Annotated in this window: 101 protein-coding genes and 1 other RNA gene (2 of these 102 only partly in view); 60 read left to right on the top strand and 42 right to left on the bottom strand. The window is 56.9% G+C overall.

Translation table 11 applies throughout. The features are described 5' to 3' along the window. Positions 1–368, top strand: partial view of a hypothetical protein gene (locus ABUK12_RS10720; RefSeq protein ID WP_410016248.1) — the final stretch only. 484 nt of this gene lie to the left of the window's left edge; the window shows 368 of its 852 coding nt (coding positions 485–852); its start codon lies off the left edge, out of view; its stop codon occupies positions 366–368. 216 nt (positions 369–584) lie between these two features. Beyond that, positions 585–1,406 carry an alpha/beta fold hydrolase gene (locus ABUK12_RS10715; RefSeq protein ID WP_410016247.1) on the top strand — a complete coding sequence of 274 codons (822 nt, stop codon included), beginning with the start codon at positions 585–587 and terminating at the stop codon, positions 1,404–1,406. 64 nt (positions 1,407–1,470) lie between these two features. Here the strand turns inward: ABUK12_RS10715 and azuC are convergent, their stop codons facing one another. The 7 genes from azuC to ABUK12_RS10680 all read right to left on the bottom strand — a co-directional run bounded on the left by azuC (position 1,471) and on the right by ABUK12_RS10680 (position 6,720). Continuing rightward, on the bottom strand, positions 1,471–1,554 hold the full coding sequence (gene azuC / locus ABUK12_RS10710; RefSeq protein ID WP_162367771.1) for a stress response protein AzuC: 84 nt from the start codon (positions 1,552–1,554) through the stop codon (positions 1,471–1,473). 173 nt (positions 1,555–1,727) lie between these two features. Further along, the gene (locus ABUK12_RS10705; RefSeq protein WP_410016246.1) at positions 1,728–2,129 is read right to left on the bottom strand and encodes an acyl-CoA thioesterase; all 402 of its coding nucleotides are present in this window, start codon (positions 2,127–2,129) and stop codon (positions 1,728–1,730) included. A 100-nt stretch (positions 2,130–2,229) separates the two neighbouring features. Further along, the gene (locus tag ABUK12_RS10700) at positions 2,230–3,024 is read right to left on the bottom strand and encodes an SDR family NAD(P)-dependent oxidoreductase (RefSeq protein WP_410016245.1); all 795 of its coding nucleotides are present in this window, start codon (positions 3,022–3,024) and stop codon (positions 2,230–2,232) included. Positions 3,025–3,268: 244 nt separating this feature from the next. Beyond that, positions 3,269–4,156, bottom strand: coding sequence for a LysR family transcriptional regulator (locus tag ABUK12_RS10695; RefSeq protein WP_410016244.1), 888 nt, complete (start codon positions 4,154–4,156; stop codon positions 3,269–3,271). Between the two features lie 126 nt (positions 4,157–4,282). Beyond that, complete coding sequence (locus ABUK12_RS10690) at positions 4,283–4,765, bottom strand: hypothetical protein (RefSeq protein WP_410016243.1); 483 nt, start codon at positions 4,763–4,765, stop codon at positions 4,283–4,285. A gap of 21 nt (positions 4,766–4,786) precedes the next feature. Then, complete coding sequence (locus ABUK12_RS10685; RefSeq protein WP_410016242.1) at positions 4,787–5,620, bottom strand: hypothetical protein; 834 nt, start codon at positions 5,618–5,620, stop codon at positions 4,787–4,789. 179 nt (positions 5,621–5,799) lie between these two features. Next, positions 5,800–6,720 carry a hypothetical protein gene (locus tag ABUK12_RS10680; RefSeq protein WP_410016241.1) on the bottom strand — a complete coding sequence of 307 codons (921 nt, stop codon included), beginning with the start codon at positions 6,718–6,720 and terminating at the stop codon, positions 5,800–5,802. Between the two features lie 359 nt (positions 6,721–7,079). Between ABUK12_RS10680 and ABUK12_RS10675 the strand changes: the two genes are divergently transcribed. From ABUK12_RS10675 to fusA, 3 genes are all read left to right on the top strand, one after another. After that, positions 7,080–8,153 (top strand): fatty acid desaturase, encoded by a 1,074-nt coding sequence (locus ABUK12_RS10675; protein ID WP_410016240.1) that lies wholly within the window; start codon positions 7,080–7,082, stop codon positions 8,151–8,153. A gap of 554 nt (positions 8,154–8,707) precedes the next feature. Continuing rightward, positions 8,708–9,406 carry an extensin family protein gene (locus ABUK12_RS10670; RefSeq protein ID WP_410016239.1) on the top strand — a complete coding sequence of 233 codons (699 nt, stop codon included), beginning with the start codon at positions 8,708–8,710 and terminating at the stop codon, positions 9,404–9,406. Positions 9,407–9,668: 262 nt separating this feature from the next. Next, positions 9,669–11,768, top strand: coding sequence for an elongation factor G (gene fusA / locus ABUK12_RS10665; RefSeq protein ID WP_410016238.1), 2,100 nt, complete (start codon positions 9,669–9,671; stop codon positions 11,766–11,768). A gap of 377 nt (positions 11,769–12,145) precedes the next feature. Here the strand turns inward: fusA and ABUK12_RS10660 are convergent, their stop codons facing one another. Further along, positions 12,146–14,044 carry an autotransporter outer membrane beta-barrel domain-containing protein gene (locus ABUK12_RS10660; RefSeq protein ID WP_410016237.1) on the bottom strand — a complete coding sequence of 633 codons (1,899 nt, stop codon included), beginning with the start codon at positions 14,042–14,044 and terminating at the stop codon, positions 12,146–12,148. Between the two features lie 316 nt (positions 14,045–14,360). Between ABUK12_RS10660 and ABUK12_RS10655 the strand changes: the two genes are divergently transcribed. After that, a complete protein-coding gene (locus ABUK12_RS10655) occupies positions 14,361–14,744 on the top strand; it encodes a hypothetical protein (protein WP_410016236.1) in 384 nt (127 codons plus the stop codon). A 536-nt stretch (positions 14,745–15,280) separates the two neighbouring features. Here ABUK12_RS10655 and ABUK12_RS10650 read toward each other — a convergent pair. Further along, a complete protein-coding gene (locus ABUK12_RS10650; protein ID WP_410016235.1) occupies positions 15,281–16,105 on the bottom strand; it encodes a DUF2076 domain-containing protein in 825 nt (274 codons plus the stop codon). Between the two features lie 303 nt (positions 16,106–16,408). Between ABUK12_RS10650 and ABUK12_RS10645 the strand changes: the two genes are divergently transcribed. The 7 genes from ABUK12_RS10645 (at position 16,409) to ppnP (ending at position 22,255) form a co-directional block, all read left to right on the top strand. Beyond that, a complete protein-coding gene (locus ABUK12_RS10645; RefSeq protein ID WP_410016234.1) occupies positions 16,409–17,074 on the top strand; it encodes an epoxyqueuosine reductase QueH in 666 nt (221 codons plus the stop codon). Between the two features lie 364 nt (positions 17,075–17,438). Further along, positions 17,439–18,647 carry an OFA family MFS transporter gene (locus ABUK12_RS10640; protein WP_410016233.1) on the top strand — a complete coding sequence of 403 codons (1,209 nt, stop codon included), beginning with the start codon at positions 17,439–17,441 and terminating at the stop codon, positions 18,645–18,647. Positions 18,648–18,869: 222 nt separating this feature from the next. After that, positions 18,870–19,007: a hypothetical protein gene (locus tag ABUK12_RS10635; RefSeq protein ID WP_410016232.1), complete on the top strand. Its 138-nt coding sequence runs from the start codon at positions 18,870–18,872 to the stop codon at positions 19,005–19,007. A gap of 123 nt (positions 19,008–19,130) precedes the next feature. After that, positions 19,131–20,672: an FAD-dependent oxidoreductase gene (locus ABUK12_RS10630; protein WP_410016231.1), complete on the top strand. Its 1,542-nt coding sequence runs from the start codon at positions 19,131–19,133 to the stop codon at positions 20,670–20,672. Positions 20,673–20,959: 287 nt separating this feature from the next. After that, positions 20,960–21,484, top strand: a complete 525-nt coding sequence (aroL, locus tag ABUK12_RS10625; RefSeq protein ID WP_410016230.1) for a shikimate kinase AroL — start codon at positions 20,960–20,962, stop codon at positions 21,482–21,484. Between the two features lie 71 nt (positions 21,485–21,555). Continuing rightward, positions 21,556–21,747 (top strand): hypothetical protein, encoded by a 192-nt coding sequence (locus ABUK12_RS10620; RefSeq protein WP_410016229.1) that lies wholly within the window; start codon positions 21,556–21,558, stop codon positions 21,745–21,747. A 217-nt stretch (positions 21,748–21,964) separates the two neighbouring features. Then, complete coding sequence (gene ppnP / locus ABUK12_RS10615; protein ID WP_410016228.1) at positions 21,965–22,255, top strand: pyrimidine/purine nucleoside phosphorylase; 291 nt, start codon at positions 21,965–21,967, stop codon at positions 22,253–22,255. 274 nt (positions 22,256–22,529) lie between these two features. On the opposite strand, the gene rdgC is transcribed toward ppnP, so the two are convergent. Both rdgC and ABUK12_RS10605 read right to left on the bottom strand, forming a co-directional pair. Continuing rightward, positions 22,530–23,441, bottom strand: a complete 912-nt coding sequence (gene rdgC / locus ABUK12_RS10610) for a recombination-associated protein RdgC (protein ID WP_410016227.1) — start codon at positions 23,439–23,441, stop codon at positions 22,530–22,532. 113 nt (positions 23,442–23,554) lie between these two features. Continuing rightward, on the bottom strand, positions 23,555–24,445 hold the full coding sequence (locus tag ABUK12_RS10605; protein ID WP_410016226.1) for a LysR substrate-binding domain-containing protein: 891 nt from the start codon (positions 24,443–24,445) through the stop codon (positions 23,555–23,557). A 111-nt stretch (positions 24,446–24,556) separates the two neighbouring features. Between ABUK12_RS10605 and ABUK12_RS10600 the strand changes: the two genes are divergently transcribed. Continuing rightward, a complete protein-coding gene (locus ABUK12_RS10600; RefSeq protein WP_410016225.1) occupies positions 24,557–25,639 on the top strand; it encodes an SDR family oxidoreductase in 1,083 nt (360 codons plus the stop codon). Here the strand turns inward: ABUK12_RS10600 and ABUK12_RS10595 are convergent. Both ABUK12_RS10595 and sbcD read right to left on the bottom strand, forming a co-directional pair. Continuing rightward, positions 25,599–29,273, bottom strand: a complete 3,675-nt coding sequence (locus ABUK12_RS10595; protein WP_410016224.1) for an AAA family ATPase — start codon at positions 29,271–29,273, stop codon at positions 25,599–25,601. The genes ABUK12_RS10600 and ABUK12_RS10595 overlap by 41 nt on opposite strands. Further along, positions 29,270–30,583, bottom strand: coding sequence for an exonuclease subunit SbcD (gene sbcD / locus ABUK12_RS10590; RefSeq protein WP_410016223.1), 1,314 nt, complete (start codon positions 30,581–30,583; stop codon positions 29,270–29,272). Before sbcD ends, ABUK12_RS10595 begins: the two co-directional genes overlap by 4 nt. Before the next feature lie 211 nt (positions 30,584–30,794). Between sbcD and phoB the strand changes: the two genes are divergently transcribed. From phoB to proY, 6 genes are all read left to right on the top strand, one after another. Continuing rightward, complete coding sequence (gene phoB, locus ABUK12_RS10585) at positions 30,795–31,484, top strand: phosphate response regulator transcription factor PhoB (RefSeq protein WP_162367673.1); 690 nt, start codon at positions 30,795–30,797, stop codon at positions 31,482–31,484. A gap of 24 nt (positions 31,485–31,508) precedes the next feature. Then, positions 31,509–32,846, top strand: a complete 1,338-nt coding sequence (gene phoR, locus ABUK12_RS10580; RefSeq protein ID WP_410016222.1) for a phosphate regulon sensor histidine kinase PhoR — start codon at positions 31,509–31,511, stop codon at positions 32,844–32,846. Continuing rightward, positions 32,843–33,781 (top strand): PstS family phosphate ABC transporter substrate-binding protein, encoded by a 939-nt coding sequence (locus ABUK12_RS10575; protein ID WP_410016221.1) that lies wholly within the window; start codon positions 32,843–32,845, stop codon positions 33,779–33,781. Before phoR ends, ABUK12_RS10575 begins: the two co-directional genes overlap by 4 nt. Positions 33,782–34,031: 250 nt before the next feature. Next, entirely contained in the window at positions 34,032–35,135 is a 1,104-nt protein-coding gene (locus ABUK12_RS10570; RefSeq protein ID WP_410016220.1) for a cobalamin-independent methionine synthase II family protein, read from the top strand. Between the two features lie 431 nt (positions 35,136–35,566). Beyond that, positions 35,567–36,886, top strand: coding sequence for a branched-chain amino acid transport system II carrier protein (brnQ, locus tag ABUK12_RS10565; RefSeq protein ID WP_410016219.1), 1,320 nt, complete (start codon positions 35,567–35,569; stop codon positions 36,884–36,886). 71 nt (positions 36,887–36,957) lie between these two features. Beyond that, positions 36,958–38,337 (top strand): proline-specific permease ProY, encoded by a 1,380-nt coding sequence (gene proY / locus ABUK12_RS10560; RefSeq protein WP_410016218.1) that lies wholly within the window; start codon positions 36,958–36,960, stop codon positions 38,335–38,337. A gap of 661 nt (positions 38,338–38,998) precedes the next feature. Here proY and ABUK12_RS10555 read toward each other — a convergent pair. Both ABUK12_RS10555 and ABUK12_RS10550 read right to left on the bottom strand, forming a co-directional pair. After that, positions 38,999–39,601 carry a peroxiredoxin C gene (locus tag ABUK12_RS10555; RefSeq protein ID WP_331122721.1) on the bottom strand — a complete coding sequence of 201 codons (603 nt, stop codon included), beginning with the start codon at positions 39,599–39,601 and terminating at the stop codon, positions 38,999–39,001. 213 nt (positions 39,602–39,814) lie between these two features. Beyond that, complete coding sequence (locus tag ABUK12_RS10550; RefSeq protein ID WP_410016217.1) at positions 39,815–40,402, bottom strand: ACP phosphodiesterase; 588 nt, start codon at positions 40,400–40,402, stop codon at positions 39,815–39,817. 104 nt (positions 40,403–40,506) lie between these two features. On the opposite strand from ABUK12_RS10550, the gene queA reads away from it, so the two are divergent. The 5 genes from queA (at position 40,507) to secF (ending at position 46,012) form a co-directional block, all read left to right on the top strand. Then, on the top strand, positions 40,507–41,580 hold the full coding sequence (gene queA, locus ABUK12_RS10545; protein WP_410016216.1) for a tRNA preQ1(34) S-adenosylmethionine ribosyltransferase-isomerase QueA: 1,074 nt from the start codon (positions 40,507–40,509) through the stop codon (positions 41,578–41,580). 97 nt (positions 41,581–41,677) lie between these two features. Further along, the gene (tgt, locus tag ABUK12_RS10540) at positions 41,678–42,826 is read left to right on the top strand and encodes a tRNA guanosine(34) transglycosylase Tgt (protein WP_410016215.1); all 1,149 of its coding nucleotides are present in this window, start codon (positions 41,678–41,680) and stop codon (positions 42,824–42,826) included. Next, a complete protein-coding gene (yajC, locus tag ABUK12_RS10535) occupies positions 42,827–43,159 on the top strand; it encodes a preprotein translocase subunit YajC (RefSeq protein ID WP_162367683.1) in 333 nt (110 codons plus the stop codon). A 27-nt stretch (positions 43,160–43,186) separates the two neighbouring features. Continuing rightward, on the top strand, positions 43,187–45,034 hold the full coding sequence (gene secD / locus ABUK12_RS10530) for a protein translocase subunit SecD (protein WP_410016214.1): 1,848 nt from the start codon (positions 43,187–43,189) through the stop codon (positions 45,032–45,034). Between the two features lie 9 nt (positions 45,035–45,043). Next, the gene (secF, locus tag ABUK12_RS10525; protein WP_410016213.1) at positions 45,044–46,012 is read left to right on the top strand and encodes a protein translocase subunit SecF; all 969 of its coding nucleotides are present in this window, start codon (positions 45,044–45,046) and stop codon (positions 46,010–46,012) included. Positions 46,013–46,091: 79 nt separating this feature from the next. On the opposite strand, the gene ABUK12_RS10520 is transcribed toward secF, so the two are convergent. Further along, the gene (locus ABUK12_RS10520; protein WP_410016212.1) at positions 46,092–46,682 is read right to left on the bottom strand and encodes a DUF3251 domain-containing protein; all 591 of its coding nucleotides are present in this window, start codon (positions 46,680–46,682) and stop codon (positions 46,092–46,094) included. A 176-nt stretch (positions 46,683–46,858) separates the two neighbouring features. Between ABUK12_RS10520 and nrdR the strand changes: the two genes are divergently transcribed. The 6 genes from nrdR (at position 46,859) to pgpA (ending at position 51,001) form a co-directional block, all read left to right on the top strand. Beyond that, positions 46,859–47,308, top strand: coding sequence for a transcriptional regulator NrdR (nrdR, locus tag ABUK12_RS10515; RefSeq protein ID WP_410016211.1), 450 nt, complete (start codon positions 46,859–46,861; stop codon positions 47,306–47,308). 10 nt (positions 47,309–47,318) lie between these two features. Continuing rightward, positions 47,319–48,452 carry a bifunctional diaminohydroxyphosphoribosylaminopyrimidine deaminase/5-amino-6-(5-phosphoribosylamino)uracil reductase RibD gene (gene ribD, locus ABUK12_RS10510; protein WP_410016210.1) on the top strand — a complete coding sequence of 378 codons (1,134 nt, stop codon included), beginning with the start codon at positions 47,319–47,321 and terminating at the stop codon, positions 48,450–48,452. Between the two features lie 84 nt (positions 48,453–48,536). Continuing rightward, positions 48,537–49,007, top strand: a complete 471-nt coding sequence (gene ribE / locus ABUK12_RS10505; protein ID WP_410016209.1) for a 6,7-dimethyl-8-ribityllumazine synthase — start codon at positions 48,537–48,539, stop codon at positions 49,005–49,007. A gap of 15 nt (positions 49,008–49,022) precedes the next feature. Next, positions 49,023–49,442, top strand: a complete 420-nt coding sequence (gene nusB / locus ABUK12_RS10500) for a transcription antitermination factor NusB (protein ID WP_162367690.1) — start codon at positions 49,023–49,025, stop codon at positions 49,440–49,442. A gap of 71 nt (positions 49,443–49,513) precedes the next feature. Beyond that, positions 49,514–50,491, top strand: a complete 978-nt coding sequence (thiL, locus tag ABUK12_RS10495; RefSeq protein ID WP_410016208.1) for a thiamine-phosphate kinase — start codon at positions 49,514–49,516, stop codon at positions 50,489–50,491. Positions 50,492–50,506: 15 nt separating this feature from the next. Beyond that, on the top strand, positions 50,507–51,001 hold the full coding sequence (gene pgpA, locus ABUK12_RS10490; protein ID WP_410016608.1) for a phosphatidylglycerophosphatase A: 495 nt from the start codon (positions 50,507–50,509) through the stop codon (positions 50,999–51,001). A gap of 145 nt (positions 51,002–51,146) precedes the next feature. On the opposite strand, the gene ABUK12_RS10485 is transcribed toward pgpA, so the two are convergent. Further along, positions 51,147–52,121 carry an aldo/keto reductase gene (locus tag ABUK12_RS10485; RefSeq protein WP_410016207.1) on the bottom strand — a complete coding sequence of 325 codons (975 nt, stop codon included), beginning with the start codon at positions 52,119–52,121 and terminating at the stop codon, positions 51,147–51,149. A 216-nt stretch (positions 52,122–52,337) separates the two neighbouring features. Between ABUK12_RS10485 and ABUK12_RS10480 the strand changes: the two genes are divergently transcribed. Next, positions 52,338–53,594, top strand: a complete 1,257-nt coding sequence (locus ABUK12_RS10480) for a dicarboxylate/amino acid:cation symporter (RefSeq protein ID WP_410016206.1) — start codon at positions 52,338–52,340, stop codon at positions 53,592–53,594. 263 nt (positions 53,595–53,857) lie between these two features. Here ABUK12_RS10480 and dxs read toward each other — a convergent pair whose 3' ends face one another. Genes dxs through xseB form a run of 3 tightly spaced genes read right to left on the bottom strand, consistent with a single transcriptional unit; the run spans position 53,858 to position 56,901 of the window. Continuing rightward, entirely contained in the window at positions 53,858–55,720 is a 1,863-nt protein-coding gene (gene dxs / locus ABUK12_RS10475) for a 1-deoxy-D-xylulose-5-phosphate synthase (protein ID WP_410016205.1), read from the bottom strand. 38 nt (positions 55,721–55,758) lie between these two features. Then, complete coding sequence (ispA, locus tag ABUK12_RS10470) at positions 55,759–56,655, bottom strand: (2E,6E)-farnesyl diphosphate synthase (protein ID WP_410016204.1); 897 nt, start codon at positions 56,653–56,655, stop codon at positions 55,759–55,761. 3 nt (positions 56,656–56,658) lie between these two features. Then, positions 56,659–56,901 carry an exodeoxyribonuclease VII small subunit gene (gene xseB, locus ABUK12_RS10465; RefSeq protein WP_410016203.1) on the bottom strand — a complete coding sequence of 81 codons (243 nt, stop codon included), beginning with the start codon at positions 56,899–56,901 and terminating at the stop codon, positions 56,659–56,661. A 229-nt stretch (positions 56,902–57,130) separates the two neighbouring features. Between xseB and thiI the strand changes: the two genes are divergently transcribed. After that, positions 57,131–58,579 carry a tRNA uracil 4-sulfurtransferase ThiI gene (gene thiI / locus ABUK12_RS10460; protein WP_410016202.1) on the top strand — a complete coding sequence of 483 codons (1,449 nt, stop codon included), beginning with the start codon at positions 57,131–57,133 and terminating at the stop codon, positions 58,577–58,579. Positions 58,580–58,664: 85 nt separating this feature from the next. Here the strand turns inward: thiI and yajL are convergent, their stop codons facing one another. Further along, the gene (gene yajL, locus ABUK12_RS10455) at positions 58,665–59,258 is read right to left on the bottom strand and encodes a protein deglycase YajL (RefSeq protein ID WP_410016201.1); all 594 of its coding nucleotides are present in this window, start codon (positions 59,256–59,258) and stop codon (positions 58,665–58,667) included. Continuing rightward, the gene (gene panE, locus ABUK12_RS10450) at positions 59,218–60,135 is read right to left on the bottom strand and encodes a 2-dehydropantoate 2-reductase (protein ID WP_410016200.1); all 918 of its coding nucleotides are present in this window, start codon (positions 60,133–60,135) and stop codon (positions 59,218–59,220) included. The genes yajL and panE overlap by 41 nt, the downstream gene beginning before the upstream one ends. A gap of 196 nt (positions 60,136–60,331) precedes the next feature. Here panE and ABUK12_RS10445 point away from each other — a divergent pair, with 196 nt between their 5' ends. Next, positions 60,332–60,823: a YajQ family cyclic di-GMP-binding protein gene (locus tag ABUK12_RS10445; RefSeq protein ID WP_331122703.1), complete on the top strand. Its 492-nt coding sequence runs from the start codon at positions 60,332–60,334 to the stop codon at positions 60,821–60,823. Between the two features lie 598 nt (positions 60,824–61,421). Beyond that, positions 61,422–66,467, top strand: a complete 5,046-nt coding sequence (locus ABUK12_RS10440; RefSeq protein WP_410016199.1) for an RHS repeat-associated core domain-containing protein — start codon at positions 61,422–61,424, stop codon at positions 66,465–66,467. 86 nt (positions 66,468–66,553) lie between these two features. On the opposite strand, the gene ABUK12_RS10435 is transcribed toward ABUK12_RS10440, so the two are convergent. From ABUK12_RS10435 to ABUK12_RS10400, 8 genes are all read right to left on the bottom strand, one after another. Then, positions 66,554–67,918 carry an MFS transporter gene (locus tag ABUK12_RS10435; protein WP_410016198.1) on the bottom strand — a complete coding sequence of 455 codons (1,365 nt, stop codon included), beginning with the start codon at positions 67,916–67,918 and terminating at the stop codon, positions 66,554–66,556. Positions 67,919–68,080: 162 nt separating this feature from the next. Beyond that, positions 68,081–68,971, bottom strand: a complete 891-nt coding sequence (gene cyoE, locus ABUK12_RS10430; protein ID WP_410016197.1) for a heme o synthase — start codon at positions 68,969–68,971, stop codon at positions 68,081–68,083. 15 nt (positions 68,972–68,986) lie between these two features. Further along, positions 68,987–69,322 (bottom strand): cytochrome o ubiquinol oxidase subunit IV, encoded by a 336-nt coding sequence (locus tag ABUK12_RS10425; protein WP_410016196.1) that lies wholly within the window; start codon positions 69,320–69,322, stop codon positions 68,987–68,989. Beyond that, positions 69,322–69,942, bottom strand: coding sequence for a cytochrome o ubiquinol oxidase subunit III (locus ABUK12_RS10420; protein ID WP_410016195.1), 621 nt, complete (start codon positions 69,940–69,942; stop codon positions 69,322–69,324). The genes ABUK12_RS10425 and ABUK12_RS10420 overlap by 1 nt, the downstream gene beginning before the upstream one ends. Further along, a complete protein-coding gene (cyoB, locus tag ABUK12_RS10415) occupies positions 69,932–71,926 on the bottom strand; it encodes a cytochrome o ubiquinol oxidase subunit I (RefSeq protein WP_410016194.1) in 1,995 nt (664 codons plus the stop codon). Before cyoB ends, ABUK12_RS10420 begins: the two co-directional genes overlap by 11 nt. A 5-nt stretch (positions 71,927–71,931) precedes the next feature. Next, the gene (cyoA, locus tag ABUK12_RS10410) at positions 71,932–72,864 is read right to left on the bottom strand and encodes a cytochrome o ubiquinol oxidase subunit II (protein ID WP_410016192.1); all 933 of its coding nucleotides are present in this window, start codon (positions 72,862–72,864) and stop codon (positions 71,932–71,934) included. Positions 72,865–73,314: 450 nt separating this feature from the next. Next, positions 73,315–74,802, bottom strand: a complete 1,488-nt coding sequence (ampG, locus tag ABUK12_RS10405) for a muropeptide MFS transporter AmpG (protein ID WP_410016191.1) — start codon at positions 74,800–74,802, stop codon at positions 73,315–73,317. A gap of 77 nt (positions 74,803–74,879) precedes the next feature. Continuing rightward, positions 74,880–75,458, bottom strand: coding sequence for a lipoprotein (locus tag ABUK12_RS10400; protein ID WP_410016190.1), 579 nt, complete (start codon positions 75,456–75,458; stop codon positions 74,880–74,882). Positions 75,459–75,766: 308 nt separating this feature from the next. Here ABUK12_RS10400 and bolA point away from each other — a divergent pair, with 308 nt between their 5' ends. From bolA to ABUK12_RS10355, 9 genes are all read left to right on the top strand, one after another. Then, on the top strand, positions 75,767–76,081 hold the full coding sequence (bolA, locus tag ABUK12_RS10395) for a transcriptional regulator BolA (RefSeq protein WP_410016189.1): 315 nt from the start codon (positions 75,767–75,769) through the stop codon (positions 76,079–76,081). Between the two features lie 478 nt (positions 76,082–76,559). Continuing rightward, positions 76,560–77,864: a trigger factor gene (tig, locus tag ABUK12_RS10390; RefSeq protein ID WP_410016188.1), complete on the top strand. Its 1,305-nt coding sequence runs from the start codon at positions 76,560–76,562 to the stop codon at positions 77,862–77,864. A 412-nt stretch (positions 77,865–78,276) separates the two neighbouring features. Further along, positions 78,277–78,909: an ATP-dependent Clp endopeptidase proteolytic subunit ClpP gene (clpP, locus tag ABUK12_RS10385; RefSeq protein ID WP_410016187.1), complete on the top strand. Its 633-nt coding sequence runs from the start codon at positions 78,277–78,279 to the stop codon at positions 78,907–78,909. Positions 78,910–79,050: 141 nt separating this feature from the next. Beyond that, entirely contained in the window at positions 79,051–80,325 is a 1,275-nt protein-coding gene (clpX, locus tag ABUK12_RS10380; protein WP_410016186.1) for an ATP-dependent protease ATP-binding subunit ClpX, read from the top strand. Positions 80,326–80,523: 198 nt separating this feature from the next. Beyond that, complete coding sequence (gene lon / locus ABUK12_RS10375; RefSeq protein ID WP_410016185.1) at positions 80,524–82,884, top strand: endopeptidase La; 2,361 nt, start codon at positions 80,524–80,526, stop codon at positions 82,882–82,884. Positions 82,885–83,096: 212 nt separating this feature from the next. Continuing rightward, positions 83,097–83,369 (top strand): nucleoid-associated protein HU-beta, encoded by a 273-nt coding sequence (gene hupB / locus ABUK12_RS10370; RefSeq protein WP_162367713.1) that lies wholly within the window; start codon positions 83,097–83,099, stop codon positions 83,367–83,369. 242 nt (positions 83,370–83,611) lie between these two features. After that, positions 83,612–85,492: a peptidylprolyl isomerase gene (ppiD, locus tag ABUK12_RS10365; protein ID WP_410016184.1), complete on the top strand. Its 1,881-nt coding sequence runs from the start codon at positions 83,612–83,614 to the stop codon at positions 85,490–85,492. 196 nt (positions 85,493–85,688) lie between these two features. Next, positions 85,689–86,279 (top strand): ComEA family DNA-binding protein, encoded by a 591-nt coding sequence (locus ABUK12_RS10360; RefSeq protein WP_410016183.1) that lies wholly within the window; start codon positions 85,689–85,691, stop codon positions 86,277–86,279. A gap of 171 nt (positions 86,280–86,450) precedes the next feature. After that, on the top strand, positions 86,451–86,780 hold the full coding sequence (locus ABUK12_RS10355; protein WP_410016182.1) for an Arc family DNA-binding protein: 330 nt from the start codon (positions 86,451–86,453) through the stop codon (positions 86,778–86,780). Between the two features lie 194 nt (positions 86,781–86,974). Here ABUK12_RS10355 and queC read toward each other — a convergent pair whose 3' ends face one another. Next, positions 86,975–87,676, bottom strand: a complete 702-nt coding sequence (gene queC, locus ABUK12_RS10350) for a 7-cyano-7-deazaguanine synthase QueC (protein ID WP_410016181.1) — start codon at positions 87,674–87,676, stop codon at positions 86,975–86,977. 72 nt (positions 87,677–87,748) lie between these two features. Then, positions 87,749–88,789 (bottom strand): PLP-dependent cysteine synthase family protein, encoded by a 1,041-nt coding sequence (locus tag ABUK12_RS10345; RefSeq protein ID WP_410016180.1) that lies wholly within the window; start codon positions 88,787–88,789, stop codon positions 87,749–87,751. A gap of 118 nt (positions 88,790–88,907) precedes the next feature. Here ABUK12_RS10345 and ABUK12_RS10340 point away from each other — a divergent pair, with 118 nt between their 5' ends. From ABUK12_RS10340 to amtB, 5 genes are all read left to right on the top strand, one after another. After that, entirely contained in the window at positions 88,908–89,363 is a 456-nt protein-coding gene (locus ABUK12_RS10340) for an Lrp/AsnC family transcriptional regulator (RefSeq protein WP_410016179.1), read from the top strand. Positions 89,364–89,414: 51 nt separating this feature from the next. After that, complete coding sequence (locus tag ABUK12_RS10335) at positions 89,415–91,184, top strand: SmdA family multidrug ABC transporter permease/ATP-binding protein (protein WP_410016178.1); 1,770 nt, start codon at positions 89,415–89,417, stop codon at positions 91,182–91,184. Continuing rightward, on the top strand, positions 91,177–92,958 hold the full coding sequence (locus tag ABUK12_RS10330) for a SmdB family multidrug efflux ABC transporter permease/ATP-binding protein (RefSeq protein WP_410016177.1): 1,782 nt from the start codon (positions 91,177–91,179) through the stop codon (positions 92,956–92,958). Before ABUK12_RS10335 ends, ABUK12_RS10330 begins: the two co-directional genes overlap by 8 nt. 320 nt (positions 92,959–93,278) lie before the next feature. After that, positions 93,279–93,617, top strand: coding sequence for a P-II family nitrogen regulator (gene glnK / locus ABUK12_RS10325; RefSeq protein WP_009639071.1), 339 nt, complete (start codon positions 93,279–93,281; stop codon positions 93,615–93,617). A gap of 41 nt (positions 93,618–93,658) precedes the next feature. Beyond that, entirely contained in the window at positions 93,659–94,945 is a 1,287-nt protein-coding gene (gene amtB / locus ABUK12_RS10320; RefSeq protein ID WP_410016176.1) for an ammonium transporter AmtB, read from the top strand. A gap of 106 nt (positions 94,946–95,051) precedes the next feature. Here the strand turns inward: amtB and tesB are convergent, their stop codons facing one another. Next, entirely contained in the window at positions 95,052–95,915 is an 864-nt protein-coding gene (tesB, locus tag ABUK12_RS10315; protein ID WP_410016175.1) for an acyl-CoA thioesterase II, read from the bottom strand. A gap of 267 nt (positions 95,916–96,182) precedes the next feature. Here tesB and ABUK12_RS10310 point away from each other — a divergent pair, with 267 nt between their 5' ends. Further along, the gene (locus ABUK12_RS10310) at positions 96,183–96,743 is read left to right on the top strand and encodes a YbaY family lipoprotein (RefSeq protein ID WP_410016174.1); all 561 of its coding nucleotides are present in this window, start codon (positions 96,183–96,185) and stop codon (positions 96,741–96,743) included. Positions 96,744–97,011: 268 nt separating this feature from the next. Here ABUK12_RS10310 and ABUK12_RS10305 read toward each other — a convergent pair whose 3' ends face one another. After that, positions 97,012–97,326, bottom strand: a complete 315-nt coding sequence (locus ABUK12_RS10305; protein ID WP_410016173.1) for an MGMT family protein — start codon at positions 97,324–97,326, stop codon at positions 97,012–97,014. Between the two features lie 203 nt (positions 97,327–97,529). Here ABUK12_RS10305 and ffs point away from each other — a divergent pair. Further along, an RNA gene (gene ffs / locus ABUK12_RS10300) (signal recognition particle sRNA small type) lies at positions 97,530–97,626 on the top strand. A gap of 468 nt (positions 97,627–98,094) precedes the next feature. On the opposite strand, the gene ABUK12_RS10295 is transcribed toward ffs, so the two are convergent. Together ABUK12_RS10295 and tomB are read right to left on the bottom strand one after the other, a co-directional pair. Continuing rightward, the gene (locus tag ABUK12_RS10295; protein ID WP_162367725.1) at positions 98,095–98,298 is read right to left on the bottom strand and encodes an HHA domain-containing protein; all 204 of its coding nucleotides are present in this window, start codon (positions 98,296–98,298) and stop codon (positions 98,095–98,097) included. Positions 98,299–98,344: 46 nt separating this feature from the next. Beyond that, positions 98,345–98,704 carry an Hha toxicity modulator TomB gene (tomB, locus tag ABUK12_RS10290; protein WP_162367726.1) on the bottom strand — a complete coding sequence of 120 codons (360 nt, stop codon included), beginning with the start codon at positions 98,702–98,704 and terminating at the stop codon, positions 98,345–98,347. A 619-nt stretch (positions 98,705–99,323) separates the two neighbouring features. Here tomB and ABUK12_RS10285 point away from each other — a divergent pair. Together ABUK12_RS10285 and ABUK12_RS10280 are read left to right on the top strand one after the other, a co-directional pair. Continuing rightward, on the top strand, positions 99,324–100,040 hold the full coding sequence (locus ABUK12_RS10285) for a metal ABC transporter ATP-binding protein (protein WP_410016172.1): 717 nt from the start codon (positions 99,324–99,326) through the stop codon (positions 100,038–100,040). Next, a complete protein-coding gene (locus tag ABUK12_RS10280) occupies positions 100,034–100,921 on the top strand; it encodes a metal ABC transporter permease (protein WP_410016607.1) in 888 nt (295 codons plus the stop codon). Before ABUK12_RS10285 ends, ABUK12_RS10280 begins: the two co-directional genes overlap by 7 nt. Positions 100,922–101,007: 86 nt before the next feature. Here the strand turns inward: ABUK12_RS10280 and ykgO are convergent, their stop codons facing one another. The 4 genes from ykgO to ABUK12_RS10260 form a co-directional block, all read right to left on the bottom strand. Next, positions 101,008–101,148, bottom strand: a complete 141-nt coding sequence (ykgO, locus tag ABUK12_RS10275; RefSeq protein WP_410016171.1) for a type B 50S ribosomal protein L36 — start codon at positions 101,146–101,148, stop codon at positions 101,008–101,010. A 26-nt stretch (positions 101,149–101,174) separates the two neighbouring features. Then, on the bottom strand, positions 101,175–101,426 hold the full coding sequence (locus ABUK12_RS10270) for a type B 50S ribosomal protein L31 (RefSeq protein WP_410016170.1): 252 nt from the start codon (positions 101,424–101,426) through the stop codon (positions 101,175–101,177). 170 nt (positions 101,427–101,596) lie between these two features. Beyond that, complete coding sequence (locus ABUK12_RS10265) at positions 101,597–104,767, bottom strand: efflux RND transporter permease subunit (RefSeq protein WP_410016169.1); 3,171 nt, start codon at positions 104,765–104,767, stop codon at positions 101,597–101,599. Positions 104,768–104,785: 18 nt separating this feature from the next. Beyond that, positions 104,786–105,973 (bottom strand): efflux RND transporter periplasmic adaptor subunit, encoded by a 1,188-nt coding sequence (locus ABUK12_RS10260; protein ID WP_410016168.1) that lies wholly within the window; start codon positions 105,971–105,973, stop codon positions 104,786–104,788. Between the two features lie 144 nt (positions 105,974–106,117). Here ABUK12_RS10260 and acrR point away from each other — a divergent pair, with 144 nt between their 5' ends. Then, positions 106,118–106,771, top strand: coding sequence for a multidrug efflux transporter transcriptional repressor AcrR (acrR, locus tag ABUK12_RS10255; protein WP_410016167.1), 654 nt, complete (start codon positions 106,118–106,120; stop codon positions 106,769–106,771). A gap of 19 nt (positions 106,772–106,790) precedes the next feature. Here the strand turns inward: acrR and ABUK12_RS10250 are convergent, their stop codons facing one another. Both ABUK12_RS10250 and priC read right to left on the bottom strand, forming a co-directional pair. After that, the gene (locus ABUK12_RS10250; protein WP_410016166.1) at positions 106,791–106,943 is read right to left on the bottom strand and encodes a DUF2496 domain-containing protein; all 153 of its coding nucleotides are present in this window, start codon (positions 106,941–106,943) and stop codon (positions 106,791–106,793) included. Positions 106,944–107,049: 106 nt separating this feature from the next. Continuing rightward, complete coding sequence (gene priC, locus ABUK12_RS10245; RefSeq protein ID WP_410016165.1) at positions 107,050–107,592, bottom strand: primosomal replication protein PriC; 543 nt, start codon at positions 107,590–107,592, stop codon at positions 107,050–107,052. A gap of 380 nt (positions 107,593–107,972) precedes the next feature. Here priC and apt point away from each other — a divergent pair, with 380 nt between their 5' ends. The 6 genes from apt to adk form a co-directional block, all read left to right on the top strand. Then, positions 107,973–108,524, top strand: coding sequence for an adenine phosphoribosyltransferase (gene apt / locus ABUK12_RS10240; RefSeq protein ID WP_410016164.1), 552 nt, complete (start codon positions 107,973–107,975; stop codon positions 108,522–108,524). Positions 108,525–108,598: 74 nt separating this feature from the next. Continuing rightward, positions 108,599–110,896, top strand: coding sequence for a DNA polymerase III subunit gamma/tau (dnaX, locus tag ABUK12_RS10235; protein ID WP_410016163.1), 2,298 nt, complete (start codon positions 108,599–108,601; stop codon positions 110,894–110,896). A gap of 61 nt (positions 110,897–110,957) precedes the next feature. After that, positions 110,958–111,287 carry a YbaB/EbfC family nucleoid-associated protein gene (locus ABUK12_RS10230; RefSeq protein ID WP_410016162.1) on the top strand — a complete coding sequence of 110 codons (330 nt, stop codon included), beginning with the start codon at positions 110,958–110,960 and terminating at the stop codon, positions 111,285–111,287. Next, on the top strand, positions 111,287–111,892 hold the full coding sequence (gene recR, locus ABUK12_RS10225; protein ID WP_410016161.1) for a recombination mediator RecR: 606 nt from the start codon (positions 111,287–111,289) through the stop codon (positions 111,890–111,892). The genes ABUK12_RS10230 and recR overlap by 1 nt, the downstream gene beginning before the upstream one ends. Positions 111,893–112,036: 144 nt before the next feature. Continuing rightward, positions 112,037–113,959 carry a molecular chaperone HtpG gene (gene htpG, locus ABUK12_RS10220; protein ID WP_410016160.1) on the top strand — a complete coding sequence of 641 codons (1,923 nt, stop codon included), beginning with the start codon at positions 112,037–112,039 and terminating at the stop codon, positions 113,957–113,959. A gap of 1,055 nt (positions 113,960–115,014) precedes the next feature. Beyond that, on the top strand, positions 115,015–115,343 hold the 5' portion of the coding sequence (gene adk / locus ABUK12_RS10215) for an adenylate kinase (RefSeq protein WP_410016159.1). It continues 316 nt past the right edge of the window; only the first 329 of its 645 coding nucleotides appear in the window; its start codon is at positions 115,015–115,017; its stop codon lies off the right edge, out of view.

Here is a 115,343-nt window from a genome sequence, read left to right as displayed (position 1 = left end):
CCGGGACCTATGACTACGATAATAATTTGCGTCTGGTCAAAAGCACGGCGCGGGGCACCGACGCGTTCAGCAACGATGAATATATTTACGCCTATGATAAAAAAGGTTATTTCATCTCGATGCGTTCGAACCATGGTCAAACCCGTTATCAGTATGATGCCAACGGCAGGGAGGCGGGTTCTTTCTCGGTGTCACGGACGCCGGTAAGCCAGCTCACCAAAGTGGAGCAGTGCCAGCGCAACGACGACGTGGGCAACTGCATCCTGAGTTATGGCAGCGACACGGAAATTTTGCCGCAGTCGATTATCAGACGACACCGCAGCACGGCCACGCAATACCAGTATTGGGACAGCGCGGAATCACATTGATTTTCCCGTGACTTAGGCCTGCATATTTTTTTTGCCGGCATCAAGCCGCCATTATCTTTTGGCGGCGGATGGCGGCTTACTCTTTTCGTTCCTAATCTTGATAGGTTGACCCGGAAATTGATGGCGCCCGCCAGGCGTTCTCATGCCCCGTATGCAATGCCGACGATAGCGTCGGCGGCTCTTATCCCAACTCACCCGAAAAAAGGATCAGACAACATGAGCACTATCACAACCGATGACGGGACGCAGATATTCTATAAGGACTGGGGCACCGGCCAGCCGGTGGTTTTTTCCCACGGCTGGCCGCTGACCGCCGATGCCTGGGACAGCCAGATGATGTTCCTTGCCGACAAGGGCTATCGGGTTATCGCCCATGACCGGCGCAGCCATGGCCGGTCGGCCCAGACGTGGGACGGGAATGATATGGATACCTATGCCGATGATCTCGCGGCCCTTATCGCCAGCCTGGATCTGCAGGACGCCATCCTTATCGGCCATTCCACCGGCGGCGGGGAAGTAGCGCGCTATATCGGTCGCCATGGTACCGGACGCGTGGCCAAAGCGGTGCTGATAAGCGCGGTGCCGCCGCTGATGCTGCAAACGGCGGCGAATCCCGAGGGCGTGCCGATAACGGTTTTCGACGGTATCCGGGCCGGCGTGTCGGCGGATCGATCGCAATTTTATCAAGATCTCGCCGTCTCGTTTTATGGTTATAACCGCGACGGCGCCAAACTCTCTCAGGGGGTGATAGATGCTTTCTGGCTGCAGGGGATGGCGGGCGGCATCGCCGGGCAATATGCCTGCATCAAGCAGTTCTCGCAGACGGATTTCACCGAGGATCTGAAAAAATTCGACGTGCCGACCCTGGTGCTGCAGGGCGATGACGATCAAATCGTGCCGCTAGAGGTTTCGGGCCGTAAATCAGCCAAGATCATTCCCGACGCCACGTTAAAAGTATTGGCCGGCGCGTCCCACGGTATGTGTACCGTGGATGCCGATAAGGTGAACGCCGCGCTGCTTGAATTTCTCCAGGCCTGATTTCATCAGCGTTTTTTTTTCCAAAAAAAAAGCTGCCGCGGCAGCTTTTTTGACGTCATGGAAATTAATACATGGCACCGGGCGGTACGTCTTTCACGGTATTAACGTATGACAGCAGAATTTTTTTCAGGAATTTACGGAATTTCATATGCTTTCCCTCACCAGGTTTGTTCGCCTGTAACGTGTTTGCGTTTGATGAGGTAATAATATGACCTCCGTCACATAAATGCAAATATTTGTGATGCGCATCACATAAAAAAGAGCATTTTTTTACAATCCCGGCGACGTGTTTTAACACATCGCGTCAATCCGGGGCGGGGATTATAACAGCGGGGTCGCTTTGTCATTTTCATCCACCGCGACAAAATTAAACTGCCCCCGCACCACTTCCTCCCGTCCCGCCGCGTACATATCTTCAAGGAAAATGGCGACATCCACGGTGATGCTGGTCCTGCCCACCCGGCTTACCCTGCCCACCAGCTCGATAATGGTGCCGGAAGGAATGGGCCGGCTGAAGGTGATTTTTTCCGTGGATACCGTTACCAGCCGTTTGCGGCAGAAGCGGGTGGCGGTGATAAAGGAAACCTCATCCATCCATGCCAGGGCGGTGCCGCCGAACAGGGTCGAATGATGGTTTATGGTGGTGGGAAACACCACCTTGGCGACGGTGGTGGTGGATTGCAGGATTTTTTGCTTTATTTCTGCGCTTAACTCATCGTGCATAGCAATACCTTCACATCTTTTTAACAAGTTAGTGAAGTGATTATGCCTGATATCGCGCGCGCATCCCAGAGGTGCGGCAGGGCCGGAGTTCAGGTCGCCGCTAGACGATACTGTTGATAACCCCGCCGTCCACCCGCAGCGCCGCGCCGGTGGTGGCCGATGCTTGCCGGGAGCAGGTATATACCACCAGGTTGGCCACTTCCTCGGGGGTCGCCAGCCGTTGGATAATAGAGGTTGACCGGTGGGTGCGCACAAAATCGGTTCCCGCCTGTTCAATACTCACGCCCGCATCCCGGGCGGAATCCTTCAGCATCTCGCGCACGCCTTCGGACAGCGTTGGGCCGGGCAGTACCGAGTTTACCGTGACCCCGGTGCCGGCGGCGAGTTTGGCCAGCCCGCCCGCGACGGCCAGCTGCGCCGTTTTGGTCACCCCGTAATGGATCATTTCCGGCGGGATATTAAGCGCCGACTCCGATGAAATAAACACGATGCGCCCCCAGTCGCGTTCCAGCATGCCTTGCAGGTAAAAACGCGCCAGTCGTATGCCGGACATAACGTTGGTCTGGAAATAACGCTCCCACTCATCGTCATCCACGTCGAAAAAAGGCTTAGGGCCGTAAATGCCGGCGTTATTGACGATAATATCGGCGGCGGGTACGGCGCCGGTAAGCGTAGCCACGCCCGCCGCATCGGACAAATCAGCCGCCACGCCTTCAACCGCCGCCTGCGGCACCGTGTGTCGCAACTGGCCCAGCGCCTTGTCTACCGTGGTCTGGCTGCGGCCGTTAATCACCACTGACGCGCCGGCGCGCGCCAGCCCAGTGGCGATGGCAAAACCGATGCCGCCGGTGGAGGCGGTGACGATGGCGCGTTTTCCCGATAAATCAATATGCATAATAATCTCCAGAAAAAAATGCGAGGACATAGAGCGGGACAACCTGTTCACCAGCTTATCTCCGCCGGCCGTAAGACGCGACAATAAGTTCGCTTCTGATGATGCTGAAGGCGTGCGTCTGAATGAATGATAGGTCATGATGGTTGCGGCGTTAAGCGGGGCAAGGCGAACCCGTGCGTCTTTGTGACGCGGTCCTCACGCGGCGCCGGCGATATCGGGCAGGCAAACTGCCGTTGGCCTGCGGTTATGCCAGGTTTTCAGCCAGGAAGTGCAGTAGCCGTTTGATGCGGGGCGGCTGGAATTTATTCCGGTTATACAAGGCGAAAAGGGGCGCCGGTTCGATAAAATACTGATCCAATACCGTCACCAGCCGGCCCGCGGCCAGGTCTTCACTGATATCCAGGATCGACTTATAAGCGAATCCGTATCCCATGACGGCCCATTTGCGGCTGATGTCGTCGTCATTGGTGGTGTAGGCGGGGGTCATGGTCAGCTGCCGCGGCATTTTTGCTTCATCGCGATAAACCCATTGCTCCTGATTGCCCAAGGTATTAATCAGGGCAATGGACGGCAATGCCTGCAAATGGGGGGGCGCCAGCGGTGGATCCAATTGCGCCAGCAGCGCCGGAGCAACGCATACCACCCGATGACTGTCGGCCAGTTTATAGGCCGTCATGCCGGCGTCGTCGTGCTGTCCATAGCGGATGGCGATGTCAATGTCGTCGCCGATCGGGGCGGTCGTGGCGTCGGCCAGAGAGAGAATAAAGTGAATGGCGGGAAAGTCTTGGCGAAAGCGCTCCAATAAGCCGATCAGACGATTGCGGCCAACGTCGGAGGGGGCGGTAATGCGTATCGCGCCTTTGATGTCATCCTTGCCCGAACGCAACAGCTCGGTGACGTCATTAAGCTGTTCCACGGCGCGCTGGCTATAGCTTAGGAACAGCTTGCCCTCGTCGGTCAGCCTGAGCTGGCGGGTGGTCCGTTCAAACAGGCGCACCTTGAGACCGGTCTCCAGACGCACGATGCAGGCGCTCGCCGCCGCCGGAGAACAACCGAGCTTACGTCCCGCCGCCGAAAAACTGCCCAACATCGCCGCTTCGATAAAAAGTCGCAAATCACTTAAACGTTCCACTCATTATCCTTAATCTCATCTCTTTTACATTAGCATCCTTTATTATGCTGGATGACGGCGGAATTCGCCTCATTCTGCCGTTGCGTTAATTCCCCATGCCAACATAAAGTATTGACAACGGCTAATTTAAGGTATATGGCCAGCGTCTTGACCCGCGCGCGCCGCCGCCAGCCGCGCCCTGAAATCATTCAGCGCGCTAATCTCTCGCCGCAGCGCGTTTGCCCGCGCCGTCTGCCCGCGCCGGACCGGGCTTATGTCGGTACCGGGAATCAGCCTGGCCAACGCCGCCAGCAGCTCAGGCAGGGGCTGGTTTTTGTTCTGCCTGACAAAATGGCTAAGCGCGACATAAGTCAGCGGAATATAAGCTGATTCATTATGCACAATCATCCGTGGATGACGGCGGTAGAAGCCCAACAGCTGGATTTTCGCATCCGCGACAATCTCATTTTCCCGGCAAGTGCCTTCACGGGCCGGCGCCTGCGCCGGCCTGAAACGACGGTCCTTCGCCCGAACTCCCGCGGCCGGCGGCAGGCCGCTTAGCCGCCCGGCGCCGATATCCGCGAAAACGCCCAGGGCGGCACTGACAAAAGAAATATCTGACCATCGCATATCAACTTCCTCTGAAATGAGTCACAGTGGTTGGTTCTGGGTTATCCGCTGATGCAGCAGGTCATCGACGATAAGCAGGTCCTGCCGCCAAAGCGCGCATGCCTGGTCCAGGTCATCATTAATGCCGGTTAACCTTTGTTCGCGCCTTGTTATCGCCCGGCCGACAAAATAATCCAGTGAATCCAGCAGGGCGGCGGCGGCGCGGGCGCGGGCGGCGGCGAGCCCCCCGGGATAGCACGCGATCAAATCATCCAACTGCCGTCGTACTTCCCCGCGCAGCGCGTTGTTTCTGTCGCCGTCCATAAGATGATCCTCCAGGGACAGCGTAATAAGGCGGGGAGGATGGGGCAGCAGCGGCGCCAGGCTGTTTTCCAATGCGCAACGGGTTGTCTCGCGCGGTTTCCCCTCCTCGTCATGCAGTATCATTATCAGCCGTCGCCCGAGATCGGGAAAACGGTGCTGCAAGGCGGCCAGAAAACGGATTTCCGGCTGAGCCAGCCCCGGCTGGCCCGCGCCGTGGACATACAGGATCCAGTCCGCGCCGATAGCGCCGGCCAGCGCGCCGGCGGGGGAGTCGTTGATATCGTCGATAAAGAGACAGCGGCGGGAGGGGTGATCAACGCCGCTTTTTTCTGGCGAATGGCGGTCGCTCAGGGCCGTGCGCGCATTACCGCTGATGGCGGCAGGCAATACCTTCTCCAGGACGCGTTTGCCCGTACCGCGTAAACCGCACAGCGCGATACGGTGTTCGGATAACGGACGAGCATGATTTGTCCGAAATTCCCGATAAAAAATGGCAAATTCAGGATCTTCTTTGCATAAGTAGTGCAAATTATCGCGCTCAGTCCTGTTCATTCTTCATGATTTCCCATGATATACTTAAGTCCCGCTAAGGTTATCGGCAGACCTTGCCTGATGTTTAACCTTCTGTTGCCCGGGGATGGCAGGAATGGTTCGATAATGCCGGGTCGAAAGCCCGCCGACCCTCATGAGCCATGAGGTTTTTGCTTATCAATACGGCGAGATATAAAACTTCAGGCAAGAAATAATTTTACTGAGCGGCTAATAAGGTTGATGTCTTCTCCCATTTGTATTATGGCACTGATATTATTAGTTTCTCTTGGCGTTGACATGTGCTCATTGCGTGCCTGTAGCAATCTTTCATGCAAGTATTGCCCAAGCGCTGTTTCAGCAGGGAGATCCGTAATAAATGTCTCTTCCGACAGGCTATGGGCCAGGGCCAGATATTTACTCATAAAAGGCACGACGAGATATTTTAGCAGATGGTTGCCTGGACTAAATACGTTGGCAAACATTTTGTCTAGACATTCCCGCAGACGTTCGGAGATGCTCTCCAGTTTATCCTGCCGGCGGCCGGTTTTCCCGGTGTTAAAATGCGAACGTTGATCATAGATGTCCGTTGCTAAGATAACACCCATTTCTTTCATGATACTAAAATAAATAGGCGCGGTTATTATGGTTTTTTCAGGGTTGTTCTTAATGTAATCTTGCACCAGGTAATGTAATTCAGCATAACTTTTAATAAAATATAAATAATTTTTATCCCTTCGGTTATGGTATTTGTTTTTAACCTTGTGCGCCGACTTTCCCGCCAGGGCAAAAAAAAGGGCTAGACTGCGCTGCGAATATTCCTGCTCGAAACTGTCTGTTCCCATTCCCTTGGCGGCAAGGAGGGCGCGGACATCGCCTTGCGGCGCGTTTGTTCCGCGGTCACCCGGTGTATCAACGGCGGCGACTGGTGCGGCGCCGCTATCAGCGCGCGATTCATCGCCGGCCATAGTGACGTGGCGGGTAAAAAGGGGAACAGGAGCGGGTCTTGCCAGGACCAACGCGTTCCGATAGTTATTCTGCCGTGGCTGTGTTTCCCTGCCGCACAGGTTGGCGGCATAAGAAAACGTGCAGGCAATACTCGTTTGCGAAATAATGTTACCCATTATGCTCCGATGGCGTTTAAGCGAACCACTATCAATAAAATAATATGATTGTAGTTTAAAAATAACCGTTATTGTATTTTGCCATGCCTGTTGTCAGGTCCTGCATGGGATATTAACAGAGGGAAATAACTTCGTAAACGCCGGTAATGACAAGAATATTGTGCGGACGATCATCCTACGTAATGAATTATAGATGATTATTATATTTTTTATAAAATCAGGATGGTATTTTTTTAATGCCTCCAGCGCCGGCGGTACAACTATAACCTGATCTTTCGTCGTGGTGCTTGCTGAGGCCCCTTATCTCATTTCCCGCCATTCTATTGCCGTTTTAATTCGTTGGTTGCGCCGCCGGGGTGATGAATACTGACAAAAAAACCATCGGGGTAGACGCCATGTCAGAGCCAGGAAGAAAAACCGCGCACTATTTGCATGACGGCCAGCGCGATCGCATCAGGCAACTGGCGTCCACCCGATTGTGGCGCTGGGAACTGCCGACCTGGGGCCTGATCGCGCTTATTTATGCCGGGTGGTTCGGCACGGTGCATTACTGGACGGCGCTGGGGCCGTGGGTCGGCACGCCGCTGCTTATCTGGTTCACTACCTGGTATCTGTCGCTGCAACATGAGCTGATTCACGGTCATCCTACGCGCCTGCCGTGGCTGAACCAACTGTTTGGCCTGCTGCCGCTGGCGGTATGGTATCCCTATGGCCTGTACCGCGATTCACATTTGCGCCATCACCGCGACGATCATTTGACCGATCCGGCGGAGGATCCCGAGGGCTATTATTTCAGCGGCGAGAGCTGGCAAGGATTTTCCGCGCTCCGGCGGCGTCTGGTCCGGGTACGTAACACCTTGGCCGGACGTGTGCTTATCGGGCCGGCGCTGGATATCTACCGCGCGCTGCGCGGCATGGTGGCGGCCGTGGCCGGCGGCAATCGCCGCGCTGTCGGGATGTGGCTTATGCATGGCCTGCTGCTGCTGGCCCTGCTGCACTGGGTGGCGTCATCGGGTTTGCCGGTAGGGTATTTTCTGCTGGCCATAAGCTATCCGGCCCTGGCCATCACCAAAATCCGCTCGTTTATGGAGCATCGCGCCGCCCGCGATCCCCAGGCCCGCTCTGTTATCAACGAGGCGGCGTGGCCCTGGCGGTTGCTATTTCTTAACCTGAACTATCATTTAGTCCATCATGATTTACCCGCCGTGCCCTGGTATGCGCTGCGCCGGGTCTATCTGGCCGATCGGGCCGCCTATCAACGGCGCAACGGCGGCTTTGTCGTGCAGGGTTATGCTGAATGGCTGGGCGAGTACGCCTTCAGGCCGGCCGAGGTCGAAGTACATCCGTCATCGTTGGGCGACACCAGGCTTTCCGGGATGCCGGAACCTGTAAAGGACGTTTTTATTGCCGGAGCGGGATATCCACCGCAATGATGCCGGGATGGTCTGCAGCGCGTTGATTTACCATTGGATAAAGTATGCTGTGGCGAGGAGTAAACCGGGAAAAGGGTTGGGAAAAACAGGAGGATGAAGCGGGTAGGATGCCCCGAACCGAAGTTCGAGGCGTAAAGTCTAGCTCATTGCTACATGAAACCGACGCAAGTATGGACCTAAATACCGGATCCGTAAATACGCATAGCGACAATTTTCGCATCCCGGCGGGTGATTGCTCAGCAACTGTTCAATACAGGCGGTAATGACGGACATGAAGAGCGGGCCTGGCCGCCGGCGGGCGTAAAAAAAGCCCGCACAGAGGGGCGGGCAAAGACTTCACAGCAAATCAAACAGCTTAGTTGATGGATGAGTTCGATGGCGTAAAGCTGGGTATCGCCTTCATTTTAATCATAGCCAGTACAAATAAACATCAGTACAACCACTTTCAAAATTACTAATTGAATCATGTGGCAATAACTTAATTACTTCTACGTCTATACTGATTAACAACGTCGGCGATGGGCCGGTTTTAACGCTATAGGGGTGAAGTAAAGGTGCGACTGCTGACCTGCCTGTTGGTTCTGGTGGTGTTGTTAACGGCATTAGCCCCCCGTATCCGGCCCCTGCTGCCGCCCGGCTATGACCCTTTTTTGCCTTTGTCGGTCAGCGATCCGCCGACGTTTATCACCCGCTACAAACTTAAACGGCTGGCTGCCGATCCTCCGGCCTGCCTGGCGGCGCTTGAAAGGGCAAGCGCCGCCGGACGCCTTTCTTTCAGCAAGGTCGCCGATACCACCGGACCTTGCCCGCTATTGTCGCCCGTGAGGGTGCGCGGGTTCGGCCCGGTCGGGCTTAGCTCCAGTTTTCTCGCCAGCTGTCCGCTGGCGCTGAGCAGCGCCATGTTTGTCGGCCAGGCGGCGGCGCCCCTGGCGGCGGCAGGTCTTGCGTCTCCTTTAGCTCGGATTGATCATCTTGGCAGCTATGCGTGTCGTAACATCTATCACCGCAGCGAGGGGCGGCTTAGCGAACATGCAGGCGCGCAGGCGCTGGATGTGTCGGGCTTTATCCTCGCCGACGGACGGCGCATTACGGTGTCGCAACAGTGGCGGCGCCAGGATCCGGCCGGTGATTATTTACGTGACGTGTTTATGCAAAGCTGCGCTTTTTTCGGCAATTCGCTCGGTCCCGATTACAACGCCGCCCACGCCAATCATTTCCATTTCGGCATGCGCGGTTTTGGCGTCTGCCGCTAGAGGCGGCATTTTGATTAACGGCCGTCCGGCAGCCCGCGCGCAGAGCGGGCGGCGACGGTAATGGCAATAAAGCCGTGGCTGACATTGAAGACAGGGCGCAAAAGGAGCATTCTGGCAAAGCGCGCCGGCATTTTTTAACCCTATTGCCGGAAAGCCTGGGATTGCGTTAATAAGACTTTTTATTACATATGCCCCGTCGCCATAGGCCGGCGGGGACGGTTAAACAGCAGGTTTTGTCCTGTAGGGCATTTAAGGTAATTGTATGGTCCGTAAAACTCCCATAGAGCGATATCGCAACATCGGCATCAGTGCGCATATAGATGCCGGCAAGACCACCACCACCGAGCGTATTTTGTTTTACACGGGCGTCAGCCATAAAATCGGTGAAGTGCATGATGGCGCCGCGACGATGGATTGGATGGAGCAGGAACAGGAGCGCGGCATTACCATTACCTCAGCTGCCACGACAACCTTCTGGAAAGGGATGGCCGGTAATTATCCGGAACATCACATTAATATCATCGATACTCCCGGGCATGTGGATTTTACCATCGAAGTGGAACGTTCGATGCGGGTGCTCGACGGCGCCGTGATGGTCTACGACTCGGTAGGCGGGGTGCAGCCGCAATCGGAAACCGTGTGGCGCCAGGCCAATAAATATAAAGTGCCGCGCATCGCGTTCGTCAACAAAATGGATCGCACCGGAGCGGATTTCTTCCGGGTCCAGACCCAGATTGCCAAACGCCTGAAAGGCGTGGCGGTGCCGATCCAGATTCCCGTGGGCGCGGAAGAAGGTTTCCAGGGCGTGGTCGATCTGGTCAAAATGAAAATCATTGTCTGGGACGATACTACCCAGGGGGTTAAGTTTACCTATCAGGATATTCCTGAAGATTTGCTGGCCCCGGCCCAGGAATGGCGCAACCATATGATGGAAGCGGCGGCGGAAGCCAGCGAGGAACTGCTGAATAAATACCTCAATGGCGAAACGCTTACCGAAGACGAAATCAAGGGCGCCATTCGTAAACGGACCATCGCCAATGAAATTGTGCCGATGCTGTGCGGCAGTGCGTTCAAAAATAAAGGCGTTCAGGCGCTGCTGGATGCGGTGGTTGATTATCTGCCGTCGCCCATTGATGTGCCGGCAATAAGCGGGCATGACGAGGACGATAAGGAGGCGGAACGTCATTCCAGCGATACCGAACCGTTCTCCGCGCTGGCGTTTAAGATCATGACCGACCCCTTTGTCGGCCAGCTGATCTTTTTCCGGGTTTATTCCGGCGTGATTGCCACCGGCGACTCGGTTTACAATCCGGTCAAGGGAAAGAAAGAGCGTTTGGGCCGGCTGCTGCAAATGCATGCCAATGAACGTAAAGACATTAAGGAAGTGCATGCCGGCGATATCGCCGCCACCGTGGGCATGAAGGATGTGACCACCGGCGATACCCTGTGCGATCCGGATCATCCGATTATCCTTGAACGTATGGTTTTCCCCGATCCGGTCATTTCACAGGCCATCGAGCCTAAAACCAAGGTCGATCAGGAAAAAATGGGTATTGCCCTGGGGCGTTTGATGCAGGAAGACCCGTCGTTTCGCGTCAAGACCGACGAGGAGTCCGGCCAGACCATTATCTCCGGCATGGGCGAGCTGCATCTGGAAATCCTGATGGAGCGTATGCGGCGTGAGTTCGGCGTGGCGGTGACGGTGGGTAAACCGCAGGTGGCCTATCGTGAAACCATCAAAAAGACCGTGGAAGAAGTGGAAGGCAAGTACGTTAAGCAGACCGGCGGCCGTGGGCAGTATGGGCATGTGGTGTTGAAAATCGAACCGCAGCCGGCGGGGAAAGGGTATGAATTCGTCGATGCCATCAAGGGTGGGGTGGTGCCGCGCGAGTATATTTCCTCTATCGATAAGGGTATTCAGGATACCTTGACCTCCGGCGTTTTGGGCGGTTATCCGGTGGTGGATGTGAAAGCTACGCTGTTTTTCGGTTCCTATCATGAGGTCGATTCCAACGAAAATGCGTTTCGTATGGCGGCGTCGATGGCGTTTAAGGATGGGATGCGCCAGGCGCAGCCAATTCTGCTGGAGCCAATGATGGCGGTGGAAGTGGAAACGCCGGAAGATTTCATGGGCAACGTGATGGGTGATTTGTCGTCACGGCGCGGTATGGTGCAGGGGATGGAAGATATTCTCGGCAGCAAGCTTATTCGTGCCGAAGTGCCGTTGGCGGAAATGTTCGGTTATTCCACCACGCTGCGGTCTATGTCGCAGGGGCGCGCCACTTATACCATGGAGTTTAAACACTATTCGGAAGCGCCGAAAGCGGTGGCCGAGGCAGTGATCAAAACCCGCGGTAAGTAACGCTATATATGCCCGGTGATGGCGGGCTTATCGTGCCATGGGGCGCCCGGTCGGGCGGGAAAAGCACGCCCGATTCGGCCCCATTGGCACGCTCTCCCTTTGACACGCTCGTTGCAGGATTTGTGTTAGCGGGCCTACCGCGCCATGGGGCCTCGGTCGGGCGGGAACACCACGCCCGATTCAACCCCATTGGCACGCTCTCCCTTTGACACGCTCGTTGCAGGATTTGTGTTAGCGGGCCTACCGCGCCATGGGGCCTCGGTCGGGCGGGAAAACCACGCCCGATTCGGCCCCATTGGCACGGTCTCCCTTTGACACGCCTGCATTGAGATCGGGGTTGGCGGGCTTACCGTGCTTATCTTGAGCCGGGTTTCGTGTCAGAACCGGTATTTCACGCCCACTATGCCGGTGGTGTCGCTGTAGCCTCTATTGCCAACCTGTTGTGCGACATTGCCCCAAAGATTAACATTGCGGTTAATTTGTCCTTCAACCCCGAGCTTAAGTTCTGCGATATTGGCCGCGCCGTCTTGGCTGACCGTTATCCCATCCATGCTGACGCCAAAATCATCCGAATTGTGGATCCAGTTAGCCTCGACATAGGGCTGAAAGGCCCGATCCTTGTCGTTGTCCCGCTCACTGTAAGTGTGCATATAGGCTTTAACGCCCAAACGGGTCTGGATATTGCCGTCACCTTCTCCCGATACCCTGGTGCCGTTGGCTTCGGTATGGTCATCGGCTTTGACGCCCATCCAGATGGCCTGGACCTGGGGCTGGACATAATAGGTGGTGTTTTTAGCGGCGTTTTCGCCGAACTTAACGGCATAACCGCTTTCAAGCGAGGCGCTGGCTCCTTTGGACTTATACTCTTCCTCGTTTAAATCCTGGCCCGACACCCTATTGTTAAACCAGCCATATTGTGTCCAGCCGTCGATATATAAACCCGTTTTGTCCATCGCATTGGCATACCAGGTCGCGTAGATACCCAGGCTATACCCGTCGACAGCACTGTTTGCACTGTAGCCGGATACGCGTGACCCGGTATTACTTTTAGCATTGCCGTAGCCGGCCATAACACCTAATCGAATACTATCGAGGCTGCTGCTGCTCCACTGGCCGATATCGCCGCCCAGTTGCAGTACATAACGATTGCTCTGGGTCCTGAGCTGGCCGCCGTCATCACGGGAACGGTTATGACCGCCTTCATTGATTAGCCACAGACTGGTGGACTTGTCCTCGCCCGTCAGCGCGTCGGTATAGTGAGCCATGCCCTGACGATTATCCAAACGGTTGGCGAATAGGGTATTGGCGGCGGCCAGATTGGCGGTATAGCTCCCTGCCTCCGGACGTTCAACCCGTCCCGGTTCTGGGGTGGGGACGGGTTCTGGCGATGGGCCGGGCCCCGGATTCGGATCCTCGACCGAGCTATGCAAATACCAGTTCGCGGCATCAGTTCCGGCGCCGCGCGTCAGGGTATAATCATAGGCGCCCGCCACAATACGGCCTGATTGCAAGAATTCACCGTCCGAGACGCCGTTGACCGAGATCAGTTCAATACCGTCCACGGTGGCGCCGCCGCCGCCGCCGGCATTATTGACGCTGACCAGGGTCGTGCCGGACGTATTACCGCCGATAATCAGTCTTTCAGTCTTTGTCGCATCATCAGATAACCGGGCATTAAAATTAAGACGACCGTTATTGCCGGCATAATCACCCGTCACGTTAAGTACGGTTCCGCCATCACCGTTAAGATTAATGGTACCCGCATTGTTCATGCTGGCGATAGTTTGGTTAAAACCCTGTAAATTCATCGTCCCGGCCGGGGCGACGGTATAGGCCGACCGGCTGCTGAAGGCATTAGCGCCTCCGGCGACTAACGTTGCGCCGTGAATAACGGTATCGCCGGTGTAGGTGTTTTCGCCGGTGAGAGTCAATATGCCGTTATTAACATTGACTATTAACGGCGCCGCAGAGCCGGTGTTTTTAATATTGCCCGTTAACCGCCACTCCCCATCGCCATTTTTGGTCAGGGTTTGAAAATCGGTGATATCGCCCGACAGCAGATCCGCGGCGGGCGGCGATCCGGCCACGCTATTGAGCACCAGGGCATTGGCGCCTTCGCCGCCGCTGATATTACCTGTAAGCGTCGATCCTCCTTCAAGGGTTAAACGGTCATTACCGGGACCGAAGGCGATATTGCCGATAATTACCCCGCCGGTATGGTTGGTCAAGGACACCGCGGTGCCGGAGCTGCCGATAACCGTATTTGCCGGGTCCATGGCTCTGAGGGTACCGTAGTTGTCAATAACATTGCTGCCGATGTCGGGATCGGCGGATGCAAACCAGATTGCCGACCTGCCCGCGCCTTGAATTAAACCGCGGTTTGTAATGCTATTTCCGCTGCCCATGACAGTAATTGCGTCATTTGTGGGTGACGTCCCGAGGCCCAAGACCTGGGCGCCGGTTTCTACGTTTAAGTTGTTATTATTGTTAAACTCAATGGTATTGTGACCCAGCCCCCACGCACCGGCGCCGGATAGGCCATCCGTGTCGTTTTGCACCGTCGCGCGTGCCTGAATGGCAATCGTGGCGCCCGTGTCAAACGTGATGGCGGTGACTGTACCGGTTTCAATCCTGGCGGCAGGCAGCACCAGAAGATTCACATCATTCATCCCCGGGCCGTTGCCGACGGTGTCGGTTTGTACCGACAAGTTGGTACAGGTGGTGGTTTTGCCATTCGTCGGCGGGGGGGTACACGCCGCCCAGGTGTTGCCCGGAGCGGTAAAAAAAAACCATATAGCGGCCATCATTATTATATTAAATTTATTTATTATTTTTAATTCAAATTGTCTTGTTATAGTAATAAATAAAGCTAAAGCATCACGGGTAAATCGCATTGCTACAGTTGTTTTGCGCATCATTACCGGTCCTTTCAGAGATAGGGTAAAGAGGGTTCGTGCGCCAGGCGAAAATATTTGACCCTGTGTTCTGGCTTAATTCACGACCCGTCCGGCTGCCGGTGCGCTCGACCAAATAACATCTAATGCGCGCGTAAATATCCGGCATTATATATTTAAATAAATAAAATCCACTTATGATTGCTATCCCTGCGATAAAGTAAAATTACTGGCACGAGACAGGCCGAAAGAAATAGAATAGCCAAAGAGTATGGTTTCAATAATTAGAATTATTTTTCAGGGGTTAAATATAAATAGATAAAATTAGTGTAGGCGCTGGAGGTTTTTTTTCCAAGAATTTATATGGCGGAATAATTTGCCGTGGCATGAACATAAATAACCGGCGTGAGTGTTGATTACCAGCGCGGTACGATGCCATGTCGGTCTTGATTGCGCGTTGTCAATAAAGAAGCCCACGCTAAGCGTGGGCCCAGACTGCTGACAACGATGCGCATACCCTGAACGCGGGTATGCCGGGCAGGGAACGTAACGCGGCGACCCGGCCACCCTGCTTATCGGCCAGGCTACAGCCGGCCTCTTCCCCGCGGTCGGCGGCGATCAGACAAAATCATCGTCGTCGCTGAAGCCATCGTCCACGCCGAAGCTGTCATCCGTGCCAAAACCGTCATCTGTACCGAAGCCGTTGTCCGCGCCGAAACCGTTATCGGCATTGGTATCGTTGCCATAATCATTATTGGCGAACGTATCATCAGTGCCGCTGGCGCCAGGGAAAGGGTTGCCAGAGACATCATTGAAGGTATCGAGATTGTCGCTGGAGAAATCCTGGTTGGTCAGGGGATCGGTGGCGGCATCCAGGGGCTGATCGATAACATTGACTATCTCCTGCGGCTGGCTGTTATGGAACATGCCGGTAAGCATGTTGCCCAGCACCACACCGCCGGCGACCCCGGCGGCGGTTTGCAGCGCGCCGGCCAGAAAGCCCCCTCCGCGCGGCGCCGCCTGCGGCTGGTTATATCCCTGAGCATAACCGTTGTATCCGGGCGGCGGCGCGGCCTGGCCGCCATAGCCGGGAGCCGGTGGCTGCTGCTGGTTATTCCAGGCGGGGGCGGGCTGCTGCGCACGGGCGTTCCGGGCCGCTCCGCCGCCAAACAGGTTGCTGAGAAATCCTCCCTGGCTTGGCTGCGGCGCGTTTTTCAAGGCGGTAAGCTCGGATTCCAGCTGCTGTACCTGCTGGTGCAGGCGCTTAAGCGCGGCTTCCTGGATCAATATCGACTGCGCCATATAATAAGGGGCTGCGGGCTGCTGGCGGATAAATTCCTGGATTTGCCGATCCGCTTCGGCGTCGCGGGGGCCGGCTTTCTGCTCCGCCTGTTTCAGACGCTGAAAAAGACCCTCGATAATACGTTGCTCTTCTGATTGCATGGTAATGACCCTATAACCTTGTTCACATGCGCAACGGGCTGCGCTTTCTTTAAATCTAGTCTCATATTGGCGAATCATAAAGGCGCCATGCGTAAAGGTTTTTAGAAATGTGTTACCAGTCCACACACCGGGCGGGGGGATGCCGGGAAAGTGTGCCGGGCCGGCCGCGTTTTTTTTGTGGTTGACAGACCGGCGGTTAATAACTATTTGATACTCCTTGTTAAACCCCGCGCCGCCAACCCGCCCGGGATATGTGCTATATTGGCCAGCCAGACTCTTTATCTGACCTTAGAGAAAGCGCCCATGGCCGACTTCATCCGACCGCTACTGAAACTGCCGCAGGGCGCCGACAAACTGCTGCTGCATTCCTGCTGCGCGCCCTGCTCGGGGGAAGTGATGGAAGCGCTTAGCGCTTCCGGTATCGACTACACCCTCTTTTTTTACAATCCCAATATCCATCCCCAGCGTGAATACCTGATCCGCAAGGAAGAAAATATCCGCTTTGCCGACCAGCACCAGGTGCCCTTCATCGATGCCGATTATGATACCGACAACTGGTTCGCCCGGGCGAAGGGTATGGAGCGGGAACCGGAGCGCGGGATCCGCTGCACCATGTGTTTTGATATGCGTTTTGAACGCACCGCGCTGTATGCCTATGAACAGGGTTTTAGCGTCATCTCCAGTTCGCTGGGCATTTCCCGCTGGAAGAATATGCAGCAGATCAATAACTGCGGCCAGCGCGCCGCCAGCCACTACCCCGGCATGCGCTATTGGGATTACAACTGGCGCAAGCAGGGCGGGGCGGCGCGCATGATCGATATCAGCAAGCGCGAGCAGTTTTACCAGCAGGAGTACTGCGGGTGCATTTATTCGCTGCGCGACAGTAACCGGCACCGCAAATCGCAGGGGCGCGATATTATCCGTATTGGCGTCAACTATTATCATTACCAAACGCCGGAGAGCGAATGAGGGGAGGAATAGCCGCCCGCCATACCGCCGGCGCGCGCCGGCGAATAATATTATTATTTTTTTGGGTTGCCGTTCCAGGGTTAAATTTACCATAGAGTAAAATGTGTTAATTAAAGGATCGTTATTGCCCATGGCGTTTAATAATTGCCTATTTTTCGCAACCGATAAACAGCAATATTGCCCTGCTTGCCACCGCCGTAACATGTAATTATGCCGTTCATACCCCAAGGCGTGCATTTCATTCCTTATTAACGGTATCTCATGCCGCATTTAGACCGTCTCGTTAACCGCGCCTTTATAGTAAAGCCAGTTAACCCGTTTTACGGGCATCGATTCTAAAAGAATTGTTAATGCGAGGCAGAATATGAATACGCAATATGCGACCCACCTGCGGTGGCTTACATTGTTCGGGACCATTATGACCCAGTTCGCCCTGGGGTCGGTTTATACCTGGAGCCTGTTCAACGGTCCGTTGGCCGATAAGCTGCATCAGCCTGTCAGCCAGGTGGCGTTTGCGTTCGGACTGCTCAGCCTGGCGCTGGCGCTGGCGTCGTCGGTGGCCGGCAGGTTTCAGGACCGCTTTGGCGTGCGTAACGTTACGCTGGGCGCTGGTGTTTTGCTGGGCGCGGGGTTTTGCCTGACCGCGTATGCCGGCAACCTGACGATGTTGTGGCTTTCCGCCGGTCTGCTGGTGGGGTTTGCCGACGGCATCGGTTATCTGATGACGTTATCCAATTGCGTAAAATGGTTTCCGGAGCGTAAAGGGGTGATTTCCGCCTGCGCCATCGGCGCTTATGGTTTGGGCAGCCTGGGATTTAAATATATCAACAGCCGCCTGCTGGCCCAATACAGCCTGGAAACCACCTTTATGCTTTGGGGACTGATTGCCATGTTGCTGGTCATCGCAGGTGCCTTATTAATGAAGGATGCGCCGCAACAAAGCGTGAACAAGACCCGGGCAACACGCGATTTTTCCCTGGCGCAGTGCGTACGCATCCCGCAATACTGGTTATTGGCCCTGATGTTTTTAACCGCCTGCATGAGCGGGCTGTATGTGATCGGCGTGGCGAAAGATATTGGCGAGAATCTGGTGCATTTAACCCCGGCGGTTGCGGCCAATGCCGTGACGATTATCGCAGCGGCCAACCTGGGCGGACGCCTGGTGCTCGGCGTGCTGTCGGACCGGATGTCGCGTATGCGGGTCGTCTCGCTGGCGCAGGGAATTTCACTGCTCGGCATGGCGCTGTTATTGTTTGTGCATCTCAGCCCGGTCTTGTTTTTTATGGCGATTGCCTGCGTGGCCTTCAGCTTCGGCGGCACCATTACGGTATACCCGTCGCTGGTCAGTGATTTCTTCGGCCTGAACAATCTGACCAAAAACTATGGCGTGATTTACCTGGGCTTCGGCATCGGCAGTATTATCGGCTCAATCGTGGCCTCGCTGTTCGGGGGATTTATCGTCACCTTCCAACTGATCCTGGTGCTGCTGGTTATTTCGCTTATCATCTCCTTAACCTTGCATCAGCCCGGTGAAAAAATACGCTTACGGCTGAATGAAGTAACGGGTAAATAACTATATCCGGAATAATTATCTATTATCTGTAAGCCGACAGTCCGCCTGGCACGGTCTGTCGGCTTTTTTTGAAAGTATTCTTAATCAAATTACGTTTTAATCCTTTTTCATTATTACCGGCGCGTGAACAAATAATAAGAATGATTATCCTCAACCGCCTTGCTGGAAATAAAGGTTACAGGATAATTCCCATTCCCTTTATAGGCAAAGGAAGGATTAACCATGATGAAAGAACCCGCCGCCGGTGGAGGCATCTTGGGCGGCATGGCGCGGCAAAACGGTGGCGGTGATATCGGCGCCCTGGGCCGGGCGCTGAAAAAAATCATTGCCTGGCTGCGCGATCTCTTCAATAGCGACTAGCCGGCGGCGCTGCGCTTACCCGCTTCATCATCTCCCTTCGCCGGACTTCACAGCCGGCGTTTAGCTGCTAGGCTTAATCATAGCACTCCAGACTGTATGGTCTTTAACAAGAAGGAGCCTATCGTGGCCTATCAAGAAGTGATGTCGTTAACCGCATTGCCGGAATTGGCACCCAAAAAAATCAGCCTGGGCGATACCGATATTCTGTTGATAAAAAAAGGAGATCGGGTTTTCGCCCTCGAAGCCACCTGTCCCCATTCCGGCGCTCCGCTGGAAAAAGGCGCGCTTTGCGAAGGCAAGATTATATGCCCCTGGCATAAGTCGGTATTCACCATTGAGGAAGGCGCGCTGTGCGAACCTCCCTCCCTGCGCGATTTAAAGCGTTATCCGGTCAAGATTGAACAGGGCAAGCTCTGGGTCGACCCGCAGGCGGAACCGGGCGCGGGGCCGCTGGATAAGGTGACGACCCAAGATGCGCTGGTGGTCCTGGGCGTCGGCGCCGGCGGTAGCGCCGCCATTAAGGCGCTGCGCGAAAAGGGTTATCACGGTCGCCTGGTGGTTATCGAACGTGAAAAACAGGCGCCTTACGATCGCACCACCTTGTCCAAATTTGTTCCGCAGGGAGATATGGATATCGACGAGGTGCCGTCGCTCCTGGACGATGATTTTTATCAACAGCAAAAAATCGAGCGTATTAACGGCAACGTCGAAAAACTGAGCGCCGCCAAGCATCAGCTGCGGCTGGAAGACGGCACGATGATTCCTTATCGCCAGCTGTTGCTGGCCACCGGCGGCATCCCGCAGCGCCCCGATTTGCCCGGCAAGGCGCTGTTCGGCATCCAGGTCCTGCGCAGCTGGGAGCAGGCCGCCGTGCTGGTAGACACCGTCGAGAAGGAAAAACGCCTGGTGATTATCGGCAACAGCTTTATCGGCATGGAAGTCGCCGCGGCGTTCCGTAAGCAGGATGTGGATGTGACGGTGATAGCCGAGCATCCGCTGCCGTTCGAGAAACAGTTCGGCAAAGAGCTGGCGAGTTTCTTCCGGCGGCGTCACGAGCAGAAAGGCGTGAAATTTGTCGAAGGCCTGCCCGCGGAGTTTACCGGCGAGCGTCAGGTGGAGGCGGTAGTGTTGAAAGACGGTACGCGCATCGAGGCCGATTTGGTGCTACTGGCCACCGGTGTGGCGCCGGCGACCGGGTTTATTGACGATCTGCCGCTGAATAAAGACGGTAGCCTTAATGTGGACGCCTCCATGTCGGCGGGCCAGGATATTTTTGCCATCGGCGATATCGCCACGTTTCCGCTTAACGGCAAACCCACGCGCATTGAACATTGGCGTGTGGCCCAGCAGCATGGCCGCGTGGCCGCAAGCGTGATGGCGGGTCAGGATGAGATCTATGATTCCGTACCGTTTTTCTGGACCCAGCATTATGGCGTGCGCTATGAGTATCTTGGCCATGCCGGGAAATGGGATACCATCGACATGACCGGCTCGCCCGATAACGATGATTTTGTGGCGCTGTATGCCCTCAACGATGAACTGGTGGCGGTGGTCGGCACCGGTCGTATGCGCACCACGGGTACCTTGCTTATCAAGATGAGGGAGAAACTGACGCTGCAGCAGGCGAAACGCATCGTGGCGGAAGTGGTGGAGCCGGAAAGCTAACCGAGGCCGCCGGCCCGGGCGTGCCCGTCTGGGAGGGCCTTCCTGAAAAACTGTCCGTTGCGCGGGCGCGATCGCCGGTCTTTTTTTGCCGGTTCCGGCCGACGTAAGGGACAATCCTGTAATGAATATGGTATGTAATAAGCTGGCATGCGGCGGCTGCGGGGCGTCGCATGCCCGGCCCGCGACTTTTCGCCCAAAGGCCGTTCGCCGGTTAGTGCGCGTGCGAAGTCAATGCTATGATGCGCAGCTGGACTGAAAAAGTCGTTGGATAAAAGGATATGCGGTTAATGACACAGCCCATTTATTTGGTTGGCGCTAGGGGATGCGGTAAAACCACGGTTGGCCTCGCGCTGGCCGGGGTGTTGGGATTTGAGTTTATGGATACCGACCAGCTGTTGCTGAGCACCACCGGCCGCAGCGTGGCGCAGATCGTCAAGAGCGAGGGCTGGGCGGGATTCAGGGCAAGGGAAAGCGCTATCCTGCGCGCGATTGCCGGCGGGCGCAAAGTGATCGCCACCGGCGGCGGCATTGTGCTGGCGGAGGCCAATCGCCGGTTTATGCGGGCGAACGGCACGGTCATTTACCTCCATGCCCGGCCTGAGGTCCTGGCGCGGCGCCTGGAGGCGTTTCCCGAGGAAGACCAGCGGCCAAGCCTGACCGGGCGGCCGATTGCCGAGGAGATCGCTGAAATCCTGCTGGCCCGGGAAGCGTTATACCAGGATGCGGCCCACCATGTGCTGGATGCGTCCTCTTCCCCGGAAGCCGTGGTGTCGGCGATATTGCAGCAGCTCCACCCCTGCGCCGCCGGATAACGCGGCGCCATGCGCAACCCCGGGGATTGACCTATACTTACCCGACCAAATCATAAAATAAGGAAGTGATTATGGCGAGTAAACCCCCTTATCCCCGCGAAGCCCATATCGTTAAAAAAGAGAAGGGGCCGCCGGGTAAAACCAAGACGGTGTTTGAGCTGCGGGCCGATCATCCCAAGCCCGACACGCTTATCAGCGAGCATGATTCCGAACACGAGGCGCTGGACGCGAAAGCGCGCTATCAGGGCGAAGACAAGACCTGAATTCCCTGCCAGCCGGATCGGAACACTGCTTCCCGGTCCGGCTAATTATCTTCACCTAAGACGGTTATTTTCTTTTTTCTCGCCGGTGAATCCGCCGCGCTTATCCGCGGGTATTTTTTTGCACGCCGGCCGGCATTTCCCGGTAATAAGGCGTGACAAATCAACGATCGTGCTTTTACTATGAAGTACTGAAAATATTATCGAAAGGAATGGATCTATGCTGAATGTAAATGAGTATTTTGCCGGGAAGGTAAAGTCCATTGGTTTTGATTCCGCCAGCATCGGCCGCGCCAGCGTGGGGGTGATGGAAACCGGCGAATACACATTCACCACGGCACAGCCCGAGGAAATGACCGTCATTAACGGCGCGTTGCGGGCATTGTTACCGGGCTCCCACGATTGGCAGGTCTTTATGCCCGGCGAAAAATTCTTTGTTCCGGCGCAAAGTGAATTTATTGTCCAGGTGGCGGAAGCCAGCGCGTATTTATGTAAATATATGAGCAAATAATGGGGCAAAATCGCGGGCAGGCTATGGTTTGCCCCGAAATGCCGGCAAAACGGCGCGGAAGTCGCCGGGCAGGGAGAGCGGAAAGCATAACGCGTCATGGAGTCATCCGCCGGTAGCGTGGTGGTCCAAGGCCACAGGCGTTGGACCGCACAATGGCGCGCACGGATGGGCGCCATCGCTGCGCGTCCGGGCGCGGCCCCGCTAAAAACGGCACGGCTTCACGGTGTTGTTACCCGTCTGATCCTGGCCTCGTCACTCCCGCCAGCAACCTTTTTCAGCGCTGGGCTTCGCCGCCCAGGGCAACGGTCAATTCTTCAATAAGCGTCGCCAGTTCGCCGGTCATCAGGATAAAATCCGCGTCAAAACGCTGGGCAAAATCCTCGCGATCGATATCGTCGTTCTGTTCGCGTAAGGTATCGGAAAACTTAAGGCGCTTGATTGTGGCGTCGTCGGCCAGGATAAACTGCACCCGTTCCCGCCAGTCCAGCGCCAGTTTGGTCACCACCTTGCCGGCCTCGATATGGGCGGCAATTTCGTCGCTGGCCAAATCCTGCTTTTTACAGCGAATGATGCCACCGTCCTCCAGCAGCGCCTTGAGTTCGGCCTCGTCCTGCACCAGGAATCCGGCCGGCGGTTCACCGCCGCGCACCCACTGCGTCAGGGTCAGCTCAATGGGGTTTTCCAGTGTCAGGGGCACCACCGGCAGCGAGCCGAGGGATTTACGCAACAGCGCCAGGGCATCCTCGGCTTTCTTGGCGCTGGCGGCGTCGACAATCACCAGGCCTTTGACGGTGTCCAGCCAGATGAACGTCTGGCTGAAGCGGCTGAACGCGCGCGGCATCAGGCTGAATAACACCTCATCCTTCAGCGCGTCTTTTTCCGTTTTGCGCAGCTTACGGCTTTGCTCGGTTTCCAGCTTATCGATCTTGCCGTTCAGCTCTTGCTTGACCACGGAAGACGGCAGGATTTTTTCTTCTTTGCGCACGCAAATCAATATCTGGTCATTAACGGCATGGGTTAACGCGTCGCTTTTGTCGCCCAGCGGAGATACCCAGCCCGACTTGGCCATATCCTGGCTGCCGCAGGGGGTAAATGATGAGGCCGCCAACTGTATTTCCATCTCTTGCGCCGACAGCGTAATATCGCGGTTCAGGCGGTAAATCATGATATTTTTAAACCAAAACATAAAGTGAGATCCCTGATCCGGCACGTCGGTAAGCGTGCGGGTTAATCAAACGCAGCGCGCATGATAGCGCATCCCGGCGCTAAAATCGGCAAAAATCAACCTGGCCGCGGCGTCTACAGAATGTCCGCCAGGGCGGCGGCAAGATACTCCACCCAGGCCCGTACCTTGCCGGGAATAAAGCGCGCGGCGGGATACACCGCATGTACCGCCATCGGCGGAAAATAATAGTCGGGCAATACGCGTACGAGGGTTTTGGCGGTTAACTGCCGGCGGATCAGCGGTAACTGGACGCCGCCTATCCCGAGTCCCGCTTCTATGGCCTGGATAAGCGTAAAGGTATTATTGGCCAAGAACACCGGACGGACGGTCAACATCTCCGCGCCCCTGGGGCCCAGCAGGGTGAGTCCGGCGCCGTCGCCACGGCCGCTGTAGCGAATGTAAGGACGTTCGGCTAATTCCGCCAGGGTTTGCGGCGCGCCCTGCCTGGCAAGATAGCCGGGCGCCGCGGCCAGGACACGCTGCAGGGTGCCGAGCCTGCGCGCCACCGTGCCGGCGGTGCGCAGTTCCCCGAGACGTAGCGCGACATCAATTCCCTCGCTGATCACATCCGCCACCCGATCGTCCAGCAGCAGTTCGATAACGATATCCGGATGGCGCTGCTGAAAATCAAGCGCCAGCCGGGCGATATACTGCTGGCCGAGGCCCGTCGGCGCATGGATGCGCAAATGACCCTCCAGCCTCTGGTTCAGCCCCCGCAGCGTCTCTTCCGTTTCATTTACCGCCGCCAGGATCTGCCTGGCCTGCAGATAATAACGGCTGCCGCTTTCCGTCAGGGTGACGGAGCGGGTAGTGCGATAGAGCAATAATGTGCCCAGCAGTTTTTCCAGGGCGGCCACCTGCTGGCTTACGGCGGGCTGCGTCAGGCCCAGATCGCGCGCTGCCGCGGACAGGCTGCCCAGCTCGGCCACGCGCGCGAAGGTATGCATCGCGGTGAGTTTATCCATGGTGTTCCGTTTATTAGTTTTACTTATAACTGATAGTGGTTATGGTCCTATTATCACTTTTTTGCTTATCAATTATAGTGACGCATCGTCTTTTTTCAGCGGAGAAAACACATGCAAAATAATCGGATTGCCCTGGTGGTGGGCGCCAACGGCGTTATCGGCGGCCGGCTCGTCGCGGAACTGGAATCCCGGCGGTGGCAGGTTATCGGCCTGTCGCGCCGCGGCGGCCGCGACCGGCCCGGCGTCAGCTACCTGGCGGTGGATTTGCTGGACGCGCAGGCGACAGGCCGGGCGCTGCGCCCGCTGACCGGCATTACCCATATTTTCTACGCCGCCTACCAGGATGCGTCCGACTGGGCGGGACTGGTTGTTCCCAATATAATGATGCTGAAAAACGTCGTTGAGGCAATCGAGCCGGTTGCCGGGAAACTGGAGCATGTCAGCCTGATGCAGGGCTATAAAGTCTATGGCGCGCACCTGGGGCCGTTTAAGACACCGGCGCGGGAAACCGATGCGGGACATATGCCGCCGGAATTCAACGTGGCGCAACAAACCTGGCTGGAGCAACGCCAGCGCAATAAACGCTGGACCTGGTCCGCCATCCGGCCGGGGGTGGTGGGCGGTTTTTCCCTGGGCAATCCGATGAACCTGGCCATGAGCATTGCCGTCTATGCCTCCATCTGCAAGGCGCTGGGGTTGCCGCTGCGTTTTCCCGGCAAACCGGGCGCTTACCACGCGCTGATGGAAATGACCGATGCGGGGCTGCTGGCGAGGGCCACGCTCTGGGCCGCCACCGAGCCCCGGGCGGGCAACCAGGCGTTTAACATCAATAACGGCGATCTGTTCCGCTGGAGTGAGCTGTGGCCGAAAATTGCTGGCTATTTTGAATTGGATCTGGCGCCGCCATTGCCCATGCCGCTAAAGGAAGTCATGGCGGATAAAACGGAACTCTGGCGGGAATTAACCCGCCGGCACCGTTTATCCGCACCGGATTATCAGGCGGTGTCGGGCTGGCCGTTCGCCGATTTCGTGTTCTCCTGGGATTACGATATGTTTGCCGACGGCAGTAAGGCGCGCCGCTTCGGTTTTCATGATTTTGTCGACACCGAAGCGATGTTCTACGCCTTGTTCGATGAATTCCGCCGGCGCCGCGTTATTCCGGGCGCACCGCATAACGCGCCTCCAGCCTGCTGATGCCCAGGCCGTTGATCTTTTTCACTTTGATTTGCACCGGGATGCGTTCCTTCATGGCGTCCACATGGCTGATGACGCCTATCATCTTGCCGGTGGCGTTAAGCGAATCGAGCGCGTCCAGGGCAATATCCAGCGTTTGGGCGTCCAGCGTGCCGAAGCCCTCGTCGAGAAACAGCGAATCAATCTGGGTTTTGTGGCTGACCAGGTCCGACAGGGCCAGCGCCAGCGCCAGGCTCACCAGAAAGCTTTCGCCGCCGGAAAGGGTGCGGGTGTCGCGCACCGCATCCGCCTGCCAGGTGTCCACCACTTCAAGCTCCAGCTCCGCCTCGGTTTTGCGCTGCAGCTGATAGCGGCCGTGCAGGCGGGACAACTGCTGGTTCGCCAGATAAATCAGGTGCTCAAGCGTCAGACCCTGGGCGAACTTACGGAACTTGTCGCCCTCTTTGGAGCCAATCAGCTCGTTGAGATAGCTCCAGTCAGCGTAGCGGCCTTCGCCCGCGCTGATTTCCGCCATCAGGCTCTGCTGATCGCGCTGGCGCTGGCGGTGGCTTGCCAGTTGCTGCTGTAGCTGGCCTTGCCGCCGCGCCAGCTCCCATAATAATGCCTTAATATCGGCCAACGTTCGCTCCACGGCGGCAGAGTCGGCAGCCTCGTCCAGGGTGGCGGGACGATCGTCATGGTGTTGCCGCAGCGCCAGCTCCGCCTGCTGCCACATCACCTCCGCGCGCTGCCGCTCTTCCTTGATTTTCTCGCGCAGCTCACGCAGCCGATCCCGCTCCTGCCCGGGCAACAGGGCCGCCTGCAGCTCGGCCAGCCCGGCGTACGGGCTGTTTGCCAGCGCCTGCCGCAGCGCCGTCGCCGCCTGCTGCGCTTGTTGTGTCAGTTCCTCAAGCCGCCGCCGCTGCGAGCGGATTTCACCGGCCAGCAGATGCAGCTTTTCCTGCGCCTGCTGTACACTCAGTTCGGACTGCCGCCGGTCCCGCTCCACTTCCCCGGCCCGTGCGCTCAGTTGGGCGTTGAGCTGCGCCACGCTGTCATCGCCGGCCAGTTTGCGGCGTTCTTCACGCGCCAGGCGCAGCGCGTTGCCGGTTGTCTGCTGCCGCTGCGCGAGGTCGGCCAACTGTTGCGCCAGTTCGGCCAGGGCTTCCCGGTGGCCGCGCAGTTCGCCTTCCAGCGCGATAAGGTCGTTTTTCAGCGTCTGTTCCCGCTCTTGCTGGTACTGCCACTGCCGCCACTCCTCCTGGCGTTCGGCCAGCCAGGCGTCAACCGCGGATTCCGCCGGCAGGGTCAGTCCCAGTTGGGCGAGAGCCTCGCTGCTTTGCGCCGCCAGTTCGTCCATCCGTTGCTGTTGTTCCTGACGGCGCTGCTGCGTTTGCCGCAGACGTTGGGTCACCGCATCCTTCTCCTGGGCATTCAGCGCCAGACGGGCGTCGAGCCGTTGCCATTCGCCATCGGCCTGGGCAAGGGCGTCGCGGGCCGCCTGCAGCCCCTGGTTGTCCTGTTCACGCGCCTCCAACTGCCGGGCCAATGCCTGCTCATGCGCGTCCTGCTCAGCCAGCCAGGCGGCGGCGTGTTCGCCGGGCGCCAGATCCAGCCCGGCGGCGGCCTGTCGCCAGGCGTCGTCCAGCAACGCCAGTTCCTCTTGCAGGCGTACCTGTTGCGCCGTCGCCTGGCGCTGCTCCTGCTGCAGCATCTCGAGACGGGTAAACGCCGCCACCACTTCGGCCTTAAGCCGCTCCACCTCCGGCAGCAGTTCCTGCCGCCGCCGATCGGTGTGTTGCGGCTGCAGGTCCTGGTATAGGGCGATGCCGGGATGCTCGGTGGCGCCGCATAGGGGGCAGGGATCCCCCGGTCGCAACGCTCCGCGCAGTTCTCCGAGCGAGACGATATGCATTTCCAGGCGATGGCGCGCGGTCATCTCGTCCAGCAGGGCGGACTTATCCGCCTCGGCGCGCCGCAGCGCCGCCAGCGCGGCGGTAATAACGTCGCAGTCGCGCCGCAGTTGATCTTCCCGCGTGCGGTTGGCCGCCAGATCGCGGCTTACACGCTCCATTTGCGGCAGCAGGGACGACATCAGGGCGCGCCGGCCGCGCTGCTGCTGGCTGTGCTGCCAGTCGGCGCGCAGCGCGGCCAACGGGAACCGGGATTCCTGCTCATCGTGCAGGCCCTGACGTTCCGCCAGCTGCGCCGTGAAGGTCATTACCCGCTGCCGGCAGGCCTGCGACGCGCTGAGTTCCTTCTGGCGCGCAATATCGAGTTGTTCAAGTTCCCGCATGATTTGCGCGTCTTGCCGGGCCAGTTCGTCGATGTCGCGCTGTTCGCGCCGGCGGCGGGCAAACAGCTCGCGCCAGAGGGGGAGCTGCCCGCCCCATTGCCGGCAGACGGCATGCTCAAGCAGATAGCGGGCGACAAGCTGCGCCTGTTGCCCGGCCTCCTGATGTTGTTGTTGTTTCAGCGCCTGCAGCGCCTGTCGTTTCCGCTGCTGTTCCGTTTGGGCTAACCGCTGTTCCTCCTGTTGCGCGGCCTGTTGTTCCAGCCCGGCGATTTTCTGGTCCAGCGGCACGAGATGGTCGTTTATCAACTGCTGTTGCGCCAACTGATGCCGGGCGTGCTGCTCCCAGCGCGAGCGGGCGGCATCCGCCTGCTCGCGCAGCGGTTGCAGCGCCTGCTGGCTTTGCAGCTCCACCGCGCAGGCGCGGGCGAGCTCCTGCTCAGCCCGTTCCAGGTCCACGGCGCTGCGTTGCCGATCGTCGAGCAGGGGGCGCAGGGATTCCGCCGGTTCGCCGCGCGCCAGTCGCGCCAGCGGCGCCTGTGCTTCCTGCGCCGCCGCCTGCGCGGCCTGGCGCTGGGCCTGTGCCTGCGCCAGGGCGCCGGTCAACTGGCGCTGCCGCTCCAGCCAGGCGTGATGCCGTTGCGACTGCGATTGTTCGGCGTTCAGCCGGGCCTGCTCCAGGCGCAGGCTATCCAGCTCGGCGTCAAGTTCCCGCAGTTGGGGTTCGCTCAATAGTTCGATGGCGGCGGCGCGCGTACGCAGTGCCTCCAGTTCCCCGCGCACCGTTTTATGGCGTTCGAAAATTTCAGCGGAAATGCGGCCGTAGATATCGGTGCCGGTCAGTTCCTCCAGCAGTTCGGCGCGATTTTTCGCATCGGCGTTTAAAAATGCGGCGAAATCCCCCTGCGCCAGCAGCACCGATTTGGTAAAACGCGCGAAATCCAGGCCGGTCAGTTCGGTGGTCAGGCGCAGCTTATCGCTGATTTTATCCGCCAGGATGGCGCCGTCGGCCAAACGCGCCAGTTCAACCCTGGCGTTTTGCAGTTTGCCCTGCGGGCTGTTTTTCGCCCGGCGCTGGCTCCAGAAGGCGCGATAGCCCACGCCCTTGACCGAAAACTCGACTTCCGCCAGCGATTCGGCGGTAAGCCGGGTCATCAATTCCTGGCCGGGCAAGGCGTCCAGGCGGGGCGTGCGGTGATACAGCGCCAGGCAGATGGCGTCAAGAATAGTGGTCTTGCCGGCGCCGGTGGGACCGGTAATGGCAAACAGGCTGGCGCGGTCGAAGGGGTCGGCGGTAAAATCAATTTTCCACTCGCCCCTGAGCGCATTGATGTTTTTCAGCCGCAGCGTCAGGATTTTCACCGGGCGTCTCCTTTGGTTGCGGCATCCGGCGCCGGCGGGTTTTCCGCCGCGGCGCCTTGCTGTATGTCCGCCGTTACCTGGCGATAGAGCAAGCGTATGGCGTCCAGGTTCTCCGGCGCGGGGGAGGGGATCAGCGCCAGGCGCCGCTCAAACACGTCCCCGGCGCTCAGTTCGACCAGCGTTTCCCGTTGCCGGCGCGCCAGTGCCGACAGCCGCTGCTCGCGGTTACGGCGCAACAGCACGATTTCCACCGGCAAATCGGCCGCCAACTGCTGGATACGCTGCTGGATATCATTCAGCCAGGCGTCTGTCACCACCTCGATATCCAGCCAGACGGGCGAGGGCCCCGGGTAATCGCTAAACGAGCGCAACTGCGCCTCGATGTCCGCCAGGTCGCCTTTTATCAGGCGCAGGGCCTGGGTCTCCGGGATCAAAACCGGGGAAATGTCCGCCACGCCCCCGGCGTCGAAACTGACTATATTGATCTGCTTGGGCTGCCCGGTTTCATCAAAACTCAAGGCGATGGGCGAACCGCAATAGCGGATATGCTGCTGTCCGCCCACGCACTGCGGGCGGTGGATATGGCCGAGGGCGATATAATCCGCCGGCGGAAACAGCTGGGCGGGAAACGCGTCCAGGCTGCCGATATAAATATCGCGTACCGAATCGGTGGTGGCGGCGCCCACCGTGGTCAGGTGTCCGGTGGCGATAATCGGCAACCGGCCGGGCAACTTGGCGCGCAGGGCCAGCGCCCGGTCATATAGCGCCTGGTAATGTGCGGCGATGGCGTCCATCAGCGCCCGCTGTTTATCATCCCCCGATTCTCCGGCGCGGCTGGTCAGCACATCCCGCGGGCGTAAAAAGGGGATGGCGCACAGTATCGCCCCCGGCTTTCCACTACGATCGTTAAGTACAAAAACCGGTTGCCCGCCGCTGTCTTCGCGGTCGCCGTCGGCGTTGTCGTCATCGTCCCGGGCGCCGAACCCGCCGCCGGCGATAACCCGGGTATGCATGCAGGCCAGCAGCGCCCGGGATTCGTTCAATGTCGCCACCGCGTCATGATTGCCCGCCAGTATGATCAGCTGGCAACCGGTCGGCTGCAACGCCACCACGAAACGGTTGAACAGTTCGCGGGCATAGCTGGGCGGGGTGCCGGTATCAAAGATATCGCCGGCCACGATCACCGCGTCGATATCCCGCTCTGCCACCTGCGCCACCAGCCATTGCAGGAAGGCGCGATGCTCCCGGGCGCGGTTTTTGGTGAAAAACGACTGACCCAGGTGCCAGTCAGAAGTGTGAATGATCCGCATGACGCTCCAGCCAGAGTGCAAAAGTCAGGGCGAGAGTATAAACCTTACCCCGGGCGATGCCGACGTAAAGCTGTTAATTTGGCAACCCGGGACGAAAAAAAACCGCCATCCGCTATGCTTCTGGCACGATGGGCTGATTTTAATAAATCTGTCATAAAAGTGACGCATAATGCCCGGGCACGTTAACCGCAGAGATTAATGGCAGGAAAAAATGGCAAAACGCATATTAGTCGTGGAAGACGAAGCGCCGATTCGTGAAATGGTGTGCTTCGTACTTGAACAGAATGGCTTCCAGCCCATCGAAGCCGAAGACTACGGCACGGCGGTCAGCCGTATGGCGGAGCCTTATCCGGATCTGGTATTGCTCGACTGGATGTTGCCAGGCGGTTCGGGAATACAATTTATCAAACATATGAAACGCGAAGTATTGACCCGCGATATTCCGGTCATGATGCTGACCGCGCGCGGCGAGGAGGAAGACCGGGTGCGGGGGCTGGAAGTAGGCGCCGATGATTATATCACCAAACCGTTCTCGCCCAAGGAGCTGCTGGCCAGGATCAAGGCGGTGATGCGCCGTATTTCGCCGATGGCGGTGGAAGATAAGATTGAACTGCAGGGCCTAAGCCTGGATCCGTCGTCGCACCGGGTAACCTCCAACGAACTGGCCCTGGAGATGGGACCGACCGAATTTAAACTGCTGCACTTTTTCATGACCCATCCCGAGCGGGTATATAGCCGGGAACAGTTGTTAAATCATGTCTGGGGCACTAATGTGTATGTTGAGGACCGGACGGTTGATGTGCATATTCGCCGCCTGCGCAAAGCGCTGGAAACCGGCGGTCACGATCGGATGGTGCAGACGGTCCGCGGCACCGGCTATCGTTTTTCCGCGCGCTATTAGCGCGGTATAAGGGGAGCTCTGCCGGTGCTGGAACGTTTATCCTGGCGTAAGATTTTGCTGGAACTGGGGCTGTTTTGCCTGCCGGCCCTGCTGTTGTCGCTTTTTGTCGGCCACCTGGCCTGGCTGTTGGTGGCGGCGCTGCTGGCCGCGCTGGTGCGCAACTATTATTACCAATTGCGGCTGTCCCGCTGGTTATGGGTCGATCTCCGGCATACGCCGCCGGAAGGGCGGGGAAGCTGGGAACCGCTGTTCTATGGCCTGCATCAGATGCAGTTGCGCCACCGGCGGCGGCGGCGTGAACTGGCGACATTGTTCAAACGCTTTCGCAGCGGCGCGGAAACCTTGCCTGATGCGCTGGTGATGTTGACCGACGACGGCCATATTTTCTGGTGCAACGGCCTGGCGCAGCAGCTGCTCGGGTTTCGCTGGCCGGAAGACAACGGCCAGCATATCCTTAACCTGCTGCGCTATCCTGAATTCAACAGCTATATCCAGGGCCAGTCGTTCGAGCGCCCCTTGACCCTGCTGCTCAATAAGCAACGTTACGTTGAATTCCGCGTGATGCCCTATACCGACGACCAGCTGTTAATGGTGGCCCGCGACGTGACCCAGATGCGCCAGCTGGAAGGCGCCAGGCGCAACTTTTTCGCCAATGCCAGCCATGAACTGCGTACGCCGCTGACGGTGTTGCAGGGATATCTGGAAATGATGAACGACCAGGATATGGATGAAGCCATGCGCGCCAAGGCCATCCACACCATGCAGGATCAGACGCAGCGCATGGAGCGTCTGGTCAAGCAGTTGCTGGTGTTATCCCGTATCGAGGCCGCGCCGCAGGGCGAGGTCAATGAACGCGTCGATATTCCGGCCATTCTCAAGCGCCTGCAGCAAAGCGCCGGGGCGCTCAGCCAGGAACGGCATGAGATCGTGTTCCGGGTTAATGAACAGTTGCTGGTGCGCGGCAATGAGGATCAGCTGCGCAGCGCGATGTCGAACCTGATATACAATGCGGTCATCCATACGCCGCCGGGCACCCGCATCGAGGTGTGCTGGCAGCGTACCGCTGAGGGCGCGCAGTTTCAGGTCAGCGATAACGGGCCGGGCATCGCCCCGGAGCATTTACCGCGCCTGACCGAGCGTTTTTACCGGGTTGACAAAGCCCGTTCGCGCCAGACCGGCGGCAGCGGCCTTGGGCTTGCCATCGTTAAGCACGCGCTCGGCAATCATGACGCCCATCTTGATGTTATCAGCGAGCCGGGCGCGGGTACCCGCTTCTTTTTTACCTTGCCCAACCGGTTGATTGTCCTCCCCGTCCTGGCCGAAAATAACCCCACTTCTCCTTCACGTGTCAAATCCCGATGATAAAAGCTGTAAAAACCCTGGGCTGGCTGCTCTGCCTGCTGTTGACCCTGCCGGCGGCGGCGCGGCCGCTGTCGGTGCTGTCGGGTAGCCTCACCAGCAGCGGTTCCGATACGCTGGCGAATATGATGGCCCTGTGGGCGGCGGATTTCAGACATGACTATCCGGATGTCGGCGTGCAGATCCAGGCGGGCGGATCGGCGACGGCGGCGACGGCGCTGGCCGCGGGCACGGCGCAAATCGGGCCGATGAGCCGCATGATGAACGCGACTGAAATCGCCGCGTTCCAGCGCCATTACGGCTACCCGCCCCTGGCGGTGCCGGTGGCCTTGGATGCGCTGGTGATTATAGTCAACCAGGATAACCCCCTGCCCAGGTTGCGCCTGCGCCAGTTGGACGCCATTTTTTCCATCACCCGCAGCTGCGGCGACGCCCCTGCCGTCACCCGCTGGGGGGAACTCGGCCTAACCGGGCGGTGGGCCGATATGGCCCTGCTGCGCTATGGCCGCAATTCCGCCTCCGGTACCTATGGTTTTTTCCGCCAGCGCGTGCTGTGCGGCGGTGACCTGCTGGCATCAGTCAATGAACTGCCCGGGTCGGCTTCGGTGGCGCAGGCGGTAAGCGCGTCGCGCAACGCCATTGGTTACGCCGGCATGGGGTTTCATACCGCCGGCGCGCGGATCCTGCCGTTAACCGACGAGGCCGGCCGCCAGGTGACGCCGGACGAGTCGGCCTTGCTTAACGGCGACTATCCGCTGGTGCGCTATCTCTATATTTATCTGAATAAGCCCCCTGATACCCCATTGGCGCCGGTCACCGCCGCCTTTATGGACCGTATTTTGTCGCCCCAGGGCCAAAACCTCGCCCGCCAGGGCGGCTACCAGCCCTTGCCTGAACCCATAAGGCTACAGGCGCGCCGGGATATCGGGCTGCAATGAGGTGTGTCGGCAGGGTGGGCCGTCGCCCGCGGGTGATCATGAATAATGTTCAACACGGGTGAATTTTCTTCGCCATGGCGATGCGCCGCCGCGTGCTAGTATGGATGCGGGCATTATAGACGTCCGGATGTCTATATGTCACCGACGGAAACTATTGCCCACCGGGAAAGTTTACATCCTGAACTATTCATTAAATCTTATTATCTTGCGGGCCTTGTCCAGGCCGGCAAAATAACGCCGGAGCTCAAACATGCAAAGAAATACGCCTCCCTTTCGCGCTGATGTGGTGGGCAGTTTATTACGCCCCGAGGCGATTAAACAGGCCCGCAGGCAGTTGCAGCAAGGGGCCATTACTCCCGCGCAGCTGCGTGCCGTCGAGGATACCGAGATCCGCCGGGTGGTGGAACTGCAGCGCGGTCTGGGGCTGCAGGTGGTCACCGACGGCGAGTTTCGCCGCGCCTGGTGGCATTTCGATTTTTTTGAGGGGCTGGACGGGGTGGAAGGCTACGATGTCGACCAGGGTATCCAGTTTTCCGGGGTGCAGACCAAGGCGCGCAGCATTAAGGTCACCGGCAAGGTGGCGTTCCGCCAGCATCCGATGCTGGCGGATTTCCGCTATCTGCGCAGCGTGGCCGGAGACGCGGTGGCTAAAATGACCATACCCAGCCCGAGCGTGATGCATTTTCGCGGCGGGCGCGGCGCCATCGACGCCGGCGTCTATCCTGATCTGGCGGCGTATTTCGCCGATCTGGCCCAGGCCTGGCATGACGCTATCCGCGCCTTTTACGATGCCGGCTGCCGTTACCTGCAGCTTGACGATACCGTGTGGGCTTATCTGTGTTCGACGGACCAGCAGCGCCAGATCCGCGAGCGCGGCGAGGATCCGCGGCAATTGGCGCGCATCTATGCGGATGTGCTCAATCAAGCGCTGGCGGGCAAACCGGACGATCTGGTGGTTAGCCTGCATGTTTGCCGCGGCAATTTCCGCTCCACCTGGATTTCCGAGGGCGGTTATGAGCCGGTGGCGCCTATCCTGTTCGGCGAGGTCAAGGTCGACGCCTTTTTCCTGGAATATGACACCGAGCGCGCCGGCGGTTTTGAACCGCTGCGGTTTATCAAGCCCGGCCGCCAGCAGGCGGTGCTGGGCCTTATCACCTCCAAAACCGGTGAATTGGAAGATCCTGAGGCGGTGCTGGCGCGCTTGCGCGAGGCCACCCGTTATATCAGCCTGGACCAGCTGTGCCTGAGCCCGCAGTGCGGCTTCGCCTCGACGGAAGAAGGCAATAGCCTGACCGAAGCCCAGCAATGGGACAAACTGCGGCTAGTGCTGGATGTTGCGGGCCGCGCCTGGTAACGCCAGCGCCCGGCTATCCCGCCCGCGGCAAAATACCGCGGGCGGGCATGGTCGCCGCGGGTTAAGGGGCGGCCCGGGGGTGCCACCGGTATCCATGCCGTTCTGTTATAGTTAAAAGCGCGTCCCTTCAACTATCTTGTAGCAGAAATTACCCAGGCTATGAAAGTATTCACTGCTTTTAGGGTATTTTTTTGGCTTATCATTCTGCTTTTATCTTCAACTATTGCCTTACCGCGCTTTAAACGTTTAAATTGCGCCGGTTATTGCATGTTTCACGCCGTTTTGCACCCTTTTAGCGCTCCGGTCCCGGCAAACAGGCCATTACGCCATGGCCCGCGAGATATCCCGTTGCTGTTGGTGATGTCATAACCGGCATGAGTCGTCATAGGTTTTACTTATTTTTCGCATCCAGACAGGCATTACATTATTCCATGAGCCAGCGTTTAAGCATCAGAGATATCCTCGCCCTGGGTTTTATGACCTTCGCCTTGTTTGTCGGCGCGGGCAATATCATTTTTCCGCCGATGGTGGGATTGCAGTCAGGCCCTTATGTCTGGTGGGCGGCGGCGGGGTTTCTGATTAGCGCGGTTGGGCTGCCGGTACTGACGGTGATTGCCCTGGCCCGGGTGGGGGGCGGCATTGACGCCCTCAGTTCCCCCATCGGCAGAAAAGCGGGACTGCTGCTGGCCGTGGTATGTTATCTGGCGGTGGGGCCGCTGTTCGCCACGCCGCGCACCGCGACGGTATCCTTCGCCGTGGGGCTGGCGCCGTTTACCGGCCAGGGGGATCTGCCGCTGTTTCTTTACAGCCTGGTCTATTTTGCGCTGGTCATCGCCATCTCGCTCTATCCCGGCCGCTTATTGGATACGGTCGGGCACATCCTGGCGCCGCTGAAAATGATTGCCCTGGCGGTCCTGGGCATCGCCGCGCTGCTGTGGCCGGCGGGCAATCCCATCCCGGCGACCGACGCTTATGCCCATATGCCGTTCTCCAACGGTTTTGTCAACGGCTACCTGACCATGGATACCCTGGGCGCCATGGTATTCGGCATCGTGATTGTCAATGCGGCCCGCTCGCGCGGCGTGAACGACGCCGCGCTGCTGACCCGCTACACCATACTGGCCGGGCTGATAGCCGGCGTCGGGCTGACGGCGGTCTATATCACGCTGTTTAAACTGGGTTCGGGCAGCAGCGTGCTGCTGCCGTCGGCGCAAAACGGCGCCGAAATCCTGCACGCCTACGTCCAGTATACCTTTGGCAATGCGGGCAGCGGCTTTCTCGCCATCCTGATTTTCGTCGCCTGCATGGTGACGGCGGTGGGGCTGACCTGCGCCTGCGCCGAGTTTTTCAGCGAACATCTGCCGCTCTCCTACCGCACGCTGGTGTTTATACTCGGTCTGTTTTCCATGCTGGTGTCCAACCTCGGGCTGAGCCATCTGATCCAATTCTCCATTCCGGTGCTGACCGCGATTTATCCGCCGTGCATCGTGCTTATCCTGCTCAGCTTCACGCTGCGCTGGTGGCGCAGCAGCACCCGGATTATCGCGCCGGCGATGCTGATAAGCCTGGTCTTCGGCTGCGTCGATGCCGTCAAGCTCTCGTCATTCCAGGTCTGGCTGCCCGCGTGGATACAGCACCTGCCGCTGTCGGCCCAAGGCCTGGCCTGGCTGCCGCCCACGCTTACCATCGGTATCCTGGTCGCGTTCTATGATAAATACGCCGCGCATCATAAGGCCACCATCCGGTTATAACCTTTGCGCGCATTATTCACCGCGGGTCGTCCCGCGGCTATTTTTGACTGAAAAAACAGGGTAAATGGGTCATGCAACAACAACCCTCCGCATTAAAACGGGGTCTTACCACCCGCCATATCCGATTTATGGCCTTAGGTTCCGCCATCGGCACCGGGCTGTTTTACGGCTCCGCCGACGCCATTAAAATGGCCGGCCCCAGCGTGCTGCTGGCGTATATGATTGGCGGCGTGGTGGCGTATATCATCATGCGCGCACTTGGCGAAATGTCGGTACACAGTCCCCATGCCGGGTCCTTCTCCCGTTACGCCCAGGATAACCTTGGCGGGCTTGCCGGCTATATTACCGGCTGGACCTACTGCTTTGAAATCCTCATCGTCGCCATCGCCGACGTCACCGCCTTCGGCATCTATATGGGCGTCTGGTTTCCGTCGGTGCCGCACTGGGTCTGGGTGCTGAGCGTGGTACTGATAATCGGCGCCATCAACCTGCTCAATGTCAAGGCCTTCGGCGAAATGGAATTCTGGTTCTCGTTCTTCAAGGTGGCCACCATCATCCTGATGATCGTGGCCGGGTTCGCCATCATTATCTGGGGGCTGGGCAACGGCGGACAGCCCACCGGTATCCACAATCTCTGGTCCAACGGCGGTTTTTTCAGCCATGGGATAATGGGCATGATCCTGTCGCTGCAAATGGTGATGTTCGCTTATGGCGGCATTGAAATTATCGGCATCACGGCGGGCGAAGCCAATGAACCGGAAAAATCGATCCCTAAGGCAATCAACTCCGTGCCCTGGCGCATCCTGGTCTTTTATGTCGGCACGCTGTTCGTCATCATGTCCATCTATCCCTGGGATCAGGTGGGCACCGAAGGCAGCCCCTTTGTGCTCACTTTCCAGAAGCTGGGGATCCATACCGCCGCCGGCATTCTGAATTTTGTGGTGCTGACCGCCTCGCTGTCGGCCATTAACAGCGACGTATTCGGCGTCGGGCGCATGCTGCACGGCATGGCCGGCCAGGGACACGCGCCCAAGATGTTCGCCCGCGTATCGCGTAACGGCATCCCCTGGGTCACGGTGCTGGTGATGATGTTCGCGCTGCTGCTGGCGGTTTACCTGAATTACATCATGCCGGAAAATATTTTCCTGGTGATCGCGTCGCTGGCCACCTTTGCCACCGTCTGGGTGTGGATCATGATCCTGTGCTCGCAAATCGGCTTTCGGCGCAGACTCGGCGCACAGCAGGCCAAGGCGCTGGCATTCCCCCTGCCGGGCGGCGCGCTGACCTCGGCGGCGGGTGTATTGTTCCTGCTGTTTATCATCGGCTTGATCGGCTATTTCCCGGTGACGCGTATTTCGTTATATGTCGGCGGGATTTGGATTGTGCTGCTTCTTGCCAGCTACGCCCTGATGCAACGCCATAAAAACCGCCGCCTGGCAACCGCCCGCTAGGCCCGCCCACACCGATCTCAACGCAGACGTGTTCAAGGGAGACCGTGCCAATGGGGTCGAATCGGGCGTGGTGTTCCCGCCCGACCGAGCGCCCCATGGCACGGTATGCCCGCCAACACCGCGCTCAAAGCAGACGTGTTAAGGGAGACCGTGCCAATGGGGTCGAATCGGGCGTGGTATTCCCGCCCGACCGAGCGCCCCATGGCACGGTATGCCCGCCAACACTTATCTCAAAGCAGTCGTGTTCAAGGGAGAGCGTGCCAATGGGGTCGAATCGGGCGTGGTGTTCCCGCCCGACCGAGCGCCCCATGGCACGGTATGCCCGCCAACACCGAGCTTAAAGCAGGCGTGTTCAAGGGAGACCGTGCCAATGGGGTCGAATCGGGCGTGGTGTTCCCGCCCGACCGAGCGCCCCATGGCACGGTATGCCCGCCAACACCGAGCTTAAAGCAGTCGTGTTCAAGGGAGAGCGTGCCAATGGGGTCGAATCGGGCGTGGTGTTCCCGCCCGACCGAGCGCCCCATGGCGCGGTATGCCCGCCAACACCGAACCCAAAGCAGAGCGTGCCGATACATCAATTGTATTCAGGCATAAAAAAACCGCCGGTTATCCGACGGTATTTATCGCTCGCGCGCTTTAAGCGCGCAAAATCAACAGACTATTACAAACGGCTGGCGTTTTCCGACAGATACTTCGCCACGCCTTCCGGTGACGCGCCCATCCCTTCCTGGCCTTTTTCCCATTGGGCCGGGCACACTTCACCATGTTCCTCATGGAACTGCAACGCGTCAACCATACGCATCATTTCATCAATGTTACGGCCAAGCGGCAAATCGTTGACCACCTGATGACGCACCACGCCCTCTTTATCGATCAGGAACGAACCGCGCAACGCAACGCCGGCTTCCGGATGTTCGATACCATAGGCCCGGATGATTTCATGCTTAACGTCGGCCACCATCGGATACTGCACTTCGCCGATGCCGCCTTCGTTCACCGGGGTTTTACGCCAGGCGTTATGAACGAACTCGGAGTCAAAGGACACGCCGATGATTTCCACGCCGCGTTTCTGGAATTCAGCATAACGCTTGTCAAAAGCGATCAGCTCGGACGGACACACGAACGTAAAATCCATCGGCCAAAAGAAGATAACGGCGGGTTTGCCTTTGATATGGCTTTTCAGATTGAAATTTTCAACGATTTCACCGCTGCCCAATACAGCTGCGGCGGTAAAGTCTGGGGCTTGACGGGTTACCAGTACCATGAGTACTCCTGTAAAAAGCGGTTAAGTGAGTTGCTAACAAAAGAAACAAAACGAGGGCCAGTATAAGGTCTCGCGCCCGGGTGTAAAAGGCCATGGCGCCAATCGGTGAGATAGCTTTGACCAATTGAAGCGCTTATAATTCAACATTTATAATACAAAATAACCCCTTCCGGTGAAAGGGCAAAATCGCTAACGATGAAGCGCAAACGAAACTTACAAACTCCCGGCTCCCCGGCCCGCCATTTGCATTAAATCCGGATATAAACGCCAGAAGCAGGCTTCCAGCGCCGTGTAATGCAGTTCGATTTCCGGAAAAATGCCGCTTAGCGCCACAAGCCTGGGGCGGCGGCTGGCCATACCGTTAAAGACCGGCGCCAGAAAACCCAGCTCGGCATAACGCTCCAGCCAGCGCTCGCGCCACAAATAGTCATTCAGCGCTTGAAAGGACTCCGGCGTCCCCGGCAGGGCGGGCTTTATTTCGCCTTCAACCCGCTGCACGAAACGCCGCAGCGACACTTCAGGCTCGACCCGCCGCCAATGACGCGCCAGGAAATGATCCCACACCACATCCAGCGCAATCGGCGCCACCCGCCGGTAATCGGGGCTGAACAACGCCTTGGCGGCCTTCACTTCGGGATGGCTATCGGTAATGACATCAATCCTGCGATGCATACGAATGCCAGCCGCCACAGGCTCCGGAAACTGGCCGTCGGGATTGCCGCGGACAAAGTCCGCCATCAGGTTGCCCAGTAATGAGCTTTGCGCCAGGGAGGCGAGATGAAGATGGGCAAGAAAATTCATGCCATGAGTATAGGTTAAAAAAGGTTGGCATCCGCTTATTTCTTGCAGGCGCCGCCGCATAGCCCTAGACTAAGCCGCCTGTTTTTTGCGTAAAGTGAACCGAAATGCGAGTGGCCGATTTCTCATTTGATCTTCCTGAAAACCTGATTGCCCATTATCCCCAGCCGGAGCGCAGCGCCTGCCGCCTGCTCTCCCTCGACGGACCGACGGGCGGGATAAGCCATGGCGTATTTACCGATCTGCTGGATAAGTTGCGCCCCGGCGATTTGCTGGTATTCAACAATACGCGGGTGATTCCGGCGCGGCTGTTCGGCCGCAAGGCCAGCGGCGGCAAGATCGAAGTGCTGGTGGAACGGGTGCTGGACGAACACCGCGTACTGGCCCATGTGCGCGCCTCCAAGGCGCCCAAGCCCGGAAGCGCGCTGCTGCTGGGCGACGATGAGAGCATCAGCGCCACCATGGTGGCCCGCCACGATACCCTGTTCGAGCTGCGTTTCAACGAAGAACGGGACGTCTTGACGCTGTTGAACGATGCCGGGCATATCCCCCTGCCGCCCTACATCGACCGCCCGGACGAAGCCGCCGATCGCGAGCTGTACCAGACGGTCTACAGCGCACGTCCCGGCGCGGTGGCGGCGCCCACCGCCGGCCTGCATTTCGATGCGCCCCTGCTGGACGCGCTGCGCGGCAAAGGCGTCGAAATGGCATTTGTCACGCTCCATATCGGTGCCGGCACCTTCCAGCCGGTGCGCGTCGCCCAGCTTGAAGAACACGTCATGCACACTGAATACGCCGAAGTGCCGCAGCAGGTGGTAGACGCGGTACTGGCCTGCAAGGCGCGCGGCAACCGGGTGGTGGCGGTGGGCACCACCTCGGTGCGATCGCTGGAAAGCGCCGCCAGGGCCGCCGGCGATGGACCCCTGGCGCCATTTTTCGGCGACACCGATATCTTTATTTACCCCGGTTACCGCTTTCGCGTTATCGACGTGCTGGTAACCAATTTTCATTTACCTGAGTCAACCCTGATTATGTTGGTATCCGCTTTCGCCGGTTACCGGCATACTATGGCGGCTTACCAGGCGGCGGTTAACGAACGCTACCGTTTCTTCAGCTATGGCGACGCCATGTTCATCACCGCCAATCCCCGGGCGGCGCAGGAAAGCATCGGGGAAGCATAACCGGCCGGGCGGGGCTATCCGCCGGGCTTTTTTTTGTCGGGACAATAGGGTGCCGGCAATGACCGCATCGGACTGTTTATCCGGTGCCGGAGGACGAGTGAAGTATCAATTAATCAACACTGACGGCCTGGCGCGCCGCGGGCGCCTGACATTCGAGCGCGGCACGGTGGAAACCCCGGCGTTCATGCCCGTGGGCACCTACGGCACGGTAAAAGGCATGACGCCTGAGGAAGTGGCCGAAACCGGCGCGCAGATCCTGCTGGGCAATACCTTTCATCTCTGGCTGCGGCCGGGGCAGGAAATTATGAAACTGCACGGCGACCTGCATGATTTTATGCAGTGGCACGGCCCGATCCTAACCGATTCCGGCGGCTTCCAGGTCTTCAGCCTGGGGGATATCCGCAAGATCACCGAAGAGGGCGTGCATTTTCGCAATCCGATTAACGGCGACGCGATTTTCCTGAGTCCGGAAAAATCGATGGAGATCCAATACGATCTCGGCTCCGATATCGTCATGATCTTCGATGAATGCACGCCTTTCCCGGCCGAGCACGACTACGCGAAAAAATCGATGGAAATGTCGCTGCGCTGGGCGGCCCGCTCGCGCGAGCGTTTTGATCAACTGCAAAACAAAAATGCGCTGTTCGGCATAATCCAGGGCGGTATTTACGAAGATTTACGAGATGTATCGGTAAAAAGACTGGTAGAGATAGGCTTTGATGGTTACGCTGTGGGCGGCCTGGCTGTGGGCGAGCCGAAAGCGGACATGCATCGCATCCTGGAGCACGTCTGCCCGCAGCTCCCGGCGGATAAACCGCGTTACCTGATGGGCGTGGGCAAACCGGAGGATCTGGTGGAAGGGGTGCGGCGCGGTATCGACATGTTCGATTGCGTCATGCCTACCCGCAACGCGCGCAACGGCCACTTATTCGTCACCGGCGGCGTGGTGAAGATCCGCAACGCCAGCCATAAAAGCGATACATCGGTCCTGGATGAGCATTGTGATTGCTACACCTGTCGCAATTATAGCCGCGCGTACTTGCATCATCTCGACCGTTGCAACGAAATACTGGGTGCCCGTCTGAACACCATCCACAACCTGCGGTATTATCAGCGTCTGATGGCAGGTTTACGCCAGGCCATCGATGAGAGTAAATTAGGGCGTTTCGTGGAAGAATTTTATGGTCGGAGGGGGTTACCCGTTCCGCCGTTAGCCGTTGAGTTATATAACAATGAGGGAATTTAAATGAGCTTTTTCAGTTCTGACGCCGCCGGCGCAGCCACCGGCCCGTCCCAGGGAAGTCCTTACTCTCTGGTGATCATGCTGGTGGTGTTTGGTTTGATTTTCTATTTTATGATCCTGCGTCCGCAGCAAAAACGCGCCAAAGATCATAAAAAGCTGATGGATTCCATCGGCAAGGGTGATGAAGTGCTGACCACCGGCGGCCTGGTCGGACGCGTGACCAAAGTCGCGGATACGGGCTATATCGCCATCGCGCTCAACGATACCAACGAAGTGGTCATCAAACGTGATTTCGTGGCCGCCGTTCTGCCGAAAGGTACGATGAAAGCGCTGTAATTAACGATTTTCCCGAAGGGAACTGCCGTGTTAAACCGTTATCCTTTATGGAAGTACATCATGCTGATCCTGGCGCTGGTCGTCGGGCTGCTGTATGCGCTTCCAAACCTATATGGTGAGGATCCGGCCGTACAAATCACTGGCGCGCGCGGTGCCGCCGCCAGTGAGACGACGCTGGTCCAGATCCAGAATGTGTTAAAAGAACAAAATATCACCAGCAAGTCTATTGCGTTGGAAAATGGCGCCATCCTGGCGCGCTTCAGCAATCCGGACGTGCAGTTGCGCGCCCGCGAGGCGTTGTTAAACGCGCTTGGCGAAAATTATATCGTTGCGCTTAACCTGGCCCCGGCCACCCCGCCGTGGTTATCGGTGCTGGGCGCCGAACCGATGAAACTGGGCCTGGATCTGCGTGGCGGCGTCCATTTCCTGATGGAAGTGGATATGGATACTGCCCTGGGCAAACTCCAGGAGCAGACCATGGATACCCTGCGCACCGATTTGCGTGAAAAAGGGATCCCCTACGCCACCGTGCGTAAAACCGACAACAATGGCACCGAAGTGGGCTTTCGCGACGCAGCGGCCCGCGACCAGGCGGTTTCCTACCTGACCCCGCGCCATCGCGATCTGGTGTTCAGCAGCGTCGGCGACACCGGCCTGCGCGCCGTCATGGCGGATACCCGCCTGCGCGAGGCGCGGGAATACGCGGTACAGCAGAACATCACCATCCTGCGTAACCGCGTCAACCAGCTCGGCGTGGCCGAACCGCTGGTGCAGCGCCAGGGCGCCGACCGTATCGTGGTTGAACTGCCGGGCATCCAGGACACCGCGCGCGCCAAGGAAATCCTCGGCGCCACCGCCACCCTGGAGTTCCGCCTGGTCAATAGCACGGTAGACCGCACCGCGGCCGCCAGCGGCCGGGTACCGGGGGATTCCGAAGTGAAATCCACCCGTGACGGCCAGCCGGTAGTCCTCTACAAACGCGTTATCCTCACCGGCGATCATATTACCGACTCCACCTCCAGCGCCGATGAATATAACCGCCCGCAGGTCAATATCTCGCTGGACAGCACCGGCGGCACCAATATGTCCAACTTCACCAAGGACAATATCGGCAAGCCGATGGCGACGCTGTTCGTGGAATATAAGGACAGTGGTAAAAAAGACGCCAACGGCCGCTCGATCCTGGTGAAACAGGAAGAGGTTATCAACGTCGCGACCATCCAGTCGCGCCTGGGCAACAGCTTCCGCATTACCGGCATCGACAATCCGAATGAAGCACGCCAGCTGTCGCTGCTGCTGCGCGCCGGGGCTTTGATTGCGCCGATCCAGATTGTCGAGGAGCGTACCATCGGTCCGACCCTCGGCATGCAGAATATTACCCAGGGGCTGCAAGCCTGCCTGTGGGGACTGGTGGCGTCCATTGTCTTTATGGTGGTGTGGTATCGTAAATTCGGCTTGATTGCCACCACCGCGCTGGTTGCCAACCTGGTGATGATCGTGGGCATTATGTCCCTGCTGCCGGGGGCGACGCTGACCATGCCGGGTATCGCCGGGATCGTGCTGACGCTTGCGGTGGCGGTGGATGCCAACGTGCTGATCAACGAGCGCATCAAGGAAGAGCTGAAAAACGGACGATCGGTCCAGCAGGCAATCCATGAAGGCTATCGCGGCGCATTCTCCAGCATCGTTGACGCCAACGTCACCACGCTGATTACCGCCATTATCCTGTATGCGGTCGGCACCGGCTCTATCAAGGGCTTTGCCATTACCACAGCGATTGGGGTTGCCACCTCGATGTTTACGGCGATTGTCGGCACGCGTGCCATCGTTAACCTGCTTTACGGCGGTAAACGCATCAACAAGCTGTCAATTTAGGAGTGGGCTGTGGCTCAGCAACATAGTGTTGAAGATTTGAATTACGGCCGTAGAGTCTATGACTTTATGCGCTGGGATTATGTGGCGTTCAGTATCTCGATTACGCTGCTGGTCATCTCGATCGCCATCATGTCGGTCAGGGGGTTTAACTGGGGCCTGGATTTCACCGGCGGTACGGTGATTGAACTGAACCTGGAGAAAACCGTCGATCTGGACGCCATGCGCGACGCGCTGGAGAAAGCCGGTTTCAAGGAGCCGCTGATCCAAAACTTCGGCAGCAGCCGCGATGTGATGGTGCGCATGCCGCCGGTGCAGGATGGCGCGGGTCAGGAACTGGGCAATAAAGTGCTCGGCGTGATCAACCAGACCTTCGAGCAGAACGCCGTGGTCAAACGCATCGAATTCGTCGGGCCGAGCGTGGGCAACGATCTGGCGCAGGCCGGCGGCATGGCGCTGCTGGTGGCGCTGATCTCCATCCTGATTTACGTCGGCATCCGCTTCGAATGGCGCCTGGCGCTGGGGGCGGTGCTGGCGCTGGCCCATGACGTGGTGATCACCATGGGGGTGCTGTCGCTGTTCCACGTGGAAATCGACCTGACCATTATCGCCTCGCTGATGTCGGTCATCGGTTATTCGCTTAACGACAGCATCGTGGTCTCGGATCGTATTCGTGAAAACTTCCGCAAGATCCGCCGCGGCAGTTCTTATGAAATCATCAACGTGTCCCTGACCCAGACCTTAAGCCGGACCATCATGACGTCGGCCACCACGCTGATGGTGGTGCTGATGCTGTTTATCTTTGGCGGTCCGATATTGGAAGGCTTCTCGCTGACCATGCTTATCGGCGTTTCCATCGGTACGGTTTCCTCCATCTATGTGGCTTCCGCCCTGGCGCTGAAGCTGGGAATGAAGCGCGAACACATGATGCAGCAGAAAGTCGAGAAAGAGGGCGCCGATCAGCCTTCGCTGCTGCCATAAAAGGCGCTGCCGGCATGACATTCAGGAACCCCGCAGCAGCGGGGTTTTTTTATGGCCGTTTACCGGCGGGCGGGCGCGGCTACTGCCGCGACAGTGGTTTTACCGCATCGGGGGCGGGCGGTGTCTCGGGGGCGTTGCGGATGATATCGCGCAGGCGGACAAAGCCCACCTGTTCCGGCGTCAGGCCGCTGAGCCGCAGCTCAAGCGTGGCTTCCGGTTTCGGCAGCAGGGAAGCCGGCACCACGATCGGCTGGCTAAGCGTATCGGCGGTCAGCGGCTTGCCGGAGGCGGGATCCACCTGGCCCCAATCGACCACCGCATGGAACGGGGGCAGCGCCGAGCCGTCCGCGGTGCGGATGCTCAGCAGCGCCCGCGACCCGTTGGCCTCGGTTTCCACCGCGCCCAGGCTGACCTGCAGCCTGCCGATAGCGCTGTCCACCTGCGCCGCGGCCTGCGCCGCCGGATAGAGATAAACGCCGCTGGTGGACTGCTCATTGAGCGCGTTTTGCTGCATCAGCGCCGAGGCCTGATCGTTGAGGTATTGCAGGCGCTGGTTAAGCTGGCCGATTTCCTTTTTCAATTCGGGGATTTTAGGGTTCGGTTGTTGCGCGCAACCCGCAAGGGACAGCAGGGCGAGGGTGGCGTAAAGCGAACGATAACTGATTGTCATAGCAACAGTTTCCTTTTTCTGTCAGTTAAATACAGCTTAGCCCGGAACACGCGGAAAGTCATGAAATGTTAGCGGGCGGGGATACCGAATCCCGCGGTTACCGGCGGCGGCCCTCTTTGTTGTCGGCGCGGTTCGCGCTAAACTACCTTATCCGTTTCAGCCGCGCAGGACGCCTTATGCATTGTCCCTTTTGTTCCGCAGTCGATACCAAGGTCATTGATTCCCGCCTGGTGGGTGAAGGCTCCCAGGTCCGGCGCCGGCGCCAGTGCCTGGTCTGCAATGAGCGCTTTACCACCTTTGAGGTGGCGGAGCTGGTCCTGCCCCGGGTTATCAAGAGTAATGAGATCCGCGAGCCCTTTAATGAAGACAAGCTGCGCGGCGGATTCCTGAAAGCGTTGGAAAAGAGGCCGGTAAATTCCGACGACGTCGAAATGGCCATCAACCATATCAAATCCCAGCTGCGCGCGACCGGGGAACGGGAAGTCCCGAGTAAAATGGTCGGCAACCTGGTGATGGACGCCCTGAAAAAACTCGACAAAGTGGCGTATATCCGTTTTGCCTCGGTATACCGCAGTTTTGAGGATGTACGCGAATTTGGCGAAGAAATCGCCCGCCTCCAGGATTAAGGACCACGCTATGCCGCTTGATGAACTCTACATGGCGCGCGCGCTGGAGCTGGCGCGGCGCGGCCGCTTTACCACCGCGCCCAATCCCAACGTCGGCTGCGTCATTGCGCGCGACGGCCATATTGTCGGCGAGGGCTACCATCTGCGCGCCGGCGAGCCCCATGCCGAAGTCCATGCCCTGCGCATGGCGGGCGGCGCGGCGCGCGGCGCCACCGCCTACGTTACCCTTGAGCCCTGCAGCCACCACGGCCGCACTCCGCCTTGCGCCGACGCGCTGGTGGCGGCCGGGGTGGCGCGGGTGGTGGTGGCGATGCAGGATCCCAATCCCCAGGTTGCCGGGCGCGGCATGTATCTCCTGCGCCAGGCCGGCGTATCGGTTGAGCACGGTCTGATGATGAATGATGCCGAGGCGCTGAATCCGGGGTTTCTCAAACGCATGCGCACCGGTTTTCCCTATGTGCAGCTCAAGCTTGCCGCCTCCCTTGACGGCCGTACCGCCATGGCCTCGGGTGAAAGCCAGTGGATAACCTCGCCCCAGGCCCGCCGGGATGTGCAGGTTTTCCGCGCCCAGGCCGGCGCCATTTTATCCAGCGCCGCCACGGTATTGGCCGACGATCCCGCCCTCACGGTGCGTTGGGACTCACTGCCGCCGAGCATTCGCGAGATGTATCCCCAGGCATCGCTGCGCCAGCCGTTACGGGTGGTTATCGATAGCCGGAATCGGGTTACGCCCCGGCATCGTCTGGTGGCCCAGGCCGGACAGACCGTGCTCGCCCGTCTGCGGCCCGATTCGCAGCCATGGCCACAGGACGTCGAACAGCTGACGGTGCCCGCCGCCGCAGGCGCGCCGGGCGGAACGGCGCATATCGATATCGTGGCGCTGCTGATGTTGCTGGCCCGGCGCCAGGTAAACAGCCTGTGGGTCGAGGCCGGCGCTTCGCTTGCCGGCGCCTTGCTTGACGCCGGGGTGGTGGATGAACTGATCGTCTACCTGGCGCCCAGGCTGCTCGGCGCCGGCGCGCGCGGGTTATGCGACCTGCCGGGACTGGAGACATTGGCGCAGGCGCCGGCGTTTGACTTTACCGACCTGTGCCAGGTCGGGCCGGATATCCGCCTGCGGCTTAAACCGCGCCACGAGCAGTAATTGGCCCGAGCAGCGGGCAAAAGAATATGTTAGAATCCGCCCCCTTGTGGGCAATTACCGCCATTTGTCAATTGAAGGAAAGCCATGAACGTTATTGAAGGTGTTGTCGCCACTCCGGATGCCCGCATAGCGATTGCGATTGCGCGCTTTAACCACTTCATCAATGACAGCCTGCTGGAAGGCGCTATTGATGCCCTCAAGCGTATCGGCCAGGTGAAAGACGACAATATCACCGTAGTCTGGGTACCGGGCGCCTACGAGCTGCCGCTGGCAACCCGCGCATTGGCCAATAGTAAAAAATTTGACGCCGTGGTGGCGCTTGGCACGGTAATTCGTGGCGGCACCGCGCATTTTGAATATGTCGCGGGCGAATGCAGCTCCGGTTTATCGGACGTCGCCATCAGCAGTGGGCTGCCCGTGGCCTTCGGCGTGCTGACGACGGAAAGCATTGAACAGGCAATAGAACGGGCCGGCACCAAAGCCGGCAACAAAGGTGCGGAAGCAGCGTTGACCGCACTGGAAATGATTAACGTACTGAAAGCTATCAAAGCGTAAGTAAAGGGGAAATTCGTGAAACCTGCTGCTCGTCGCCGTGCCCGTGAATGTGTCGTTCAGGCGCTTTACTCATGGCAGTTATCTCATAACGATATCGCGGATATTGAAGTCCAGTTCCTCGCGGAGCAGGATGTCAAGGATGTGGATATCGCTTATTTTCGCGAGCTGTATACCGGTACGGCGACGCATGCAGCGGAGCTGGATCAGCTTATGGCACCCTACCTTTCACGTCAGCTTGACGAGTTGGGCCATGTGGAGCGCGCCATTTTGCGCCTGGCGCTGTATGAATTAAGCAAGCGCCTGGACGTGCCGTATAAAGTGGCCATCAATGAGGCGATTGAGCTGGCCAAGACCTTCGGCGCGGAAGAAAGCCATAAGTTTGTCAACGGCGTGCTGGACAAAGCGGCCCCGCATATCCGTCCCAACAGGAAGTAACGTTTTTCCGGCCGGTTCTCCGGCCGCGGCCCTTTTCCGCAATAACATAGACAACACTATTTGGATAGGTTATGGCCTGTGGCGAATTTGACCTTATTGCCCGCTATTTCAATCGCGTAAGAAGCGTTCGGCGCGATGTGGTACTGGGCATCGGCGATGATTGTGCACTGCTGTCGGTTGATGAAAAACGACTGATTGCGGTCAGCACCGATACCCTGGTGGCGGGTATTCACTTTTTGCCGGATATCTCTCCCGCCGACCTAGGTTATAAATCCCTGGCGGTAAATCTCAGCGACCTGGCCGCCATGGGCGCCGATCCCGCCTGGCTGTCGCTCGCCCTCACCTTGCCCGACGTTGATGAATCCTGGCTGGCCGCCTATAGCGACAGCCTGTATGAACAGCTGGATTATTACGGCATGCAGCTGATCGGCGGCGATACCACGCGCGGTCCGCTCAGCCTGACGCTGACCATCCATGGGCTGATCCCCGCGGGGCGCGCCATCACCCGTTCGGGTGCGCGCATCGGCGATTGGATCTACGTCACCGGCACCCTGGGCGACAGCGCCGCCGGCCTGGCTATCCTGCAAAACCGGCTTGATGTCGATTCGCCGCGGGACCGTCAATACCTGCTGGGGCGCCACCTGCGTCCCCAGCCGCGCATCCTGCAAGGGCAGGCGCTGCGCGATCTGGCCAGTTCGGCGATCGATATCTCCGACGGCGTCGTCTCCGACCTGCGGCATATCCTCGACAGGAGCGAATGCGGCGCGCGCATCCATTTGGACGATCTGCCTTATTCCACCGCCCTGCGACGCCACGCCACGCCGGAGCAGGCGTTGCGCTGGGCCCTGGGCGGCGGCGAAGATTACGAACTCTGCTTTACCGTGCCCGAAATAAACCGCGGCGCGCTCGATGTCGCCTTAGGCCATACCGGCGCCGATTTTACCTGCATCGGCCAGATTGGGCCGCGTAGCGAAGGCCTGCAATTATTGCGCGATAATCAGCCGGTCACTTTCGATTGGCAAGGTTTTGACCATTTTAATCAGGAGTAAGCCATGACCATGGAAATGGCCCTTGCCAAAGGGCGGGTAAGGCTGCGCAATCCCTGGCACCTGCTGGCCACCGGATTCGGCAGCGGATTGTTTCCCTGGATGCCCGGCACCGCCGGCTCCCTGGCGGCAATCCCCTTATGGTGCCTGATAATCCAGCTTCCCTGGCAGCTCTACTCCCTGGTGGTCATGTTAAGCATCTGCCTGGGCGTTTATGCCTGTCACCAGACCGCCAGGGATATGCGCGTGCACGATCACGGCTGCCTGGTCTGGGATGAATTCGTCGGCATGTGGATTACGCTGATGGCCTTGCCGGTCAACGACTGGCGTTGGGTAGCGGCGGCCTTTGTGCTGTTTCGCGTGCTGGACATCTGGAAACCCTGGCCGATCCGCTGGTTCGATCGGGAGGTGCATGGCGGCATGGGGATCATGATTGATGACATCGTGGCCGGTATTATCGGCGCCGGCATAATTTTCGCCGTGGGCCATTACTGGCCGCTGTTCCTGACCTGATGTATCGGTACGCCTGGCGCCGGCCTGAACCCGATACGCCGGTGGAGGCTACCGGCATGGGGCGGCGAATCCGCCGGGCGGCATCAGGGCGGTACCCCGCCCATGGCGGGCGGGGTTGGCCGCCGGTTTGCCCACCGGCGGCGGATCATTGAAAACCGACCGGATAATGCGGGGCGTAGGCGGTTTCCAGCTCGGCAATGTCCTGCTCATCCAGGATAACGTCCAGGGCGCCGACCAGGTCGTCAAGCTGTTCGGCGCGTGACGCGCCGACGATCGGCGCGGTAACCGCCGGTTTGCTCAGCACCCACGCCAGCGCCACCTGCGCCCGCGACACGCCCTTGCTGTCGGCGATGGCCGCCACGCGTTCGGCTATGCGGGCGTCGGCGTCGGCGCTGTTATCATAGAGCGCCTTGCTGACCAGGTCCGACGCTTCCCGCGCGGTGGTTTCGCCCCAGGGGCGGGTCAGCCTGCCGCGCGCCAGGGGGCTCCAGGGCAGCACGGCGATCCCCTCGGCCTGGCACAGGGGGTGCATTTCACGCTCCTCCTCGCGCTGGATCAGGTTGTATTGATCCTGCATGCTGACAAAACGGGTCCAGCCATGCAAATCGGCGGTATACAAGGCGCGGGCAAACTGCCAGGCGTACATCGACGACGCGCCGATAAACCGCGCCTTGCCGGATTGCACCACGTCGTGCAGCGCCTCCAGCGTCTCCTCCAGCGGCGTGTCGTAGTCCCAACGGTGGATCTGCAGCAGATCGACATAGTCGGTGCCGAGGCGGGAGAGACTGTCGTCGATGGATTGCAGGATATTGGCGCGCGACAGGCCGCCCGACAGATTGCTCATGGGGAAAAAGACCTTGGTGGCGAGAACGATGTCCTCGCGCCGCGCGAAATCGTTTAACGCCCGCCCGACGATTTCCTCGCTGCTGCCGTCCGAATAGCTGTTGGCGGTATCGAAGAAATTAATACCCAGCTCCAGCGCCTGCTTTATCAACAGCCGTGAGCTTTCCTCGGGCAGGGTCCAGGCATGCTTGCCCCTTGTGGGTTCGCCAAAGGTCATACAACCCAGGCACAGGCGGGATACGCGAAGATCGGTCTTGCCAAGCGTGGTAAACTGCATGTTTTTCTCCTGAGGGTGATGTTAATCATTACATTATAGTCAGATTGTTATGGGCGGCGGGGTGATTGCCATCCAGCCCCCGGGCCGGCAAACCCATTAATGCGGTTTTCCTTGACCCATTGCATGGAATCTTACCTCTTCATTAAGGATGATTGTGCGACTTACTCTCAACCCCTCGTCACTATAAACGCGTAGTACATTGAACACCGGGAAATTATGTCTAAATCTAATAAGTTAACCACCTTTATCCTGGCCTTTATGCTGCTGGGCATCGTCATGGGCGCCCTGGTGCACCAGTTTGCCAGCGCGGAGAATGCGCACGCCTATGCGGACAATATTGCATTATTAACCGACATCTTTCTGCGCCTGATTAAGATGGTCATTGCGCCGCTGGTATTTACCACGCTGACGGTAGGCATCATGAATATGGGCGATACCTCGGCCATCGGCGCCCTGGGCGGCAAAGCCTTTCTCTGGTTTATCTCGTCCTCCGTGGTGTCCATTTTGCTCGGGCTGACGGTGGTCACCCTCATGCAGCCCGGCGCCGGCCTTAACCTGCAAATCCCCGCCCAGGCGGTGGATACCGGCCTTGCCGCCAGCGGCATGTCGTTCAAGACCTTTATTGCCCATACCTTCCCCACCAGCATCGTTGACGCCATGGGGCATAACGAAATCCTGCAAATCGTGGTGTTTTCGTTATTCTTCGGCATCGCCGGGGCGTCGCTGGGGGAGAAATTCAATAAACCGCTGGCGGACGGACTGAACGTGGTCTCCCATATCATGCTGAAGGTGACGGGCTATGTGATGTATATGGCGCCGCTCGCCATCTTTGCCGCCGTGTCGTCGGTTATCGCCAACGAAGGGTTGGGCATCCTGAAAAGCTACGCGTCGTTTATCGGCGGCTATTACCTGGCCATCGCGCTGTGCTGCGTGCTGATGATAGGGTTCTGTTACCTGGTGTTGAAATCCGCCACGTTTCGCCTGCTGAGCATGCTGAAAGAGCCGGTGATCCTGGCGTTCACCACCAGCAGCTCCGAGGCCGCCTATCCCAAGACCCTCGAGCAGCTGCGGCGTTTCGGCTGCCCGAACAATATCGCCTCGTTTGTGCTGCCGCTGGGGTATTCGTTTAATCTGGTGGGGTCGATGATCTACTGCTCGTTTGCCGCCATGTTTATCGCCCAGGCCTATAACATCCGGCTCACCGCCGCGGAAATCACCATGCTGATGCTGACCCTGATGCTGGCGTCCAAAGGCATTGCCGGCGTGCCGCGCTCGGCGCTGGTGGTGCTGGCGGCCACCATTCCAAGTTTTAATATCCCGGTGGCGGGTATCCTGCTGTTGATGGGTATCGACCATGTGCTGGATATGGGGCGGTCAGGTATTAACGTACTGGGCAACGGTATCGCCACCGCCATGCTGTCGCGTCCGGAAACGGAGCCTGAAGCATCGGGCGAATGGCAGGAAAATCACTGAAAAAATAGCCCGCCAGCACCGAATTTAAAGCAGACGTGTTCAAGGGAGAGCGTGCCGATGGGGTTGAATCGGGCGTGATTTTCCCGCCCGACCGAGCGCCCCATGGCGCGGTATGCCCGCCACCACCGCGCTTAAAGCAGACGTGTTCAAGGGAGAGCGCGCCAATGGGGTTGAATCGGGCGTGGTTTTTTCGCCCGACCGAGCGCCCCATGGCACGGTAGGCCCGCCGGCACCGGGCTTACCTAAGGCGCCGCGCCAAACCCTCAGGCCAGCCAGCGCTCAATCCGGGCTTGGATCCCGGCGCTGTCCAGCCCGAGCGCGGCGCGCATTTCCTCCTGGCTGCCCTGCGGGATAAACCGATCGGGCAGGCCGATATTCAAGACCGGCACCAGCAGCCGCTGGTGCATCAGAAATTCATTCACGCCGCTGCCGGCGCCGCCCATGACGGCGTTCTCCTCCAGCGTCACCAGCGCTTCGTGGCTGGCGGCCAGTTCCTCGATAAGACTTTCATCCAGCGGTTTAACAAAACGCATGTCCACCAGGGTGGCGTTTAGCGCGTCGGCGACGACGCGCGCGTCGGCCAGCAGGGTGCCGAAGTTAAGGATGGCGATCTTTTCGCCCTGGCGGCGGATGATCCCCTTGCCGATGGCCAGTGGCGCCAGTGGCGCCAGCGCCGCGCCGGTACCGCTGCCGCGTGGATAACGCACCGCCGACGGTCCGTCCTGATAGTGATAACCGGTATGCAACATCAGCCGACATTCGTTTTCATCGCTCGGCGTCATGATAACCATGTGGGGCACGCAGCGCAGGAAGGATAAATCAAACGCGCCCTGGTGGGTCGGCCCGTCGGCGCCGACGATGCCGCAGCGATCGATGGCGAACAATACCGGCAAACGCTGGATGGCCACGTCATGGATCAGCTGATCGTAGGCGCGCTGTAAAAAGGTGGAGTAAATGGCCACTACCGGTTTATAACCGCCGATGGCCAGGCCCGCGGCGAAGGTCACGGCATGTTGTTCCGCAATGGCCACGTCGAAATACTGGCCGGGGTACTGCCGCGAAAAGCGCACCATGCCCGAGCCTTCGCGCATGGCGGGGGTGATTGCCATCAGTTTATCGTCAGTCGCCGCCGTCTCGCACAGCCAGTTGCCGAAAATCGCCGAATAAGTGGGCAGCCCGCCGGCGCTTTTGGGCAGGGTACCGGTCTCGGGATCAAATTTCGGCACCGCATGCCAACTGATGGGGTCTTTCTCCGCCGGGGCATACCCCTTGCCCTTTTTGGTCATGATATGCAGGAACTGCGGGCCTTTCATGGCGCGCATGTTTTTCAGCGTATGCACCAGTCCCAGTACATCGTGCCCGTCCACCGGGCCGATATAGTTGAATCCCAGTTCCTCGAACAGCGTACCGGGCACCACCATGCCCTTGATATGTTCCTCGGTGCGCTTGACCAGCTCCTTAATGGGCGGAATGCCGGACAGCACCCGCTTGCCTCCCTCGCGCAGGGTAGAGTACAGCTTGCCGGAAAGAATCTGCGCCAGATGGTTGTTCAGCGCGCCGACGTTTTCGGAGATCGACATTTCGTTATCATTGAGGATCACCAGCAGGTCCGACTTGATATCCCCCGCATGGTTCATCGCCTCGAACGCCATGCCGGCGGTAATGGCGCCGTCGCCGATGACGCACACGGTACGGCGCCCTTTGCCTTCATGTCCGGCGGCCACCGCCATGCCGAGCCCGGCGCTGATGGAGGTGGAGGAGTGGCCGACCGACAGCACGTCATAGTCGCTTTCGCCGCGCCAGGGAAAAGGATGCAGGCCGTCTTTCTGGCGAATGGTGCCGATCTGGTCGCGGCGTCCGGTCAGGATTTTGTGCGGATAGGCCTGGTGGCCGACGTCCCACACCACATGATCAAACGGGGTGTTATAGACATAATGCAGCGCAACGGTAAGTTCCACGGTACCCAGACCCGAGGCGAAATGGCCGCTTGAGCGGCTGACGCTGTCCAGCAGGAACCGCCTCAGCTCGTCGCAGAGCCTCACTAAACTCTCTTTCGGCAGCAGCCGCAGCTCGGCGGGTACTTCGGCTAAGGCCAACGTCGGGTACTTCGTCAGATCAATACTCATCGGATACTCATATCTGGGATGGAAAAAGACGCTTTTTTTTACTTATCGCGTTCAATGACAAACCGTGCCAGCGCGTTCAGGGCCGACGTATCATAACCCAGGCTTTCGACATGCGTTAAAGCCGCCAATGACTCCTGGATCAGATCATGTGCCTTGGCGCGCGCGTTATCAAGCCCCAGCAGCGCCGGGTAGGTGCTTTTGCCCAGCTGTTGATCCGCGCCCTGGCGTTTACCAAGCGTCGCGGTATCGCCCACCACGTCGAGAATATCGTCCTGGACCTGGAAGGCCAGGCCGATGGCGGCGGCATAACGATCGAGGAAGGGCAGGGCCGCACGGCCCGGTTCCCCGGCCGCCAGCGCGCCCATGGTTACCGCCGAGCGGATCAGCGCGCCGGTCTTATAACGGTGAATGGTCTCGAGATCCGCCAGGTTGACCGGCGTCACTTCCGCCGCCAAATCCTGCGCCTGGCCGAGGCACATGCCGGCCGCGCCGCTGGCCTGGGCCAGCGCCGAGATCATCGCCAGGCGATCCCGCGTCGCCACCGACGGCATCGGCGCGTCGGCCAGAATGGAAAACGCCAGGGCTTGCAGCGCGTCCCCGGCCAGGATGGCGGTGGTTTCACCAAATTTAATATGGCAGGTCGGTTGACCGCGCCGCAGGTCGTCGTCGTCCATTGCCGGCAGGTCGTCATGGATGAGGGAATACGCGTGGATGCATTCCACCGCCGCCGCCGGCGCGTCCAGGTCCGCCAAAGGCAGGCCGAACAGCTGGCCGGTACGGTAAACCAGGAACGGCCGCAGGCGCTTGCCGCCCAGTAACGCGCCGTGGCGCATGGCCTGGGTCAGCGGTTCCCGGGGATCCAGGGAAGCGAAAAACCGGTCCAGCGCCCCGTCGACCCGCAGATGGCAGGCCTTTAGCTGCAGCGCGAACTCCATGGTTTATTCCGCGTCCGGGGTAAACGGCGTCAGCGGCGCAGTGTTCTCGTCGCTAAGCAATATCTGCACCCGCTGCTCCGCCTGCTGCAAGGTCTGCTGGCCGTGGCGCGCCAGCTGCACGCCCTGTTCAAATGCGTTCAGCGCCTCTTCCAGCGGAAGCTCGCCCGATTCCAGGCGGGTGACAATCTGTTCCAATTCTTTTAGTGCAGTTTCAAAACTGGCGGGCTGTTCGGTTTTTTTCGGCATAACGATTTTTTCACCAACGTAAAGGGCATGGCATATGAAAACAGACAACGTTAGCCCAGAGTGCGATGATAAGCAAATTGGGCTCAATGCCGCGGCGTAAAGTGATATACTGCGCGCCTCGGATGCTAAGGGTAATATCCAGGCGTACTGCGCCGGATTATCCCTATCTTATTATATGACGTGTTCCGCTACGTTACCTTTTTCTTCTGATCACATAACGACTATCGCCATGAAGTTTATCATCAAACTGTTTCCGGAAATTACGATAAAAAGCCAGTCGGTACGGTTGCGCTTTATTAAAATTCTCGCCAGCAATATCCGCAACGTCATGAAACATTATGACGAGTCCCTGACGGTGGTGCGTCATTGGGATCATATCATCGTACGCGCCAGGGACGAGAGCAAGCGCCCGGTTATCTGCGAGGCGCTGACCCGTATTCCCGGCATCCATCATATCCTGGCGGTGGAAGAACACACCTATACGGATATGCACGACATTTATGTGCAGACGCTGGCGCAGTACCACGACCGGCTGGTGGATAAAACATTTTGCGTGCGCGTAAAACGCCGCGGCACCCATGAATTTACTTCGCAGGATGTGGAACGCTACGTCGGCGGCGGCCTGAACCAGAACGTGTCTGGCACCCGCGTGCGGCTCAACCATCCCGAAGAAACCATCCACCTGGAAATCGAAGACGATCGCCTGCTGCTTATCACCGCGCGCTATGAAGGCATTGGCGGATTCCCTATCGGTACCCAGGAAGATGTGCTGTCGCTGATTTCCGGCGGTTTTGATTCCGGCGTTTCCAGCTATATGCTGATGCGCCGCGGCTGCCGGGTGCATTACTGCTTCTTTAACCTGGGCGGCGCGGCGCATGAAATCGGCGTGCGCCAGGTGGCGCATCATCTCTGGAACCGCTACGGCAGTTCCCACCGGGTGCGGTTTATCGCCATTGATTTTGCCGCCGTTGTGGGTGAAATCCTGGAAAAAGTCGATGACGGCCAAATGGGCGTGGTGCTCAAGCGCATGATGATCCGCGCGGCATCGGAAATGGCGGAACGCTTCGGCATCCAGGCGCTGGTGACCGGTGAAGCCCTGGGGCAGGTCTCCAGCCAGACCCTCACCAACCTGCGCCTGATCGATAACGTCTCCGATACGCTGGTGCTGCGGCCGCTGATTTCCCATGATAAAGAGCAGATCATCAATACGGCGCGCGCCATCGGCACTGAGGAATTCGCCAAAACCATGCCGGAATATTGCGGCGTGATTTCTAAAAGTCCCACGGTCAGGGCCGTAAAGCATCGTATCGAGCAGGAAGAAGCGCATTTTGACTTCAGCGTGCTCGAACGGGCGGTGGCGGACGCCAGCAGCATCGATATCCGCGAAATCATCGAGCAGACCCGCCAGGATGTGGTGGAAGTGGAAACCGCGGCCGACGTCGGCGGCAATGATATCGTGCTGGATATCCGCCCGGTGGACGAGCAGGAAAGCCAGCCGCTGCTGATGGACAACATCGTGGTCCAGGCGCTGCCGTTCTATAAGCTCGGCACCCAGTTCGGCACCCTTGACCAGAGCAAGTCCTATCTCCTGTACTGCGAGCGGGGCGTCATGAGCCGGCTGCAGGCGCTGTACCTGCGTGAGCAGGGCTTTCACAACGTCAAGGTATACCGCCCTTAAAGGCCGCGTCCCGGCCGCTTGCCGTACGCTAAATACGGCAAACGGCAAGCGTGTTCGCCATCGCCGGCCGGGATCCCGGAGTGAGTTACCCGGCGAAATCCCGTATGCCCGCAGGCAGCACCAGCTGCGCCGCCACTTCCGCCGCTTTGCTTCCGCCCAGTAGCAGCCCGATAATATGCAAGGCAAACTCCATCGCCGTACCCGGACCCTGGCTGGTCAGCAGGTTCGCCGTTTTATCGTAAACGACCCGCTCGTCCCGCCATTGCGACGCCGGGATCCGGTCTTTCAACGCCGGGAACCCCGTTAACGCGGCATCAGGAAACAGGCGATGATGTACCAGCACCAACGCCGGCGCCGCGCAGATGGCGGCAATCAGTCTGCCGGCGCGACTTGCCAGACGCAGGCAATCAATCAGCGCCGCGCTGTCGCGCAGGGCCTCGGCGCCCTTGACGCCGCCCGGCAGGACGATAACGTCGAACGCCCGGCCGGCCACCGTCGCCAGCGGGGCATCGGCCAGCAGCCGTACTCCGCGCGAGCAGACAATCCCATGGCTCGCGTTGCCCACGCCCACGCCCGTCACCGTCACCTCAATGCCGGCCCTGACCAGCAGATCGATCACGGTCACCGCTTCGGTTTCTTCACTCCCAGTCGCCAGACATACCATCGCCGAGACGCCCATAGTGGTCCTCCTTCTGTTTGATCAGCTCATACAACCGCTGGTTTTCCGGTACGCTCAGGCCATGTACCCGCGCCCGCCGCACCAGGTAACCATTAATATAGTCAATCTCGGTATGACGCTGGGCGCGAATATCCTGCAGCATCGACGACGTATTGCCCGCGGTGCTTTTAATGGTTTGCCCAACGTAAAACAGCAGGCTTTCATAAGAAGTATGGTATCCCTCGCGATCCATGACCATCGCCACTTCGCGGCACAGCGCTTCGATCTGATCGATATACTGTTCTATCTCGCCGTTACGGCACTCATAGGCCGCCGTCAGCGGGTTGATGACACAGTTGGCGGCCAGTTTAAGCCAGCAGGAAGCGGCGATATTGTTATGCCAGGCCACATCCGGCAACGCCTCGTGCAGCTTTTCCGCCAGGTGGCTGATGGACTGCGCGTTTTCCGTCAGCGGGCCGATACGGGTGGTACCGTTATAGACATGGATAATGCTGCCGCTCTCGCTGCGATAAGCCGCGTGGGTGGTGATGCCCTGCAACAACGGCTGGGTAAGCGCAGGCAGCTCTTCGCGGGTGCCCAGGCCGTTATGCAGCAATAAAATGGCGCAGTCCGCCCTGAGCTGCGGCAACAGCGTGCGGATGGCGCCGGAAACCTGCCAGGCTTTCAGCGTCACCAGCAAGAGATCACTCCCGGACAAAAGCGCGGCGTTGTTGGCGGGCAACTGATGCCGCACGTTCTCCCCCAGGGGCGTCACCACATCCACCGTACAAGACGACTGCGGCACGCGCAGCCATCCCTGGACGTTGTGCCCCTGGCTCACCAGTCCGGCCAGCCACAACTGGCCGATGGCGCCACACCCGAGAACGGTAATATTCATGTTTTAACCTTTGCTATGCATTAAGCCAACCAGCGCCTGCCTGCGCGTAGATTGCTCTGATTATAGACATATTCGCTGCCTATCAAGGGCCGTTTTAGGCCTATTCATTTTTTTGCCGACGCCGCGGACAGTATTTTGTATCTGGCAAACCAAGCGGGTATGATGCTAACCAAAGAATGGCAGCCGGAGACACATTATGCCCTCATTTGACATCGTTTCAGAAATAGATATGCAGGAAGTTCGCAACGCGGTGGAGAATGCCAGCCGCGAGCTCACCACCCGCTGGGATTTTCGCAACGTACCGGCAAGTTTTGAGCTCAATGAAAAAAACCAAAGCATCACCGCCACCAGCGAATCCGATTTCCAGGTGCAGCAACTGGTCGAGATCCTGCGGGAAAAATTGGCCAAACGCGGTATTGAGGGCGGGGCGATAGAGCTGCCGGACGAGATGGCGCGCAGCGGCAAAACCTATAGCGTCGAGGCCAAGCTCAAGCAAGGCATCGAATCCACCCTGGCCAAGAAGCTGGTGAAACTGATCAAAGACAGCAAGCTGAAGGTACAGGTGCAAATCCAGGGCGAGCAGGTACGGGTTACCGGCAAATCCCGCGATGATTTGCAGGGCGCCATGGCGCTGGTCAAAGGCGGAGAGCTGGGCCAGCCGTTTCAGTTTACTAATTTTCGCGATTAAGTGCTGGGCTGACGGCAGGGCGACTTGCCCATTTTAATCTATATAACTTAATAAGATAGGCGTCTGTTATTAAATAGAGCGGGCGCGGTTTTTAGTTTTAGCGTATCAAAAAATGCCGCCTGAATACCCTTTTTTGCATAATCAATGCATGCCTATTGAAATGAATCCCTCTGTTTGCTATCACTATGGGGAATAAATATCTTTGTAGAGGAACGAGTAATATTAATTAAAAAGTCACTCTATGTAAAATTTATAACATATCTGTTTATATAACATAAATGTATGCATTGATTTTACAGTGATCTTCTTTAGCGTTTTTAACTTAACAGAAAATTATTTAAACGATTGGTGGCATTAATGTGTGAAGTCTAACGCCAAGGCTTAATGTCGTTTTGGCGTGGGCATCATAATGCTTTCCCCAAGAGTTAGCGAGTCGACAGTATTTATATGCTTTAAGCCTTATTTCTTAATTTCTATAAATTTTTTCACGCGGGAATAAATGATTATACCTTTCTCACATTACGCGAAAAGTACTTATACCGTTTGTTACTCACTGTGAAAAATTTGTCATAATAGCAACAGTAGGTGAGGTGTCATCATGAGTAGACAATTTTCATCCCAGGCATTTAATTATAGCGATGCCAATCAAACCACGGTCAATCCGCGTACCGGCATGTTTAATGTTTATTTGCCCTTAGTGAACTTGGTGGGCAATGCGGGATTAGGGCCCGTTTTCCAGGTCGCGCTCAGCTATAATGGGTTTGGTAGCTTTAATTATGGTTTTGGCTTAGGATTTCATCTTGGCTATTCTTATTATGATACTGCCTATGGGATTTTAGTACTGAGTTCAGGTGAACAATATAGTGTCATCGAAACCCCACAAGGCATTGAGGTGATACAAAAAAAACTGACTAACTTCCATTTTGTTAGAACAGAAAACGGTTATCGGATTATATGGAAAAATGGCATAGTGGAAGAATTAGGCAGCCCGCAAAAGATGGACACGTTCAAAGTTGTCCTGAGGATTTACAACCCCTTTGGTTTAATGTTGATGTTTCAATGGGATATTGTCGACTCCAATACGATGCCTAAGTTGACTTCCATAGTCGACAATGATTTTGGGACCTTAAGAATTGATTATTTCAATCAAAGTGGTCTCCCCGAAGATCGGCTTACTTTAATAACTGCCTGGCCGGGCACCCAAGAATCTATTTCGTTCGCATTACGATTTGATGACCATAATAGTCTTAGCGAAGTGTTGACCTTAAGCGAAAACGAAATATTGGCGAGTTCCGAATTTGAATATACTAATTTTCTTCATTACCGCTTACTTACAAAAATGCATGCCGATCCTGATATTACGTATGAAATAACCTATGAAGATAGCGCAACGGTCTTCCCTACTAGCGCGTATTTACCGGCATTACCGAGAGTATCGAAAAAGGTAACAAGCATCGGCGGTAAAACTCCCCTCATCACCAGCAACTACACCTACTCTTTATCCAATTTTCTTGGCGGTCACTCCCCTGAACAATTTTGGGTACACTATCGTGACTATCTGCTTGAGCATAGTCAGTATCTTTTTGATTATCAATACTATCAACATGAAGAATATACAAACGGTGCTGATACCATTAGTATTCGATATGTATTTGATGTATTGCATAATGATATAGAAGTGATAAAAACGGTAACGCGTGACTCAAAAAGCTATGTCACTAAAAAAGAAACTGTGTTTAATTCTAATTTGACAGAGCCTTTTGATGCCCAGCCCAGTCAATATCAGCTGGCGTCCACTCAAAAAATAACCTACATATCTCCGGATAAAATCACCAGGGTGGAAACTACCGAAACGCGCTACGACGAAGGCGGCAACCTAGTTTGGCAGCAAAATCCCGATGGTATGATTATCGAAAATGAATATTATCAGAATAATAAGGAGCATCCAGAGACATTAGATCCCTGGGGGTTTGTACGCTATTTATATAAACAAACCATCAAACCTTCTAGTCGGGAATTTATTACTGAATATACAGTGACAGTACATGAATATGAAAGTTTTCCCTCAATAGATAATGCACCGGCCGCCTGGTCCATTGTTCCGAAAAAAAGCCACTTTTATGCCCATGAATCGGTGAAATCAGAAGAGGTACTTATCACCAGCGAGGAACTATTCTATATAAGCAGCCCTCTTAACAACAACCCAATGCATGGCAGGCTAGAACGGAGGGTCAAAACGTTTATCGATGGCGATCACAGCTATCCCGCCACCACACAATTTACCTATTTCTTGTCGGGTGTTATTTTAGTCATATCCAGGGATGACACCGGCTATGATGGCCTAGCCTATGCCACCGCCAGCAGAACCTCTTCTTGCACCGGACGCGTGCTGTCAGAAGTCGATGCGCAAAACAGTCAACACAATTATGACTATGATTTGTTGGGCCGTTTAATCCGGCACACGCAAAATCCCGGCACCGCCTATCAACGTATAAGCACACTAGATTACTACATAGAGAGAAACTGTGACGGTAATTTTGGGGTGACAACCACCACCGATGCTTCCGGCAATAAGATACGCAGCTGGTTTGATGGTCTAGGAAGGCCAGTTAAAAAGGCATCCAATAATATTGATCGCGCCGAAAGCGATGAATGGTTTGAGATCGAAAGTAAGGAATATAATGCTATTAGCCAGGTTTTATCTAATACCCTGACTGACCACTTTGTTCCCACACCTGATGAAATAGAAGAAAGCGTAAGTATTACAGCTACCATGGAATATGAACCTTGGGGAAATGTCAGCGTGATAAGACGCAGTGACGGAACCCATGAGGAAATACAGTTTGATCCGATTAAACTTCAGGCAACCTTGAAAAAATACAGTTCCACCGATCCTAATAAAAAACTTGGCGATATCAGGATCGATTTTAATATAGGGATGCAACCGCTAAAAAAATCATGTATTAGTCTTGATGGCAGCGTTTATTCTGAAACTAGCTCAAGATATGATGGCTACGGCTTGCTGCGTGAGTACAAAGACGAAAAAGGCTATGTCACCCATTACGAATATGATGCGTTTCATAGGCAAGTTATGGTAGGTTTGCCTGATAAAAATGCAACTTTACGAAAGTATGCCGTCCATACTGATAAACCCTGCGTAACCGAAGTTAGTGTACAAGATATACAGGAAAACGTGACGATATTAGGCACTCAGGCATTCGATAGTTTGGGACGTTTGAAGGAGTCCGTTTCTGGCGGGCGCAGATATACTTATGAATATATTGGTGCTAATCCTAAACCTAGCGTAGTAACCACCCCGGCGGGACAATCACTTGAATATCAATATATTCCAGAATTGGGCAATGTGGTCAGTTTAGTAGCCGATCGAAGTCTATACAAAGTATATTCCTGGAATACCCTGGCCGGGAAAATACAAGCTTCGACAAGTGAAAATGTTGACTATCCGGTAGGCCGGGGGCGGATTATGCAACGCTGGTTTTATTCACCTTCTGGGCAACTTGGGCAAGAAGATTTTTCTTCTGACATCAACGCTAGTATTAGATTCGATTGGACATTGTTGGGCGCTGAAAAAAAAGGTAGTCTGTCAGGGGATAATCCATCATCCACTTATGAACGTTCTTTTTGGTACTCTAAACAAACAGGTCAACAAATATTAGGTCAAAATATTAATTCTTACACTAAAACGGATTACGATGATTTTGGCCGCGTGGCCGAGTTAAACCATACCGATGGTTATGTTGATTTTTACGTTAATACCAAATTTTCCTATGATGAGTTCAGTCGTGAGTATAAACGTGAAATTGTTATGGGAGCGGATTTTCAAACCAATTTCAAGGAAACGAAACTAACAATAGAATATTTTTATGAACGAAATGGGAATATTCTTGATAAAAAGATCACTTTGGATGAAAAACTTGTAAACCATGAATTATACGAATATGACGAGTGTAACCGGCTTATTCATATGAAAAGTGAAAGCCATGAGTTTGCTACGGATGCTTATGGTCAACAATTTGATGAACAGAATTTTTCCTACGATGCGTTGAATAATATGACCCGCTGTCACACGCATTTTTTTTATGGAGATGATTATGCGGAGTTTCATTATGACAATCCGGATGATCCTACTCAATTGACCTCGGTCTCACACAGTGCTCCAGTCTATCCCCCGTTAATTTCACTCCACTATGATGCTAATGGGAGAATGGATGTGGACGAGGCGGGGCGTACATTGCAGTACGATATTCTCGGGCGGCTAATAAAAGCCCATTCACCTGAGCATTCAGGTAATTATGATTATGATGGCATGGATCGCCTGGCAAAAGAAGAAATTGATCATCAGCCGGTGAGTAACATTATATACGAGCATAATACACCACAGTTGAAACGTGATGCTGATGCCAATGATACTGCCTGGGTTGCTAAATGGTTAAAGATATCAAGAGCCAACGGTTTTTTTGAAGACATGGCAGAAATGGCGAGAGATAGATTGCTAAATGTAGTTTTAACCGGCCGCGTAAGTTTTGACGTTACTGCCACCTTTAATACCGAACTCCATTTGTACACCCCATGGGGTTACCGTCAAACGGAGGATCCAGCCTTGCCGGGATTTAAGGGTGAGCTGCGCGATGCTATTACCGGCGCTTACCCATTGGGCAATGGCTACCGTTCATACAACCCGATTTTAATGCGCTTTAACAGCCCCGACAGCCTCAGCCCATTTGGTGCGGGGGGCATAAACCCCTACGTCTATTGCAACAATGATCCAATAAACGGCATTGATTTGGATGGTCACTTAAGCAGAAGATTAGCATTTACCGTTTTATTTAGTGTGATAGGGTTAGTGTTAGCCATACCTACCTTCGGCTACTCATTGGCGGCAGCCACCGCGGGCGTGATGGCCTTATATGGGGTGGCAGGTTTACTTGAGCTCACCTCCGCCGCGACCGGAATTGCTTCGGCTGCTTTAGAAGGATCGAATCCGCGTACATCAGCTATTCTCGGTTGGGTTTCATTAGGGACAGGCCTCGGTGGATTAGGAGCCTTGGGTGCGGCGGCGGCGGGTGCGAAGTTGTCGGTACTCGCTGCTAATAGGGCTGCATTGGCTGCGGGTGGGGAAATGTTAGGCGAAGATTTTATTATATTCAGAGGCTCGCAATATTCCGATCGATTAATCATTGACGCCCATGGGGCTCAACCATTTTTTAGTGGTGAACGTATTGAGGTTTCTGATGGCACCGCTGTCCGTTTTTTTGGGCGCGAAGGGCGATTTCTTAATGATCCTGGGTTGGTTGGCATTATGGATAGTAGCTATCAATCAAGGAATATTGTTCTTCCTGGGGCTTATGTAATTAATTATAATCTTATGCAATATCCAATTGAAGACAGCTTGGAAATCGAAGAACAAGCATATGAGACGCTATTCCATCTATCTCAACGGTATAATGTGGACGTCGTGTTCCCCGCCAGAGGCGTAATTGATTATAAATTTGCCAACTTAAATAGCCTTTTCAGTGAGCTAGGTAAGGCGGGTCTTCGTTATCAATATATTGATGGCGTCTTTTGCCGATTGAATCCATGGCGTTATTTTTGGGCTGCCGCAGATGATGCTATACACTTTTGAACCCTATACTCATATGCTTTCATTATCGGACAGCGCCTGGGATTTATTCAATCCAAGACCTAAGTAGAGACCCTAATAAATTTGGTTTATACCAAGCTTATCAACCGTTCGAGTTCTAATCGGCTGGTTTGCTTGGTATCAATTTTGATATAGGCGCTCCGTTCTTCCGCCACCACCACCACCTCGGTAACCCCAGGCTGCGCTTTCAGTCTTTCCGCCAGCGCGCCATCCTTAACCGCCAGTTCCGACAAGGTAATGCGCAGGCTGCTGACATAAGGCGGTTCCTTAAGCGAAATGCTGATAACCCACCACATCGCCGCCAGCGCCGCGCCAAAGGTAAATACCAGCCACGCCCCCTGCCATTGATACAATAATCCCCCCAGGCTACCGCCGGCCGCCACGCCGAGAAACTGGCTGGTGGAATAGACGCCCATGGCGGTGCCTTTATACCCGGCCGGTGCTTCTTTACTGATAAGCGAGGGCAGAATGGCTTCCATGACATTGAACGCCAGGAAAAAAATCTGGATGCCGGCAAATATCGTCCACAAATGCTGCCCCGCGGCCAGCAGCACGATTTCCGCCAGCAGCAACAGGGTAATGCAGATCATAAATACCCGCTTCATCCGCCGCTTAACCTCGGCGTAGATGATAAATGGCACTACCGCGGCAAAGGATACCAGCATGGTAATAAGATAGACTTTCCAATGATCGGCGGGCGCCAGGCCGGCCTTGGCCATCATCGGCGGCAGGGCGACGAAACTCGACATCAGCAGCGCATGCAGGCAAAAAATGCCGATATTGAGCTTAACCAGCTGGCCGTTGGCCAGCACCTTGCTAAAGCTTCCTCTGACGATGCCGGACTCGCGGTTAAGCATATGGCTATCCGCCGCCGGTACGATGGCCAGGGTGATGATGATGCCCGCCAGCGCCAGCAGGGCGATACCCCAAAACAGCGCATGCAGGCCCAGGGCATGGGTTATTATCGGCCCCAGCACCATGGCGATGGCAAAGGTGACGCCGAAGCTGACGCCGATAAATGCCATGGCTTTGGTGCGGTTCTGCTCGCGGGTTAAATCGGACAGCAGCGCCATAACGGCGGCGGCGATGGCCCCCGATCCCTGCAGCGCACGCCCTAAAATGACGCCCCAGATCGAATCGGTGAGGGCGGCGATAACGCTGCCCAGGGCAAACACCAGCAGCCCGCCGATAATCAGCGGCTTGCGGCCGACCCGGTCGGAGATCAGGCCGAAAGGTACCTGGAATAGCGCCTGCGCCAGGCCATAGATGCCGATGGCCAGCCCAATCAGGGCTTCGCTGGCGCCTTGTAATGCCATACCGTAAGTGGTCAGTACCGGCAGCACCATAAACATGCCCAGCATGCGTAACGAGAACACCGTACCCAAGCCCCAGGTGGCGCGCAGTTCGCTGCCGGTCATTTTAGTATCGTTCATTACTACCTCAAGAGAGCTACCCACATCATTTTAATGCGCCGTGCGAACCGGGTAAACGGAACGTCTTTTAACAGATGTAACAGATGGCGGCGAAAGGGTGTCGATGGCGGGGCAGGGGGCTGGCAAAACCGGGGCTTTGCCAGCCATAGGTCAATGCGGATTTTACCAGACGTACGATAACAGGCTGTTGCTGGCCGGGACCATAAAGTCCACGGACATCATCACGCTCAATGAGGTGATCGCCACGATGGAGAAAATAAACAGCTTGCGCGCCCAGACCTTGTCGTCGTTGGCCGATTTATAGCCCTGCAACGCCATGCCCAGCCACCAGACGCTGACCGCGGCCGCGACGATAAAATATTTATAGCCGGCGTAACCGCCCAGGGTCAGCATCAGCGTCGCCACCATAAACCCGATAATATACAGGGTAATATGGTTTTTGGTCACCGATATGCCGCGTTTTACCGGCAGCACCGGGATTGACGCCGCCTGGTAGTCCTTGAAACGGTAAATGGCGATGGCGTAAGAATGTGGCATTTGCCAGAGACTGAAAATCAGCAGCAGAATCAACGCGCCCATATCGAACCGGCCGCTGACGGCGCAGTAGCCGATAACCGGCGGCGCCGCGCCGGACAAACTGCCGATAAGGGTGCCATAAACTGACTTGCGCTTCATATACAGGCTATAAACGCCCACATAGACAATAAAGCCCGCCACCGCCAGCCACATGGCCAGCGGGTTGGCCGCCACGTACAGCAGCACAAAACCGGCGATACCCAACACAGTCGCGTAAACCAGGGTCACTTGCGGGGAGATAAGTCCTTTCACCAGGACCCGGTTCTTGGTCCTTTCCATTTTTTTATCAATGTCCCGGTCGATAAAGTTGTTGAAAACACAACCCGAGGCGACCACCAGTGAGACACCGATTAAGGTGGCGAAAAATAAGGCATGGTCAATTTGGCCTTTGGAGGCCAGCAAAAATCCGCCGATGACAGAAATTAAATTACCGAAAATAATTCCTGGTTTTGTTACTTGCAGGTATTGCTTAATCATCAGGATTACGCTCGGTTAATGGCTCATCAGGTTGTAGTTCAGATGCAGCATGACCCACAGGGAACCGACAACCAGAATGGCGATGATGAGTACGGCGAAGACCAGCGCCACCACGTTCCACCGCTGCTCGGAGGAGCGATCCAGATGCAGGAAATACACCAGGTGGACCATGATCTGCACCACAGCGCACAGCGCCAGTACGGCAATCAGTGTGGTCTTGGTCGCCGAGCCGTTCATCACCATGACAAAAGGAATGACGGTCAGGATGATCGACAGGACAAAACCGATGAGATACGACTTCAGGCTGCCGTGGCTGGCGCCGCCGTGCCCGGTTGTTGCATGACTACTCATTACATGGCCCCCATCAAGTACACCACGGTAAAGACGCATATCCAGATTACGTCAAGGAAATGCCAAAACAGGCTCAGGCACATCAACCGGGTCTGGTTGGTGGCGGTGAGGCCGCGTTTCGCCACCTGTACCATCATTACCGCCATCCAGATCAGTCCCGAGGTCACGTGCAGACCGTGCGTCGCCACCAGGGTAAAGAACCCCGAGAGGAAGCCGCTGCGGTCCGGGCCGTTGCCTTCGGCAATCAGGTGATGGAATTCATACAGCTCCATGCCGATAAACGCCAGTCCGAACAGGAACGTCAGGCCCAGCCAGGCGTTAACCCGGCTTTTATTGCCCTGGTTCATGGCAAGTATCGCCATGCCGTAGGTAATGCTGCTGAACAGCAGGCAGAAGGTTTCCACCAGCACAAACGGCAGTTCAAAGATTTCCTTACCCGACGGACCGCCCGCGGTGCTGTTAACCAGTACGGCATAGGTGGCGAACAGCGTGGCGAATAAAATACAGTCGCTCATCAGGTAAATCCAGAAGCCGAAGACCTTAATCGCCCCGGCGTCGTGGTGCCCATGGCCGGCATGGGCGTCTACATGATCGTGATTATGTAAGATCTCAGTTGACATTATTCAGGCCCGCTTCGCTGATTTGTTCAAAATGACGGTTTTCGATGCGTTCCACTTCCGCGACGGGCACGTAGTAGTCCACGTCTTCCTTGAAGCTGTGCACAATCCAGGTAACGATCATGCCGGCGAAGCCGATAATCGCCAGCCACCAGATATGCCAGATCATGGCAAACCCGAAGAACAGGCTGAACGCCGCGATCACCACGCCCGCGCCGGTGTTTTTCGGCATATGGATCGGCTCGTAGGACGCCGGTTTCTGGTAAGCGGTGCCGTCTTCCTTCATCTGCCAGAAGGCGTCGCGGTGATCCTGGACATCCGGCACCACGGCAAAGTTATAGAACGGCGGCGGCGAGGAGGTGGACCATTCCAGGGTGCGTCCGCCCCACGGGTCGCCGGTCAAATCGCGGTTCTGATCGCGCTGGATAACGCTCAGCACAATCTGGATGACCTGGCACAGGATACCGAGCGCGATTAACGCCGCCCCGCCGGCGGCAACCAGCAGCAAGGCATGGAACTGCGGATCAATCTGCTGGCTCAGACGACGGGTCATGCCCATGAAGCCCAGGGCGTACAGCGGCATAAAGGCGACATAGAAACCGACGATCCAAAACCAGAACGCGCGTTTACCCCATTTTTCATTCAGGGTGTAGCCGAAGGCCTTCGGCCACCAGTAGGTCATGCCGGCAAAGCAGCCGAACACCACGCCGCCGATGATGACGTTATGAAAGTGGGCAATCAGGAACAGGCTGTTGTGCAGCACGAAGTCGGCGCCCGGCACCGCCAGCAGCACCCCGGTCATGCCGCCGATGGAGAAGGTGATGATAAAGCCGACGGTCCAGAGCATGGCCGAGTTAAAGACGATACGGCCCTGGTACATGGTAAACAGCCAGTTGAAGATTTTAACCCCGGTCGGAATGGCGATAATCATCGTCATGATGCCGAAGAAAGCGTTGACGTTGGCCCCGGAGCCCATGGTGAAGAAGTGATGCAGCCACACGCAGAACGACAGGATGGTAATGGCGATGGTGGCCCATACCAGGGACGTATACCCGAACAGCCGCTTCTTGGAGAAGGTGGCCACCACTTCCGAGAACACGCCGAACACCGGCAGCACCAGGATATACACTTCCGGATGGCCCCAGGCCCAGAACAGGTTGACATACATCATCATGTTGCCCCCCATGTCGTTGGTAAAGAAGTGGGTGCCGAGGTAGCGGTCCAGGGTCAGCAGCACGATGGTCACGGTCAGGATCGGGAAGGCGGCGATGATCAGCACGTTGGTGCACAACGAGGCCCAGGTAAAGACCGGCATTTTCATCATCGGCATGTTCGGCGCGCGCATGCGCATGATGGTGGCGAAGAAGTTAACGCCGGTGAGGGTGGTGCCGATACCGGCTATCTGGATACTCCAGATCCAGTAGTCGACCCCGACGCCGGGACTGTACTCCTTGCCGGCCAGCGGCGGATAGGCGACCCAGCCGGTCTGAGCGAATTCGCCGATGCCCAGCGAGACGTTAATCAAGATCACGCCCACCACGAAGAACCAGAAGCTCAGCGAGTTCAGGAACGGGAAGGCCACGTCGCGCGCGCCGATTTGCAGCGGCACCGCCAGGTTCATCAGGCCGACCACGAACGGGGTGGCCATGAAGATGATCATGATGACGCCGTGGGCGGTCACCACCTGGTCGTAATGGTGCGGCGGCAGGAAGCCGGCCTCGCCGGCCGAGGCCAGCGCCTGCTGCGAACGCATCATGATGGCGTCGGCGAAGCCGCGCAGCAGCATGACGAACGCTACGATCATATACATGACGCCGATTTTTTTATGATCGACGGTGGTGAACCACTCTTTCCAGAGATATTCCCATTTACCGAAATACGTAATGCCTGCCACCAGCGCCGCGCCGATGACGATAATGGCGGCGACAGTGATCATAATGATCGGTTCGTGGTACGGAACCGAATCCAGCGTTAATTTTCCCAACATCGTAGTTATTCCTCGGTTCCCGCGTGAGAGTGCTCACTCATGCTCATGTCCATGTCCTTGTCCTGGGTCATGTCCATGCTCTTGCCCTTGCCCATGAATTTATCAATCACCGCATGGTACAAGTCAGGCTTAACGCTGGAGAAATACTCAACCGGATTGAATTCGCTGGGCGCGGCCAACTGTTCGTAGGCATCCATGGTGGTGAGCGTTTCCGGCGAGGCTTTAACTTTGGCCACCCAATCATCAAACCCTTGCTGGTCCGGCGTGGCAATGGCCTTGAATTTCATGCCGGAGAACCCCCTGCCGCTGAAGTTCGACGAGATGCCGTCATAGGAGCCGGATTCGTTGGCAATCAGATGCAGCGTGGCGTTCATGCCCGCCATGGCGTAGATCTGGCCGCCCAGGCGCGGGATAAAGAACGAATTCATCACCGAGTTGGAGGTGATTTCGAACCTGACCGGCACGTTGGTGGGGAAGGCTATCTGGTTGACGGTGGCGATGCCCTGCTCAGGATAAATGAACAGCCACTTCCAGTCCATGGCGACCACCTGGATGGTGATGGGCTTGGCGTCGGAGGCAATCGGCTTGCTGGGGTCCAGCGCATGGGTTGATTTCCAGGTAAGGAGCGCCAGGAAAATAATGATCAGGATCGGGACAGTCCACACCACCAGTTCCACTTTGCTGGAGTGGGACCAGTTGGGGCTGTACGTCGCCTGGGTATTGGACGCGCGATATTTGATGGCAAAAACCACTGCCATGACGATTGCAGGTACAACCACTAATAACATCAGCCCAAGGGCGGTGAGTATGAGTGAACGTTGCTCCAGTCCAATCTGTCCTTTGGGATTCATTAACGCCATATCGCAACCGCTTAGCAGGGCGGAGGCGCAAAACAATGACAGAATCCCTAAACTTTTATTGTATTTCCTGAGTCTCATCTAACGACCTCAATAAAAAAAAGGGCTTTAATGTCGTTTCTTGTGTGTGGGCATTTTACGGGAAGGTTGCAGTACTGTAAACACGCTTAAGCTTTTGTCAGAAACATGTTTCCGCTTTTTGCAAATGAAATCTTTGGCAACCGAAATTATAACAAAACATGAATATCCACAAAGGCTTAGAGAGAAATAAACCAAACCGCCGCTTTATCCGCCTTAGAAAGAATAACACCGCAGTTTTAGTATCATTGCATTAACAATGCGGTAGCATTTTTAGACAAATAAACTACAAGCCGGCAAATATGACCGCTTGAAAATAGTAGATTGACTAAATTGTCACATTACTGGCATAAAAAAATATCGTATTCCGATACAAAAAATATGTCCCCGCTATCCGGGCTATTTTTTCGCCAGTTATTGCGTCGGCAACACAACGCTTATTTTTTAATCGACTCAAACGGCGTTTTTGGCGCGCCGCATTGATATAAAATCGCACCAGCACCCGCTTAGTATACCCAAAGCCAGCAACATCGCCCCTGATTCCCACAAAAAACCTGTAATGGACCCGGACGCCAGCCATCCCAGGGCCTGCAGCGCCAGCAGCAGCAGGCTTATGGCCAGCAGCGCCGCGCCCAGCATCAGCAGCCGCAGCGCCCAGCGATAGGGACCGATAAAACCGTCGCGCCGCAGGAAACTGTCGGTTTCCTGGGTAAACCGCAGGGTTTCACGGCATAACAGCAGCAGGAGCAGGCCGGGAAACGCGGCGATGATGGAAAAGACGTAGAACCAGGCCCAGCCATGGAGCTCCACGAACCAGCCGGCGATGGGGCCGACATAGACCCGGCCCACCGCCGACAGCGCGGACAGCAGGGCAAACTGCGTGGCGGAAAAGGACTTGTTGCATAAAGTCATCAACAACGCCACGAAGGCTGCGGTTCCCATGCCGCCGCAAAGATTCTCGACAAAAATGGCCGCGCCCATGGTCAGGATATGCCGATCCGTAACCGCCAGCAGCCAGTAACCGGCGTTGGAGACCGCCTGCAGCAGGCCGAACAGCATCAGGGCGCGAAACAGCGACAGGCGCTGCATCAGCAGGCCGCCCGCCAGGGTGCCCACCACGGTGGCCAGCAGGCCGAGGGTTTTGTTGACCACCCCCACTTCCCCGGCGGCAAAACCGACGCCGCGAATAAGGAACGTGGTGCTAAGGCTGCCGGCAAAGGCGTCGCCAAGCTTATAAAAGACAATCAGCATCAGGATAAGCCACGCGTTATTGCGGCCGAAAAAATCCTTCAGCGGCGCCACCACCGCCTGTTCAAGGGTCGGCGGCGCGGGAACCGCGTCGTCCGGCTCCGGCGCCAGCAGGGCGACGATCACGCCGATCAGCATCAGTCCTGCCATCAGCCAGTAGGTGGCCTGCCAGCCCAGCAGCCGATCCGCCAGCCACAGGGCCAGCCCGCCGGATACCAGCATGCCGACGCGATAGCCCAGCACCGACACCGCCGCGCCGGTGCCGCGATCCTGCGGCGCCAGGAGATCGGTTTTATAGGCATCGAACACGATATCCTGCGAGGCGGAGCAAAACGCCACCCATACCGCCAGCAGGGCCATTAGCATCAGATCGCGCGACGGATCCCGGGTGCCCATGGCGATAAGACCGGCCATCAGCAACAGCTGGGTTATCACCAGCCAGCCGCGTCGCCGGCCCAGCAGCGGCGGCTGGTATCTGTCCATCAGCGGCGACCAGAGAAACTTAAACACGTACGCCTGCCCCACCAGCGAAAAGAATCCGATGGTCTTTAAATCGACATCGGCCACCGTCATCCAGGCCTGGAGCGTGCCTGATGTGAGCGCGAGCGGCAGCCCCGAGGCGAAGCCCAGGCACAATAACATGAGGGATCGCGGCTGGGCGAGGGTGGCGAGGCTGAGCTGGTGATTAGGCATGGGCGGCTTTCTGCTGTCTCATTGGCGTTGCGGGACCGGCGGCTGCCCGCCTGAACGCGGGCAGGATAAGGCAAAGATTACTGGGCGTTTTGTTTAATAAAGTTGGTGATACTGGTGTCCTGCGCCATATCGCTGATGACATCCCCCAGCACGCTGTTCACCGCATTGGTGATTTTTTGATTGCTGGCGACAAACGCGCCCTGGACATTGTAGGTGGACTGGTAATGTTTTATCTGTTTATTGCCGTTTTTCGCCTGGGCAATTATCGAGATATCCGCGCTGGTGGTGATGTTATAGCGCACATTGCCTTGGGATACATCCGCATACAGTTTGTTGACGATAATTTGCAGGTCGACGCCGCCGTTCGGTCCAACCATATAGCCGCGGGCGGTCATCTGTTTTTCCAGCACTTCTTGCAGGAGGAAGCGCAGGTCGCGCGACGGAGTGAGGACGACCAGTTCGCCGTCGCGGTTCACCTTGGCCAGCGCCTGGTCGGTGCGCTGATCGGCGCCGTTGACGCTGACGGTGGCGCCGCGAATCATCGGATCCTGTTGCGGCAACTCGATTTTAGGCGTGATGTCGAGGGTGTTGCTCTTGCCGGCGCAGCCGGCGAGCAACAGCGCGGCCAATAAGGGGAAAAACAATTTTTTAAGCATAATCGCCTTCTCAATCATTAAGATGCATTAGGGGTGAGAGATATTGCTCTCATCATATCATCGCCGCTGGCCGGGGGAAGATCTGAATCACGCTAAATTGCGTCATGTCCGATTTTCCCGCTGTGGGCGGGGGCTCGGCAAAAAATGTCTTTTTAACCGTTTCGTCACTCCATATACTGTTAAACCAGGCTGAAGTTTCGGCTTTTTAAGACAAAAATTTATGATAATAGTGCTATGAGTTAATAAAAAGTCAGCTAAAGTTTAATTGACGGTGCAGGGCACGCGGCCTACGCAGTAAGGAGAATGAAATGTTTCGCGAGCAGATTGAAGCAAAAATAAGGGCGGCGTTTGATCCGATTTTCCTGGAAGTCGTGGATGAGAGCTACCGGCATAATGTGCCGGCGGGTGCGGAAAGCCATTTTAAAGTGATCGTGGTGAGCGAAAACTTTACTGGCGAGCGCATCTTAACCCGCCATCGTTCCCTGTATGCCGTGTTGGCGGAAGAACTGGCCGGCCCGGTTCATGCGCTTGCGCTGCATGCCTATACCCTGAAAGAGTGGACCAGCCTGCAGAACGCGGTTCCCGCGTCGCCGCCGTGCCGGGGCACCCGGCTTATCGCCTGAACTGATTACCTTTTATTTGCGTCCGCCGTTGGCGGGCATCCTCTCCCTCAAACACGCCGTGATTCGCTGCGGTGTCGGCGGGCCTAGCATGCCGTGGGGCACTCGGTCGGGCGGGAACACCACGCCCGATTCGACCCCATCGGCATGCTCTCCCTTGAACACGCCGTGATTCGCTGCGGTGTCGGCGGGCCTGGCATGCCGCGACGCCCGGTTTTTTTGAATTTTGTGCGCCATGGCGCTCTGTATGCGGCAATTTTCGCACTGTTCTCGACTCATAAACTCTATGCCGCTATAATGCCGCGTCTTATATTTCCGGAATGTATTCGGGATGCTTCTGACGACGACGGGGAACAGGTATCTGTTCACTCAGACCTCCCGGTTCTCAGAGGCCATTTTCACGTCAGTGGACCTGGATGACCGCTTCTTTGAAAACGGCTTCTGGCGTTGACCGAGCACTGTGATTTTTTGAGGTAACAAGATGCAAGTTTCTGTTGAGACCACTGAAGGCCTGGGGCGTCGTGTAACAATTACCGTTGCCGCCGACAGCATAGAGCAAGCGGTAAAAAGCGAATTGGTGAATGTCGCCAAGAAAGTTCGCATCGACGGCTTCCGTAAAGGTAAAGTCCCCATGAACATCGTTGCGCAGCGTTACGGCATGTCGGTACGTCAGGACGTACTCGGCGATGTTATGCAGCGCAACTTCGTCGATGCCATTATCCAGGAAAAGATCAATCCGGTTGGCGCGCCCAGCTATATACCCGGCGAGTACAAGGCCGGCGAAGATTTCACCTTCAGCGTAGAGTTTGAAGTCTATCCGGAAGTGGAGCTGAAAGGCCTGGACGCCATTGAAGTCGAAAAGCCGATCGTGGAAGTTAACGACGCCGACGTCGACCAGATGCTGGAAACCCTGCGCAAGCAGCAGGCGGATTGGAAAGAAAGCGATGCCGCCGCAACAGCGGAAGATCGCGTCACCGTTGATTTCTCCGGTACCATCGACGGTGAAGAATTCGACGGCGGCAAGGCCAGCGATTTTGTCCTGGCAATGGGACAGGGCCGCATGATTCCCGGCTTTGAAGAGGGCGTTGTCGGCCATAAAGCCGGCGAGTCTTTTGATATCGACGTCAATTTCCCGGAAGATTACCACGCGGAAAATCTGAAAGGCAAAGCGGCCAAATTCTCGATAGTGTTGAAAAAAGTCGAAGTGCGCGAGCTGCCTGAACTGACCGAAGAGTTTATTAAACGTTTCGGCGTAGCCGACGGTTCCATCGAAGGCCTGCGCGCGGAAGTGCGTAAGAACATGGAACGCGAACTGAAAAACGCCGTGCGCAACCGCGTGAAGAACCAGGTGATCGACGGCCTGATCAACGCTAACGAAATCGATGTGCCGGCCAAGCTTATCGACGGCGAAATCGACGTGCTGCGCCGCCAGGCGGCACAGCGCTTCGGCGGTAATGAAAAGCAGGCGCTGGAGCTGCCGCGCGAATTGTTTGAAGAACAGGCGAAACGCCGCGTGCGCGTAGGCTTGCTGTTGGGCGAGGTTATCCAGACCAATGAGCTGAAGGCGGACGATTCACGGGTGAAAACCCTGATAGAGGAAATGGCCTCCGCTTATGAAGACCCGCGCGAAGTGATTGAGTTTTACGCAAAAAATCAGGAAATGATGAATAATATGCGTAACGTCGCTTTGGAAGAACAGGCGGTTGAAGCCCTGCTGGCCAAGGCCAAAGTGGTTGAAAAACCCACCACGTTCACCGAACTGATGAATCAGCCGACCGCGGCCTGATAAACGACCGGCCCAACGTATTCCCGGCCGGTCGATGTGTTTGTCATTAAAAGCCCGCCATCAACCGATGGCGGGCTTTTTGTTGGTTTGTGCTTCACGATGATAACTTTCAGTAATTAACGCTATATTAAAAGAGGATGCGATGCTAAAACTGGATTGGCGCCGCGCCGCGCCGGCAAGACAATAACGAAAACCGTTAAAGAAAATGCGGCGGGCGCTTGAAAAGGGACGTTTCATACCCCAATTAGCTATATAGATGGGATTATAAAGCCCAGACAATGATACGTCCCTGGCTGATTACATCCGTCCGACACCAAGGCGGCCCGACGGCTTGAGCATGGCGATCGCGCTTCATCTCAAGTAGAATCGGAAAATATAAAGACGCCGAGCGAATTTTATCTAGGAGACGATAATGTCATACAGTGGCGAAACAGAACAACAAGCACCCCATATGGCCCTGGTGCCGATGGTGGTTGAGCAGACTTCACGCGGTGAACGTTCATACGATATCTTTTCCCGCCTGCTGAAAGAACGCATCATTTTCATGACCGGCCAGGTTGAAGATCATATGGCCAATCTGATCGTGGCGCAGATGCTGTTCCTGGAAGCGGAAAACCCGGAAAAAGACATTTATCTGTATATCAATTCACCGGGCGGCGTGATTACCGCCGGCATGTCGATTTACGATACCATGCAGTTTATCAAACCGGACGTCAGCACGTTCTGTATGGGACAGGCCGCGTCCATGGGCGCGTTTTTGCTGACCGCGGGCGCCAAGGGCAAACGTTTCTGCATGCCGAACTCGCGGGTGATGATCCATCAGCCGTTGGGCGGTTTCCAGGGCCAGGCCACGGATATCGAGATTCATGCCCGGGAGATCCTCAAGGTCAAGGCGCGCATGAACGAACTGATGGCCAAACATACCGGCCGCTCTCTTGAGTCGATAGAAAAAGATACGGAACGCGATCGTTTCCTCTCCGCCGAAGAGGCGGTAGACTACGGTTTGGTTGATTCCATATTAAGCAAACGCGATTTGACGGCGTAATTCTGAATACCGATAGACTATAGTTACAGTATTGAGTCATTCGAGTAGACTAACACCACTCAAACGCCGGTTTTACGTTAAGCAGTCGCGTTGCCGCCGTGGTTGGCCTGCGGGACAAAGACTAGAGAAAGAGGTTTACTGATGACAGATAAGCGCAAAGACGGTTCAGGAAAGCTGCTGTATTGCTCTTTCTGCGGTAAAAGCCAGCATGAGGTGCGTAAGCTGATCGCAGGGCCGTCAGTGTATATCTGCGACGAATGTGTCGATTTATGCAATGACATTATTCGCGAAGAGATCAAAGAGGTGGCTCCGCATCGCGAACGCAGCGCTCTGCCGACGCCCCATGAAATTCGCCATCACCTGGACGATTACGTTATCGGCCAGGAAAAAGCCAAAAAAGTGTTGGCGGTGGCGGTGTACAACCACTACAAACGCCTGCGTAACGGTGATACCACTAATGGCATTGAGCTCGGCAAGAGCAATATCCTGCTGATTGGCCCCACCGGCAGCGGTAAAACGCTGCTGGCGGAGACGCTGGCGCGCTTCCTGGATGTGCCCTTTACCATGGCGGATGCCACCACCCTGACCGAAGCGGGTTATGTCGGCGAGGACGTGGAAAACATCATCCAGAAACTGCTGCAAAAATGCGATTACGATGTGCAGAAGGCGCAGCGCGGTATCGTCTATATTGATGAAATCGATAAGATCTCACGCAAATCGGACAATCCGTCGATTACGCGCGATGTGTCCGGCGAGGGCGTGCAACAGGCGCTGCTGAAACTGATCGAAGGCACCATCGCCGCCGTTCCGCCCCAGGGCGGACGCAAGCATCCGCAGCAGGAATTCCTGCAGGTGGACACGTCCAAGATCCTGTTTATCTGCGGCGGCGCGTTCGCCGGCCTGGACAAGGTGATTGAGCAGCGTGTGGATACCGGGCGCGGCATTGGTTTTAGCGCCACGGTTAAAGGCAGCGCCCAGAAGGCGTCCGAAGGCCAGTTGTTGACGAAGGTCGAGCCGGAAGATCTGATTAAATTCGGTTTGATTCCTGAATTTATCGGCCGTCTGCCGGTGCTGGCCACGCTGAATGAACTGAGCGAGGACGCGCTGATTCAAATCCTGAAAGAGCCGAAGAACGCGCTGACCAAGCAATACCAGGCGTTGTTCAATCTGGAAGGCGTGGAGCTGGAATTCCGCGACGAAGCCCTAACGGCTATCGCCAGGAAAGCCATGGCGCGCAAAACCGGCGCCCGCGGCCTGCGTTCCATCGTGGAAGGCGCGCTGCTTGAAACGATGTATGAACTGCCTTCGCAGGACAGCGTCGAGAAAGTGGTGATCGACGAAGCGGTAATTGAAGGCCAGTCGGAACCCTTGCTGATTTATGGTAAACATGAAACCCAGCAGGCGTCCGGTGAATAATCCATCAGTTGCATGATGATATTCGGCAAAAAGTAAAAAAGTGGGGGATTCCGTCCCCCATTTGTTTTTCCGTTATCCCGGCTGTTGAATGTAAAAGATTCGCCCCCATATACTCAATTACCTATTTGTTGAAACTGGCAACGGCCGAGTTTTGCGAATCCCCTAAACCTGGCGGAAGCTAAACTAAGAGAGAGCTCTATGAATGCTGAGCGTTCCGAACGCATAGAAATCCCCGTATTGCCTCTGCGCGATGTGGTGGTCTATCCGCATATGGTCATCCCGTTGTTTGTCGGGCGGGAGAAATCGATTCGGTGCCTTGAAGCAGCCATGGATAGCGACAAAAAAATCATGCTGGTGGCGCAGAAGGAAGCCTCTACGGATGAACCGGGTATCAACGATCTCTTTTCAGTCGGGACCGTCTCTTCGATTCTCCAGATGCTGAAGCTACCCGACGGTACGGTTAAAGTACTGGTCGAGGGGTTGCAGCGCGCCCGCATAACCACTTTGTCCGATAGCGGCGAGCATTTTGCCGCCCAGGCTGAATATTTTGCCACGCCCGAAATCGATGAGCGCGAACAGGAAGTCCTGGTGCGCACCGCGATTAATCAGTTTGAAGGCTATATCAAGCTGAATAAAAAAATTCCGCCCGAGGTGCTGACGTCATTGAACAGCATCGACGACGCCGCGCGCTTGGCCGATACCATCGCCGCCCATATGCCGCTCAAATTAAGCGACAAGCAGTCGGTGCTGGAAATGGCGGACGTTACCGAGCGGCTGGAATACCTGATGGCGATGATGGAATCGGAAATCGATCTCCTGCAGGTCGAAAAACGTATCCGCAATCGCGTCAAGAAACAGATGGAAAAAAGCCAGCGCGAGTACTATCTGAATGAGCAAATGAAAGCCATCCAGAAAGAGCTGGGCGAAATGGACGACGCGCCGGATGAAAACGAAGCGCTGAAACGCAAGATTGAAGCGGCAAAAATGCCGAAAGAGGCGCGGGAAAAAACCGAAGCCGAGCTGCAAAAATTGAAAATGATGTCGCCGATGTCCGCCGAGGCCACGGTGGTGCGCGGTTATATCGACTGGATGCTGTCGGTGCCCTGGCATACCCGCACCAAGGTCAAGAAAGATCTGGTCAAGGCACAAGAAGTGCTGGATAAGGATCATTATGGCCTTGAACGGGTCAAGGACCGCATTCTCGAATATTTGGCGGTGCAAAGCCGGGTCAGCAAGATAAAAGGGCCGATCCTGTGCCTGGTGGGACCGCCGGGGGTGGGTAAGACCTCGCTCGGACAGTCGATTGCCAAGGCCACAGGGCGCGAGTACGTGCGCATGGCATTGGGCGGCGTGCGCGATGAAGCGGAAATTCGCGGTCACCGTCGCACCTATATCGGCTCCATGCCGGGTAAGCTTATCCAGAAAATGTCCAAGGTCGGCGTAAAAAATCCGCTGTTCCTGCTCGACGAAATCGACAAGATGTCGTCGGATATGCGCGGCGATCCGGCTTCCGCCCTGCTGGAGGTGCTGGATCCCGAGCAAAACGTGGCGTTCAACGATCACTATCTGGAAGTGGATTACGATCTCTCCGATGTGATGTTCGTCGCGACGTCCAACTCGATGAATATCCCGGCGCCGCTGCTCGATCGTATGGAAGTGATCCGGCTGTCCGGCTATACCGAGGATGAAAAGCTGAATATCGCCCGCGAACACCTGCTGCAAAAACAGCTCGATCGCAACGCGTTGAAGGCAGGCGAATTAACCATCGACGACAGCGCCCTGGTGGGCATTATCCGTTATTACACCCGTGAAGCGGGCGTGCGTAACCTGGAACGTGAAATCTCCAAGTTATGCCGTAAAGCGGTTAAGACGCTGTTAATGGATAAAAGCGTCAAGCATATCCATATCGACGGCGACAACCTTAAGGATTACCTGGGCGTCCAACGCTTCGACTACGGCCGCGCCGAGGGCGAGAATCGGGTGGGACAGGTTACCGGCCTGGCCTGGACCGAAGTGGGCGGCGAACTGCTGACCATAGAAACCGCGTGCGTGCCGGGAAAGGGGAAATTAACCTATACCGGATCGCTTGGCGAAGTGATGCAGGAGTCCATCCAGGCGGCGCTGACCGTGGTGCGCTCAAGGGCGGATAAGCTGGGCATTAATAACGATTTCTACGAGAAACGCGATATTCATGTCCATGTGCCGGAAGGCGCAACGCCGAAAGACGGCCCCAGCGCCGGTATCGCCATGTGTACCGCCCTGGTGTCCTGCCTGACCGGCAATCCGGTGAAAGCCAATGTGGCCATGACCGGCGAAATCACCCTGCGCGGGCTGGTATTGCCGATCGGCGGATTGAAGGAAAAACTGCTGGCGGCGCATCGCGGCGGCATCAAGACCGTGTTAATCCCTTACGAGAATAAACGCGATCTGGAAGATATGCCGGCAAATGTGATCAACGATATGGATATCCACCCCGTGCAGCGGATTGACGAGGTCTTGACCCTGGCCTTGCAGAATGCGCCTTTTGGCATGGAAATCGCCACCGCGGCGGCAAAATAAGCGCGTAAAGTAACATATACCGCTAAAAAACGGGCTGGCAGGTGAAATCCCACTTGCCAGCCTTTTTTTGTACCGTTAAGTTAGGTAGCTGGCGGCTCTGGTCGGTATCCGGCTTTGGCTTGCCATGCTATAACAGGCTTGATATAACAGCTGCGCTGTCGCGTTTAAGGAAAATTCCGCCGCGACGAGAGAATTCAAGAGGGGATGAAAGAGTGAATAAGTCACAACTGATCGACAAGATTGCCGCAGGTGCTGATATTTCCAAAGCGGCTGCCGGACGTGCATTGGATGCCATTATTGGTTCCGTTACCGAAACGCTGCAACAGGGAGATGACGTTGCGCTGGTGGGTTTCGGCACCTTTACGGTGCGAGCGCGTGCCGCCCGTACCGGCCGTAATCCTCAAACCGGTAAAGAAATAAGTATCCCGGCTGCCAAAGTACCCGGTTTCCGTGCCGGCAAAGGATTGAAAGACGCTGTCAACTGATTGTTGCACCGCTGTTTTTCGCGTCAAACTATTACCTGACGCAGGGGAACGGGTAGGGTAGAATACAAGGCGCATCTTTTTTGATGTGCCTTTTTTGTTTTTATTTTTCCCTGACAGTTGCGCATTTCGGTTGTCAGAGGAATAGCTTTAGCGCGCAGCAGCTCTCGGAGCTACGGCATGAAGGCGGATCTTACTGCCGGCGCAAAGGTTTCATTCATATTACAGCGGAGTGTTGTCACACTATGATGGACAATTTACGCGCGGCCGCCAATCACGTCGTGCTCAAAATTATTCTGGCCATTGTCGCCATTTCATTCGTGCTGACCGGGGTAGGCAACTATCTGATTGGCGGCGGCGGGGATTACGCCGCGAAGGTGAACGGCCAGCAAATCAGCCGTGCCCAGCTGGAACAGGCGGTGCAAAACGAGCGCAACCGCCAGCAGGAGTCGCTGGGGGACAGTTTCTCGGCCCTGGCCGCCAACGAAGGCTACATGCTCCAGATGCGCCGCCAGGTGCTGTCGCAGCTGATTGATGAGACCCTGCTGGACCAATATGCGCAAACCCTGGGGCTTGCCGTTAGCGATCAACAGGTCAAGGAGGCGATTTTCGCCATCCCGGCGTTTCGCACCAACAACAATTTCGACAATGAAAAATACCGCTCAATCATCGCCAGCATGGGATTGACGCCGGATCAGTATGCGCAGCTGATGCGCAAGCAGCTATTGACGCAGCAGCTGATCCAGGGGCTCGGCGGCACCGGTTTCCTGCTGCCGGAAGAGACCAACCGGCTGATGGCGCTGGCCATCCAGGAGCGTCAGGCGCGCCTGGCGACGCTCGATATCAACGCGCTGCTCGCCGGGCAAACCGCTTCCCCGGAAGAGATCCAGAACCACTATAACCTGAATAAAAACACCTATGTCCAGCCCGAGTCGTTCAAAGTGTCCTATATCGCCCTGGATGCCGCCTCGATGCAGGCGAAAACCACGGTGAGCGAACCGGAAATCCAGGCCTACTACGACCAGCATAAAGACCAGTTCTCACAGCCGGCGCGTAAACGTTACGCCATAATCCAGAGCAAAACCGATGCTGACGCCCAGGCTATCCTGGCGCAACTGCAAAAAGGCGCCGATTTCGCCGCCCTGGCCAAACAACGCTCCACCGACATTATTTCCGCGAAAAACGGCGGTGATATCGGCTGGATGGACGCTGACGCCACGGTGGACGAGCTCAAACAGGCCAACCTGACCGATAAGGGCCAATTGTCCGGCGTGATCACCTCCTCGGTGGGCTTCCTGGTGGCGAAACTGACCGATATCCAGCCGGAGCAGGTGAAGCCGCTGGCCGAGGTGCACGACGGCGTGGCGGCGAAAGTGAAACAGGAAAAAGCCATCGACGCGTATTACGCCTTGCAGCAAAAGGTCAGCGACGCGGCCAGCAACGATAACGAATCACTGGCGTCGGCCGAAACGGCCGCGGGCGTCAAGGCGGTGCAGACCGACTGGTTTACCCGCGACAGCGTACCGGAAGCGTTGAACGCCGATGCCGTGAAACAGGTGCTTTTCGGCGGTTCGCTGCTGGGCGTCAACGGCGCTCCCGGCAACAATTCCGATGTGATCACCGTCGACGGCGACCGGGCTTTCGTCCTGCGCCTGGCCGAGCATAAACCGGAAAGCACCAAGCCTCTGGACGCGGTGCGCGCCCAGGTGGAAAACCAGGTGAAACGCCAAAAGGCGCTGCAACAGGCCCGCATCGACGCCGAAAAAATTCTGGCGGCGCTCAAGCAGGGTAAGGGCGCCGAGGCGATGAAAGCCGCCGGCCTGAGCTTCGGCGAGGTGAAAACCTTTGACTCGACGCGGCAGAACGATCGTTTGACCCAGGCTATCTTCACGTTGCCGCATCCGCAGCCGAACGCCTCCTCCTACGGCATGTCGGAGGATGAACAGGGCAATATCGTCCTGGTGGCGCTCGATAAGGTCGCGCCGCGCCAGCTTGATGAGCAGCAGCGCGGCCAGGTGGTCAGCCAGCTTAGCCAGGGCATGACCGGCGTGACGTTCGACGCGCTGCTCAATAACCTGCGTACCGAAGCCAAGATCAAGATGGGCACCGGCGCGCAAATGCAATAACGCTCATAAAAATACTGAACATAGTGTAATGACCAAAGGCCGCTTTCGCGGCCTTTTGCATGGTTCAATTTCCCTGGTTGCCGTGGTAATACCCTTAAGGCAACCTGCCTGCCGTGCCGGTATCTCACGGCATAACGTGTGGTTATCCACGACCCAAGGCAAGCAATCACAAGGACGTCATGTTATGAAAACTCCAATGAAACGTACTCTGAGCCTGGTGTTACTGACCAGCCTGTTCGCCCTTTCGGGCATCGCCTGGTGTTCGGTGGCGGACGGGGATAAATCCGGCGATGTCGTTGTCGTCAGCCATGACGGCGCAGGGGAAAAAGCCGCTAAGGTTCCGGCGGACGGCGGCGGTGCTAGCGACGGCATCATCAAGGTCATCGGCGCCACGGAGCACGGCGACACCAGCGACAGCGGCAGTGAGGGCGACAGCGCGGCCACCACCCTGTCCGCAGCGGCGACCACGCCGCCCGTATCCGGCGAAGCGGCCAAAGAAGACGCCGCCGAACCGGCCGCAGGCCAGGACGCGACGCAAACGGCGTCGGATACCGAAGATAAAAGCACCCAAACGGATGACTTCGGCGATGAAAAAATCAATATCAATACCGCGTCGGCTGAGGACATGGTGAGCGCGCTGAAAGGCATCGGGCCTAAAAAGGCGCAGGCCATTATCGACTACCGCGAGGCTAAGGGACCCTTTACCCATACCGACCAGTTGAAAGAAGTCAAAGGCATCGGCCCATCCACGTTCTCGCAAATCAAAGAGTTAATCATCGTGGAATAAAACAGGGGATCAATACTGACATGCCGGCCGGGTTTCAGCGCCAGGGGAAAATGTTTTCCAGCGCCGACCCCCGGCCACAGGCGATGCGCCAATATTAAATTTTTATGACAGTGTGGACATCGGGCCGTATCTTTCCTAAGTTAGTGACTCTTCTATCAATAGGAAAGCACTATGAGTGAGACAGCTAATTTAACGATTAAATTGCCTCTCGAGCTAAAGGAAAAATTGAAGTCCTTGGCCGCGAGTAAAAGCGTTTCCATGAGTGCGGAAATCAGCGCAAGGCTAGAGCGCAGCCTGGACGGCACGATTGAGGATGACGTTGAAGGCGGGGTCGAGGCAAAGCGCCACGCTAAAAACGCGGTACACAAAGAGCATGTCGCCGCCGATGTCGATAATCAACATACCGAAGAACTTATCGAGCAGCCTTTTACCACCGGTGAAGTAAAAAAGCTGCGCGCGTTACTGAATGCCAACACTAAAAAAAAATCAAAGAAAAAATAGCCAGAGGCCATTTGACCGGGCCGTCGAGTTAACTGCGGTCATAACATAACGTTATTTGTGAATCAGAGGGGAAGATATACCCTCTGATACCAACGCCTGTCTTCAATCCATCAGTCTGCCCACCTCACCTTGTTCCCGCACCATGGCGCCACAGCCGCTAACGACGGCAAAGACTGGGCGCGCGGGTAGCATGATTATGGCAGCGACGTTTTGGCTTTCATCGCCGCCATGACCCTTTCCCGATGCTGCTGATAGTCCGCCAGGCCCTTGGCGCGCAGATGGCACGCCGCGCAGGTGCCGCAACCATCCCCTTTGATGCCGTTATAGCAGGTCAGCGTTTCCTGACGCACCAAATCCAATTGCCGGTAATAATCGGCCAGCGCCCAGGTTTCGGCTTTATTCAGCCACATCAGCGGGGTGGCGAAGCGGATGTCGCGGGCCATGCCCAGGATGACGGCATTGTTCAGCGCCTTGACGAACTCATCGCGGCAGTCGGGATAACCGGAAAAATCCGTTTCACACACGCCGGTAATGACCGTTTGCGCCCCCACCTGATAGGCATAAATGGCCGCCAGGGTGAGGAACAGAATATTACGGCCCGGTACAAAGGTACTGGGCAAAGCGTCGCCGCCGGCGCCAGGGTCAAACGCGGGCACCGGAATATTCTCCCGGGTCAGGCTGCTGACCGCCAGATCATTTAACAAACCGGCGTCGATGACTTTGTGCGCGCGGGCGCCCAGCTTGAGCGCCAGGGCGCGCGCTATGTCGATTTCAGCCCGGTGCCGCTGGCCGTAATCAAACGTAACGCAGTGCACCTCGTCATAGTGCGTTAAGGCCTGGATCAGGCAGGTGGTTGAATCCTGCCCGCCGCTAAAAACCACCACCGCTTGTGTCATTGTATTACTCAATTTAAGGAGCCACGGCCCTTATGGTAACGCCTCCGTGGCCATTTGGCATCTTTCCCGCACTTAGAGGGCCGTCAATGTATCCTGCCAGGGACTCAGGTCGCCGATATGTTCACGTACCCACTCCATCTGATAATAGGTGTCATGGTAGCGTTCCCCGCCGTCGCACAATATCGTAACGATGGCGCCTTGCCTTCCTTCGGCGCGCATCCTGACGGCCAGTTGCAGCGCGCCCCACATATTGGTACCGGTGGACGCCCCCACCCGGCGGCCGAGGATAGGCTCGAGCCAGTAAAGGGTGGCGATGGTGGCGGCGTCGGGTACCTGGATCATTTCATCAATCACATCGGCAATAAACGACGGCTCCACGCGCGGCCGGCCGATGCCTTCGATCCGGCTGGCTATGCTTGCGGTGAGCGCGGCGTCCCGGTGATGAAAATATTCAGCAAAGACGGAATTCTCCGGATCGACCACCACCAGCCTGGTGTTATGACCCTGGTAGCGAATATAGCGCCCGAGGGTGGCCGACGTGCCGCCGGTGCCGGCGCTCATAACAATATAATCGGGTTCCGGGCAGGGCTCCTGCGCCATCTGGCGAAAAATGCTTTCCGCTATATTATTGTTGCCGCGCCAGTCGGTGGCGCGCTCCGCGTAGGTAAACTGATCCATATAATGGCCGTTTAACTCATGGGCCAGGGCTTTGGCTTCGTCATAGATCATGGCGCTATGCCCGACAAAATGGCAGCGGCCGCCGTAAAAAGTAATCTGTTCAATTTTACGTTTAGCCGTGCATTCCGGCATGACGGCAATAAAAGGCAAGCCGAGCAGCCGGGCGAAATAGGCCTCCGAAACCGCCGTGCTGCCTGACGATGCCTCGATAATGGTGGTGCCCTGCTTTATCCAGCCGTTGCACAAGCCGTATAAAAACAGCGAGCGGGCCAGCCGATGTTTTAGGCTGCCCGAGGGATGGGTGCTTTCATCTTTCAGATAGAAAAAAATGCCCGGAAACGCCGGCAGCTGAAACCGTATTAAATGCGTATCGGCGGAGCGCTGGAAATCAGACTGGATTTCGCTGATGGCCTGTTTCACCCAGGGCGCGGTCATAATAATTATCCTTAATGAGGAAGGGGGTTCACAGCATAGCGGGGATGAAGAAAAAATAAGTTGCCTTTTTCACTCGATTAACGTGTGATAAGAGAAATATTTTCTCCAAAAGATACTTATGCTAGATAAAACTGACCGTACATTACTCTCATTGCTGCAGCAAGACTGTACGCTTTCGCTCCAGACGCTGGCGGATGCGGTCAACCTGACCTCCACGCCATGCTGGAAACGTCTTAAACGTCTTGAGGAAACCGGTATCGTGCGCGCTAAGGTGGCGCTGCTGGATAATGAAAAGCTGGGGTTGGCATTGACCGCCTTTGTGCTGATTAAAACACAGCAGCATAATAGCGACTGGTATCGGGCCTTTGTGGCGCAGGTCAAAGGAATGCCGGAAGTGCTGGCCTTTTATCGCATGGCCGGCGAGTATGATTACCTGATGCAGGTGGTGGCGAGCGATATGAAGAGCTACGACAACTTTTATAAGCGGCTGGTGAACGGCGTGCCTGGCCTCATCGATGTGACCTCGAGTTTTGCCATGGAACAAATCAAAAATACCACCGTATTGCCGTTATAATTTATCTTTCGCTGCGGCGGGTCACTTTCAATAGGTCTGGAATAAAACTGCGTGAGATTATTTGCACAATTAGGTTGGTATTTTCGCCGCGAATGGCGACGTTATCTGGGGTCGGTCTTATTGTTGATCATTATCGCCATACTGCAACTGATCCCGCCCAGACTGGTCGGGGTTATCGTGGACGGCGTGACGGGGCATCGGGCCTCCACGCGGATGATCATGATGTGGCTGGGCGTCATGGCGTTTACCGCCGTGCTGGTATACCTGCTGCGCTACGTATGGCGTGTGCTGCTGTTCGGCGCCTCTTATAAGCTGGCGGTGGAGCTGCGCGCCCGTTTTTATCATTTGCTCAGCCATCAACTGCCGGGTTTTTATCTGCGCCACCGCACCGGCGATCTGATGGCGCGCGCCACCAATGACGTGGACCGGGTGGTGTTCGCCGCCGGGGAGGGGGTGCTGACCCTGGTGGACTCGCTGGTGATGGGCCTGTCGGTGCTGGTGGTGATGAGCGTACAGATAAGCTGGCAGCTTACCCTGCTGTCGCTGCTGCCGATGCCGGTCATGGCGCTGCTGATTAAACACAATGGCGATGAGCTGCACCGGCGGTTTAAAACCGCCCAGGCGGCGTTTTCGTCGCTCAATAACCAAACGCAGGAAAGCCTTACCGGTATCCGCATGATCAAGGCCTTCGGCCTGGAGGGATACCAGTCGGAGCGGTTTGTCCAGGTGGCCGCCGACGCCGGCGCAAAAAATATGCGCGTGGCGCGCATTGACGCGCGTTTCGATCCCACCATTTACCTGACCGTCGGCTTTTCTAACCTGCTGGCCATCGGGGGCGGCAGTTGGATGGTGATGAACGATCTGCTGACGCTTGGGCAGTTAACCAGCTTTATTATGTATCTGGGCCTGATGATTTGGCCGATGCTGGCATTAGCCTGGATGTTTAATATTGTCGAGCGGGGCAGCGCCGCCTATAGCCGGATCCGCCAAACGCTGGACGAGGCTCCTCAGGTCAGGGACGGTAAGGAAATGCTTCCCCCCGGACGCGGCGTCCTTGAGGTTGACGTCGACAGCTTCAGCTATCCGCACACGCCGCAGCCGACATTGAATAATATCCATTTGCGGCTGGCGCCGGGACGGGTGCTGGGTATCTGCGGCCCGACCGGCGCCGGTAAAAGCACGCTGTTATCGCTGCTGCAGCGGCATTTTGACGTGACCCGGGGCGAGATCCGTTTCCACGGTATGTCCCTTGCCGATGTCTCCCTTGATCAGTGGCATAGCCGCCTGGCGGTGGTCAGCCAGACGCCGTTTTTATTTTCCGATAGCGTGGCGCGTAATATCGCCCTCGGCCGGCCGGACGCCACCCGGGAGCAAATCGAGCGGGCGGCGACCCTTGCCTGCGTGCATGAGGATATCCTGCGGCTGCCGCAGGGCTATGAAACCGAAGTGGGCGAGCGGGGCGTGATGCTGTCCGGCGGGCAAAAACAGCGTCTGTCCATTGCCCGCGCCCTGCTGCTGGAGGCGGAAATCCTGATATTCGACGACGCGCTCTCCGCCGTGGACGGGCGTACCGAACATACCATCTTGCGCAATCTCAGGCAGTGGGGCGAGGGACGTACCCTGATCATTACCGCCCACCGGCTGTCGGCGCTGAATGCGGCCGATGAAATCGTCGTGCTGCGCCACGGCACCCTTGCCCAGCGGGGCGAACATCAGCATCTGCTGCAGGAAGAGGGCTGGTATCGGGATATGTTCCGCTACCAGCAGTTGGAAGCAGCGCTCAGCGCCGATCCGGACGGGCAGGAGGCGGCCGATGCGTAAATGGCAAACCCTGTGGCCGACGCTGAAACGGCTGCTGGCCTACAGCCGGCCTTACCGCAAACCGCTGACGCTGGCGGTGGTCATGCTGTGGCTGGCGGCCGGCGCGGAAGTCGCCGGCCCGGTGGTGATCAGCTTTTTTATCGACCGGGTCGTACCGCTGAAAACCTTTCCGCCGCTGCTGGTGACCGGGCTGGCGCTGGGTTATATCGCCCTGCAGATGGTGTCCGCGTCCCTGCGCTACTACCAGGCGCTGCTGTTTAACCAAACGGCGCTCGACGTGGTGCAGCAACTGCGCACCGAGGTAATGGATGCCGCGCTGCGCCAGCCGCTGAGCGCCTTTGATACCCAGCCGGTGGGCCAGCTTATCTCGCGGGTGACCAATGATACCGAGGTGGTCAAGGATCTTTACGTCACGGTGATGGCGACGGTGCTGCGCTGTATCGCCCTGGTGGGCGCCATGCTTATTGCGATGTTTATGCTGGACTGGCGCATGGCCGCCATTTCGATGGTGATCTTCCCCGTGGTGGCGCTGGTAATGACGGTGTATCAGCATTTCAGCACCCCGATCGTGCGTCGCCTGCGCGCCTATCTGGCGGATATCAACAATGGCTTTAATGAAGCGATAAGCGGCATGAGCGTCATCCAGCAGTTTCGCCAGCAGGGGCGTTTCGGCCAACGGCTGGCGCAAGCCAGCCACGCCCATTACCTGGCGCGGATGCAGACCCTGAGGCTTGAGGGCTTTTTGCTGCGCCCGCTCCTGAGCCTGCTGTCGGCGTTGGTATTATGCGGGCTGCTGATGCTGTTTAGCTTCAGCCCGGCGGGCACCGTCGGGGTCGGGGTACTGTATGCCTTTATCAATTATCTCGGCCGCTTAAATGAGCCGCTGATTGAACTGACCACCCAGCAATCGATGCTGCAGCAGGCCGTGGTGGCGGGCGAGCGCATCTTTGAACTGATGGACGGCGACCGGCAGCAGTACGGCGACGATGACCGGCCCTTGAGCAGCGGACGTATTGATATTCGCGACCTCAGCTTTTCCTACCGCGATGCCACGCCGGTATTGCGGCATATTTCCCTGTCGGTGCCATCCCGGCGCTTTATCGCGCTGGTGGGGCATACCGGTAGCGGTAAAAGCACCCTGGCTAATTTAATGATGGGCTATTATCCCATCAGCGAGGGCGCGCTGTTGCTCGACGGCCGGCCCATCGCCAGCCTGTCGCACCGGGTGCTCAGACAAGGCGTCGCCATCGTCCAGCAGGACCCGGTGGTCATGGCGGACACTGTATTCACCAATATTACCCTGGGGCGTGATATCAGCGAATCCAGGGCCTGGCATGCCCTGGAACAGGTGCAACTGGCGGAACTGGTCAGATCCATGCCGGGCGGCATCCACGCCGGCCTCGGCGAGCAGGGCAATACCCTGTCGGTCGGGCAAAAACAGCTGCTGGCCATGGCCAGGGTTCTGGTCCTCACTCCGCAAATCCTGATCCTCGACGAGGCCACCGCCAATATCGACTCCGGCACCGAGCAGGCGATCCAGCGGGCGCTGGCGGCTATCCGCCACCAGACCACCCTGGTGGTTATCGCGCACCGCTTATCCACCATCGTCGAGGCTGACGAAATTCTGGTGCTCCACCGTGGCGAAGCGGTGGAGCGGGGCTCCCACGAGGCGTTGTTAACGCAGCAGGGCCGCTATTTCCAGATGTATCAACTGCAGCAGGCCGGCAGGGCGCTCGCCGCCGACGTCAGGGTGGCCGGCGCGGGGCACGGCTGACGATGTGCGACGGATGTGCCGCCCGTGGGTAGCCGCGGATAAGCATGCTGGGCGCTTAAGCGCAGCGCGCACCGGGATTGAGCATCCCGGCGCCGATATTCCCCTTTCTGCACCGTAATCTGGCGTAGCGCACTAATACAGTGCGCCTCGCTGGTATATTTTTGCGCGTCGCCGGAGCCAATGCTGCGCCTGAGGCGGGTTTTGCTGTATCGGCGGGCGTCCAACGGTAAATTTCTATTTCAAAACATTTGTGGCACATGCTTTGCTTTACTCAGGCGTAGCGATCGCGAGTTCAGATCCAAATTCTTGAGGGGGAACATATGAAGCTGGTAACCGTGGTGATTAAACCATTTAAATTAGAAGACGTGCGAGAAGCGCTTTCTGCTGTGGGCATTCAAGGGCTGACGGTCACCGAGGTCAAAGGCTTTGGACGGCAAAAGGGCCATGCAGAGCTGTATCGCGGGGCCGAATACAGCGTTAATTTCCTGCCCAAGGTAAAAATTGATATCGCCATTGCCGACGATCAGCTAGATGAAGTTATCGATGTCATCAGTAAAGCGGCGTATACCGGAAAGATCGGCGACGGCAAGATTTTTGTTGCTGAGCTACAACGGGTCATCCGGATTCGTACCGGAGAGACCGACGAAGCAGCACTTTAACGACACACACGCGCGAATTTTGTGGATAGGGATGAATGAAAATGAAGAAACTTGTCTCATTGACCAGCCTCGGCGCAGTAGCATTGTTGCCGACATGGGCCATGGCCGCAGCGCCTGTTGCTGACAAGGCCGATAACGCTTTTATGATGATAAGCACCGCTTTGGTGCTGTTTATGACTTTACCGGGGATTGCCTTGTTTTACGGCGGCCTGCTGCGCGCCAAAAACGTGCTGTCGATGTTGACCCAGGTTGCGGTCACCTTCGCCATGGTCTGCGTGCTGTGGCTGATTTACGGTTACTCCCTGGCCTTTAGCGAGGGCAATCCGTTTTTCGGCGGGTTCGGTTGGACCATGTTGAAGAATATTGAGCTGACGGCGCTGACCGGTACGTTCTATCAACTGATCCACGTCGCGTTTCAATGTTCGTTTGCCTGTATTACCGTCGGTCTGATTGTCGGCGCCCTGGCGGAACGTATTCGTTTCTCCGCGGTGCTGATTTTTGTGCTGGTATGGCTGACCTTTTCCTACCTGCCGATGGCGCATATGGTTTGGGCAGGCGGTTATCTGGCGGCGCAGGGCGCGCTGGACTTCGCCGGGGGTACTGTCGTTCATATCAATGCGGCGAGTGCCGGTTTGGTGGGTGCCTATATGCTGGGCAAACGCTCAGGTTTCGGCAAGGAAGCGTTTAAGCCGCATAACCTGCCGATGGTCTTTACCGGTACCGCGATCCTGTATGTCGGCTGGTTCGGCTTCAACGCCGGTTCCGCTAGCGCCGCCAACGAAATTGCCGCACTGGCTTTCCTCAATACCGTCATGGCTACCGCCGGCGCCATCCTGTCCTGGGTGTTTGTTGAGTGGATGCTGCGCGGCAAGCCTTCCTTGCTGGGCGCCTGCTCCGGTTGTATCGCCGGTCTGGTCGCCATCACTCCTGCCGCCGGCACCGTCGGCGTCGGTGGCGCACTGGTCATTGGCCTGGTGGGCGGCGTAGCCGGGCTTTGGGGTGTGGTTGCCCTGAAAAAATGGCTGCGGGTGGATGATGTCTGCGACGTATTCGGCGTGCACGGCGTGTGCGGTATCGTAGGCTGCCTGCTGACCGGCGTATTCACTTCCGCCTCGCTCGGCGGCGTGGGTTACGCTCAGGGTGTTACCATGGGGCACCAGCTCTGGGTTCAGCTGTTCAGCGTGATCGTCTGTCTGGTCTGGTCCGGCGTCGTGGCCTTTATTGGCTTCAAGATTGCCGATATGGTGGTGGGTCTGCGTGTGTCCGAAGAACAGGAACGCGAAGGCCTGGACGTCAACAGCCATGGCGAAAATGCCTATAACGAATAATTTTCTATGCAGCGCCGGGGCACGATAACCGGCCATGGAAAATCAGCAGGGGCGATTTATCGCCCCTGTTTTCATTTGCGCAAAGCGCCGGGCGGGCCGGGTGGGTTCACACCCCATGGTGCCGCATCACGCCTTCCTGCGCCGTCGAGGCTACCAGCACCCCGTCGCGGCGGAAAATCTGTCCGCGCACAAATCCCCGCGCGCCGGACGCCGAAGGGCTTTCTATCGCATATAACAGCCAATCGTCAAAACGAAAAGGGCGATGGAACCACATCGAATGATCAATGGTGGCGATTTGCACCCCGGGCTCAAGAAACCCCACGCCATGCGGCTGGAGCGCTGTGGGCAGGAAGTTAAAATCGGACGCGTAGCCCAGCAGGAATTGATGGCATTCACGGTCATCCGGCAGTGTGCCCGCAGCCCGCAGCCAAACATAACGCACGGGTTTTTCCACGGCGCCTTTAAACGGGTTATGGAAAACAACCGGACGCATTTCTATCGGCTTTTCACCGGTCAGTTTTCGCCGCAGCGGCTCGGGCAGGCCGGCGGCCAGCGGCAGCGCGATATCCCGCTCCGAGGGCAACCCCTCGGGGGCGGGCACCTGGGGCATCGGGCTTTGGTGCTCAAAGCCCGTTTCTTCCGCCTGAAACGAGGCCGTCAGGTAAAATATCGGCAGGCCCTGCTGAATGGCGCTGACATGACGGGCGCTGAAACTGTTGCCATCGCGCAGCTCGGCCACCTGATAGACAATGGGCAAGCTGACGTCGCCGGGGCGTAAAAAATAGCTGTGAAAGGAATGGACATGCCGCGCCGGGGGGACCGTCTGCCGCGCGGCGTACAAAGCCTGGGCCACCACCTGCCCGCCGAAGACCCGCGGCAGGCCCAAATCCTCGCTTTGACCGCGAAAAAGGCCTTCCTCCAGCTTTTCCAGGGTGATCAGATTCAATAGATGATCGATTTTACGGGTCATAACTACGCTCCAGTAACCAGGGTCTTCACTGCGGGTAAACGCATGACGGGTGCCGGCATAGCGTCGGGGCGCCGAACCTCCCAGGCCGGCCATGACAGCCGGCTTTAATGAGCATAACCGCAAACGTGTCCGGTGCGAATGCAACCGACAGGAAAATATCAGGATTCTGTGCCATGATTAAATCATTAGGTGGTTCAGCCACCAAGACTTCACCGCCGCTTGGTATCGGTGAAATGATGAGCTAATAATAAGAAGGAGAGATAAATCATGAAACTCTGGCAAGTAGTAGGTGGCGCTGCGCTAGCGGTCACCTTGGCGGGATGCGCTGATAAAGGCCATCAGGTGGCTACCCCGGCGTTCAAAACCCCGGGCACCGCTGAACAAGCCGAAGCGTTAAGGCAACCCAGCGTTTCCGGCACCGTTTGGATCAGGCAACGGATCGCATTGCCTCCCGACGCGGTATTGACCGTAACGCTGTCCGATGCCTCGATAAGCGATACGCCGTCTACCGTCATTGCGCAACGTGTGGTACGCACGGAAGGTAAGCAGGCGCCGTTCAGCTTTGTGTTGCCGTTTAATCCGGCGCAAATACAGCCCAATGCGCGCATCCTGCTAAGCGCGGCGATTACCGTCGATGGCCGGTTAATGTTTATTACCGAGCAGGTGAAGACGGTTATCAACAACGGCGGCACCAAACAGGATCTGACGCTGGTGCCGGTGGAAGCCGTGGCCATGCCGACACGCGCCGCGGCGGCATCTACCGTGCCGCTGACCTCTCCCACCCAGGTGGCGCCGGCCAGCAGTGTTCCCGCGCCTAACCAGTTGTAAGGTCTCTTGGGATGGTGCTAAACGCCGCGGTGTTGGCGGCGTTTATGCCGGCTAAAGCGTCGCGTGCGTGGGCACAACGGCTGGAGACGTTACTGAACAACACTGAACAACGCCTCTGGTGGCGATAGGTTGAGTGTCTCACAGGGAGGTGAGACGCGCTCACGCCCTAGCGCCATGGCGACAAATCATCATCCCCGCCAGGACTAAGGTATTTAACGTGTCGCGGCCTCTCCTCTCCCTGGCCCGCTGTTCCAGCCTGGCCGGCGTTTTACAAGACCCAGCGATAGCGGGACAAGTCGATATTACCGCCGCGCCCGAATTCCACGCCCTCCGCTTCCAGGGCGGTTCTCTGCCGTTCATAATCTTCGCCCGCCAGTGAAATGCCGCCGTGCCGGTTGACCACCCGATGCCATGGCAGGCGGCTACCCGCGGGCAACCGGCTCAGTATGCCCCCGACCTGCCTGGCGGCGCGCGGAGATCCCGCCAGCCGGGCCACATCGCCATAGGTGGCAATGTGGCCGGAAGGAATGGCGGCGACAATCTGGAATACCCGCTGGCGAAACGTATCAATTGGTTCATTCATCGTATGGCACAGAATTCATTAAGCCCAAGGCAGCATATTGGCATAACCCGGCAGGGTCAAAAAGGATTTAAAATAGGGCAGGGCCACGGCGCGGATGGCGATTGCCCAAGAAAACAGCGCTTGGCGCGTATCGGCTTGCAATTGCGCGGGGCATCATTGATAATGCCCCGCGCTCGGGAAAAACGAGCCGTCAATGGAGGCCCCGTTGGTGCTCCCGCAACACTAACTTGTGAACTCGGTCAGGTCCGGAAGGAAGCAGCCGTAGCAGGCGACGTGTGTGCCGGGATGTTGCTGGCGGGGCCTCCACCCAATCAAACGCCCCACCATTATTCTCCCATTTTTCATCAATGCTTCTTTATGGATGCCAGGTCCGCTGTTTTTTCAACCAGCCGCCGTTATTAATTAGTCGATAGCCCGGGCCAATAGGATGTTCTATGGCGCTTGTCGATGAAATAACGTCCGTTGATATATTGCCGGGAAAAATTAAAGGATGGAATACCTTGCATAATAGCGTCTATTAAAATAAAGCACTGGCTATCCGGCATTACGCCGTGATAGCTGCTATGGCATATTTATTCGTGTTTTTATTACCAATCCAGGACATGCCCGGGGCGCGTCAACACGCATAAGAGCGCACGTTTACACTTGGGGAGCGCGATAATCTGCGTCACAACACGGAATAGCCGGTGATAAAAAAGGAGTGATAAATACACCTATATGAACATAAATTTTTATTAATGTTGATATTAAGTATCACTTAATGGCTGTTTAACGAACATACTTCCAGACCGACACCGGAACTTTATCATAGAGTTTGTCCATGGTCAGTTCCGCGAGACGATGGTCGGCCGCAGAGTTGAATATCTCCAGTTCGTCGTCGGACAGTTCATATTTGTTTTTCTCTATCACCCGCTCCAGCGTCTCCAGGGTTCTGCATTTGCGTAACCGCATTAAATAATCGATCTTGTTCATATTGGCCTTTTGGGTTCTCTCATATGTTAAAATATCATTTACTATTTCAGGAAATACAGAGTTCAGTCTCTGAGAAAGTTCCGAATAGCCGTGAACGGCTTTTGCGCCACCGTTGCACATCCAGATTATTGATACCGTAGCTGCTAAATAAGGTAAAAGTATCGTCTAGGAAGGTTTCTACATGATCGACCAAATCGCTTTCATTATGATGTTTAAGCTTAAAAATGACCACATAAGATGCAATATGGTCGATTAATTCATTCATCTGTAAATTAATCGCCGATGCCGGGTCATTAACCCACCCATGGTAGCTATCGCCCAAACTGGCAATGCCCTCATCATACAGATTGCCGCAGAGGTATTTAAGCTGTGCTATATCATGTCGTTTGGGTGAATACTCATCCATATCAGCCCTCCTAACGCTAAACAAATTACCGTCATCTTTAAGATGGGATTGAGGCACGCCCACGTATCATCGGCGTTCCCGCGCCCTATTTAAAGATAGAAGATTTTATGCAGTTTGGCACTATCAGCTTACATTATCTTACCGTCATATCCTATTGCAATTTCATTAACACTAATTGCACAAACGGTGAAAGCCTGTGGGCGACGATGGTTACCAGCAGTCAACGTGGTGGTGATAAAGCAGCTATTTGCACACAGCAAGCAACGGGTAAACACTCATTTCCGCCGCTATGGTATTTATTATATTTATTTTTACCATTTCTTGTCGCAATACTCATCCCTTATTGCCATAAAATTATGACAATACGTTGCTAAACCGTTCAAACCCGGCGGTTCCTTAACAGTTAAACGCCGGAGGGATGTTGGCAAGCCTCCCAGTACGTGATATGTTATATTATAACATTTTATGAAAGGCATGTTTTCATGCGATCCTCTATCAGCAAAACCACCGACCCCACGCCTGACAATCTGATGTGCGCCTCCGGGTTACGGCGCATAGGATTTGGCCTGGCCCTGCTGTGTGTCCTCTGGCTGGGTATCTTTTGGGCATCCTTATTGCCATGATGACATTTGAACAGTTATGTATCGGCTACCACGGGCACGCTATTATCGACGCCCTGGACGGCAAATTCGAGGCCGGCAGCCTGACCGCGGTTATCGGCGCCAACGGCACCGGTAAATCGACCCTGTTGAAAACCATTGCCGGACTTTTGCCGGCTATCGGCGGCAGCCTTTCGTTCTCGGCAGGGCAAAAACCCCGTATCGCCTATTTACCACAGCAGTCAGAGCTGGACCGTCAGTTTCCGTTGCGGGTGTTTGAAGTGGTCGCTATGGGCTGTTGGCCGGCCATCGGATTGCTGCGGCGTATTAACAAGACGGCCATGGCGCGCATCCATGACGCCCTGGATCGCGTCGGTCTGGGATCAATGGCAACGAGCCCGATTGAAATACTATCAGGCGGCCAGTTCCAGCGTATGCTGTTCGCCCGCCTTCTGGTGCAGCAGGCGCCGCTGATATTGCTGGATGAGCCTTTCAGCGGGATTGACAGTCCAACCTGCGCATTATTGATGGATGTCATCGACCAGCTTCATAAGGCCGGCCACACCATTATCGTGGTACTGCACGACGACGCCCTGGTGGTCCGTCGTTTTCCACAAACCCTGCTGCTGTCCGGCCGGCACACGCGCTGGGGGGCGACAGACGCGATCCTCGCGAACGCGTTTTCTCCCCGGGCCGCCTGGTCCGCCGATCGTTGCTTCCATCAGGCCGCATCATGATCCTTCACCTCTTATTCGACCCCTTTCTCTCGCTTGGATTTATGCGGCGTGCGCTGGTGGCCTGTTTTGCCCTTTCGCTCAGTTCCACTCCGCTGGGGGTTTTCCTGTCGCTACGCAGGATGAGCCTGGTGGGGGATGCCTTATCACACGCGATATTGCCCGGCGTCGCCATCGGTTATCTGCTGTCGGGCATGTCGCTGATGGCCATGGGCATCGGCGGATTTATCGCCGGATTACTGGTCGCGGTGCTGTCCGGCTGGGTGACCTCGCTCACCGTCCTGAAGGAAGACGCCAGCTTTGCCGGTTTTTATCTGGGATCGCTGGCCCTGGGCGTGACCTTGGTATCCCTGCGCGGGTCCAGCGTCGATTTGCTTCATCTGTTATTTGGCACCGTACTGGCGGTCGATAGCCAGGCCATTCTGTTTGTCGGCCTGATTGCCACCGTTACGCTGCTTTGCCTGGCGCTGATGTATCGCGCGCTGATTATTGAGGCCTTCGACGCGGCGTTCCTGCGCATAAACGTTCGCGGTTATCCCCGCCTGATCCATGCCTTATTCCTGGCGCTGGTGGTGCTTAACCTGGTGGCGGGTTTTCAAATTCTCGGCACCCTGATGTCGGTGGGACTCATGATGCTGCCGGCGGTGGCCGCCCGCTGTTGGTCCGGGCATCTGCCGGGCACGCTGCTGATAGCGTTGTTGATTGGCCTGCTTAGCGCCTGGGTAGGGCTGCTGTGGTCGTTCTACGCCTCGATTCCGGCGGGCCCGGCCATTGTGCTTACCGCCAGCCTGATCTTTTTTATTTCGGTACTGTTAGGACCGCGCGGCAGTTTCACCATGATTTTGCGCCGGCATTATTTCACTGCCGGCAAGGCAAAAAAATAACCTGCGTGCCGCCATCGCCGGCCGCGCCGGCGGCAAACAAAAGGCCTCCAGCGGAGGCCTTTGACCGGCTGAGTAACCGGCGCCGGTTATTTTTTCTTTTTCCCGCCCTGGACCGCCTTGAAGCGGGGATTGGATTTGCAGATGACGTAAATGCGGCCGCGTCGGCGAACGACTTTACAATCCGGATGACGCGTCTTGGCGGAACGCAACGAGCTTAATACCTGCATGATAACCACGCCTCTTCTAATAATGATTACTTGGTGAAAAAACGGCCGAAGCGTTGGTTAAAGCGCGCGGTGCTGCCTTCTTTATCCACGATCCGCTGCTTGCCGGTGTAATAGGGATGGGATTCGGATGACACCTCCACCGTGATGTAGGGGAATGTTTTCCCGTCCAGCTCCACGGTACGGTCGGTCTTGATGGTCGAACCCACTTTAAAATACGCATCCGCGCTGGTGTCGTGAAACACCACGGTACGGTAGTCGGGATGGATGCCAGGTTTCATATCTCACCTCATTTCGTTATGTTATATCATAACTATTATCCTCTTTTTCGCCATCGGGTCAAGCCCCCTCAAGCCGTCGGCCTAAGCCAGGCATAAAAAAAGCCGCTTGCGCGGCTCGGGACTTGACTGAACCATCAGGCCGCGTCAACGGCCCGATGGTTAAACGGTGCTTAACGGTGCGGATTATCCAACTGAGGATTATTCACCGGGCGATCCTGTTCCCGCTGTTCGTCGCTTTTGTTACCGAAGCGGCGGCGAACCACGACAAAAAACACCGGTACGAAAAATATTGCCAGCAAGGTGGCGGTGATCATACCGCCGATTACCCCGGTGCCGACGGCGTTCTGCGAGCCCGACCCCGCGCCGGTGCTGATGGCCAGCGGCAATACGCCGAGGATAAAGGCCAGCGATGTCATCAGGATAGGACGCAAACGCATGCGCACCGCCTCTAATGTCGCCTCAACCAATCCCTTGCCTTCCTTGTCCATCAAGTCCTTGGCGAACTCGACGATAAGAATGGCGTTTTTCGCCGACAGCCCGATGGTGGTCAGCAGCCCCACCACAAAATAGACGTCGTTATTCATACCGCGGAAAGTGGCGGCCAGCAGCGCCCCGACCACGCCCAACGGCACCACCAGCATCACCGCGAAGGGGATGGACCAGCTTTCATACAACGCCGCCAGGCACAGGAACACCACGATCAGCGAGATGGCGTACAGCGCCGGGGCCTGGTTGCCGGATAGCCGTTCCTGATAGGACATCCCCGTCCAATCGTAGCCTACGCCGGCGGGCAGCTTAGCCACCAGTTCCTCCATCAGCGCCATGGCTTCACCGGTACTCTTGCCCGGCGCCGCCTCACCCTGGATTTCCATCGAGGGCAAGCCGTTATAACGCTCCAGGCGCGGCGAGCCATACTGCCAGTGCGAGGTGGACACCGCCGATAACGGCACCATCTGTCCATTGGTGCCGCGCACAAACCAGTTGCCTATGTCCTGCGGCAGCATACGGTACTGCGCGTCGCCCTGGACATAGACCTTTTTGGTTCGGCCGCGATCGGTAAAGTCATTGATATAGTTACCGCCCAGGGCCGCGCCCAGAGTGGTGTTGATATCATCCAGCGAGACGCCCAACGCCGAAGCCTTCTCCTGATCCACATCCAGCTTGAACTGCGGCGTATCCTCCAGGCCATTTGGCCGCACGCCCACTAAGGTATCGGGATGCTGCGCAATCATACCGAACAGCTGGTTACGCGCCTCGGTAAGCTTGGCATGCCCCAGGTTGTTCTCATCGATTAACTCGAAGTCGAAGCCGGTAGCATTACCCAGCTCAACGATGGCCGGCAGGTTAAACGCCAGGGCGATACCGTCCTTTATCTGAGAGAATTCCCCATTGGCCCGGGCAATGATCGCCGGGACCTTATTTTCCGCCCCTTTGCGCTCATCCCAGCTTTTCAGGCTGACGAACGCGATGCCGGAGTTCTGGCCGCGCCCGGCAAAACCGAAGCCGTTAACGGTAAAGACCGAGTTGACGTTATCCTTTTCTTTCGTCAGGTAATACTGGGTCATCTGGTCCAGTACTTTCTGGGTGCGCTCCTGGGTGGCCCCGGCCGGCAACTGCGCCATATTCAGGAAAACCCCCTGATCCTCCGACGGCAGGAAGGAGGAGGGCAGGCGAATAAACAGCAGCGCCATGCCGACCACAATCAGCAGATAGATGATCAGGTAGCGTCCGGTGCTGTTAAGGATATGGCCGATACTGTCGGTATAATGATTGGTGCTTTGATCGAACTTTTTATTAAACCAGCCGAAGAAGCCTTTGGTGGTGCCGTGATCGCCTTTTTTGACCGGTTTTAATATGGTGGCGCACAGCGCCGGGGTCAGGATCATGGCCACCAGCACCGACAGTACCATCGCCGAGACGATGGTAATGGAGAACTGGCGGTAGATGGCGCCGGTCGACCCGCCGAAGAAGGCCATCGGCACAAATACCGCCGACAAGACCAGCGCGATGCCCACCAGGGCGCCCTGGATCTGGCCCATGGATTTGCGCGTCGCCTCCTTGGGACTAAGGCCTTCCTCGCCCATGACGCGTTCGACGTTTTCCACCACCACGATGGCGTCATCCACCAGGAGCCCTATCGCCAGCACCATGGCGAACATGGTCAGGGTATTAATGGTATAGCCGAACGCGCTCAGTATGGCGAAGGTGCCCAGCAAGACGACCGGCACCGCAATGGTCGGGATAAGCGTGGCGCGGAAGTTCTGCAGGAACAGATACATGACCAGGAACACCAGGATGATCGCTTCCACCAGGGTCTTCACCACTTCCTGGATGGAGATTTTCACAAACGGGGTGGTGTCGTACGGATAAACGACTTTTAATCCCGTCGGGAAATCCGCCTGCAGCCGGGCCAGCTCCGCTTTAACCGCGTCGGCGGTATCAAGGGCGTTGGCGCCGGTGGCCAGTTTAACCCCGAGCCCGGCGGCCGGTTGGCCGTTGAAGCGCGCGATAACGTCGTAGTTTTCCCCGGCCAGTTCAACCTTGGCCACGTCCTTCAGGCGTACCTGCGAGCCGTCGGCGTTGACCTTGAGCAGGATTTTGCCGAACTCCTCGGCGTTGGTCAGGCGGCTTTGCACAATGATCGAGGCGTTCAACTGCTGGCCTTTAATCGCCGGCGCTCCGCCTAGCTGTCCGGCGGCAATCTGGTTGTTCTGAACCGTCAATGCGCTGACCACATCCACCGGGGTAAGCTGGAAGTTGTTCAGTTTATTGGGGTCCATCCAAACGCGCATGGCATATTGGGCGCCGAATAGCTGCACTTCGCCCACGCCCTGCGTACGGCTTATCGGATCCTTGATTTTGGAGCCGACATAATCGCCGATATCCTGCTGGGTGGCATTTTTATCGTCGCTGATAAACCCGGCCACCATCAGGAAGCTGGCGCTGGACTTCTGTACCTGCACCCCCTGGCTCTGCACGGCCTGGGGCAGCAGCGGCATGGCCAACTGCAGTTTGTTCTGCACCTGCACCTGGGCGATATCCGGATTGGCGCTGGAATCGAATGTCAGCGATATGGTGGCGGTACCGGATGAATCGCTGCTGGACGACATATACAGCAGATGATCGATACCGTTCATATTCTGTTCGATAATCTGGGTTACGCTGTCCTGCAGGGTCGTCGCGTCGGCGCCCGGATAGGTAGCGGTGACCCGGATGGTCGGCGGCGCGATGGCCGGATACTGCTCGATGGGCAGCTGCAAGATAGACAGCAGGCCCGCGAGCATAATAATGATGGCAATCACCCATGCAAAAATGGGGCGATCGATAAAAAACTTAGCCATATCGTTTACCCGTTCCTATTAAGACTTTTTGGCGGCGTCAGGCTGCGGTTGTGCCGGTTCATCAGTCGCTTCCTTGGCCGTGACCTGCACACCCGGCTTGACTTTCTGCAGGCCGCTGACAATCACGCGGTCGCCTTCCTGTAAGCCGGCGGTGACCAGCCATTTATCGCCGATCGCCTGTTGGGCGGTGATTTGGCGTACGGCAACCTTATTGTCAGGACCCACCACCATTGCGGTCGCTTCGCCTCGGGGATTGCGGGTTATGCCCTGCTGCGGCACCAGTAACGCATTGTCGTTGGTCCCTTCTTCCAGACGGGCGCGGACAAACATACCGGGCAGCAGGCTATGCTGCGGGTTGGGGAAAATGGCGCGCAGGGTGATGGAGCCGGTGGTTTCATCCACGCTGACATCGGAGAATTCCAGGGTGCCGGGCTGCGGGTATTCGCTGCCGTCTTCCATCAGCAGCCGCACGGCCGCTTTTCCGTCCTTCTGTTTGAGGGCGCCGCTGTCGAGTTCCTGTTTTAAGCGCAGGAAATCGTTGCTGGACTGGGTTACGTCCACATAGAGCGGATCCAACTGCTGAACGGTGGCCATGGCGGTGGTCTGGCCATTGGTGACCAGGGCGCCTTCGGTATAGGCGGATTTACCGATGCGGCCGCTGATAGGCGAGGTGACCTTGGTGTAAGCCAGGTTGATGCGCGCGCTTTCCAGCGACGCTTTGGCGGCAAGCACCGCGGCGTCGTTCTGCTGCATGGTGGCGACCGCCGTATCGTAGTCCTGACGGCTGACAAAGTTGGTGGCGATCAGTTTTTTATAACGGTTGACGGTGACACGGGCGATATTGGCATTGGCCTGCGCCTGGGCTAAGTCGCCGTTGGCGCTGTCATACGCCGCTTTATAGGTTGCCGGATCAATTTGATAGAGGGAGACGCCGGCCTGCACGTCGCTGCCTTCGACAAAATTGCGTTTTAAGATAATGCCATTAACCTGGGGCCGGACTTCGGCAACACGGAAAGCGGCGGTACGACCAGGCAGATCAGTTGTGACATTCAATGATTGTTTTTTTACCGTCACCACACTAACTTCCGGGGCCTGTTGCTGATTTCCTGCCTGTTTAGCGTCTTTATTGTCACATCCAATGAGAATAAAGCTGCCTGAAAGCATCAGAACGGCTGCCAGAGGCAAAATCCCTCTGTTTTTGTTCATAGATAAACCTCAAGAGTCCGATTTGAAAAAATTGATCAATTGATCACAAGCCTACAAACCCATTGCTGCGTAACAATTAGCCTTATGCTATGGTACATACATTCGCGAATGTATGTAAATCTAAAGACAACCAAAAAAAGCGCTATGGCACGAAAAACCAAACAGCAGGCCCAGGAAACGCGCCAGCATATTCTGGATGCCGCGGTCCAGGAATTCTCAATGCGCGGGGTTTCCGCAACGTCGCTCACCGATATCGCAACGGTGGCAGGGGTAACCCGTGGTGCTATTTATTGGCATTTCAAGAATAAAGTCGAGTTATTTAATGAGATCTGGCATGCCGCTGAAGCTAGGATATTGGCATTAGAGCTAGAGTATCAGGCAAAATTTCCCGACGATCCACTACATGTCTTAACCGAGACATTGATTTACATTCTGCAGTCCACCGTATCCAATACCGAATGGCGCGCCTTAATGGAAATTGTTTTTCATAAATGTGAATTTGTCGGAGAAATGGAACTGTTCCAGGAAGTCCGCAAAGGATTATACGCCGAATGTTATGAACGCATTGAAGAGACGCTCAACCGGTGCATAGAATGCGGTCAACTGCCGGCCGGTCTGCACTGCCGCCGCGCCGCCATCCTGCTGCGCGCCTATATGACCGGGTTGATGGAAAACTGGCTGTTCGTGCCCGGCACCTTTGATCTGGCCGGCGGCTCCCGCATCCTGATCGCCGCCTTTATGGATATGCTGCGGCTAAGCCCTAACCTGCGTCACGACCCGGCGGCGCTGCCGCAGTAGCCGCCCGGCTGGGGCAGGGTTATTCTTCCCCGCGGCGCGCCTTGATGACATAATCGTTTTTCACAATTTCCAGGGCCGCCAACACCAGCTCCGGCTCCATATCGTTACTCTCCAGCAGCATAATCAAATCGACCGCCAGTTTAATCTCGGGGGATTCATCTTCCAGCGCCACAGGTCTCTCCTGAATGCGTTGTCGAGTAGACGAAAACTACCAGTATAGATGAAAACATGAAGCAATTTATAATGAGCGAATAAACAAAATGTGACAGCACGTGCTATCAACCCTTTTCCAGTCCATTCTCCCTGCGCTCGATCAGACGCTCAATGCGCGCCAACGCCTGCCGGCAGCGGGCCAGCCGGCCTTCAAGGGCGGCGATTTCCTGTTGCAACTGCTGGGTACGGGCATAATCGCCCGTGCTTTGCCGCAGGCTGTCCCGGTCGCGGATCATGGACAGCAGCCGGCGCTCATAGTCCTGATGTTCATTCAGCCGGGCGTAATAATCCACCGGCGCGGCCTTGGCAGGCTGGCCGCGCCGCAAGTCCTGTGTGGCCAGTTCCCGCGCCAGGGCGGTCATTTGATCGATAAGCCGCTGCGCCAGCCAGGCCACCCGCTCGGTGTAACCCTGCTCGACGGTCAGCGTCAGGCGCTGCAATGTCTGGCGGCTTTCGGCCAGATAGTCGTCAAGGCGGGTTCCCCGGCTCTGGAACAGCTGGTGGTCAAAGCGGGACTGGGACACCGTCTCCTGTCCGGCCGCCTCGATCCGCCCGGCCAGCGTGTTGAACTGGTCGCTTAACGTGACGAGGAGCTTGGATGAATGCACGCCCTTCTCCTGAGTAAAAACCGCGAAAAAAAAGATATTAACCTGTCGCCGCCATGATACCGCGTTCGCGCCTGTCCTGAACAGCGCGCCGGCGGGCAAAGAAAGATGAAAATATTCCGGGGCCGCGGTATGTTAACAGGGATGCAAAACCGGTACGGAATAGGCCGGAAATCACGCCGTGCGCCCACGGTTGACTTTACGCAACAAAAGGCTAAATGAGTCGCCCTCGGTGGTTGCATTTTTCCGCCAGTTTGCATAGATTTGAGCGCTTTCGTGCGCGGTCGGTCCTGTCAGTCCATGTTAAAACGCGATGTACCGTGGATGTTCAGGATAACGCGTCCGCGCGGATTATGATTTCTTTCGTTTCAGGCGCATACATTATGACCGCGATGGCCGAACAGCTAGCATTGATCAAAAACAGTATCAAAACGATTCCCGATTACCCCAAACCGGGTATTTTTTTCCGGGATATCACCAGCCTGCTGGAAAATCCCCAGGCCTATGCCGCCAGTATCGAACTGCTGGTGAATCACTATCGCGGCCACGGCTTGACCAAGGTGGTGGGCACCGAAGCGCGCGGTTTCCTGTTCGGCGCGCCGGTGGCGCTGGCGCTGGGGCTGGGATTCGTGCCGGTGCGCAAGCCTGGCAAGCTGCCGCGCGCGGTGCTGAGCGAAAGCTACGAGCTGGAATACGGCGTCGATAAGCTGGAAATCCATCAGGACGCCATCGCGCCAGGGGATCGGGTACTGGTGGTCGACGACCTGCTTGCCACCGGCGGTACTATCGAGGCTACGATAAAATTAATCCGCCGGCTGGGCGGCGAGGTCAAGGACGCGGCGTTTATTATCAACCTGGCCGATCTCGGCGGCGAAGCGCGCCTGCAGCGCCTGGCCGTCAATAGTTACAGCCTGGTGGGTTTCGCCGGGCACTGATCATATCAGCCTCGCGCTCCGGTGCGAGGCTGTGTTAGCATGACCTCCCTGTCCACCGACATATTTCGCGACCCATGAGCTATCAGGTTCTTGCCCGTAAATGGCGTCCGCAGACGTTTTCAGATGTAGTAGGTCAGGAACATGTTCTGACGGCGCTGACCAATGGCCTTTCACTGGGCAGGGTCCATCACGCCTACTTGTTTTCTGGTACCCGCGGCGTCGGCAAGACCACTATCGCCCGCCTGCTGGCCAAGGGGCTTAATTGCGAAACCGGCATCACCGCCAGCCCTTGCGGTCAATGCGCCAACTGTCGTGAAATCGAGCAGGGCAGGTTTGTCGATCTGATTGAAATCGACGCCGCCTCGCGCACCAAGGTGGAGGACACCCGGGATCTGCTGGACAATGTGCAATATGCGCCGGCGCGCGGCCGCTTCAAGGTCTATTTGATCGATGAAGTGCACATGCTCTCCCGGCATAGCTTCAACGCGTTGCTGAAAACGCTGGAAGAACCGCCGTCCCATGTGAAATTCCTGCTGGCGACCACCGACCCGCAAAAGCTGCCGGTAACCATCCTGTCCCGCTGCCTGCAGTTTCATCTCAAGGCGCTGGATATCGGCCAGATTCGCGCGCAGTTAGAGCATATCCTGCGTGAAGAGAATATCGACAGCGAGCCGCGCGCCCTCCAGCTACTGGCCCGCGCCGCCGACGGCAGCCTGCGCGACGCCCTGAGCCTGACCGATCAGGCAATCGCCATGGGTATGGGGCAGGTCACCACCCAGACCGTGGGCGACATGCTGGGTACCCTTAACACTGAACAACCCCTGGCGCTGATAGAGGCTCTGGCGGCGGCGGACGGCAACGCCATGATGGCGCAGCTGGCCCAGTGCGCCTCCCGCGGCGTGGACTGGGAAACCCTGCTGGTGGATATGCTCCAGCTGCTGCACCATATCGCCATGGGTCAACTGGTTGCGGATGCCCTGGATGACGAGGATGACGCCGCCATCGCGCCCCGGCTGCGTGAGCTGGCGCGGATCGTTCCCCCGGCGGATTTGCAGCTTTATTACCAAACGCTGCTGGTGGGACGCAAAGAGCTGCCGTTTGCCCCCGATCGCCGCATGGGGGTCGAAATGACCCTGCTGCGCGCGCTGGCGTTCCACCCGCGCATCATTGATCTCACCCCGCAGGCGGGGGAGAACACGGAAAAAAAAACGGCTGAATCCGTCGCTCTAGCTCCGGAACGTACAAATAACCGGCAGCCGGCGCCCGATAACGCGGTTCCCGCGCCTGGTCGTGGCCGGCAAATGACGCCGCATAACGACGCGCCGCCGTCGGATCAGGTCAGGCCGACCCCTGAGGTACACACCGCGCCGCCGCCGGATCACGCCAGGCCGACCCCTCAGGTCAACGCCGCGCCGCCGTCGGATCACGCCAGGCCGGCGGTTTCCATCCCCACGCCCCAAATGCGGGACGATGCCGGCGCCGATATGCCGGATGACTGGGCCAGCGCCGCCGAGCAGTACGCGAATATGGCCGGCGACCCGGCATCCGACGATGCCGGTGATGATAGGTACGCTTATCAGGCGGATGACGCGGCCGGGCATGTTCCCGCGCCGGCCTCAGCGGATCGGCCTGCGGCGCCGGCGTCGCTGCCGGACAGTACCGCGCAATTGCTATTGGCGCGCACCGCGTTATTACAACGCCACGGCAACCAAAACGTAAAAAAGAACGATACATCGCCGGCCAGGCCACGGCCCGCGAACAGCGCCCTGGAGCGCCTGGCCACGGTCAGCGAACAGGCCCAGCAGCGGCAGGCCGCCGGCGGCAAGGAGCCAGGGACCGCTAAAGCCGTCAAACCGGAGGCCTATCGCTGGAAGGCCAGTATTCAGACCACGCAGGACAGCGATCCGGTGGCGACGCCCAAGGCCCTGCGCACGGCGCTGGAGCATGAAAAAACGCCTGAGCTGGCGGCCCGCCTGGCCGAGGAATCCATCGTGCGCGATCCTTGGGCGGCGCTGGTGGACAGGCTAAAGATCCCCAAGCTGGTACAGCAACTGGCGTTAAACGCCTTCCGGGAAGATCTGGCGCCGGGCAAGGTCTGCCTGCACCTGCGTTCCGCGCAGCAGCACCTTAATTCCCCCATTTCCCGGGGAACGCTGGCCGAGGCCCTAAGCACAGAACTCGGCGCTCCGGTTGAATTAACCGTGGTGACAGATGATAATCCGGCGATACGTACCCCGCTGGAATGGCGACAGGCCATATATGAAGAAAAATTGATGCAGGCGCGCCAGGCGATTATCGCGGATAATAATATCCAGACGCTTCAGCGTTTTTTTGATGCCGAATTGGATGAAGATAGCATCCGTCCTGTTTAACTGCCGCACGGCGCGTAGAGAGATGCCGCCTGCGGTTCGACGCTACGAGAGAGGGAAATGTATGTTTGGTAAAGGCGGAATGGGCAATCTGATGAAGCAGGCCCAGCAGATGCAGGAAAAAATGCAGCAGATGCAGGAAGAGATCGCCCAACTGGAAGTTACCGGCGAATCTGGGGCAGGCCTGGTCAAGGTTACCATCAACGGCGCGCATAACTGCCGTCGTGTTGAAGTCGATCCCAGCCTGCTGGACGACGACAAGGATATGCTCGAGGATCTGATCGCGGCGGCTTTTAACGACGCGGCGCGCCGTATTGCCGAAACCCAGAAGGAAAAGATGGCTACCGTCTCCAGCGGCATGCAGCTTCCTCCTGGTTTTAAAATGCCGTTCTGATGCAAACCAGTCCATTGCTAGAGGCGTTAACCGAAGCCTTGCGCTGCTTGCCCGGCGTCGGGCCGAAATCGGCCCAGCGCATGGTCTTCCAGCTTCTGCAGCGGGATCGCAGCGGCGGTATGCGTCTGGCGCAGGCGCTCACCCGCGCCATGTCTGAGATCGGCCACTGCGCCGATTGCCGGACGTTTACCGAGCAGGACATCTGCACCATCTGCGCCAATCCCAGGCGCAGGCAAACCCGGCAGATCTGCGTAGTGGAAAGCCCGGCGGATATTCATGCCATCGAGCAGACCGGGCAATTCGCCGGCCGCTACTTTGTGCTGATGGGGCATCTGTCCCCGCTGGACGGCATCGGTCCGGACGATATCGGCCTGGATCGCCTGCAGGAGCGCCTGGAAAGCGAGGATATCGCCGAGGTGATCCTGGCCACTAATCCCACGGTGGAAGGCGACGCCACCGCCAATTACATTGCCGAGATGTGCGCCCATTTTGAGGTCCTGGCTACCCGTATCGCCCACGGCGTGCCGGTGGGCGGTGAGCTGGAAATGGTCGATGGTACCACGCTGTCCCATTCGCTGGCGGGACGCCACCCGATTAAATTTTAAATCGGCGGCGCGTCCGCGCCGTCTTTTCCGCCCCTTTTTTTACCTTTTGTGCTTGAATTCCTGCGCCGCAATCCCCATCTGTTCATCATTGCAGTATCTACACCCGCCTGATTGATAGCTATTTGGATTGAGGTAAGTATAAATATGAAAGGACAAGAAACCCGCGGATTCCAATCTGAAGTTAAACAATTGCTTCAGCTGATGATCCACTCACTTTATTCCAATAAAGAAATTTTTATACGCGAACTGATCTCCAACGCTTCGGATGCGGCGGATAAACTGCGTTTTCGCGCTTTATCCCAGCCGGAGCTCTATGAGGGGGACGGCGAGCTACGGGTACGCCTGTCAAGCAACAAAGAAGCACGCACCCTGACTCTGAGCGACAACGGCATCGGCATGACGCGCGAAGAGGTTATCGACAATCTGGGTACGATCGCCAAATCCGGCACCAAGGCTTTCCTTGAGTCCATGGGTTCGGATCAGGTCAAGGACAGCCAGCTGATCGGCCAGTTCGGCGTCGGGTTCTATTCCGCTTTTATCGTGGCCGATAAAGTCACGGTGCGCACCCGCGCCGCCGGCGCTTCCGCCGATGAAGGGGTTTTCTGGGAATCAGCCGGTGAAGGCGATTACACCATTGCCGATATCACCAAACCCGAACGCGGCACCGAAATCACCCTGCATCTGCGCGAAGGCGAAGACGAATTCCTCGATGACTGGCGTTTACGCAGCATCATCAGCAAATATTCGGATCATATCGCCCTGCCTGTCGAGATCGAAACCCGCGCCCAGGCGGAGGCCGTGGACGATGAAGCCGCCGATGCCGATGCCGCTAAAGAAGAAAAAGAAGCCACCGTCACCTGGGAAAAGATTAATAAAGCCCAGGCGCTGTGGACGCGCAGCAAGGGCGAAATCAGCGACGAGGAATACAAAGAATTCTACAAACACCTCTCCCACGACTTCAGCGATCCCCTGATCTGGAGCCATAATCGCGTCGAAGGCAAGCAGGAATATACCAGCCTGCTGTATATACCGGGCCAGGCGCCGTGGGATATGTGGAACCGCGATCATAAACATGGCCTGAAGCTCTATGTCCAGCGCGTCTTTATCATGGACGACGCCGAGCAGTTTATGCCTAACTACCTGCGCTTCGTCAAAGGCCTGATCGACTCCAACGATCTGCCGCTGAACGTCTCCCGTGAAATCCTTCAGGATAACCGCGTTACCCAGAACCTGAAAAGCGCGCTGACCAAGCGCGTGCTGCAGATGCTGGATAAGCTGTCCAAGGACGATGCCGAAAGCTACCAGAAATTCTGGCAGCAGTTCGGCCTGGTGCTGAAAGAAGGCCCGGGCGAGGATACCGCCAACGCCGAAAGTATCGCCAAGCTGCTGCGCTTTGCGTCCACCCATACCGACAGCTCGGCGCAAACCGTATCGCTGCAGGATTATCTGGGACGTATGGTGGAAGGCCAGGAAAAGATCTATTACATCACCGCCGACAGTTACGCGGCCGCCAAGAGCAGCCCGCATCTGGAACTGCTGCGCAAAAAGGGCATCGAAGTCCTGCTGCTTTCCGACCGCATTGACGAGTGGATGATGAGCTACCTGACCGAGTTTGAAGGTAAACCATTCCAGTCGGTAAGCAAAACCGACGCCACGCTCGACAAGCTGGCCGACGAAGAGACCGCCGAGGAACAAAAAGACGCGGAAAAAGCGCTTGAGCCGTTTGTCACGCGCGTCAAGACTTTCCTGGGCGATCGCGTCAAGGACGTGCGTCTCACGCACCGCCTGACCGATACCCCGGCCATCGTCACCACCGCGGCCGACGATATGACCACCCAAATGGCGAAGCTGTTTGCCGCCGCCGGCCAGGCCGCGCCCGAGATCAAATACATATTTGAACTCAATCCGGATCATGCGCTGGTCAAACGCGCCGCCGACATTAACGAAGAGAGCCACTTCAACGAATGGATTGAGCTGCTGTTCGATCAGGCGCTGCTGGCGGAACGCGGCACCCTGGACGATCCTAACCAGTTTATCCGCCGCATGAACCAACTGCTGAGCGCATAACGCCGCGCGGGTATATTTACCAGCACACTAAGGGCCAGGTTAACCTGGCCCTTATACTATGGAAAAACATGCGCCAAAACGAACTCAACGCAGATCTGTTCAAGGGAGTGCGTGCCGATGGTGTCGAATCGGGCGTGTGTTCCCGCCCGACTGAGTGCCCCATGGCGCGGTATGCCCGCCAACACCGGGCTTAAAGCAGACGTGTTTAAGGGAGAGCGTGCCGATGGGGTCGAATCGGGCGTGGTGTTCCCGCCCGACCGAGGCCCCATGGCGCGGTATGCCCGCCAACACCGGGCTCAAAGCAGACGTGTTCAAGGGAGAGCGCCCCATGGCGCGGTATGCCCGCCAACACCGGGCTTAAAGCAGACGTGTTTAAGGGAGACCGTGCCGATGGGGTCGAATCGGGCGTGGTGTTACCGCCCGACCGAGCGCCCCATGGCGCGGTATGCCCGCCAACACCGGGCTCAAAGCAGACGTGTTCAAGGGAGACCGTGCCAATGGGGTCGAATCGGGCGTGGTGTTACCGCCCGACCGAGCGCCCCATGGCGCGGTATGCCCGCCAACACCGGGCTCAAAGCAGACGTGTTCAAGGGAGACCGTGCCAATGGGGCCGAATCGGGCGTGGTGTTCCCGCCCGACCGAGCGCCCCATGGCATGGTAGGCCCGCCAACACCGGGCTCAAAGCAGACGTGTTCAAGGGAGACCGTACCAATGGGGTCGAATCGGGCGTGGTGTTCCCGCCCGACCGAGCGCCCCATGGCATGGTAGGCCCGCCAACACCGGGCTCAAAGCAGACGTGTTCAAGGGAGAGCGTGCCGATGGGGTCGAATCGGGCGTGGTGTTCCCGCCCGACCGAGCGCCCCATGGCGCGGTATGCCCGCCAACACCGGGCTTAAAGCAGACGGGTTCAAGGGAGAACGTGCCGATGGGGTGGATTCTGAAAGCGCCGTTAAACCGTCTCTCCCTGCGCCCTTTCCTTGAGGAAACATACCCAGTAGTGGTAAGGTTTAGCGTTTTCTTATTTTTTTACATTTGTTAGCAAGGGGATTTACGCAATGCGTATCATTCTGCTGGGCGCTCCGGGCGCTGGTAAGGGCACTCAAGCACAATTCATTATGGAAAAGTACGGCATACCGCAGATTTCCACCGGCGACATGCTGCGCGCCGCGGTAAAAGCGCAATCCGAACTGGGTAAAAAAGCCAAAGCTATCATGGACGCCGGCAAACTGGTCACCGACGAACTGGTGATTGCGCTGGTCAAAGAACGCATCAAGCAGGACGACTGTCGCAACGGCTTCCTGCTCGACGGTTTTCCGCGCACCATTCCGCAGGCGGACGCCATGAAGGACGCCGGCATCAACGTCGACTATGTCCTGGAATTCGC

Source organism: Sodalis sp. C49, from assembly GCF_046352915.1.
In the GTDB taxonomy this organism is placed as follows: Bacteria; Pseudomonadota; Gammaproteobacteria; order Enterobacterales; family Enterobacteriaceae; genus Acerihabitans.
This window is presented reverse-complemented; position numbering and strand designations above follow the sequence as displayed.

Bases quoted from the DNA above. Each gene is read 5' to 3' on its own strand.
- ABUK12_RS10715 (WP_410016247.1), top strand. From the start codon at position 585: ATGAGCACTATCACAACCGATGACGGGACGCAGATATTCTATAAGGAC.
- azuC (WP_162367771.1), bottom strand. From the start codon at position 1,554: ATGAAATTCCGTAAATTCCTGAAAAAAATTCTGCTGTCATACGTTAAT.
- ABUK12_RS10705 (WP_410016246.1), bottom strand. From the start codon at position 2,129: ATGCACGATGAGTTAAGCGCAGAAATAAAGCAAAAAATCCTGCAATCC.
- ABUK12_RS10700 (WP_410016245.1), bottom strand. From the start codon at position 3,024: ATGCATATTGATTTATCGGGAAAACGCGCCATCGTCACCGCCTCCACC.
- ABUK12_RS10690 (WP_410016243.1), bottom strand. From the start codon at position 4,765: ATGCGATGGTCAGATATTTCTTTTGTCAGTGCCGCCCTGGGCGTTTTC.
- ABUK12_RS10685 (WP_410016242.1), bottom strand. From the start codon at position 5,620: ATGAACAGGACTGAGCGCGATAATTTGCACTACTTATGCAAAGAAGAT.
- ABUK12_RS10680 (WP_410016241.1), bottom strand. From the start codon at position 6,720: ATGGGTAACATTATTTCGCAAACGAGTATTGCCTGCACGTTTTCTTAT.
- ABUK12_RS10675 (WP_410016240.1), top strand. From the start codon at position 7,080: ATGAATACTGACAAAAAAACCATCGGGGTAGACGCCATGTCAGAGCCA.
- fusA (WP_410016238.1), top strand. From the start codon at position 9,669: ATGGTCCGTAAAACTCCCATAGAGCGATATCGCAACATCGGCATCAGT.
- ABUK12_RS10660 (WP_410016237.1), bottom strand. From the start codon at position 14,044: ATGGACCCGGCAAATACGGTTATCGGCAGCTCCGGCACCGCGGTGTCC.
- ABUK12_RS10650 (WP_410016235.1), bottom strand. From the start codon at position 16,105: ATGCAATCAGAAGAGCAACGTATTATCGAGGGTCTTTTTCAGCGTCTG.
- ABUK12_RS10645 (WP_410016234.1), top strand. From the start codon at position 16,409: ATGGCCGACTTCATCCGACCGCTACTGAAACTGCCGCAGGGCGCCGAC.
- ABUK12_RS10640 (WP_410016233.1), top strand. From the start codon at position 17,439: ATGAATACGCAATATGCGACCCACCTGCGGTGGCTTACATTGTTCGGG.
- ABUK12_RS10635 (WP_410016232.1), top strand. From the start codon at position 18,870: ATGATGAAAGAACCCGCCGCCGGTGGAGGCATCTTGGGCGGCATGGCG.
- aroL (WP_410016230.1), top strand. From the start codon at position 20,960: ATGACACAGCCCATTTATTTGGTTGGCGCTAGGGGATGCGGTAAAACC.
- ABUK12_RS10620 (WP_410016229.1), top strand. From the start codon at position 21,556: ATGGCGAGTAAACCCCCTTATCCCCGCGAAGCCCATATCGTTAAAAAA.
- ppnP (WP_410016228.1), top strand. From the start codon at position 21,965: ATGCTGAATGTAAATGAGTATTTTGCCGGGAAGGTAAAGTCCATTGGT.
- rdgC (WP_410016227.1), bottom strand. From the start codon at position 23,441: ATGTTTTGGTTTAAAAATATCATGATTTACCGCCTGAACCGCGATATT.
- ABUK12_RS10605 (WP_410016226.1), bottom strand. From the start codon at position 24,445: ATGGATAAACTCACCGCGATGCATACCTTCGCGCGCGTGGCCGAGCTG.
- ABUK12_RS10600 (WP_410016225.1), top strand. From the start codon at position 24,557: ATGCAAAATAATCGGATTGCCCTGGTGGTGGGCGCCAACGGCGTTATC.
- sbcD (WP_410016223.1), bottom strand. From the start codon at position 30,583: ATGCGGATCATTCACACTTCTGACTGGCACCTGGGTCAGTCGTTTTTC.
- phoB (WP_162367673.1), top strand. From the start codon at position 30,795: ATGGCAAAACGCATATTAGTCGTGGAAGACGAAGCGCCGATTCGTGAA.
- ABUK12_RS10575 (WP_410016221.1), top strand. From the start codon at position 32,843: ATGATAAAAGCTGTAAAAACCCTGGGCTGGCTGCTCTGCCTGCTGTTG.
- ABUK12_RS10570 (WP_410016220.1), top strand. From the start codon at position 34,032: ATGCAAAGAAATACGCCTCCCTTTCGCGCTGATGTGGTGGGCAGTTTA.
- brnQ (WP_410016219.1), top strand. From the start codon at position 35,567: ATGAGCCAGCGTTTAAGCATCAGAGATATCCTCGCCCTGGGTTTTATG.
- proY (WP_410016218.1), top strand. From the start codon at position 36,958: ATGCAACAACAACCCTCCGCATTAAAACGGGGTCTTACCACCCGCCAT.
- ABUK12_RS10555 (WP_331122721.1), bottom strand. From the start codon at position 39,601: ATGGTACTGGTAACCCGTCAAGCCCCAGACTTTACCGCCGCAGCTGTA.
- ABUK12_RS10550 (WP_410016217.1), bottom strand. From the start codon at position 40,402: ATGAATTTTCTTGCCCATCTTCATCTCGCCTCCCTGGCGCAAAGCTCA.
- queA (WP_410016216.1), top strand. From the start codon at position 40,507: ATGCGAGTGGCCGATTTCTCATTTGATCTTCCTGAAAACCTGATTGCC.
- yajC (WP_162367683.1), top strand. From the start codon at position 42,827: ATGAGCTTTTTCAGTTCTGACGCCGCCGGCGCAGCCACCGGCCCGTCC.
- ABUK12_RS10520 (WP_410016212.1), bottom strand. From the start codon at position 46,682: ATGACAATCAGTTATCGTTCGCTTTACGCCACCCTCGCCCTGCTGTCC.
- nrdR (WP_410016211.1), top strand. From the start codon at position 46,859: ATGCATTGTCCCTTTTGTTCCGCAGTCGATACCAAGGTCATTGATTCC.
- ribD (WP_410016210.1), top strand. From the start codon at position 47,319: ATGCCGCTTGATGAACTCTACATGGCGCGCGCGCTGGAGCTGGCGCGG.
- ribE (WP_410016209.1), top strand. From the start codon at position 48,537: ATGAACGTTATTGAAGGTGTTGTCGCCACTCCGGATGCCCGCATAGCG.
- thiL (WP_410016208.1), top strand. From the start codon at position 49,514: ATGGCCTGTGGCGAATTTGACCTTATTGCCCGCTATTTCAATCGCGTA.
- pgpA (WP_410016608.1), top strand. From the start codon at position 50,507: ATGGCCCTTGCCAAAGGGCGGGTAAGGCTGCGCAATCCCTGGCACCTG.
- ABUK12_RS10485 (WP_410016207.1), bottom strand. From the start codon at position 52,121: ATGCAGTTTACCACGCTTGGCAAGACCGATCTTCGCGTATCCCGCCTG.
- ABUK12_RS10480 (WP_410016206.1), top strand. From the start codon at position 52,338: ATGTCTAAATCTAATAAGTTAACCACCTTTATCCTGGCCTTTATGCTG.
- dxs (WP_410016205.1), bottom strand. From the start codon at position 55,720: ATGAGTATTGATCTGACGAAGTACCCGACGTTGGCCTTAGCCGAAGTA.
- ispA (WP_410016204.1), bottom strand. From the start codon at position 56,655: ATGGAGTTCGCGCTGCAGCTAAAGGCCTGCCATCTGCGGGTCGACGGG.
- xseB (WP_410016203.1), bottom strand. From the start codon at position 56,901: ATGCCGAAAAAAACCGAACAGCCCGCCAGTTTTGAAACTGCACTAAAA.
- thiI (WP_410016202.1), top strand. From the start codon at position 57,131: ATGAAGTTTATCATCAAACTGTTTCCGGAAATTACGATAAAAAGCCAG.
- yajL (WP_410016201.1), bottom strand. From the start codon at position 59,258: ATGGGCGTCTCGGCGATGGTATGTCTGGCGACTGGGAGTGAAGAAACC.
- panE (WP_410016200.1), bottom strand. From the start codon at position 60,135: ATGAATATTACCGTTCTCGGGTGTGGCGCCATCGGCCAGTTGTGGCTG.
- ABUK12_RS10445 (WP_331122703.1), top strand. From the start codon at position 60,332: ATGCCCTCATTTGACATCGTTTCAGAAATAGATATGCAGGAAGTTCGC.
- ABUK12_RS10440 (WP_410016199.1), top strand. From the start codon at position 61,422: ATGAGTAGACAATTTTCATCCCAGGCATTTAATTATAGCGATGCCAAT.
- ABUK12_RS10435 (WP_410016198.1), bottom strand. From the start codon at position 67,918: ATGAACGATACTAAAATGACCGGCAGCGAACTGCGCGCCACCTGGGGC.
- cyoE (WP_410016197.1), bottom strand. From the start codon at position 68,971: ATGATTAAGCAATACCTGCAAGTAACAAAACCAGGAATTATTTTCGGT.
- ABUK12_RS10425 (WP_410016196.1), bottom strand. From the start codon at position 69,322: ATGAGTAGTCATGCAACAACCGGGCACGGCGGCGCCAGCCACGGCAGC.
- ABUK12_RS10420 (WP_410016195.1), bottom strand. From the start codon at position 69,942: ATGTCAACTGAGATCTTACATAATCACGATCATGTAGACGCCCATGCC.
- cyoB (WP_410016194.1), bottom strand. From the start codon at position 71,926: ATGTTGGGAAAATTAACGCTGGATTCGGTTCCGTACCACGAACCGATC.
- cyoA (WP_410016192.1), bottom strand. From the start codon at position 72,864: ATGAGACTCAGGAAATACAATAAAAGTTTAGGGATTCTGTCATTGTTT.
- ampG (WP_410016191.1), bottom strand. From the start codon at position 74,802: ATGCCTAATCACCAGCTCAGCCTCGCCACCCTCGCCCAGCCGCGATCC.
- ABUK12_RS10400 (WP_410016190.1), bottom strand. From the start codon at position 75,458: ATGCTTAAAAAATTGTTTTTCCCCTTATTGGCCGCGCTGTTGCTCGCC.
- bolA (WP_410016189.1), top strand. From the start codon at position 75,767: ATGTTTCGCGAGCAGATTGAAGCAAAAATAAGGGCGGCGTTTGATCCG.
- tig (WP_410016188.1), top strand. From the start codon at position 76,560: ATGCAAGTTTCTGTTGAGACCACTGAAGGCCTGGGGCGTCGTGTAACA.
- clpP (WP_410016187.1), top strand. From the start codon at position 78,277: ATGTCATACAGTGGCGAAACAGAACAACAAGCACCCCATATGGCCCTG.
- clpX (WP_410016186.1), top strand. From the start codon at position 79,051: ATGACAGATAAGCGCAAAGACGGTTCAGGAAAGCTGCTGTATTGCTCT.
- lon (WP_410016185.1), top strand. From the start codon at position 80,524: ATGAATGCTGAGCGTTCCGAACGCATAGAAATCCCCGTATTGCCTCTG.
- ppiD (WP_410016184.1), top strand. From the start codon at position 83,612: ATGATGGACAATTTACGCGCGGCCGCCAATCACGTCGTGCTCAAAATT.
- ABUK12_RS10360 (WP_410016183.1), top strand. From the start codon at position 85,689: ATGAAACGTACTCTGAGCCTGGTGTTACTGACCAGCCTGTTCGCCCTT.
- ABUK12_RS10355 (WP_410016182.1), top strand. From the start codon at position 86,451: ATGAGTGAGACAGCTAATTTAACGATTAAATTGCCTCTCGAGCTAAAG.
- queC (WP_410016181.1), bottom strand. From the start codon at position 87,676: ATGACACAAGCGGTGGTGGTTTTTAGCGGCGGGCAGGATTCAACCACC.
- ABUK12_RS10345 (WP_410016180.1), bottom strand. From the start codon at position 88,789: ATGACCGCGCCCTGGGTGAAACAGGCCATCAGCGAAATCCAGTCTGAT.
- ABUK12_RS10340 (WP_410016179.1), top strand. From the start codon at position 88,908: ATGCTAGATAAAACTGACCGTACATTACTCTCATTGCTGCAGCAAGAC.
- ABUK12_RS10330 (WP_410016177.1), top strand. From the start codon at position 91,177: ATGCGTAAATGGCAAACCCTGTGGCCGACGCTGAAACGGCTGCTGGCC.
- glnK (WP_009639071.1), top strand. From the start codon at position 93,279: ATGAAGCTGGTAACCGTGGTGATTAAACCATTTAAATTAGAAGACGTG.
- amtB (WP_410016176.1), top strand. From the start codon at position 93,659: ATGAAGAAACTTGTCTCATTGACCAGCCTCGGCGCAGTAGCATTGTTG.
- tesB (WP_410016175.1), bottom strand. From the start codon at position 95,915: ATGACCCGTAAAATCGATCATCTATTGAATCTGATCACCCTGGAAAAG.
- ABUK12_RS10310 (WP_410016174.1), top strand. From the start codon at position 96,183: ATGAAACTCTGGCAAGTAGTAGGTGGCGCTGCGCTAGCGGTCACCTTG.
- ABUK12_RS10305 (WP_410016173.1), bottom strand. From the start codon at position 97,326: ATGAATGAACCAATTGATACGTTTCGCCAGCGGGTATTCCAGATTGTC.
- ABUK12_RS10295 (WP_162367725.1), bottom strand. From the start codon at position 98,298: ATGAACAAGATCGATTATTTAATGCGGTTACGCAAATGCAGAACCCTG.
- tomB (WP_162367726.1), bottom strand. From the start codon at position 98,704: ATGGATGAGTATTCACCCAAACGACATGATATAGCACAGCTTAAATAC.
- ABUK12_RS10285 (WP_410016172.1), top strand. From the start codon at position 99,324: ATGATGACATTTGAACAGTTATGTATCGGCTACCACGGGCACGCTATT.
- ykgO (WP_410016171.1), bottom strand. From the start codon at position 101,148: ATGCAGGTATTAAGCTCGTTGCGTTCCGCCAAGACGCGTCATCCGGAT.
- ABUK12_RS10270 (WP_410016170.1), bottom strand. From the start codon at position 101,426: ATGAAACCTGGCATCCATCCCGACTACCGTACCGTGGTGTTTCACGAC.
- ABUK12_RS10265 (WP_410016169.1), bottom strand. From the start codon at position 104,767: ATGGCTAAGTTTTTTATCGATCGCCCCATTTTTGCATGGGTGATTGCC.
- ABUK12_RS10260 (WP_410016168.1), bottom strand. From the start codon at position 105,973: ATGAACAAAAACAGAGGGATTTTGCCTCTGGCAGCCGTTCTGATGCTT.
- acrR (WP_410016167.1), top strand. From the start codon at position 106,118: ATGGCACGAAAAACCAAACAGCAGGCCCAGGAAACGCGCCAGCATATT.
- apt (WP_410016164.1), top strand. From the start codon at position 107,973: ATGACCGCGATGGCCGAACAGCTAGCATTGATCAAAAACAGTATCAAA.
- dnaX (WP_410016163.1), top strand. From the start codon at position 108,599: ATGAGCTATCAGGTTCTTGCCCGTAAATGGCGTCCGCAGACGTTTTCA.
- ABUK12_RS10230 (WP_410016162.1), top strand. From the start codon at position 110,958: ATGTTTGGTAAAGGCGGAATGGGCAATCTGATGAAGCAGGCCCAGCAG.
- recR (WP_410016161.1), top strand. From the start codon at position 111,287: ATGCAAACCAGTCCATTGCTAGAGGCGTTAACCGAAGCCTTGCGCTGC.
- htpG (WP_410016160.1), top strand. From the start codon at position 112,037: ATGAAAGGACAAGAAACCCGCGGATTCCAATCTGAAGTTAAACAATTG.